Source organism: Stenotrophomonas sp. IS26, from assembly GCF_054188265.1.
The window spans coordinates 113,709-228,115 of sequence record NZ_JBSZJV010000004.1; the positions used below are offsets into that span (position 1 = coordinate 113,709).

At 66.7% G+C, this 114,407-nt stretch carries 97 protein-coding genes and 2 tRNA genes (2 of these 99 cut by a window edge); 45 read left to right on the forward strand and 54 right to left on the reverse strand.

Annotated elements, in window-relative coordinates:
* From pgaC to ACW6W5_RS05815, 4 genes are all read right to left on the reverse strand, one after another.
* Nucleotides 1–573: the start of a poly-beta-1,6-N-acetyl-D-glucosamine synthase gene (gene pgaC, locus ACW6W5_RS05800; protein WP_121038166.1), read on the reverse strand. The gene continues 675 nt to the left of window position 1, outside the view; the window shows 573 of its 1,248 coding nt (coding positions 1–573); it begins with the start codon at nt 571–573; its stop codon lies off the left edge, out of view.
* Nucleotides 574–580: 7 nt separating this feature from the next.
* Entirely contained in the window at nt 581–2,476 is a 1,896-nt protein-coding gene (gene pgaB / locus ACW6W5_RS05805) for a poly-beta-1,6-N-acetyl-D-glucosamine N-deacetylase PgaB (RefSeq protein WP_183073743.1), read from the reverse strand.
* A gap of 10 nt (nt 2,477–2,486) precedes the next feature.
* On the reverse strand, nt 2,487–4,523 hold the full coding sequence (gene pgaA / locus ACW6W5_RS05810; RefSeq protein WP_152152722.1) for a poly-beta-1,6 N-acetyl-D-glucosamine export porin PgaA: 2,037 nt from the start codon (nt 4,521–4,523) through the stop codon (nt 2,487–2,489).
* 345 nt (nt 4,524–4,868) lie between these two features.
* Nucleotides 4,869–6,080 carry a CynX/NimT family MFS transporter gene (locus tag ACW6W5_RS05815; protein WP_121041142.1) on the reverse strand — a complete coding sequence of 404 codons (1,212 nt, stop codon included), beginning with the start codon at nt 6,078–6,080 and terminating at the stop codon, nt 4,869–4,871.
* A 412-nt stretch (nt 6,081–6,492) separates the two neighbouring features.
* Here ACW6W5_RS05815 and ACW6W5_RS05820 point away from each other — a divergent pair, with 412 nt between their 5' ends.
* From ACW6W5_RS05820 to ACW6W5_RS05845, 6 genes are all read left to right on the forward strand, one after another.
* A complete protein-coding gene (locus ACW6W5_RS05820; RefSeq protein WP_226956635.1) occupies nt 6,493–8,241 on the forward strand; it encodes a ShlB/FhaC/HecB family hemolysin secretion/activation protein in 1,749 nt (582 codons plus the stop codon).
* Between the two features lie 55 nt (nt 8,242–8,296).
* Nucleotides 8,297–17,242, forward strand: a complete 8,946-nt coding sequence (locus ACW6W5_RS05825; protein WP_152152720.1) for a two-partner secretion domain-containing protein — start codon at nt 8,297–8,299, stop codon at nt 17,240–17,242.
* Nucleotides 17,243–17,280: 38 nt separating this feature from the next.
* Complete coding sequence (locus tag ACW6W5_RS05830; RefSeq protein WP_147433862.1) at nt 17,281–17,652, forward strand: hypothetical protein; 372 nt, start codon at nt 17,281–17,283, stop codon at nt 17,650–17,652.
* Nucleotides 17,653–17,681: 29 nt separating this feature from the next.
* Entirely contained in the window at nt 17,682–18,092 is a 411-nt protein-coding gene (locus tag ACW6W5_RS05835) for a hypothetical protein (protein ID WP_152152718.1), read from the forward strand.
* Nucleotides 18,093–18,199: 107 nt separating this feature from the next.
* The gene (locus tag ACW6W5_RS05840; RefSeq protein ID WP_458233632.1) at nt 18,200–18,586 is read left to right on the forward strand and encodes a hypothetical protein; all 387 of its coding nucleotides are present in this window, start codon (nt 18,200–18,202) and stop codon (nt 18,584–18,586) included.
* Nucleotides 18,587–18,591: 5 nt separating this feature from the next.
* Nucleotides 18,592–19,038, forward strand: coding sequence for a hypothetical protein (locus ACW6W5_RS05845; RefSeq protein ID WP_152152714.1), 447 nt, complete (start codon nt 18,592–18,594; stop codon nt 19,036–19,038).
* A gap of 30 nt (nt 19,039–19,068) precedes the next feature.
* Here ACW6W5_RS05845 and ACW6W5_RS05850 read toward each other — a convergent pair.
* The 5 genes from ACW6W5_RS05850 to ACW6W5_RS05870 form a co-directional block, all read right to left on the reverse strand.
* Nucleotides 19,069–19,145, reverse strand: a tRNA-Pro gene (locus ACW6W5_RS05850).
* Nucleotides 19,146–19,284: 139 nt separating this feature from the next.
* Nucleotides 19,285–19,361: transfer RNA gene (locus tag ACW6W5_RS05855), tRNA-Pro, on the reverse strand.
* A 48-nt stretch (nt 19,362–19,409) separates the two neighbouring features.
* Nucleotides 19,410–19,523, reverse strand: a complete 114-nt coding sequence (gene cydX, locus ACW6W5_RS05860; RefSeq protein WP_019182852.1) for a cytochrome bd-I oxidase subunit CydX — start codon at nt 19,521–19,523, stop codon at nt 19,410–19,412.
* 30 nt (nt 19,524–19,553) lie between these two features.
* Nucleotides 19,554–20,708: a cytochrome d ubiquinol oxidase subunit II gene (gene cydB / locus ACW6W5_RS05865; RefSeq protein WP_121038151.1), complete on the reverse strand. Its 1,155-nt coding sequence runs from the start codon at nt 20,706–20,708 to the stop codon at nt 19,554–19,556.
* Between the two features lie 15 nt (nt 20,709–20,723).
* The gene (locus tag ACW6W5_RS05870; protein ID WP_152152712.1) at nt 20,724–22,313 is read right to left on the reverse strand and encodes a cytochrome ubiquinol oxidase subunit I; all 1,590 of its coding nucleotides are present in this window, start codon (nt 22,311–22,313) and stop codon (nt 20,724–20,726) included.
* Between the two features lie 226 nt (nt 22,314–22,539).
* Here ACW6W5_RS05870 and cydD point away from each other — a divergent pair, with 226 nt between their 5' ends.
* Both cydD and cydC read left to right on the forward strand, forming a co-directional pair.
* The gene (gene cydD, locus ACW6W5_RS05875) at nt 22,540–24,270 is read left to right on the forward strand and encodes a thiol reductant ABC exporter subunit CydD (RefSeq protein WP_152152710.1); all 1,731 of its coding nucleotides are present in this window, start codon (nt 22,540–22,542) and stop codon (nt 24,268–24,270) included.
* Nucleotides 24,267–25,940 carry a thiol reductant ABC exporter subunit CydC gene (gene cydC / locus ACW6W5_RS05880; RefSeq protein ID WP_152152708.1) on the forward strand — a complete coding sequence of 558 codons (1,674 nt, stop codon included), beginning with the start codon at nt 24,267–24,269 and terminating at the stop codon, nt 25,938–25,940. Before cydD ends, cydC begins: the two co-directional genes overlap by 4 nt.
* A gap of 52 nt (nt 25,941–25,992) precedes the next feature.
* Here cydC and ACW6W5_RS05885 read toward each other — a convergent pair whose 3' ends face one another.
* From ACW6W5_RS05885 to ccmA, 11 genes are all read right to left on the reverse strand, one after another.
* A complete protein-coding gene (locus ACW6W5_RS05885) occupies nt 25,993–26,607 on the reverse strand; it encodes a DUF1294 domain-containing protein (RefSeq protein WP_152152706.1) in 615 nt (204 codons plus the stop codon).
* 8 nt (nt 26,608–26,615) lie between these two features.
* Nucleotides 26,616–27,728 carry a homoserine O-acetyltransferase MetX gene (gene metX / locus ACW6W5_RS05890; RefSeq protein ID WP_152152704.1) on the reverse strand — a complete coding sequence of 371 codons (1,113 nt, stop codon included), beginning with the start codon at nt 27,726–27,728 and terminating at the stop codon, nt 26,616–26,618.
* Between the two features lie 73 nt (nt 27,729–27,801).
* Nucleotides 27,802–28,818: a tetratricopeptide repeat protein gene (locus ACW6W5_RS05895; RefSeq protein ID WP_152152736.1), complete on the reverse strand. Its 1,017-nt coding sequence runs from the start codon at nt 28,816–28,818 to the stop codon at nt 27,802–27,804.
* Complete coding sequence (locus ACW6W5_RS05900; RefSeq protein WP_121041136.1) at nt 28,812–29,213, reverse strand: cytochrome c-type biogenesis protein; 402 nt, start codon at nt 29,211–29,213, stop codon at nt 28,812–28,814. The genes ACW6W5_RS05895 and ACW6W5_RS05900 overlap by 7 nt, the downstream gene beginning before the upstream one ends.
* Nucleotides 29,214–29,262: 49 nt before the next feature.
* Entirely contained in the window at nt 29,263–29,868 is a 606-nt protein-coding gene (locus ACW6W5_RS05905) for a DsbE family thiol:disulfide interchange protein (protein WP_121038133.1), read from the reverse strand.
* A 9-nt stretch (nt 29,869–29,877) separates the two neighbouring features.
* The gene (locus ACW6W5_RS05910) at nt 29,878–31,791 is read right to left on the reverse strand and encodes a heme lyase CcmF/NrfE family subunit (RefSeq protein WP_152152702.1); all 1,914 of its coding nucleotides are present in this window, start codon (nt 31,789–31,791) and stop codon (nt 29,878–29,880) included.
* The gene (ccmE, locus tag ACW6W5_RS05915; RefSeq protein WP_152152700.1) at nt 31,792–32,253 is read right to left on the reverse strand and encodes a cytochrome c maturation protein CcmE; all 462 of its coding nucleotides are present in this window, start codon (nt 32,251–32,253) and stop codon (nt 31,792–31,794) included.
* On the reverse strand, nt 32,250–32,435 hold the full coding sequence (gene ccmD / locus ACW6W5_RS05920; RefSeq protein WP_019182865.1) for a heme exporter protein CcmD: 186 nt from the start codon (nt 32,433–32,435) through the stop codon (nt 32,250–32,252). The genes ccmE and ccmD overlap by 4 nt, the downstream gene beginning before the upstream one ends.
* Nucleotides 32,432–33,196, reverse strand: coding sequence for a heme ABC transporter permease CcmC (gene ccmC / locus ACW6W5_RS05925; RefSeq protein ID WP_121038124.1), 765 nt, complete (start codon nt 33,194–33,196; stop codon nt 32,432–32,434). Before ccmC ends, ccmD begins: the two co-directional genes overlap by 4 nt.
* A gap of 123 nt (nt 33,197–33,319) precedes the next feature.
* The gene (ccmB, locus tag ACW6W5_RS05930) at nt 33,320–34,015 is read right to left on the reverse strand and encodes a heme exporter protein CcmB (protein WP_121038121.1); all 696 of its coding nucleotides are present in this window, start codon (nt 34,013–34,015) and stop codon (nt 33,320–33,322) included.
* On the reverse strand, nt 34,012–34,641 hold the full coding sequence (gene ccmA / locus ACW6W5_RS05935) for a heme ABC exporter ATP-binding protein CcmA (protein ID WP_088434712.1): 630 nt from the start codon (nt 34,639–34,641) through the stop codon (nt 34,012–34,014). The genes ccmB and ccmA overlap by 4 nt, the downstream gene beginning before the upstream one ends.
* Nucleotides 34,642–34,743: 102 nt before the next feature.
* Here ccmA and ACW6W5_RS05940 point away from each other — a divergent pair, with 102 nt between their 5' ends.
* The 3 genes from ACW6W5_RS05940 (at nt 34,744) to ACW6W5_RS05950 (ending at nt 37,251) form a co-directional block, all read left to right on the forward strand.
* On the forward strand, nt 34,744–35,892 hold the full coding sequence (locus ACW6W5_RS05940; protein ID WP_152152698.1) for a pyridoxal phosphate-dependent aminotransferase: 1,149 nt from the start codon (nt 34,744–34,746) through the stop codon (nt 35,890–35,892).
* A 17-nt stretch (nt 35,893–35,909) separates the two neighbouring features.
* Complete coding sequence (locus ACW6W5_RS05945) at nt 35,910–36,716, forward strand: amidohydrolase (RefSeq protein ID WP_152152734.1); 807 nt, start codon at nt 35,910–35,912, stop codon at nt 36,714–36,716.
* Between the two features lie 100 nt (nt 36,717–36,816).
* A complete protein-coding gene (locus tag ACW6W5_RS05950) occupies nt 36,817–37,251 on the forward strand; it encodes a hypothetical protein (RefSeq protein WP_152152697.1) in 435 nt (144 codons plus the stop codon).
* Between the two features lie 151 nt (nt 37,252–37,402).
* On the opposite strand, the gene ACW6W5_RS05955 is transcribed toward ACW6W5_RS05950, so the two are convergent.
* The 3 genes from ACW6W5_RS05955 to ACW6W5_RS05965 are packed head-to-tail and all read right to left on the reverse strand — an operon-like array spanning nt 37,403 to nt 41,114.
* A complete protein-coding gene (locus ACW6W5_RS05955) occupies nt 37,403–39,205 on the reverse strand; it encodes a pseudouridine synthase (RefSeq protein WP_121038112.1) in 1,803 nt (600 codons plus the stop codon).
* Nucleotides 39,198–40,190, reverse strand: coding sequence for an SMC-Scp complex subunit ScpB (scpB, locus tag ACW6W5_RS05960; protein WP_152152695.1), 993 nt, complete (start codon nt 40,188–40,190; stop codon nt 39,198–39,200). Before scpB ends, ACW6W5_RS05955 begins: the two co-directional genes overlap by 8 nt.
* A gap of 15 nt (nt 40,191–40,205) precedes the next feature.
* Nucleotides 40,206–41,114: a segregation and condensation protein A gene (locus ACW6W5_RS05965; protein WP_121038105.1), complete on the reverse strand. Its 909-nt coding sequence runs from the start codon at nt 41,112–41,114 to the stop codon at nt 40,206–40,208.
* Nucleotides 41,115–41,460: 346 nt separating this feature from the next.
* Here ACW6W5_RS05965 and ACW6W5_RS05970 point away from each other — a divergent pair, with 346 nt between their 5' ends.
* From ACW6W5_RS05970 to ACW6W5_RS06015, 10 genes are all read left to right on the forward strand, one after another.
* A complete protein-coding gene (locus tag ACW6W5_RS05970; protein WP_019182875.1) occupies nt 41,461–41,760 on the forward strand; it encodes a YciI family protein in 300 nt (99 codons plus the stop codon).
* A complete protein-coding gene (locus tag ACW6W5_RS05975) occupies nt 41,757–42,026 on the forward strand; it encodes a BolA family protein (RefSeq protein ID WP_121038102.1) in 270 nt (89 codons plus the stop codon). Before ACW6W5_RS05970 ends, ACW6W5_RS05975 begins: the two co-directional genes overlap by 4 nt.
* Before the next feature lie 148 nt (nt 42,027–42,174).
* The gene (locus tag ACW6W5_RS05980) at nt 42,175–43,212 is read left to right on the forward strand and encodes a LacI family DNA-binding transcriptional regulator (RefSeq protein ID WP_121038099.1); all 1,038 of its coding nucleotides are present in this window, start codon (nt 42,175–42,177) and stop codon (nt 43,210–43,212) included.
* Between the two features lie 89 nt (nt 43,213–43,301).
* Nucleotides 43,302–46,361 carry a TonB-dependent receptor gene (locus tag ACW6W5_RS05985; RefSeq protein ID WP_152152694.1) on the forward strand — a complete coding sequence of 1,020 codons (3,060 nt, stop codon included), beginning with the start codon at nt 43,302–43,304 and terminating at the stop codon, nt 46,359–46,361.
* 225 nt (nt 46,362–46,586) lie between these two features.
* Nucleotides 46,587–48,200, forward strand: coding sequence for a glucoamylase family protein (locus tag ACW6W5_RS05990; protein ID WP_121038093.1), 1,614 nt, complete (start codon nt 46,587–46,589; stop codon nt 48,198–48,200).
* A gap of 33 nt (nt 48,201–48,233) precedes the next feature.
* A complete protein-coding gene (locus ACW6W5_RS05995) occupies nt 48,234–49,550 on the forward strand; it encodes a sugar ABC transporter substrate-binding protein (protein ID WP_226956633.1) in 1,317 nt (438 codons plus the stop codon).
* Nucleotides 49,547–50,428 carry a carbohydrate ABC transporter permease gene (locus ACW6W5_RS06000; protein WP_019182881.1) on the forward strand — a complete coding sequence of 294 codons (882 nt, stop codon included), beginning with the start codon at nt 49,547–49,549 and terminating at the stop codon, nt 50,426–50,428. Before ACW6W5_RS05995 ends, ACW6W5_RS06000 begins: the two co-directional genes overlap by 4 nt.
* A complete protein-coding gene (locus tag ACW6W5_RS06005; RefSeq protein WP_019182882.1) occupies nt 50,425–51,261 on the forward strand; it encodes a carbohydrate ABC transporter permease in 837 nt (278 codons plus the stop codon). Before ACW6W5_RS06000 ends, ACW6W5_RS06005 begins: the two co-directional genes overlap by 4 nt.
* Nucleotides 51,258–54,440 carry a discoidin domain-containing protein gene (locus ACW6W5_RS06010; RefSeq protein ID WP_152152692.1) on the forward strand — a complete coding sequence of 1,061 codons (3,183 nt, stop codon included), beginning with the start codon at nt 51,258–51,260 and terminating at the stop codon, nt 54,438–54,440. The genes ACW6W5_RS06005 and ACW6W5_RS06010 overlap by 4 nt, the downstream gene beginning before the upstream one ends.
* A gap of 20 nt (nt 54,441–54,460) precedes the next feature.
* The gene (locus ACW6W5_RS06015) at nt 54,461–55,318 is read left to right on the forward strand and encodes an endonuclease/exonuclease/phosphatase family protein (RefSeq protein WP_458233634.1); all 858 of its coding nucleotides are present in this window, start codon (nt 54,461–54,463) and stop codon (nt 55,316–55,318) included.
* 276 nt (nt 55,319–55,594) lie between these two features.
* On the opposite strand, the gene ACW6W5_RS06020 is transcribed toward ACW6W5_RS06015, so the two are convergent.
* Nucleotides 55,595–59,035: an Rne/Rng family ribonuclease gene (locus ACW6W5_RS06020; protein WP_152152690.1), complete on the reverse strand. Its 3,441-nt coding sequence runs from the start codon at nt 59,033–59,035 to the stop codon at nt 55,595–55,597.
* Between the two features lie 403 nt (nt 59,036–59,438).
* Here ACW6W5_RS06020 and ACW6W5_RS06025 point away from each other — a divergent pair, with 403 nt between their 5' ends.
* Nucleotides 59,439–60,416 carry an RluA family pseudouridine synthase gene (locus tag ACW6W5_RS06025; protein ID WP_026069733.1) on the forward strand — a complete coding sequence of 326 codons (978 nt, stop codon included), beginning with the start codon at nt 59,439–59,441 and terminating at the stop codon, nt 60,414–60,416.
* 63 nt (nt 60,417–60,479) lie between these two features.
* Here the strand turns inward: ACW6W5_RS06025 and zupT are convergent, their stop codons facing one another.
* The 3 genes from zupT to ACW6W5_RS06040 all read right to left on the reverse strand — a co-directional run bounded on the left by zupT (nt 60,480) and on the right by ACW6W5_RS06040 (nt 62,162).
* Nucleotides 60,480–61,289, reverse strand: coding sequence for a zinc transporter ZupT (zupT, locus tag ACW6W5_RS06030; RefSeq protein ID WP_019182887.1), 810 nt, complete (start codon nt 61,287–61,289; stop codon nt 60,480–60,482).
* Between the two features lie 107 nt (nt 61,290–61,396).
* On the reverse strand, nt 61,397–61,816 hold the full coding sequence (locus tag ACW6W5_RS06035) for an energy transducer TonB (protein ID WP_121038078.1): 420 nt from the start codon (nt 61,814–61,816) through the stop codon (nt 61,397–61,399).
* A 4-nt stretch (nt 61,817–61,820) separates the two neighbouring features.
* Nucleotides 61,821–62,162, reverse strand: coding sequence for a 4a-hydroxytetrahydrobiopterin dehydratase (locus ACW6W5_RS06040; protein WP_019182889.1), 342 nt, complete (start codon nt 62,160–62,162; stop codon nt 61,821–61,823).
* 92 nt (nt 62,163–62,254) lie between these two features.
* Here ACW6W5_RS06040 and ACW6W5_RS06045 point away from each other — a divergent pair, with 92 nt between their 5' ends.
* Together ACW6W5_RS06045 and ACW6W5_RS06050 are read left to right on the forward strand one after the other, a co-directional pair.
* Nucleotides 62,255–62,854: an NfuA family Fe-S biogenesis protein gene (locus ACW6W5_RS06045; RefSeq protein WP_121038075.1), complete on the forward strand. Its 600-nt coding sequence runs from the start codon at nt 62,255–62,257 to the stop codon at nt 62,852–62,854.
* A gap of 9 nt (nt 62,855–62,863) precedes the next feature.
* The gene (locus ACW6W5_RS06050) at nt 62,864–64,585 is read left to right on the forward strand and encodes a hypothetical protein (protein WP_152152688.1); all 1,722 of its coding nucleotides are present in this window, start codon (nt 62,864–62,866) and stop codon (nt 64,583–64,585) included.
* 104 nt (nt 64,586–64,689) lie between these two features.
* On the opposite strand, the gene ACW6W5_RS06055 is transcribed toward ACW6W5_RS06050, so the two are convergent.
* Together ACW6W5_RS06055 and ACW6W5_RS06060 are read right to left on the reverse strand one after the other, a co-directional pair.
* Nucleotides 64,690–65,139 carry a barstar family protein gene (locus tag ACW6W5_RS06055; protein ID WP_121038069.1) on the reverse strand — a complete coding sequence of 150 codons (450 nt, stop codon included), beginning with the start codon at nt 65,137–65,139 and terminating at the stop codon, nt 64,690–64,692.
* Entirely contained in the window at nt 65,136–65,609 is a 474-nt protein-coding gene (locus ACW6W5_RS06060) for a guanyl-specific ribonuclease (protein ID WP_121038066.1), read from the reverse strand. The genes ACW6W5_RS06055 and ACW6W5_RS06060 overlap by 4 nt, the downstream gene beginning before the upstream one ends.
* 268 nt (nt 65,610–65,877) lie before the next feature.
* Here ACW6W5_RS06060 and ACW6W5_RS06065 point away from each other — a divergent pair, with 268 nt between their 5' ends.
* Nucleotides 65,878–66,489 carry a superoxide dismutase gene (locus tag ACW6W5_RS06065; RefSeq protein ID WP_121038063.1) on the forward strand — a complete coding sequence of 204 codons (612 nt, stop codon included), beginning with the start codon at nt 65,878–65,880 and terminating at the stop codon, nt 66,487–66,489.
* A gap of 81 nt (nt 66,490–66,570) precedes the next feature.
* Here ACW6W5_RS06065 and ACW6W5_RS06070 read toward each other — a convergent pair whose 3' ends face one another.
* The gene (locus ACW6W5_RS06070) at nt 66,571–67,419 is read right to left on the reverse strand and encodes an endonuclease/exonuclease/phosphatase family protein (protein WP_121038060.1); all 849 of its coding nucleotides are present in this window, start codon (nt 67,417–67,419) and stop codon (nt 66,571–66,573) included.
* 177 nt (nt 67,420–67,596) lie between these two features.
* Here ACW6W5_RS06070 and ACW6W5_RS06075 point away from each other — a divergent pair, with 177 nt between their 5' ends.
* Together ACW6W5_RS06075 and ACW6W5_RS06080 are read left to right on the forward strand one after the other, a co-directional pair.
* Entirely contained in the window at nt 67,597–69,159 is a 1,563-nt protein-coding gene (locus ACW6W5_RS06075; protein WP_152152686.1) for a POT-type proton-dependent oligopeptide transporter, read from the forward strand.
* A gap of 7 nt (nt 69,160–69,166) precedes the next feature.
* Nucleotides 69,167–69,790, forward strand: coding sequence for a rhomboid family intramembrane serine protease (locus tag ACW6W5_RS06080; protein WP_019182898.1), 624 nt, complete (start codon nt 69,167–69,169; stop codon nt 69,788–69,790).
* Nucleotides 69,791–69,900: 110 nt separating this feature from the next.
* Here the strand turns inward: ACW6W5_RS06080 and ACW6W5_RS06085 are convergent, their stop codons facing one another.
* Entirely contained in the window at nt 69,901–70,080 is a 180-nt protein-coding gene (locus tag ACW6W5_RS06085; RefSeq protein ID WP_121038054.1) for a hypothetical protein, read from the reverse strand.
* A 212-nt stretch (nt 70,081–70,292) separates the two neighbouring features.
* Between ACW6W5_RS06085 and ACW6W5_RS06090 the strand changes: the two genes are divergently transcribed.
* The 3 genes from ACW6W5_RS06090 to cfa all read left to right on the forward strand — a co-directional run bounded on the left by ACW6W5_RS06090 (nt 70,293) and on the right by cfa (nt 72,651).
* Entirely contained in the window at nt 70,293–70,595 is a 303-nt protein-coding gene (locus tag ACW6W5_RS06090) for a GNAT family N-acetyltransferase (protein WP_121041132.1), read from the forward strand.
* Between the two features lie 65 nt (nt 70,596–70,660).
* Nucleotides 70,661–71,518 carry a DUF3298 and DUF4163 domain-containing protein gene (locus ACW6W5_RS06095; protein ID WP_152152684.1) on the forward strand — a complete coding sequence of 286 codons (858 nt, stop codon included), beginning with the start codon at nt 70,661–70,663 and terminating at the stop codon, nt 71,516–71,518.
* A 14-nt stretch (nt 71,519–71,532) separates the two neighbouring features.
* Nucleotides 71,533–72,651, forward strand: coding sequence for a cyclopropane fatty acyl phospholipid synthase (gene cfa, locus ACW6W5_RS06100; RefSeq protein WP_121038048.1), 1,119 nt, complete (start codon nt 71,533–71,535; stop codon nt 72,649–72,651).
* A 65-nt stretch (nt 72,652–72,716) separates the two neighbouring features.
* Here cfa and ACW6W5_RS06105 read toward each other — a convergent pair whose 3' ends face one another.
* A complete protein-coding gene (locus ACW6W5_RS06105; RefSeq protein ID WP_152152682.1) occupies nt 72,717–74,888 on the reverse strand; it encodes a M3 family metallopeptidase in 2,172 nt (723 codons plus the stop codon).
* A 402-nt stretch (nt 74,889–75,290) separates the two neighbouring features.
* Between ACW6W5_RS06105 and ACW6W5_RS06110 the strand changes: the two genes are divergently transcribed.
* The gene (locus ACW6W5_RS06110; RefSeq protein WP_152152680.1) at nt 75,291–75,773 is read left to right on the forward strand and encodes a glutathione peroxidase; all 483 of its coding nucleotides are present in this window, start codon (nt 75,291–75,293) and stop codon (nt 75,771–75,773) included.
* Nucleotides 75,774–75,881: 108 nt separating this feature from the next.
* Here ACW6W5_RS06110 and ACW6W5_RS06115 read toward each other — a convergent pair whose 3' ends face one another.
* The 4 genes from ACW6W5_RS06115 to sigJ form a co-directional block, all read right to left on the reverse strand.
* On the reverse strand, nt 75,882–76,661 hold the full coding sequence (locus ACW6W5_RS06115; RefSeq protein ID WP_019185907.1) for a ferredoxin--NADP reductase: 780 nt from the start codon (nt 76,659–76,661) through the stop codon (nt 75,882–75,884).
* 95 nt (nt 76,662–76,756) lie between these two features.
* A complete protein-coding gene (locus ACW6W5_RS06120; RefSeq protein ID WP_152152678.1) occupies nt 76,757–78,628 on the reverse strand; it encodes an ABC transporter ATP-binding protein in 1,872 nt (623 codons plus the stop codon).
* A gap of 187 nt (nt 78,629–78,815) precedes the next feature.
* Nucleotides 78,816–79,259, reverse strand: coding sequence for a carboxymuconolactone decarboxylase family protein (locus ACW6W5_RS06125; RefSeq protein ID WP_152152676.1), 444 nt, complete (start codon nt 79,257–79,259; stop codon nt 78,816–78,818).
* A gap of 36 nt (nt 79,260–79,295) precedes the next feature.
* Nucleotides 79,296–80,192 carry an RNA polymerase sigma factor SigJ gene (sigJ, locus tag ACW6W5_RS06130; RefSeq protein WP_152152674.1) on the reverse strand — a complete coding sequence of 299 codons (897 nt, stop codon included), beginning with the start codon at nt 80,190–80,192 and terminating at the stop codon, nt 79,296–79,298.
* Nucleotides 80,193–80,345: 153 nt separating this feature from the next.
* Between sigJ and ACW6W5_RS06135 the strand changes: the two genes are divergently transcribed.
* Together ACW6W5_RS06135 and ACW6W5_RS06140 are read left to right on the forward strand one after the other, a co-directional pair.
* Nucleotides 80,346–81,863: a fumarate hydratase gene (locus ACW6W5_RS06135; RefSeq protein WP_152152672.1), complete on the forward strand. Its 1,518-nt coding sequence runs from the start codon at nt 80,346–80,348 to the stop codon at nt 81,861–81,863.
* 2 nt (nt 81,864–81,865) lie between these two features.
* The gene (locus tag ACW6W5_RS06140; RefSeq protein ID WP_152152670.1) at nt 81,866–82,501 is read left to right on the forward strand and encodes a glutathione S-transferase family protein; all 636 of its coding nucleotides are present in this window, start codon (nt 81,866–81,868) and stop codon (nt 82,499–82,501) included.
* A gap of 6 nt (nt 82,502–82,507) precedes the next feature.
* Here ACW6W5_RS06140 and ACW6W5_RS06145 read toward each other — a convergent pair whose 3' ends face one another.
* Nucleotides 82,508–83,617 carry a sterol desaturase family protein gene (locus tag ACW6W5_RS06145; RefSeq protein WP_152152668.1) on the reverse strand — a complete coding sequence of 370 codons (1,110 nt, stop codon included), beginning with the start codon at nt 83,615–83,617 and terminating at the stop codon, nt 82,508–82,510.
* Between the two features lie 186 nt (nt 83,618–83,803).
* Between ACW6W5_RS06145 and ACW6W5_RS06150 the strand changes: the two genes are divergently transcribed.
* Entirely contained in the window at nt 83,804–84,148 is a 345-nt protein-coding gene (locus ACW6W5_RS06150) for a hypothetical protein (protein WP_152152665.1), read from the forward strand.
* A 9-nt stretch (nt 84,149–84,157) separates the two neighbouring features.
* Here ACW6W5_RS06150 and arsC read toward each other — a convergent pair whose 3' ends face one another.
* From arsC to ACW6W5_RS06165, 3 genes are all read right to left on the reverse strand, one after another.
* Nucleotides 84,158–84,511, reverse strand: a complete 354-nt coding sequence (gene arsC, locus ACW6W5_RS06155) for an arsenate reductase (glutaredoxin) (protein ID WP_121038015.1) — start codon at nt 84,509–84,511, stop codon at nt 84,158–84,160.
* The gene (locus ACW6W5_RS06160) at nt 84,511–85,677 is read right to left on the reverse strand and encodes a phospholipase A (protein WP_121038012.1); all 1,167 of its coding nucleotides are present in this window, start codon (nt 85,675–85,677) and stop codon (nt 84,511–84,513) included. Before ACW6W5_RS06160 ends, arsC begins: the two co-directional genes overlap by 1 nt.
* Nucleotides 85,678–85,829: 152 nt before the next feature.
* Complete coding sequence (locus ACW6W5_RS06165; RefSeq protein ID WP_152152662.1) at nt 85,830–86,315, reverse strand: DUF456 domain-containing protein; 486 nt, start codon at nt 86,313–86,315, stop codon at nt 85,830–85,832.
* 231 nt (nt 86,316–86,546) lie between these two features.
* On the opposite strand from ACW6W5_RS06165, the gene ACW6W5_RS06170 reads away from it, so the two are divergent.
* Complete coding sequence (locus ACW6W5_RS06170; RefSeq protein ID WP_019185917.1) at nt 86,547–86,750, forward strand: cold-shock protein; 204 nt, start codon at nt 86,547–86,549, stop codon at nt 86,748–86,750.
* An 84-nt stretch (nt 86,751–86,834) separates the two neighbouring features.
* Here ACW6W5_RS06170 and ACW6W5_RS06175 read toward each other — a convergent pair whose 3' ends face one another.
* Both ACW6W5_RS06175 and ACW6W5_RS06180 read right to left on the reverse strand, forming a co-directional pair.
* A complete protein-coding gene (locus ACW6W5_RS06175; protein ID WP_019185918.1) occupies nt 86,835–87,320 on the reverse strand; it encodes a glycine zipper 2TM domain-containing protein in 486 nt (161 codons plus the stop codon).
* Between the two features lie 118 nt (nt 87,321–87,438).
* Complete coding sequence (locus tag ACW6W5_RS06180; protein WP_428999399.1) at nt 87,439–87,867, reverse strand: hypothetical protein; 429 nt, start codon at nt 87,865–87,867, stop codon at nt 87,439–87,441.
* A 106-nt stretch (nt 87,868–87,973) separates the two neighbouring features.
* Between ACW6W5_RS06180 and ACW6W5_RS06185 the strand changes: the two genes are divergently transcribed.
* Entirely contained in the window at nt 87,974–88,786 is an 813-nt protein-coding gene (locus ACW6W5_RS06185) for a tRNA threonylcarbamoyladenosine dehydratase (RefSeq protein ID WP_121038003.1), read from the forward strand.
* Nucleotides 88,787–88,813: 27 nt separating this feature from the next.
* Here ACW6W5_RS06185 and ACW6W5_RS06190 read toward each other — a convergent pair whose 3' ends face one another.
* A complete protein-coding gene (locus tag ACW6W5_RS06190; protein WP_152152659.1) occupies nt 88,814–89,686 on the reverse strand; it encodes a LysR family transcriptional regulator in 873 nt (290 codons plus the stop codon).
* A gap of 97 nt (nt 89,687–89,783) precedes the next feature.
* Between ACW6W5_RS06190 and ACW6W5_RS06195 the strand changes: the two genes are divergently transcribed.
* A complete protein-coding gene (locus ACW6W5_RS06195) occupies nt 89,784–91,187 on the forward strand; it encodes an MFS transporter (protein ID WP_152152657.1) in 1,404 nt (467 codons plus the stop codon).
* On the opposite strand, the gene ACW6W5_RS06200 is transcribed toward ACW6W5_RS06195, so the two are convergent.
* Both ACW6W5_RS06200 and ACW6W5_RS06205 read right to left on the reverse strand, forming a co-directional pair.
* The gene (locus ACW6W5_RS06200) at nt 91,161–91,934 is read right to left on the reverse strand and encodes a TatD family hydrolase (RefSeq protein WP_152152654.1); all 774 of its coding nucleotides are present in this window, start codon (nt 91,932–91,934) and stop codon (nt 91,161–91,163) included. The two genes, ACW6W5_RS06195 and ACW6W5_RS06200, sit on opposite strands and share 27 nt — an antisense overlap.
* Entirely contained in the window at nt 91,931–92,155 is a 225-nt protein-coding gene (locus tag ACW6W5_RS06205; protein ID WP_152152652.1) for a DUF6116 family protein, read from the reverse strand. The genes ACW6W5_RS06200 and ACW6W5_RS06205 overlap by 4 nt, the downstream gene beginning before the upstream one ends.
* Before the next feature lie 159 nt (nt 92,156–92,314).
* Here ACW6W5_RS06205 and ACW6W5_RS06210 point away from each other — a divergent pair, with 159 nt between their 5' ends.
* From ACW6W5_RS06210 to ACW6W5_RS06240, 7 genes are all read left to right on the forward strand, one after another.
* Nucleotides 92,315–93,145: a glycine zipper 2TM domain-containing protein gene (locus ACW6W5_RS06210; RefSeq protein ID WP_123730792.1), complete on the forward strand. Its 831-nt coding sequence runs from the start codon at nt 92,315–92,317 to the stop codon at nt 93,143–93,145.
* A gap of 131 nt (nt 93,146–93,276) precedes the next feature.
* Nucleotides 93,277–93,828, forward strand: a complete 552-nt coding sequence (locus ACW6W5_RS06215) for a GNAT family N-acetyltransferase (protein WP_152152650.1) — start codon at nt 93,277–93,279, stop codon at nt 93,826–93,828.
* Nucleotides 93,829–93,957: 129 nt separating this feature from the next.
* Nucleotides 93,958–96,237 carry a thiamine pyrophosphate-dependent enzyme gene (locus ACW6W5_RS06220; protein ID WP_152152648.1) on the forward strand — a complete coding sequence of 760 codons (2,280 nt, stop codon included), beginning with the start codon at nt 93,958–93,960 and terminating at the stop codon, nt 96,235–96,237.
* Between the two features lie 3 nt (nt 96,238–96,240).
* Nucleotides 96,241–98,184: an asparagine synthase (glutamine-hydrolyzing) gene (gene asnB / locus ACW6W5_RS06225; RefSeq protein WP_152152645.1), complete on the forward strand. Its 1,944-nt coding sequence runs from the start codon at nt 96,241–96,243 to the stop codon at nt 98,182–98,184.
* Nucleotides 98,185–98,305: 121 nt separating this feature from the next.
* Complete coding sequence (locus tag ACW6W5_RS06230; RefSeq protein WP_152152643.1) at nt 98,306–98,866, forward strand: NADPH-dependent FMN reductase; 561 nt, start codon at nt 98,306–98,308, stop codon at nt 98,864–98,866.
* A 214-nt stretch (nt 98,867–99,080) separates the two neighbouring features.
* Nucleotides 99,081–100,505: a replicative DNA helicase gene (locus tag ACW6W5_RS06235; protein WP_121037974.1), complete on the forward strand. Its 1,425-nt coding sequence runs from the start codon at nt 99,081–99,083 to the stop codon at nt 100,503–100,505.
* 191 nt (nt 100,506–100,696) lie between these two features.
* Complete coding sequence (locus tag ACW6W5_RS06240; RefSeq protein WP_152152640.1) at nt 100,697–100,912, forward strand: hypothetical protein; 216 nt, start codon at nt 100,697–100,699, stop codon at nt 100,910–100,912.
* Nucleotides 100,913–101,091: 179 nt separating this feature from the next.
* Here ACW6W5_RS06240 and lpdA read toward each other — a convergent pair whose 3' ends face one another.
* The 7 genes from lpdA to ACW6W5_RS06275 all read right to left on the reverse strand — a co-directional run bounded on the left by lpdA (nt 101,092) and on the right by ACW6W5_RS06275 (nt 111,970).
* Complete coding sequence (lpdA, locus tag ACW6W5_RS06245) at nt 101,092–102,528, reverse strand: dihydrolipoyl dehydrogenase (protein ID WP_121037968.1); 1,437 nt, start codon at nt 102,526–102,528, stop codon at nt 101,092–101,094.
* A 61-nt stretch (nt 102,529–102,589) separates the two neighbouring features.
* Nucleotides 102,590–103,792 (reverse strand): dihydrolipoyllysine-residue succinyltransferase, encoded by a 1,203-nt coding sequence (sucB, locus tag ACW6W5_RS06250; protein ID WP_121037965.1) that lies wholly within the window; start codon nt 103,790–103,792, stop codon nt 102,590–102,592.
* A 43-nt stretch (nt 103,793–103,835) separates the two neighbouring features.
* Complete coding sequence (locus tag ACW6W5_RS06255; RefSeq protein ID WP_121037962.1) at nt 103,836–106,667, reverse strand: 2-oxoglutarate dehydrogenase E1 component; 2,832 nt, start codon at nt 106,665–106,667, stop codon at nt 103,836–103,838.
* Between the two features lie 185 nt (nt 106,668–106,852).
* Nucleotides 106,853–107,761 (reverse strand): GNAT family N-acetyltransferase, encoded by a 909-nt coding sequence (locus ACW6W5_RS06260; protein WP_152152638.1) that lies wholly within the window; start codon nt 107,759–107,761, stop codon nt 106,853–106,855.
* A 14-nt stretch (nt 107,762–107,775) separates the two neighbouring features.
* Entirely contained in the window at nt 107,776–109,179 is a 1,404-nt protein-coding gene (locus ACW6W5_RS06265) for a ribosomal protein uL16 3-hydroxylase (RefSeq protein WP_152152636.1), read from the reverse strand.
* Between the two features lie 63 nt (nt 109,180–109,242).
* Nucleotides 109,243–110,610: an adenylosuccinate lyase gene (gene purB / locus ACW6W5_RS06270; protein ID WP_123730904.1), complete on the reverse strand. Its 1,368-nt coding sequence runs from the start codon at nt 110,608–110,610 to the stop codon at nt 109,243–109,245.
* 37 nt (nt 110,611–110,647) lie between these two features.
* The gene (locus tag ACW6W5_RS06275) at nt 110,648–111,970 is read right to left on the reverse strand and encodes a hemolysin family protein (RefSeq protein ID WP_121037953.1); all 1,323 of its coding nucleotides are present in this window, start codon (nt 111,968–111,970) and stop codon (nt 110,648–110,650) included.
* A 294-nt stretch (nt 111,971–112,264) separates the two neighbouring features.
* Between ACW6W5_RS06275 and ACW6W5_RS06280 the strand changes: the two genes are divergently transcribed.
* Nucleotides 112,265–113,677, forward strand: coding sequence for a class II fumarate hydratase (locus ACW6W5_RS06280; protein WP_152152634.1), 1,413 nt, complete (start codon nt 112,265–112,267; stop codon nt 113,675–113,677).
* A 176-nt stretch (nt 113,678–113,853) separates the two neighbouring features.
* Here the strand turns inward: ACW6W5_RS06280 and ACW6W5_RS06285 are convergent, their stop codons facing one another.
* Together ACW6W5_RS06285 and ACW6W5_RS06290 are read right to left on the reverse strand one after the other, a co-directional pair.
* A complete protein-coding gene (locus ACW6W5_RS06285) occupies nt 113,854–114,279 on the reverse strand; it encodes a hypothetical protein (protein WP_121037947.1) in 426 nt (141 codons plus the stop codon).
* Between the two features lie 93 nt (nt 114,280–114,372).
* Nucleotides 114,373–114,407, reverse strand: partial view of a DUF2884 family protein gene (locus ACW6W5_RS06290; protein WP_121037944.1) — the 3' end only. It continues 574 nt past the right edge of the window; only the last 35 of its 609 coding nucleotides appear in the window; its start codon lies beyond the right edge, outside the window — the gene reads right to left on this strand; it ends in the stop codon at nt 114,373–114,375.

Sequence of the window (114,407 nt, forward strand, 5' to 3'; positions counted from 1 at the left end):
GCCGATGATCGAGGAGAACTCGGCCACCTGCAGCCGGCCCAGCAGGGTGGAACGGTTGCGGATGCGCGGGTTGCCGGTGACCGCGCCCACGCGCGGGCCGGAGGTCAGGTGCCAGACCATCCAGTGGGTGGCGTACTCCTCCAGCATCGCATCGCCATCGATGCACACCAGGAACTCCGAGCGTGCCGCCAGTGCGCCCATGCGCAGCGCATTGGCCTTGCCCAGATTGCGGTCCAGATGCACCACGCGCAGGCGTGGGTGAAGGGCGGCCAGGGCATCCAGCCGTGCCCCGGTATCGTCGCTGCTGCCATCGTTGATGGCGATGACTTCGAAGTCCGGGTAGTTCTGCTTCAGCGCCGAACCGAGGGTGTCGTCCAGGTTCTCCGCTTCGTTGTGGCACGGGATCAGGATCGACGCGAACGGATACTCGGCCATCGGCGGCGGATCATCACGGTCGCGTGCCTTGCGTTCGCGCCGGAAGAAGTAATACAGGCCGCCGGACATCCAGAAGAACGCCATCACCATCGGGTAGAAGAAGGCGAACTGGAACAAGGTGTAGAGAAGAGGATGCATGGCGACCTCACTTTTCCTCGTACGGGAAGCTGCGGGCCGACATGGCCGCGCGCGCGTCATACGTGGAGGGACGTCCGGCGATGAAGTCATCCGGATACCAGGCGAAATGACGCACGCCCTGCGCCTGTAGACGACGGATCTGCGCGCGCAGGCGGTCGCCGGGGATCGGCTTGCCGGTGCGCCAGTCCAGCGTCTGCAGCTCGAACATCGTCTGCGACAACTGCGGATCGTGTTGCTTCACCGCCACCACCAGCCGGTCCAGCCAGCGTTCCGGGCTGCGGCTGCCTTCCATCCACGGCATCGCCATCAGGGCGGTGTGGTCGTAGGCCTTGTTGAAGAGGTCAAGACGCTGCGCGAACCAGCTCGCGCTCTGCGGTTCCAGCACGGGCTGGGCATACAGGTTTCGCACGGTGCCCAGCTTCGGCCGCCAGCGCTGCGCGGCGGTGCGCAGCTCCAGCGTGAAGTCGATCAGGGCCTGGGTACGTGCACCGTCATCGCCTTCCTGCGGAAGCTGGGTCAGCTCGGTGTCGCGCAGGTAGGCGTCATCGTGGAAGAGCAGGCCCTCGAAGTACGAGTTGATCGCGAGGTCTTCGTAGATGTCGTCGATGATCTTGCGGACCTGGGGCCGGGTGAAGTCCAGCCGGAAGATGCCATCGCTTTCCGGGCTCTCGATGGCCAGCGCCTTGCGGATGGCCGGATCCTTGAGCTCGTAGCCCAGCACCGGCAGCCACGCGAACACCTTCACCCCCGCGCGCGTCTTGAGCTGCCACGCCACGCGGTTGAACAGGTCCGCACGCATCGGCAGATGGCGGTTGGGGAAGTACAGCGCATCGGCCGAGCCGTTGCCGTCCGGATCGGCGAAGGCCTGCAGGAACACGTGGGTCGGGCCGATCTTCTTGACCCGGTCGATCAGCGCATCCAGGTTCTTGCCCTGTTGCACCGGGTCGGCATCGTAGACCGCATCCAGGTCGATCTGCAGCGCCCGCATGCCATCGCGTTCGACATCGCGGCGCAGTTCATAAGCCAGCTGCACCACGGTCGGGTTGTTGGTCACCAGCAACCGGGCCAGACCGTGCAGATCACGCTTGACCGGCGTGCTGCGCCCTTCCAGATCGAACGAGACCGGCATGCCCAGCTGCTCGGCGATGTCGTTGCTCAGCGCGTTGTAGGCCGCGTACGGCCACACGATCGCCTTGGGGCTGACGCCGACATTGCGCTGGATGCGCTCCACGCTGCGGCCCAGGTCGGCGCGCAGGCGGGTCTCGTAGTCGGCCGCGGTTTCATAGGTCCTGCGGGCCGGATCGTAGGTCCGGGTGATCACCGCCGGGGTGGAGTTGCCCTGCGGATTGGACTGCACGCCATGGTGCAGGTTGTCGGTGTGGCTGGCCAGTTCGATCAGTCCGCTTTTCTGCATCTCGCGCAGCTGCGCCCAGGTCAGGAAATCATCGCGGGTGAACGGGCGGTAGCCGTAGTCGATCTGGCGCCCGGCCGGCATGTCCACGTAGTCGGTGATCACCGCGACCAGCGCCGGATAGTTGTAGGCGCGCAGCAGCGGGAAGACCTTGCTGTACACGCTGCGCAGGCCATCATCGAAGGTCAGCAGCACCGGCTTGGGCGGCAGCGGCGTGCCGCCCTGCGAGGCGGTGATCAGCTGCGACAGCGACACCGGGTGATACCCATGCGCGGACAGCCAGTCCAGATGCGCGGCGAAGTTCTGCGTGCTCACGGCATACGCGTCCGGGTCGCCGCGGGCGGCCACCTCGTCGCGGATGTCGTGGTAGCTGAGCACCAGCAGCCCGTTGTCGGCGGCATCAAGTACGGCCGGTGGTTGCTGTGCCTGGGCCGGCAGCACCGCGGTGAGCAGGGCCAGCAACAGCCAGCGGGTCCAGCGCTTCAAGTCCATGTGCCGCATGTCATTCTCCCCACCGCAGGCCGGCATCCAGGCCGATGTGTCGTTCACGCTGTCCGTCATAGACCGGTCGCGACCAGCGGATGCCGTACTCGAAAATGCGGCCTTCGCCGAGCTGCCACTCATGGCGGTACTCGGCCGAGGGCACGATCGCGCTGCCATAACCCTGCTGCCAGTACTGGCCCACGGAGACGGTCAGGCGATGCCGGAAGTGGCGTTCGTAGTGGCGCCATAACTGCTGGTCCACGCGCAGGCCGATCTCCACCGAGTGATCCTCGGAGGGATTGAAATAGGGCACGTCATCGCGGCTGCCGCGGCTGGCATACACGCTGCCCAGACCGTCCAGGAACACCGTCGGCCGGGTCATCAGGCGCTGCTCGATGGCGGTGCTGACGGTATCGCGACGGTTGCCGTCGTCGTAGCGGAACTGGCTGGCCCCCACGCTCCAGTGGGTGCGCTCGTCGCGGCGATAGTCGGCCGCCAGTGCGATGCTGTCGGCCGTGATGCCGGAGACGCGTGCCTGCATCGAGGCATCCGGGTCATTGCGTGCGGCAGTGATGCCGGCATGCCATTGATCGCTGAACTGCCAGCCGAACCCGGCGCTGAGGCCGGTATCGCCGATGTGGTCGTTGGCGCGGTTGACGAAGGCTTCGGCATCGGCGCGGCCGTAGCGGTAGCGCGTGCCCGCCCCGATCCGCAACGGGTCGATGGTCTGGTCCTGGAAATCCACGCTGCGCCGATCGGCGAACGCGACCAGGCGCCAGCGGTCGTCCAGCACCGGGGACTGCACTTCCACGCCGTAGCGGCCGTCATCGTTGCCCAGCGGCGATGCACCGCCACCGCCCGAGCTGCGCCCACCTTCGGCGTAGGCATGCCATTGCCAGCCACGGTGCGCACGCCAGCTGCGGTCCATGCGTTGCACGGAGGGCTGGTTGGGGTAGGCGGCAAGCAGCGTGTCGTGGACCGGTCGTGCCAGGTCATCGCGCTGCACCTGTACATAGGCGTCGTACTGACCCAGGCGCGCAGGTACGTCGCGCGGGTCCAGCGTGTTGGCCATGCTGTAGCGCTCCAGCGCCCGTCGTGGCCAGCCACGCATCAGGTAGATGTTGCCCAGCGAGGACTGCGTGCCGGTGTTGCCCGGGCCGATCTCGACCATCTTCTCCAGATCGCGCTGGGCGGTGGGCAGGTCGCCACTGTAGGCACGCACCATGGCCAGGTTGAGGTCGGCCTCGTAGCGCGGCCAGTTCGCATAGGGTGCCTTGGCACCGTTCGCCCAGCGCCACGCGGGCTCATCGGCCTGCCACTTCTTCAGCAGGGCGATCGCGGTGTCGGCCTGCTCGTCCTCCAGATACGCATAGGCCAGTTCCGAGCGCGCCTGCGGCAGTGACGGATCGGCTTGGAGCGCGGCGTCCAGCACCGGGATCGCCTCGGCCGGATGCTGCGTGGCCATCAGCGAATCGCCGACGGCGGCCAGCAGATAGTTCGGCACCGGGTGGCCCTCGGCGAGCAGCGTGCGGTACTCCTCGCGCACCTGTGCATGACGCCCCAGCCGGTTGAGCAGGATCAGCCGGTCATAGCGGATCCGCAGCGGGGCCTGCTGCACGGGGGTGCCATCGCGTTCGAGGTACTGCTGCATCTGCACCAGCGCGGCATCGGCTTCATCCAGGCGGGTGTCCTCGCTGGGGCCATAGGCCAGGCTCCAGCCCACCAGCTTGGCCAGGTAATTGCCTTCCAGCCGTTCTTTCTGTGCCGCATCGAACAGGGTGGGGCGCGCCAGATACAGCTGCCAGGCGCGGTGCGCGTTGCCGATGTCCGCCAGGGTCAGCACCTGCAGGCGATACAGCAGTGCGTCGTCGGGCGATTGCACCCGTGCCCGCTCGATCGCGGCCAGTGCATCCAGCCAATGGGCCTGGTCGCGGTAGTGGCCGATCTCGGCCAACGCGTCAGCCTGCGGGTCGGCGGCTGCGGTGGCCGGAGTGGAGAAAGCGAGTGCGGCGCATGCCAGGCCGACGCTGAGCGCCAGCGGCCGATGGTCGTACATGGAACCCCCCTTGGAGCATCCTTTCAAAGGTGTGTTGCGTCAAAAGTGTGACGCACATCACATGCCAATCGTGCCTGACTGCGCAGTTGTTGCCAAATCGTTAATGGCCGGGTACGGCCGATCAGCCCCCGGGTGGAACCCGGAGGGGAAAGGCAAGCCATTGAATTGCTACGGATTCAGACCATGTCGCCAACATGGACAGCGCACTCCATCGCCATGAAGCTGTTCAGCCGGCTGGCGACGCCAGAGGCTCCGAACACTGCCCGGTGCAGCCCACCGGGTCAGTTAGCGACACGCTACGTCAGCAGTTGCGCACAGCGCGTGTAGATGGACGCGCCGGGGCGCTTACCACTGGTCTTCGAGCTTCTGCGGTTTGCAGGCGACCCACGAGGCGCACAACAGCACCACCGCGCACAGCACCAGGAAGCCGAACGGCAGGTGCCAGCCACCGCTGACCGCGTGCAGCCAGCCGAACAGGAACGGCCCCAGGCAGCTGAAGGCATAGCCCACGCCCTGCATGAAGCCGGACAACGCGGCCGAACCGGCGGGGGTGCGGGTGCGCAGGTTGATCAGGGTCAACGCCAACGGGAACGTGGACGGCCCGATGCCGAGCAGCACCGCCCACAGCCACGGGGCCTTCATCGGGGCGAACAACAGGCCGGCGAAGGCGATCAGAAACGCGCTGAAGCCGATCAGCACCAGCCCGAAAGGATTGCGCAGGCGCACGGCCAGGGCCGGCATGGTCAGCGATGGCAGCAGGCCGCAGGCCGCGAAGATCGCCACCATGATGCCGCCGAATGCCGGTGTTGCACCGGCCTCGACCACGATCCGTGGCAGCCAGGTGAACATCGAATAGGTCATCAACGAGGTCATGCCGAACATCAGGGTCATGCCCCACGCCAGCGGGGTCTTCCAGACCTTGCCGTGCGGCGCGCTGGAGGGATCGTTGGCGGCGCTGATCGTGTCCGGGTGCGGACGGGCGCGGGAGAGCATCAGCCACGGCAGTGCCGCAGCCAGCGACATCAGCGCCCAGATGCCCAGCGATACGCGCCAGCCCGCCTGCTGCGCGACGGGTACCGCCAGCAGGGCCGGCATCATCGTGCCGATCTGCAGCACGGTGATGTAGAGCGTGCTCATGGTGCCCACGCGGTTGGCGAAGTAACGCTTCACCAGCGGCGGTACGACCACGTTGCCGATCCCCATGCCGGCCAGCGCCACCACCGAGCCGAACAGCAGGCTGCCCACGCCGCCGGCCATCGAGCGCAGCAGCAGGCCCACGGTGGCCAGGCTCATCGCCAGCAAGGCGGTGCGCTCCAGGCCCAGGCGGCGCGCCACTGCCGGGGTGGTCACGCCGAACAGCGCGAAGGCGGCCGTCGGCAGCATGCCGAGCACGCCGGTCATGGTGGTGCCGAAGCCGAAGGTCTGGCCGAGCACATCCAACAGCGGGGTCAGCGAGGTGACCGCGGTGCGCAGGTTCAAGGCCGCCAGCAGGATGGCGGCAAAGGCCAGCAGGCGTCCGTGCAGCAGGGACTGGGACGGTGAAGTGGGGTGAGTCATCAGCATGGTTCCTGACAGGTGGCGCACCGCGGCCTCAGGCACGCGGGTGCAACGGCAGAGACCGGCCAGCGGCCGGCATCTGCGGGGTAGGGGACTGGGCCGCCGCCGAAGGCGGGGCCAGGACCGGCCATTGTACGGGTTCGATCCCGACAGGTCCCTCATCGAGGCCCTCGGCAGGCGCTACGTGTGAAAACGTCTTCACAACAAGGGTCGCGCGATCTCCTTCCATGTGAGCTACGTCAAAAAAATGACTATTTAGGAAAATACCTACATGCCGACGGGTGATTGTCCTACCGAGTGAGTGGGGTTTTTGACGGTTTTCATGTCGCGAATAGCTCTTAAATTGGCGGGCCTCCATAGGGGCGGTCTATAGCGAACGATGGTTCGTGCCAGCCCACGTTCGAGATCCTGCATGCCAAACACCGTATTCCCCACCCCGGCTCGTGCCGGTACTCACGGCGCTTCTCCGCGCGCATGGCTGCTGGCCCCGCTGGCGGCCGCGCTCGCCCTGATCTGCACGCCCGTGCACGCCCAGCAGCTGCCTGCCCCGGATCAGGAACTGCTCCGCCAGCAGGAGCGCGAACGCGCGCTGCGCGAGCAGCTTGAAACCCGGCCCGATGCGCGCCTGCAGGAAGCACCGGTAGCGGCCCCGGAGCGGCTGCCCACCGATGAGGCCCCCTGTTTCGTGATCGAACGCATCACCTTGGGCGGTGAGCAGGCCGAGCGATTCCAGTGGGCGCTGGCTGCGGCCAACGTCAAAGGCGACCCGGCGCTTGGCCGTTGCCTGGGCACCACCGGGATCAACGTGGTGATGTCGCGCGTGCAGAACGCCATCGTGGAACGCGGCTTTGTCACCACACGCGTGTTGGCCCAACCGCAGGACCTGACCACCGGCACGCTGGAGTTGACCGTCGTACCCGGCACGCTGCGCCAGATCCGGTTCGCCGAGGGCACCCATCGCGACGCCACCTTGTGGAATGCGATCCCCGCGCGCAGTGGCGACCTGCTCAACCTGCGCGATATCGAACAGGGACTGGAGAACTTCAAACGGGTACCGACCGCCGAGGCCGACATCCAGATCAGCCCGGCCGAAGGCGCCGATGCCGCGCCCGGGCAGAGCGACCTGGTCGTGCAGTGGTCGCAGCAGCGGCTGGTGCGCTTCAACCTGAGCCTGGACGATTCCGGCAGCAAGGCCACCGGCAAGACCCAGGCCGGTGCGACGATGTCGCTGGACCACGCACTGCGCCAGAACGACCTGTTCTACGTCAACCTCAACCATGACGTGTTCAGCGGCGGCAAGCGCGGCACCAAGGGCTTCACCTTCCACTACTCCGTGCCTGTCGGCTACTGGCTGTTCGGCGCCACGCGCAGCGGCTACGAATACGAGCAGACCGTGGCCGGCAACCAGCAGTCGTATCTGTACAGCGGCGAAAGCTACAACGCCGAAGTACGGGCAACGCGCCTGCTGTTCCGCAACGCGAGCAGCAAGACCAGCATGTACCTGCGCGCGTGGGAGCGCGACTCGCGCAACTTCATCGACGACACCGAAATCCTGGTGCAGCGCCGGCGCATGGGAGGCTGGGAACTCGGCCTGAACCACCGGCATTTCATCGGCCAGGCCACGCTGGATGGCACCGTCGGCTTCCGCCGCGGCACCGGGGCATTCGGCTCGATCGCAGCGCCCGAGGAACTGTTCGGTGAAGCCACCTCGCACCCGAAGATCTACTTCGCCGACGCCCAGCTGAGCGTCCCGTTCCAGCTGGGCCAGCAGCGCCTGCGTTACACCGGCAGCTGGCGCGCGCAGTGGAACCGTGGCGGGCTGGTGCCGCAGGACCGCTTCGCGATCGGTGGCCGCTACACCGTGCGCGGCTTCGATGGCGAGATGTCGCTGATGGGCGAACGCGGTTGGCTCATCCGCAACGACATCGGCCTGGCACTCGGCGGTGGGCAGGAGTTCTACGTCGGCGCCGATTACGGCCATGTCGGCGGCAGCGCCACGCAATGGCAGCTGGGCAATGACCTCGCAGGCACGGTGATCGGCCTGCGCGGGTCCTATCGCGGCCTGTATTGGGACGGCTTCGTCGGCGCCCCGTTGAACAAGCCGTCTGGCTTCCAGAATGCGTACACGGTCACCGGATTCACCCTGAGCTGGTCGTTCTGATTTCAGTGCGGGCGCGTTCGCGCCGCACCGACCGCACGCACACAAAGGAATTGTAATGAACAAGCATCTGTACCGCCTCGTGTTCAACCACGCCCTCATGCTCTGGCAGGTCGCCGCGGAAATCACCCCGCGCCCCGGCGGCGCCGGTACCGGGCAGGATGGCGATCGCACGGCGGCACTGCGTCCGATGGCCTTCGCGTTGTGGGTGATGCTGGGCTGGGTCGGCGTGAGCGGCCTGGCCGCGGCGCAGGTGGTGGCCGATCCGAACGCACCGGGCAACCAGCGCCCGACCGTGCTGGAAACCGCCAACGGCACGCCGCAGATCAACATCCAGACCCCCAGTGCGGCGGGTGTCTCGCGCAATACCTACCAGCGTTTCGATGTCGACCAGCAGGGCGCCATCCTCAACAATTCGCGCGGCAACACGCAGTCCCAGCTCGGTGGCTGGGTACAGGGCAATCCGTGGCTGGCCGGTGGCACCGCACGGGTGATCCTCAACGAGATCAACGGCGCCAACCCGAGCCAGCTGCGCGGCTACGTGGAAGTTGCCGGCGACCGTGCGCAGGTGGTGATCGCCAACCCCGCTGGTATCGATTGCGATGGCTGCGGCTTCATCAACGCCAACCGCATCACCCTGACCACCGGCACGCCGACGTTCAACGGCGGCGCGTTGGAGGGCTATCGCGTGCAGGGCGGTGCCATCCATATCTTTGGCGCCGGCATGGATGCCAGCCGGGTCGACTACACCGATCTGATCGCGCGCTCGGTGCAGCTCAATGCGGGCCTCTGGGCACAGCAGCTGCAGGTCACCACTGGCGCCAATACGGTGAGCGCCGATCTGAGCCGCGTGCAGGCCCAAGCGGCCGACGGCAGCACGCCGCAGTACGCGCTCGACGTCGCCCAGCTCGGCGGCATGTATGCCAACAAGATTCTGCTGATGGGCACCGAGCATGGGGTAGGCGTGCGCAACGCCGGCAATCTCGGCGCGCAGACCGGTGAGCTGGTGGTCACCGTCGATGGCCGGCTGGAAAACACCGGCAAACTGCAGGCGCGCGACGACACCGGCATCGCGGCCAGCGGCGGTGTGCGCAATGAAGGTCTGGTCAGCGCGGGTCGCGAGTTGAACCTGCGCACCGGCCAGGATCTGGACAACCGCGGCGGCCAGCTCAATGGCACCCGTCTGGATGTGGAAGCCGCCTCGCTGGTCAACCGCGACGGGCGCATCGAGCAGGCGGGTGTGCAGGCGTTGGCGGTAGAGAGTGGGCAGTTGAAGAACCGCGACAAGGGCAGCATCGGCGCGCTGGCCCAGCAGGATGGGACCGCACCGACGACGCCAGGCACGGGGGAAGGTGCGGGCACCCCGGGCAACGGCAGCGGTACCGGCAACGGCAGCACCGACGGCAGCGCGCCGGGCGTGATTCCGCCGACCACCGCGCCGCTCGCGCAGGGCCGCGTGGTGATTGCCGGCCTGCTCGACAACGATGCCGGCGCGGTGCTGGCCGGTGGCGATATCGATCTGCGCGCCAATGGGTTGGACAACGACGGCGGCAGCATCGGCGTGCGCGACCTGACTGTGAACGGTGGTGCGCTGTCCAATCGGCAGGGCGAACTGACCACCCAGCGCGATCTGCGCGTGCAGGGCCAGGCACTGCACAACGACGCGGGCGCATTGAATGTGGGCGGCGCCCTCGATGTGCGCACCACGCAGCTGTCCAACCGCAGCGGCAAGATCGCCCACAGCGGCACTGCACCCGCGCAGCTTCAGGTGGCAGGCACGCTCGATAACACCGACGGCAGTCTCGCCAGCAACGCCGCTTCGCTGGCGCTGACCAGTGCAATGCTGGTCAACACCGATGGCACGCTGCTGCACGCCGGCAGCGACGGCCTGCAGCTCACCACCGGCACGCTGGACGGTCAGCGCGGCAAGATCGCCACGGCTGGAACGCTCAGCCTGCGCGCAGGGCAGGTCGATCATCGCCAGGCGGAACTGCAGGCCGGCATGCTTGATGTGCAGGTCGATACGCTCGACAACCGTGGCGGCCAGCTGCTGGCGACCGGCAGCCAGGCCAACCGCATCGAGGCGGCGACCGCGCTGGACAACAGCGGTGGCACGCTCGCCAGCAACGGCGATCTGGCCATCGATACCGCGCTGTTGAGCAACGCGGGTGGGCAGGTGCAGCAGGCCGGCAGCGGCCGCCTGGACGTCACCGCGGCGACCTTGGCCGGGGCAGGCGGCAAGCTGCTGAGCAATGGCGCGCTACACCTGCAGGGACAGCGTATCGACGTCTCCGGCGGTATCACCTCGGCGGTGCGCCTGGCGATCGACGCCGGGCAGTTGGACAACCGTCGGGGTGAGCTGATCGCCACCGGCACCGACACGCTTGGCCTGCGCGTGACCCACGCGCTGCAAAACGACAGCGGACAGATCATCGGCAACGGTGCGCTCGCCGTGCAGGCGGGCAGCCTCTCCAACCGCGACGGCAAACTGCTGGCGGCAGGCAGTGCGGCCTCCACGCTGCAGGTGAGCGGCGCGTTCGACAACCAGCGCGGTACGCTGGCCAGCGCTGGCGATCTGACGCTGCAGGCTGGCCAGCTGGACAACCAGGCTGGCACGGTCCAGGCAGCCGGCGACAGCGCGCTGCAGCTCGCTGTGGACGGCCTGCTCGACAACCGCCAGGCCGGCCTGATCGCTTCCGGTGGTGCGCAGCAGCTGCGCGCCGGCAACCTCGACAACCGCGGCGGCACGGTCAACGCAGGCGATACGCTTGAGGTGACGGTCGCCCAGTCCCTCGACAACAGCGCCGGCATCCTCGCTGCCAACGACACGCTGCACGTGCAGGCCGGGCGCATCATCAACCGTGACGCGGGCACCCTGGCCTCGGTCGAAGGCGATGTCACGCTCGATAGCGCGAGCGATATCGACAACACCGCCGGTGTGATCCAGGCCGAACGTGCGCTCTCGGTCGCCAGTCAGGGGCTGACCAACGTGCGTGGCACCCTGGCGGGCGCGTCCGTTGCTCTCGATACGGGCCTGGGGGGCGTGGACAACAGTGAGGGCATCCTCGCCGCCACCGCCGGCACGCTGGATATCCGCAGTGGTGCGCTGGAGAACCGCGCTGGCCTGCTGCAGTCCAGTGCGGCGATGCGCATCGATACCCACGGCCAGCGCCTGGGCAACACCGAGGCGGGCGCGCGCGGCGGTATCGTCAGCGGTGCTGGGCTGACCCTCCGCGCGGGTGAGCTGGACAACCGGGCCGGCCTTGTCCAGGCGCAGGCGGCGCTGGATGCGCGGCTGGCCTCGCTGGACAACCGCAGCGGCGGGCAGGTGGGTAGCGGGGCCTCGTTGCTGCTGCAGGCGCAGCGCGTGGATAACAGCGGCGGCCGCCTGCAGGCGAGCGAGAATCTGACGCTGGATCTGAGCGGTGAGCTGGTCAACCAGGCCGGTTTGGCCGTGGCCGGCGGCGATCTGGTCGCCCACGCCGCGCGCATCGACAACCGCAACACGACCGGCGGCAGTATCCCGCTCGGCCTGCAGGGCCGCAGCGTGGCCCTCACCGCTGCGCAGATCGACAACAGCGCGGGCATGATCGCCGCCGACCAGCGGATCGCCCTGCAGGCGGCCGATGTGCTGCTCAACCAGCAGGGGCTGGTGTCCTCGGCGGGCAGCCTGGACGTGCACGCCGGCCAGGTCGGCAACACCGACGGCACGCTGCTGTCGGCGGGCAACCAGACGCTGCATGCCAACGCGCTCAACGGTACGGGCCGGGTGTTGTCGCAGGGCGACCTGGTGCTGGCGCTGCAGCAGGACTACCGCAACGATGGCCAGATCACCGCCAATGGCAAGGCCACCGTTTCCACGCAGGGGCTGTGGACCAACGCAGGCAAGGTGCAGGCCGGGGATCTGAACCTGCAGGCACGCCAGATCGACAACCTCGCCACGGGTGAGATCAGCGGCATCCGCACGCAGGTGCGCGCCGATGGCGTGCTCGGCAACCGAGGCCTGATCGACGGCGTGGATACCCGCGTCGATGCCGATGTGATCCTCAACGTCGGCACCGGTCGCATCTATGGCGACCGCCTGTCGATCGGTGCCAACACCCTGGTCAACAGTGACGAAACGCTGGAGGGCGTGACCCGCGCGGCCACCATTGCCGCGCGTGAGCGCCTGGACATCGGCGCCGGCACCGTGGTCAACCGCGAGCAGGCGCTGATCTTCAGTGCCGGCGGTGGCGACAATGCACTCAACATCGGCGGTGCGCTGGATGCGCAGGGGCATGCAGTCGGTCGCGCCGGCTCGGTGCACAATGCCAGCGCGACCATCGAATCGCTGGGTGGCCTGACCATCGATGCCACGCGCCTGCTCAACAGCAACGAGCATTTCGCCACCACTGAAGTAATGGTGGTGGGCCCGACCAAGAAGCTGTACATCCAGCCCAAGGGCACGCCGGGCATGCACGATGCCAGCGAGTTCACCTGGTCCAGCTGGAGCCGCGCCGGCAAGTACTGGTGGAAGAACGGCAACGGCGACGTCAAGGACTGGACCCAGTACGACGTCACCCACACCGAGTACGAAACCCAGGTCGCCTCCAGCGCGCCCGGCCGCATCATTTCCGGCGGCAACATGACGCTACGCGGCGATGAGCTGATCAACGACAAGAGCCAGATCCTGGCCGGCGGCGCCTTGCTGGGCGACCTGGGCAACCTGCGCAACATCGATGCGTTCGGCGAGTACCGCGTGCACGAGGAAGGCACCAGCCAGTACACCTACAGTCGCTGGCGCGGTGGTTTCAAGCGCTATCACGAACGCAAGTGGGACCGGAAAATCGCCTATCGCCCGGCCGATGAAGTGCGCACCATCAACCTGGGCGTCACCCGGACGGCCGAGCACACCCGCGACGGTGGCAGCGGCTATCAGGTGGGCGGCGTCAGTACCGGTACCGTCGGTGGGCAGGTCGGTGGCGCAGCCGAGGCCGGTGCCGTGGGTGGGCAGCGCCAGGTGACCGAAGTCAGCGCCAGCGTGGCCTCGCTGGCCGGGCCCGGCAGCACTGCCGGCACCGGTGCGCAGGGTGCGGCGGGCAACCAGCCGACCGTTATCCGCACCATCGGCGTGGAGGCCGAACTGCCGCAGAGCAGCCTGTTCCAGAGCGGCCCGAATGCTGGCCAGTATCTGGTCGAAACCGATCCGCGTTTTGCCGACTACCGCAGCTGGCTCGGCTCGGAGTACCTGCTGCAGAAGATGGGCGTGGACCCGGCCAACGTGCAGAAGCGGTTGGGCGATGGGTTCTACGAGCAGAAGCTGGTCCGCGATCAGGTCGCCCAGCTCACCGGCCGCCGCTTCCTGGACGGCTACGCCGACGATGAAGCGCAGTACCGCGCGCTGCTCGACAACGCGGCCACCATCGCCGACGCATGGGGCCTGCGCCCCGGCGTGGCGCTGACCCCGGCACAGATGGCCCAGCTCACCAGCGACATCGTCTGGCTGGTCGAACAGCGCGTCACCCTGGCCGATGGCAGCACCACCACCGCACTGGTTCCGCAGGTGTATGTGCGCGTGCGCCCCGGCGATATCGACGGCACCGGTACGCTGCTGGCCGGCCGCTCGGTGGAGCTGAACCTGCGCGGCGACCTGGTCAACAGCGGCACCATTGCTGGCCGCACCGCGGTGAAGATCGACGCGCAGAACCTGCGCAACCTCGACGGCCGCATCAGCGGTGACACGGTCAATGCCAACGCGCGTACCGATCTGGACAACCTCGGCGGCCTGATCGATGCGCGCAGCGTGCTGGTCGCCAGCGCCGGCCGTGATCTCAACATGGTCACCACCACCCGCAGCGGTCAGAACACCGCGGGGTTGAGCGACTTCAGCCGGACCAACATCGATCGCGTGGCCGGGTTGTTCGTGAGCGACCAGGGCGCCACGTTGCTGGCCAAGGCCGGCCGCGATCTGCGCATGGACGGCGCCCAGGTGGTCAACACCGGTGCACAGGGCCAGACCCTGCTCGCGGCGGGCCGGGATCTCTCCCTGGGCACGGTCACCGAGGCACGCCAGGAAAACAATGTCCGCAACAACGACAACTACCTGCGCCAAGGCTACGAACGGGAGGTCGGCACCACCCTCGATACCGCCGGGGCGGTACAACTGCAGGCCGGGCATGACGTGAACCTGCGCGCCGCGCAGGTCTACAGCAGCGATGGCGCGATCTCGGTGATGGCCGACAACGACGTCAGCATCGCCAGCGGCGAGCGGAGCAACAACTGGAGCGAGGGCCGCAAGCACACACATCGCGGGCTGTTGAAGTCCACCACCAACACCACGCGCGACAGCCTGGAGGAAACCCAGGCCATCGCCAGCACGCTCAGCGGGCACCAGGTGGCGGTGCGCGGCAACAACATCACCGTGACCGGCAGCAACGTGGTCTCCGATGCGGGTACGGTGCTGCTGGCCGACAATGATCTGACCGTGCAGGCGGCGACCAACACGCGCGGCGAGAGCCACTACAAGCGCAAGGATGAAAGCGGCTTCCTCTACAACGGCGGCGTCGCGTTCACGGTCGGCACGCAGATGCAGAGCCGCGATGCCAAGGACGTGAGTACCAGTGCCGCGGCGTCCACCATCGGCTCCACCGCGGGCAACGTGGTGATGGTGGCGGGCAACAACTACCGCCAGGTTGGCAGCCACGTCGTCGCGCCCGAGGGCGACATCGACATCCATGCGCGCAAGGTCGACATCGTGGAGGCCCGCGAGACCGGCGTCGCCACCCAGGAGGACAAGTTCCGCCAGGCCGGCCTGACGGTGGCGCTGACCGCGCCGGTGATCTCGGCGATCCAGAGCGCCGAGCAGATGAAGAAGGCGGCCAGCCAGACCGACGACAGCCGCATGAAGACGCTGGCGGCGGCGACCACCGTGCTCAATACGGCGGCAGCGGTGGGTGCGGTGCAGGCCGATCCGGGCGCGGCGGGCGGCATCAACATCTCCATCACCGTGGGCGGCGCACGCAGCGACAGCAAGACCACCACCACGCATGACAACGCAGCCGGCTCCAGCATCACCGCGGGCGGCGACGTGCGCGTCAGTGCCACGGGCGCGGGCAAGGACTCGGATCTGACCGTGATTGGCAGCACCATCAACGCCGGCAACAACGCCTACCTGCGGGCCGATGGCGATATCGCCCTGCTGGCGGCGAAGAACACGCAGGAAACCGATCGCAAGAGCAGCGCGGCCAGCGGTGGTGTCGGCGTGGCCATCAGCATCGGCTCCGGCGGTGCCAGTGCGGGCATCACCGCCAACGCCAGTGGCTCCAAGGGCAAGGGCGAGGGCACCGACGTGCAGTGGACCAACAGCCACGTCAACGCCGGCAACACGCTGGTGCTCGAATCCGGTGGCGACACCACCCTGCGTGGCGCGGTGGCCAGCGGCCGCGAGGTGATCGCCGATATCGGCGGCGACCTCAACATCGAGAGCCTGCAGGACACCTCCACCTTCCACAGCAAGGACACCAGTGTCGGCGGCAGTGTCACGGTCGGCTTGGGCTTCTCCGGCAGCGCCAGCTACGGCAACACCAAGGTCGATGGTGACTACGCCAGCGTTGTCGAGCAGAGCGGGATCAAGGCGGGCGACGGTGGCTACCAGGTGCGCGTAGGCGGCAATACCGATCTGATCGGTGGCGTGATCGCCTCCAGCGAGCAGGCCATCGCCGACGGTCGCAACCAGCTGATCACCAGCACATTGAGCGTGCGCGATCTGGACAACCGCAGCGATTACAAAGCCAGCAGCCTGAGCCTGTCCGGCGGCTTCAGCAAGAGCGGCACAGGCGGCCCGTCCAATGGCGGCAACAGCGGCCGTGGCAACGACGGCACGCCTGGGTCCACCGGTGCAGCCGGGCAGGGCAGCAGCTGGTCGTGGCAGAACTATGGCAACGATGCCAGCGCCGCCGCACCCGGCTATGCCAGCGACAAGGGCAGCGATGCCAGCACCACCCGCAGCGGCATCAGCGCAGGCGCGCTGACCATCACCGATGGCAACGCGCAGCTGGCCAAGACCGGCAAGAGCATCGACGACACCCTGGCCAGCCTCAATCGCGGTGTGCTCAGTGGCGACGATGCCAACGGGCTGATCCGTAACTGGGATCCGGTGGAGCTCGCGCAGAAGGTGCAGGCCGAAGCGCAGATCAGCGCAGCGTTCACCCAGCAGGCGCACAGTGCCGTGGGCAGCTATGTGGCCAGCCGCGGCGCCAGCATCAAGGAGCGTTACGAACACGCCGACACGCCGGAGCAGAAGGCTGCGCTGCAGGCTGAAGCCGATGAACTGCGCACGCAGGAGAAGATGCTCAACATCCTGATCGGCGCGGTGACCGGCTCGGCGACCAGCGCGGTCTCCAAGGAGGCGCTGGCCAGTGCGGCGGACTGGATGCGGCAGGAGATGATCAAGAACTCGCAGTTGTTCCCGGGTGTCACCGACGGCGTGACGACACTGGACAACATCCACGGAAAGAGTGCCGGTGTGGATGGCGATGAGTTCAAGATCGGGGGAACCCGCGTGGACCTGGATCAGCTGTGCGGACCTGGCAGCATCCGCTGCGCAACGAATCCAGACGGCACACTTGCCCTGGATTCGCTGGGACGCGTGCAGTTCGACGATAAACAGGGGGGATTGACCCTCGCCCAGTACCTGGCGTCGGAGGAAGGCAAGAAACTGGGCGGCGTAACTGGGGGTATCCAAGGCTGGACAGGGACGCTGCGAGGCGACCCCTACAAGCCAGGAGACTGGCAGGACAGGCTGATCGAGTACTTCGCCGGCCCGCATGACATGATCGGCGGGCAACTTGCAGGGTTGTACGATGAGCAGGGGAATGCACGTCGTGGCCGTCCATGGGCGCTGTCCACCTTCCACGAAGGCTGGACCGTCGTCGCGATTCCCGTGGCGGCTCCCTTCGCAATGGCGAAGGCGCTGCCGCCCCAGGTCTGGTCCGCGATCTCCATTCTTGCCGGTGCCAGTCGATGACATCCCTCCTCAATCCCTCAAAGAAAAGGTACGTCAGCATGAGTTCCCCGCGTGCAGGAAACAGGCTCCTACTTGCCTGTGTAACGTTGATGCTCGCCAGTTGTGGCATCGGCGGTATGTGGATGAATGGAGATCCGTCCGTGGGCAGGAACATCGTTCCACCGCGCGATCATTGGCAGAAGGCAGGCAATGACCCCGCGGCCCGCAGTGCGGACTGGCTCGGTTGTGGCGGGGCGGACAGCGGCGGTTACAACGTCGCCACGTCGGATGGATCGAGCTCTGCGGTGATCCAGCAGGCGATGAGCCGCAAGTTCGACGACATGCAGCGTTGCATGATGTCCCGCGGGTATCAATACACGGGCTCCTGCGAAGGCGATATACGCAGTCAATATCCCGCATGCCAGAAGTAAGGCGTCTGCGGACATCCTGGACGAAGCGCATGAAGCAGGTTCGAAGGCGAAGCTGTACGGGGTTCGGTCTGCTGATGGCGGTAGCGGTCATGACGGGCTGCACCGCGGGCAACGGGCGCTTATGCGGCCCGCAGACGCCGCGCGCCTACTGTGACAAGAAAACCCACGACGCCTTGGCCAATCCCCCTTCGCAGCGCGACAGCTGGGCCGCGGGCACGGCAGATGCCTCGCAACTGGGGGCGGCGTGGGTGGCATGCGGCGGCATGGCGAACGGCAACGTCGGCATCGATCAGCAGGGCGGCAACGGTCCCGAAACCGTGCAGCGCCTCACCCGGAAGAATGACGACGTCCAGCGCTGCATGATGCAAAAGGGATACCGCTACACCGGGTCATGCTCAGGGGATATTGCGAGTCGATTCCCCGCCTGCCAGTCGCGATGAACGTGCTGCGGCCTCGTGGCGTTGCGTTCACCGCTGCACCTGATCCCTGGGATCGACGGTCGGTGCATGAGCACCCTCGCGCGAGCCGGAAGGCCAGACGGATATCGATGCTGATGGCGACCGTGCTTCTCGCGGTTGCAGGATGTGCCAGCACTCCCGCTGTACCGGGGCAGGTGGCGGTGACGGACATGGGGCCTGTTCCGGCGGGTTCCGTTCGCGTCATGCCGACGCGGCAGTACTGGCGAAAGGCGGGGGCGAGCAAGGCCGACGCGGACCTGGCCCGGCAGCAATGCAGCCAGCACCTGCGAAATGACGACGAGTACGTTGGGCTTCTCAAGGAGAGCGCCGTGATCACGAAGATCTGGCATGCCGAACGTACCTCGGCGCAGAAGAAGCGGCGCAAAGAGATCGCCGCTCGGCTGGGCCAGCTCCATGACGCATGCATGGCCGGCGAGGGGTTCGAGTTCGTGCGTCGTGGGTTTCCGGTGGAGTGAATACGATGCGCATGACGCTGCTGTTTCTCCGTAGGGGGTTCATCTGTCGCAGGCATCCCGCCAGATGGCACACAGGTCGCGCGACGGTGGTGCTCGGCATGCTGTTCGGGCTGACCGCCTGTGGTGCAGGTGGGATGTGGATGAATGGAAACCCTGCCGCAACCCGGCAGCTGGTGCCGCCGGGCCACGACTGGAGCAGGCCGGACGCAGGTGCCCTGGTGCGTGATACGGACTGGCAGGCCTGCGGCGGCCAACGCAGTGGGAACATCTCCCCAGACCGGCAAGGTGCCACGGGTGAGGAAACCGCCCATCTTTCACGCGACAAGCTCTACGCGGCACAACGGTGCATGCTGGGGAAGGGCTACCGCTACACCGGCAGCTGCGAAGGGGAGATCCGCAGCCGCTACCCGGCCTGCCAATCGCCAGACACAAAAAAACCCGGAGGACAGTGATGTCTTCCAGGCTTGATTGTGACCATCAGATGGTCGGGGAGACAGGATTCGAACCTGCGACCTCTACGTCCCGAACGTAGCGCTCTACCAGACTGAGCTACACCCCGTAAGGAGCCGCCTATTGTATCGATCCCGCCGGTCGGCGGCAAGGGGGGATCGCGTTTTTCGCCTTCGGTGCCGTGTTGCCACGGCCCTTGATAAAGAAGCCTGGAAACGTGTTCCCAGGCTTCGATACGACCACCGAAGTGGTCGGGGAGACAGGATTCGAACCTGCGACCTCTACGTCCCGAACGTAGCGCTCTACCAGACTGAGCTACACCCCGAAGGAGCCGACAAGGATACGGTGTGAAGACCCGATCGGCAACCTTTTTTTAGCCTTCTTCGTGATCCGTACGGCTCTGCTCGCGGGCTTCGAACCACATGCCGTTGAGAATGGCCACGACCGAAGCCAGCCCTGCACCCAGAATCCAAGCGAAGTACCACATGGTAAGTCTCCTATGGCGCCGTGGGGCGCGTCAGTAAGCGTTGGGGTTGTCGCCCATCTCTTCGGCCGTGGTCTTGCCCTTCATCACGCGGTAGACCCAGGAGGTGTAGGCGATGATGATCGGCAGGAAGATGGCCGTGGCGATCAGCATGATCCCCAGGGTCAGGTGGCTGGAGGAGCTGTCCCAGACGGTCAGGCTGGAGCCCGGCTGGCTGGAGGAGGGCAGCAGGAACGGGAAAATCGCAAAGCCGACGGTCAGGATGATGCCGGCGATCGACGCCCCCGAGGCCAGGAACGCCAGGCCACCACGGCGGGCCCGCAGCAGTACCGCGCTGGCCAGCGCACCCACCAGCCCGAGGATCGGGGCCAGCAGGGTCAGCGGCATGCTCTGGTAGTTGCGCAGCCAGCCACCGGCCACCGCACCGACGGCCGCGGTCTTGAGCAGCGGGTTGGTCGGGCCATCGGTGACCACCTGCGAGGTGATCTGGTAGCCCGGCAGGCCAAAGGCCACCCAGACGCCGGCCAGGGCGAACAGCACGAAGGTCAGCACCGCCGCGACGCTGCCGTAACGGGCCGAGCGCTCGGCCACCGGGCCATCGGTCTTGAGCACCAGCATCGCGGCACCGTGCGAGACCACCATCGCCACGCTGACCAGACCTGCCACCAGCGCGAACGGGTTGAGCAGGCCGATCAGGGTGCCGGTGTAGAAGATGCGCATGCTGTCATCGAAGTGGAACGGCACGCCGACCAGCACGTTGCCCACCGCCACGCCGGCGATCAGTGCCGGGAGCAGGCCGCCGACGAACAGCGCACGGTCCCAGTTCTCGCGCCAGCGCTTGCCGGGCATCTTGCTGCGGTACTTGAAGGCGACCGGGCGCAGGATCAGCCCGAACAGCATCAGGAACACCGCCAGGTAGAAGCCGGAGAAGCTGACCGCGTACAGCGGCGGCCAGGCGGCGAAGATCGCACCGCCACCGAGCACCAGCCACACCTGGTTGCCTTCCCACACCGGGCCGACGGTGTTGATCACCAGCCGGCGTTCGTCATCGGTCCTGGCCACGAACGGCAGCAACGTGCCGACGCCGAGGTCGAAACCGTCCATCACCGCCCAGGCGATCAGCAGGATGCCGAGCAGCAGCCACCAGATCACGCGGAGCGTGGTGTAATCGAGTCCAATGAATTCCATCTGGGTTCTCCTGCCTTACGCCCGACCGTGGGTCGGCGCAGCGGCATTGGGGGAAAGGGACGTGGCTGCAGCCTGCAGCGACGGCAGGATGTCGTCCGGGCCCTTGCGGATCGCCTTGAGCATCAGCTTCACTTCGATGATCAACAGCACCGTGTACAGCGCGGTGAACACGGCCAACGTGGTCAGGATTTCATGCAGGGCCAGGCCCGAGGCGGCGTAGAAGGTCGGCAGCACGCCGTCCACCGCCCACGGCTGGCGACCGTACTCGGCCACGAACCAACCGCATTCGATCGCGATCCACGGCGCCGGCAGCGACCACAGGGCAAGCTTGAGGAACCAGCGCTTGTCCTGGAAGTTGTGGCGGCACGAGTAGTAGAAGGCCAGCGCGAAGAAGGCGATCAGGTAGAAGCCCAGCCCGGCCATGATGCGGAAGGTCCAGAACAGCGGGGCGACCCGCGGCACGGTATCCATCGCGGCCTTGGAGATTTCTTCCGGGGTGGCGTTGAGGATGTCTTCGCGATAGCGCTTGAGCAGCAGGCCGTGGCCCAGATCCTGCCAATGGCGGTCGAACATCTCGCGCGCTTCGATGTCGTTCTTGTCCTTGCGCACGCGTTCCAGCGCACCGTAGGCCAGCTGCCCGCCGCGGATGCGGTTCTCGGCGCGCCCCACCAGCTCCAGGATGCCCGGGATCGGCTGGTCCAGCGAACGGGTGGCGATCAGGCCCATCAGGTAAGGGATCTTGATCGCGTAATCGTTCTGCTGGGTGGTCTGGTTCGGAATGCCGAAGGCGGTGAAGTCGGCCGGCGCACGCTCGGTTTCCCACATCGCTTCGATCGCGGCCAGCTTCATCTTCTGGTGTTCGCTGGCGGCATAGCCGCTTTCGTCACCCAGCACCACCACCGACAGCGAGGACAGCAGGCCGAAGGCGGCCGCCACCGCGAAGGAACGGCGTGCCATGTCCTTGTGCTTGTTGCGCAGCAGGAACAGGGCGCTGATCGACATCACGAACACCGCACCGGTCACGTAGCCGGCACTGACCGTATGCACGAACTTGGCCTGGGCCACCGGGTTGAACAGCACGGCGGCGAAATCCACCACCTCCATGCGCATCGTTTCCGGGTTGAAGATCGCGCCGGTCGGGTTCTGCATCCAGCCGTTGGCGATCAGGATCCACACCGCCGAGAGGTTGGTGCCCAGGGCCATCAGCCAGGTCACGGTGAGGTGCTTGACCGGGCTCAGGCGCTTCCAGCCGAAGAAGAACAGACCGATGAAGGTCGCTTCCAGGAAGAACGCCATCAGGCCTTCGATCGCCAGCGGTGCGCCGAAGATGTCGCCGACGTAATGGCTGTAATACGACCAGTTCATGCCGAACTGGAATTCCATCACGATGCCGGTGGCGACGCCGATGGCGAAGTTGATGCCGAACAACGTGCCCCAGAACAGCGTCATCTGGCGCCAGACCTGCTTGCGGGTCATGACATAGACGCTCTCCATGATGGCCACCATGAAGGACAGGCCAAGCGTGAGGGGAACGAAAAGGAAGTGGTACATCGCGGTCAGAGCGAATTGCAGCCGCGACAGTTCTACGACTGTCTGATCAATCATGGCCTGGCTACCTCGTTGGGTTTTGCCGTTTCAGGTGGCGGGAAGGGGGGTCTACGGGGTGAATTCTGTGACCAGCAAGTTCAAACAGCCTTGATTCAGATCAATGTACAAACGCACACGCACGGGGATCGTAGGCCATCCCGCCCCTGCGACCGCTGGCCGCACGGGGCGGGGCCAGCACCTACTACAATCGACGGAACCTCCCTGTGGCCGCCAGTGACTTGTTTTGAGCATACCCCCCGACGCGACCATTGTTGAGACAACCGCCCTGCGCCGCCGTCGCCTGCACTGGCTGGGTGGGCTGGCGGCGGCCGCCCGCGGCAAGCAGCGCTTGGCGGCGATCTGCATCTGCCTGTCCGGCGCCCTGCTGATCGGGCAGGCGGCCGCCATCGCCTGGTTGATCCAGGCGGTGCTGGTCGATCACCGCCCCCTGGCCGACGCCACGCCCGTGCTGCTGGGCTTGCTGGCGGTGCTGGGCATCCGCACCCTGTTGGGGAGTGCGACCCAGGCGGCGGCCGGTGAGGTCGCCGATGCGGCGCGGCTGGCGCTGCGTGAACGGGTTTATCAGCGGCTGCTGGGGCGCGGGCCTCTGTGGCTGCGCCAGCAACGCACCGGCGAACTCGGCGAACTGATGCTCGCCCATGCCGATGCGATCGAGAATTATTACGCTGGTTACCAGCCGGTCCGCATCGAAGTGGTGGTGGTTCCGCTGCTGATCGCCATCGCCGTGGCTTGGACCGATTGGGTGATCGCGCTGATTCTCTTGTTCACCGCGCCGCTGGTGCCGTTCTTCATGATGCTGGTCGGTTGGGGCGCTGAAGCCGCCGGCCGTGCGCAGCTGGGCGAACTGGCGCGGATGAGCGGCCACTTCGCTGATCGCATCAAGGGGCTCGGCCTGCTGCGCCTGTACGGGCGGGGCGAGGCCGAGCTGGACGGTGTGGCCACGGCGGCCGAAGGCGTGCGTGAGCGCACCTTGAAAGTGCTGCGGATCGCCTTCCTCTCTTCGACGGTGCTGGAGTTCTTCGCGTCGGTCAGCGTGGCGATGGTCGCGTTGTATCTGGGCCTGAGCTATCTCGGCCTGATGTCGTTGCATGCGCAGGTGCCGACGCTGGGCGTGGGCATGTTCTGCCTGCTGCTGGCACCGGAGTTCTATGCACCGCTGCGGCGCTTGGCCGCGCACTACCACGATCGCGCCAACGCGCTGGCCGCGGCGGCCGAAGTAGAGCGGCTGCTCGGCGACTTGCCGGAGGCCCCCGTAGCCGGGGAGGCCCCGCCTGCGAGTGCGCGCGCTCCGGAACTGCTGGAACAGCGTGCCCCTCCGGTGGTCGTACGCGGGGTGAGCCTGCGACCACTGGGTGCGCATCACGATGTGGTGCAGCAGCTCTCGTTCCAGATCGAGCCGGGGCAGCGCGTGGCGCTGGTCGGCCCCAGCGGCAGTGGCAAGAGCACGTTGCTGGAAGCGCTGGCCGGCTGGTTGCCCCCGCGCGAGGGCAGCATCGTGCTGCGCCCCGGGTTGGACGTGGGCTACGCCGGGCAGCGCCCCTATCTGTTCCACGGCACGATCGCCGACAACCTGCGCCTGGCCGCACCCGGCGCGACCGATGCGCACCTGCGCGCCGTGGCCGAGGCCGCCCAGGTAATGCGGTTTGCCGCCGCACTCCCACAGGGGCTGGATACGGTGATCGGTGAGCGCGGCTTCGGATTGTCCGGTGGCGAAGCGCGCCGTATCGGCTTGGCGCGGCTGTTGCTGCGCGATCCGCAACTGCTGCTGCTCGATGAGCCGACCGCCTTCCTCGATCCCGATACCGAAGCCGATCTCCTGCGTACCCTGGCCGCGTTCGCACGTGGGCGCAGCGTGGTGATCGCCACGCACAGCGAGACCGCGATGCGCTGGGCAGACACCCGCCTGACCTTGACCGCCGGCGGCGCGCGTCTGGCCTCGGAGCTAACGCCATGAAGGCCGCGCACATCGATTCGCTGAAGGGTGTGTTCGCCCGGCATCGCGGCCGCCTGCTGCTGACCGTGCTGCTGCTGTGGACGACGATGCTGGCCGGCACCGCGCTGCTCGGGTTGTCCGGTGGTTTCCTCACTGCCGCCGCCTTGGCCGGTGCGGCCGGACTCGGCAACGGCTTCAACTTCTTCTCGCCCTCGGCGGGCATCCGCGGGCTGACCATGGCGCGCATCGTGTCGCGCTACTTCGAAAAACTGGTCGGCCACGATGTCACCCTGCGCATCGCGCGCGATCTACGGGTGTGGTTCTTCCGTCGCGCGCTGCCACTCGCACCGGCGCGCTTGGCCGGTGTACGCACCGGTGAACTGCTGGCGCGGCTGATGTCCGATATCGGCGAGGTCGATGGCCTGCTGGTGCGTGCGATCGGCCCGCTGCTGGCGCTCGGTGGTATCTCGCTGGTGGCGGTGGTGTCGGCCGGCATCATCTATCTGCCGGCGGCCGGGCTGCTGGCGGTGCTCGCCTTGCTGATCGGGGTGGGCGTGCCGTGGCTGACCGTGCGTGGCGCCGCCGACCAGGAGCGCGACCGCGCGCTGCACCGTGCGCAGTTGCGTACCCAATCCTTCGAAGGGCTGGAAGGCGCGGCCGATCTTGCTGCGCTGCAGGCGCGCGAGCATTGGAACCAGCGCGTGCTGGTGGCAGCCAAACAGCTGAAGTCGCGTGACAAGCGTCGCCGCTGGCGCTTGATCAGTGGCAATGCGCTGCATGGTCTGTGTGGCGCGGGTGGCTTGGTGGCGATGCTGTGGCTGGCCCTGCATGCGTTCGAGCGTGGCAGCGTGGATGCCGCGCTGGCGGCGGCACTGGTGTTCCTGACCGTCGCACTGCTGGAGCTGTGGGCCGGGATCGGGCTGGCCTGGCAATCGTGGTTGTCCGGCCGCGTCGCCGCGGTGCGGCTGGAGGCGATCGTGGATCAGGCGCCGGGCGTGGTGGAAGCCGCCGCGCCGGTGGCTGTGCCATCCGTGCCCGCAACGCTGCGATTCGATCACGTGGTGTTCCGTTGGCCCGGCCAGGCGCGCGTGTTGCTGGACCATGTGCAACTGGAACTCGCACCGGGCGAACGGATCGCGATCCGCGGTGACAGCGGCAGTGGCAAGACCACGCTGTCCTCGCTGCTGCTGCGACTATGGGATCCGGAGGCCGGCAGCGTGCGTTACGGCGATGCGGATATCCGCAGTGTCGCGCAGGCCGACTGGCACCGTCAGATCGCCTGGCTCCCGCAGAACGCGCCGGTGTTCGCTGGCACCGTGGCGGACAACCTGCGGCTCGGCGATGCACAGGCCAGCGATGCACGATTGTGGCAGGTACTGGCGGAGGTCCGTCTGCACGCGTGGGCCGAGCAGATCGGTGGGTTGGCGGCGTGGGTGGGCGAGAACGGCGCGACCATGTCAGCCGGGCAGGCACGGCGCCTGGCGCTGGCGCGCGCGCTGCTGCGTGACGCACCGATCCTGTTGCTGGATGAGCCCACCGAAGGCCTGGATGTGGATACCGCGCATGCGCTGCTGCAGGACATGGTGGCGGCGCTGGGCAACCGCAGTCTGTTGATGATCACCCACGACGAACTGCCGGAGGGCATCGTGCATCGCAGCTATCGTTTGCGGGATGGGCGGTTGGAAGGGTAGCGGCGAGAGCGATCCGCACGCAGCGTGTAAAGCATCCACGCATGGCGTGGATCTACCCTGGGATGCTGCGGTTGTGGATCAGCCAGCCCAGCGCCGCTATGTTGATCACTACCGCCACCCAGAACACTCGCTGGAAGGAGGCCTTGCGGTTCTTGTGGCGCAGCACGGCCTGCGCCATCAACGCACCCGGCCAACCGCCCAGCAGGGCCAGGCCCTGCAGCGTGCTTTCCGGTGTGCGCTGGCGATCATTCCGGGCGGCGGATTTGTCATGCCAATACCAGAGGTATGTCACCACGCTCAGGGCGAGGTAGGCACCCGGTACCCACGTCGGCCAGTGCTGCCACATCGCCACGGCAATGAGGCCTGCGAGGAACACCAGCGCGATGGCCGTACGTGGCAATCGATCCGGCCCCGCACCCCGCACCGCAGCGCGTGCAGCAGGGCGGCCCCCATCGCGGTCCAGCGCAAACCGCACCGCGCCCGCGTTGCGGCGCCCCTGCGCATCGGTCTGAATGTCATAGGTGATTACATCGCCCAGTACCGGGCGTCGATCGCGTGCCGAGAATGCGCGGATATGTACGAAGCATCGCTCGCCGCCGCCATTGGGCTGCACGAAGCCGAATCCGCGCGCCTCGTTCCACTCGCTGATCTTTCCTTGAAGGCGCATGGGTAAACTCAGAGTGAGGACAGGAAGCTGCTGACCGCCGGTCCGAACCGTGCGACATCCACCAGGAACGCATCGTGCCCCTGTGGCGAATCCAGCCCGATGAACTGCGCCTCCGCACCGCCGGCGCGCAGGCCCTCGGCGATCTGCTGTTGCTGCTGCACCGGGAACAGGATGTCGGTGTTGGCGCCGATCGCCAGTGCCTTGCCCACCCGGATGCGGGCAAGCCCCGCCATCACGTCGCCGTCGGCGTATTCGGCCAGGTCGAACCAGTCCATCGAGCGGCTCAGGTACAGATAGCAGTTGGGATCGAAGAAGCGCACGAAGCGGCGGGCATGGCCTTCCAGATAGCTTTCGACCTGGAATTCCAGGCCGAACGGATCGTCATCGGCCTGGTCCGAATCCAGCCGCACGCGGCCGAAACGGCCGTCCCACTCCAGTGCGGAGCGGTAGGTGATCACGCCGAGCTTGCGCGCCATGCGCATGCCCGATTCCGGGTAGGCCTGGTCGGTATAGCGCCCGCCATTCCACTGCGGATCAAGCCGGATCGCCTCGCGTTGCAGCGAGCGGATCGCGATGGAGAACGGCAGCGCCTGGGCACTGCCGGAAATATTGATATGGCTGCGCGCGAGGCCCGGGTGCAGCATCAGCAGGGCCAACGCGGTCATCCCGCCCATCGAGTTGCCGATCACGCAGGCCAGTTCGGTCACGCCCAAGGCGCGCACCACCTCCACCGCCGCCCGCGCGCCATCTTCGATGGACAGTTCGGGGAAGCGCAGACCATACAGTTCGCCCGTCGCCGGATCGAGACTGGCCGGCCCGGTGGAGCCTTTGCAGCTGCCCAGCGAGTTCACGCAGATCACGAACCAGCGGTCGGTATCGATCGGCTTGCCTGGGCCAACCATCGCCTCCCACCAGCCGGCGGCAGGGTTGTCGGCGTTGGCCGCGGCATGCGCATCGGGGGAGAGCCCGGTGACGATCAATACTGCATTGCCGGCATCGGCCGCGAGCGTGCCCCAGGTCTCATAGGCAACGTGCGCACCGCGTAGTTCACCGCCACGCTTGAACGCGAACGGCGAGGGCAGGGCGTGATAACGGGTGCCGGGGGGAATGAATTCAGTCATGCGCGCAGTTTAGCCGGGCGCCGCGATGGCGCCGTAGTGGTGAGCGGCACGCTGCGTCGCGGCAGCGCATCGGTCATGGGCGATCAAACACCAGGGGCACCGGCCCGGCATGCGGCAGACGCACCCGTACCGGCGTGGTCTCCAGATCGTCCGGCTGGCGGTTGGCCTGGCCCGAACGCGACAGCCGCGCAATGACCTCAACCTCCTGCACCTGCGAGAGCGTGCTGGTCGGCATCGGGCTGTCGCCATCGCCAAGGGTGACCAGCAGCGGCACCTGGCTGGCCGGATGCTTCTGCACCGCGATCGGCATCGGCGGGCCATCGGGTGCGCGCGCGATCACGAACACGCTCGCGTTGACCAACGCGGGATCCAACGTGGTTCCGGGTGCGAACCGGACCTGCACCGTGAGGGCGTGGTTGCCCGCCGCCGCAGGGACGGAGGTTCCGGTCATGGGCGGCAGCCCGGCAGTGCCGCGGGCGATGGCGATCTGCTCGCGCAACGCGCGCGCCGCGCCCGGCTCCAGGCGTGGCAGAAGCGCTTCCCAGGCGGCCGCCGCTTCGGCGTCCTGCCCGCGCTGGCGCAGGGCAATGCCGATCAGCCAGCCGGCGCGTTCGCTCTCCGGCGCGAGTGCGTTGGCGTGACGCAGCCATTGCAGGGCCTGGTCATCGAATTGTTTGCCCGGCGCGGCCTGTGCGCGCGCCTGCGCCGCTTCGACCAGCACGCCGGGGTCGTCCGGGGCGAGTTGCACCGCGCGGTCAAACGCGGCCGTGGCCTCGGCCAGCTTGCCCAGGGCCAGCTGCGAGCGGCCAAGCAGAGCCCAGCCATCGGCGCGCTGCGGGTCTTTCGCCAGCGCCTGTTGCAGCGCCTGCACGCCATCCTCCAGCGTGGCAGGCTCGTCGCTGGCCGCCGTCCGCTCGGCGGCATCCGGCGTGCCGACCAGCAGGTACAGCGCGCCACCGGCCAACCCAAGGGCCAGCATCGCGATCACGAAGGGGCGGCGTTGGCCGCCTGCACGCAGCGGCCACAGCACGCGTGCCGCCACGGCAGCGGCGACGACCGCGGCACTCAGGGCCATCCAAAGGCTCACCAGCGCTCCTCGCTCTTGTCCATCGGTTCGATCCCGCGGCTGCGACGGCGCACCACCCAGACCAGCACGCCCGCGCCGAGCAGCAGCGCCACCGGCGGCCCGAACCAGAGCAGCGCATTGCGTGCTTCCATCGGCGGCCGGTACAGCACGAACTCGCCATAGCGATCGACCAGGAACTGCTTGATCTGCGCATCGCTGTTGCCCTGCTGCATCAGCACCAGCACTTCGCGGCGCAGGTCGTGCGCGATCTGCGCATTGGAATCGGCCAGCGACTGGTTCTGGCACTGCACGCAGCGCAGCTCGGCGGCCAGCGCGTGGAAGCGGGCTTCCTCGGCGGCATCGCGGTACTGCAACGGAGTCGGGTCGGAGACGGCCTGCGCCATCACCGGCGAGGCCATGGCGAGCGACAGCGCGAGCAGCGCCGCGCCGGGCCCGTGGATCCTGCGCTTACGGCGAGGCGGGCAGCTGCGGCTGGGCATTGGCACGCTCCACCTTTTCCAGTTCCGGGATCAGCTGGGTATCGATCACGCGCTGGCTGAGCGCGCCACTGTACTTCCAGCGCACCACGCCACTGGCATCGACCAGGAAGGTCTCCGGCGCGGCGGTGACGCCCCAGTCGATCGCGGTGCGGCCTTCGATGTCGCTCAGCACCAGCACGAACGGATTGCCCAGCTGTTCCAGCCAGCGCAGGGCATCGGCCGGCTCGTCCTTCCAGTTGTAGCCGATCACGCGCACGCGCTTGGTTTCGGCGAACCTGGTCAGGATCGGGTGTTCATCGCGGCAGGCCGCGCACCAGCTGCCCCACACGTTGAGCACGTAGGGGGCGCCGCGCAGTTCAGCGCTGCTGACCTTGATGTGCGGGTCGTGCAGCACCGGCAGCTCGAAGGCCGGTGCGGGCTTGCCGATCAGTGCCGAGGGCAGGACATCGCGGTCCGGCGCGCCGGATTTCATCACCCCGTAGATCATCAGCCCCAGCAGCCCGAAGAAGAACAGCACCCCGATGACGATGGCCACGGGCGGCAGCGGACGGGAGGCGGGGCGGGGATCGGACACGGGAAACTCCTAGGGACGACGGAAACGACGATCGGCGGCGGTGACGAAGCCACCCAGTGCCATCAGCAGCGCGCCCAGCCAGACCCAGCGGACGAACGGTTTGATGTGCACGCGCACGGCCCATGCATTGTTGCCCAGCGATTCGCCGAGTGCCACGTAAACATCGCCGTTGAGGCGGGCGTGGATGCCGGCCTCGGTCATCACCTGCCCGCCACTGGCGTACAGGCGTTTTTCCGGATGCAGCAGCGCCAGCTGGCGGTCGTGCTGGAACACGCGCAGGTGGCCGCGATCGGCGACGTAGTTCGGGCCTTGCTGATGGTCCACGCCTTCGAAGCGCACTTCGTAGGTGCCGACCACCAGCGACTGCCCGGGGGCGAGCGCGACTTCGCGCTGCACGTTCAACGCTTCCACCAGCAGTGCGCCGGCCAGGAACACGGCCACGCCGCCATGGGCCAGCAGCATGCCGATCATCTCGGCAGTGAACCTGCCGTTGCCGCGCAGGCGGGTCCACACGAAGCGCCCGGTACCGAACGCGACCCAGGCCGCACCGGTCACGCCGGCAGCGGTCTTCAAGGCGCCCTGCGGCGCCATGAAGTACGCGATCACGCCCAGCAGCAGCGCCAGCCCGGCCCACGGTGCCAGCATCGCCAACCGCCGCGAGGCGTGGTCGCGCTGCCAGTTGACCAGCGGCCCGAACGGCAGCAGCGCCACCAGCGGCGCCATCAACACCACGAACAGCGTGCCGAAGTAGGGCGGCCCGACCGAGACCTTGCCCAGGCCCAACGCATCGGCCAGCAGCGGATACAGCGTGCCGAGCAGCACCATGCCGCAGGCGGCGGCCAGCAGCAGGTTGTTGGCCAGCAGCAGGGTCTCGCGCGAGGTCGGCAGGAAGCTGCGGCGCGGATCCTCGCTGGTCAACGCGCCAGCCCGCAGCGCGTACAGCAACAGCGCGCCGCCGATCACCAGCGCCAGGAAGATCAGGATGAAGGTGCCGCGCGAGGGATCGGCCGCGAACGAGTGCACGCTGGTCAGCACGCCCGAGCGCACCAGGAAGGTGCCGAGCAGCGACAGTGCGAACGCGGCGATGGCCAGCAGCAGCGTCCAGCTGGCGAAGCTGCCGCGTTTCTCGGTAACCGCCTGCGAATGAATCAGTGCCGCACCGGCCAGCCACGGCATGAAGCTGGCGTTCTCGACCGGATCCCAGAACCACCAGCCGCCCCAGCCCAGTTCGTAATACGCCCACCAGCTGCCCAGTGCGATGCCGATGGTCAGAAAGCCCCAGGCCACATTGGTCCACGGCCGGGTCCAGCGCAGCCAGCGCGCATCCACGCGCCCTTCCAGCAGCGCGGCGATCGCGAACGCGAACGGCACCGCGAAGCCCACGTACCCGATGTACAGCATCGGCGGGTGGATGATCAGCCCGGGATCCTGCAGCAGCGGATTGAGGTCGCGTCCTTCCAGCGGCGCCGGGAGCAGCCGCGCGAACGGGTTGGAGGTGAAGATCAGGAAGGCGAGAAAGCCGATGCTGATGATGCCAAGCACGCCCAGTACGCGGGCGGACACCTCGGCCGGCAGGCGTTTGGACCACAGCGCGACGGCGCCGCACCACAGCGCCAGCACCAGCGCCCACAGCAGCAGGGAGCCTTCATGCGCGCCCCACACCGCCGAGTAGCGGTAGGCCAGTGGCAGCAGCGAGTTGGAATTCTCCGCCACATAGCGCACCGAGAAATCCTGGGTGACGAACGCCGCTGTCAGCACGCCGAACGCCCCAAGCAGCAGCGCCAGCTGCGCGTAGGCCGCCGGTCGCGCCACCGCCATCCACGCGGCGCGGCCACGATGGGCGCCCCACAGCGGCAGTACGGTCTGCAGCACGGCCATCAACAGTGCGGTGACCAGCAGGATCTGCCCCAGTTCCGGCAGCACTCAGTTCGTCTCCGGCGCCGGCACGGGCACATCGTGTTTGGTATGTGCCTGGCCCATCTTGTCCGCCACTTCCTTGGGCATGTAGGTCTCGTCGTGCTTGGCCAGCACTTCTTCGGCAACGAAACGGCCGTCCTGCAGGCGCCCGGTGGCGACCACGGCGGTGCCTTCGGCGAACAGGTCCGGGAGGATCCGCGAGGTGATCACCGGCAGGGTCGCGTCACCATCGGTGACCACGAAGTGCGCATCCAGCGAACCGGGCGCGCGCTGCAGCGACCCTTTGACCACCATGCCACCCAGGCGGAACCGGGCGTGATCGCCGGCATCGCCGCGCAGCACTTCGGAGGGGGTATAGAGGTAGGCGATATTGCGCTGCAGGGCCATCGCGACCAGCGCGGTCGCCAGGCCGGAGGCGAGCACCAGCAGCATCACCCAGAGCAGGCGACGACGCCGGACCGGATTCATCGGGTCAGCTCCGGCGCCAGCGGCGGTGCGCTGCCTGCTGCAGTGCGGGCCTGCTGGCGCTGCTGGCGGCGCGCGGCCAGGCGGCGCGCCCAGCGCAGGCGCAGCCAGGAGCCGATGGCATCGCTGCCGAGTACCAGCACGAACACCGCGTAGGCGGCGATCACATAAGGCAGATGGGTCACGGGCGGCTGTCCTCCAGCGGGGCACGGGTGCCAGCGGCGACCCAGGCCTTGCCGGCCTCGCGCAGCAGGTTGTCGGCGCGGGCCTTGGCCAGCAGCGAGCCGGCGAACCACAGCTTGGTGCCGATCACCATCAGCCACAGTGGCAGCGCCATGCTGGCATCCAGCGTGGACGCGCCGAACAGGCGGATGGTCTGGCCCTGGTGCAGGCTGCCCCACCATTCCACGGAATAGCGGATCACCGGCAGCAGGCTCACCCCGACGATGGCCAGCAGGCCCGCTGCGCGCGCGGCGCTGCGGCGGTCCTCGATGGCGTGGTACAGGCCGATCACGCCCAGGTACAGGAACAGCAGGATCAGCTCGGTGGTCATGCGCGGGTCCCAGTCCCACCATGTGCCCCAGGTCGGCTTGCCCCAGATGCTGCCGGTGAGCAGGGTGATCAGGGTGAAGCCAGCGCCGAGCGGGGCACAGGCCATTGCCAGGATTTCGCAGGTCTTGATCCGCCAGATCAGCGCGATCGCCGCGTACAGCGCCATCAGCGCGAACACGAACAGGCTCATCCACGCGCTCGGCACGTGGATGTAGAGAATGCGGAAGCTGTCCAACTGCTTGGAATCGGCCGGCACCACGGCCAGCGCCTGCCAGATGCCGACCAGCAGCACCGGCACCGCCGCCAGGTAGAACACCCGCGACCAGCGCGCGGCAAAGCGGTCGAAGGTGGGCGGCGAACCGAGTTGGTGGAACCAGCGAACGATCGGGTGCATGCGGCAGTGGCTATCCAACGAAGGGCGACGATGGAACGGACGTGGAGTGGCTCGGTAACGGATGACGCGGAGGCAGGTGACGCTCACAACGCAGCGCACGCCACCGACAGTACGCCATACCGCTCAACTCAGCGAGATGCGGATCGCTGCGGCCGTCGCCAGCGGGGCCAGCACCAGCGCCACCACCAGCCCGGCGCCCAGCATCAGCAGCGCGCCGATCGGGTCCTGGCCGCGGGCGACCGCCGCCACACTGCCCGCGCCGAACACCAGCACCGGCACATACAGCGGCAGGGCCAGCAGCGCCACGAGAATACCAGAGCGCCGGATGCCGACCGTCAGCGCGGCGACCACCCCGCCGATCAGGCTCAGCAGCGGCGTTCCCAGCAGCAACGATGCCAGCAACATCGGCAGCTGGTCATGCGGCAGATGCAGCATTTCCGCCAGCAGCGGCGACATCACGATCAGCGGCAGGGCGGTGGTGAGCCAGTGCACCAGCACCCTCACCAGCACCAGCCAGGCCAGCGGCACCGGGGCCAGCAGCCATTGCTCCAGCGAGCCATCTTCGGCGTCGCTGCGGAACAGTGAATCCAGGGCCAGTTGGCCGGCCAGCAGCACCGCCAGCCACATCACGGCGGCGGCGACGCGTGCCATCGCCTCGGGGTCGCGGCCCAGTGCCAATGCGAACAGCACCACCACCAGCAACGCGAACAGCAACGGCTGCAACGCATCGCCGCGGCGGCGCCAGAGCAGGCGCATGTCGCGGCCGACCAGCGCCCGTGCGGTCTGCCACAGACCCGGTTCGGTACCCGGGGCGATCATGCCGCCGCTCCCAGGGTCAGCAGGCGCGTACGCACCGGTGGCGCGGCATACGCGCCGTGGGTGGTGACCAGGGCGGCACCGCCGCTGCGCAGGTGCGCGGAAATCATGCGGTTCACCAGGTTGATGCCGTCCAGATCGAGATTGGCGTACGGCTCGTCAAGCAGCCATAGCGGCGCGGGCGAGAGCCAGATGCGGGCCAGTGCCAGGCGGCGCTTCTGCCCGGCCGACAGCTGCCGCACCAAGGTGTCCTCATAGCCGGCCAGGCCGACGATCGCCAGCGCGTTGCCGGGCATCTGGCGGGCGCGGCGGCCGTGCAGCCCGCACAGGAAATGCAGGTTCTCCAGCGTGTCCAGGTCCGGCTTCAGCGCGGGCAGGTGGCTCAGGTAGGCCACGTAGTTGGCGCGCTCCTTGTGCCCGGCGCGCTTGCCATCGATCTCGACCTGGCCGCTGCCGGCGCGCAGCAGGCCGGCCAGCACCCGCAGCAGGGTGGTCTTGCCGGCGCCGTTGTCGCCCTGCACCAGCAGGGCTTCGCCGGCATCCACGTGCAGGTCCAGCGGGCCGAAGACGGGTTCGTCGTTGCGACTGAAGCCAAGGCCATGCGCGGCCAGCAACGGAGGGGCGTTCAAGGGGCGGGATCTTTGCACCGGAATGGGCCGCCATTGTATCGGGGGAACGGGCGGGATGATTTGCGTACACTGGGAGTTCTCCCGGTTCTTTCCCTGCTGCCGATGCAACCGCAAACCAAGCTGCCCAAGGTGGGCACCACCATCTTCACCGTGATGTCCCAGCTCGCCGCCGAACACGGCGCGGTCAACCTTGGCCAGGGGTTCCCGGATTTCTCCGCACCGCAGCGGCTGATCGATGAAACCATCGCCGCGATGCAGGGCGGACTCAACCAGTACCCGCCGATGACCGGCGTGGCGCCGCTGCGCCAGGCCATCGCGCAGAAGTCGCTGGATCTGTACGGCGCCCAGGTGGATCCGGATACCGAGATCACCGTCACCAGTGGCGCCACCGAGGCGATCTTCAACGCCATCCACGCCGTGGTCCGCCCCGGCGAGGAAGTGATCGTGCTTGATCCGGCCTACGACTGCTACGAGCCGGCGATCGACCTGGCCGGCGCGCGGGCCGTGCACGTGCCGCTGGACCCGCAGACCTTCGCGGTCGACTGGGACCGCGTGCGTGCCGCGATCACGCCGCGCACCCGCCTGCTGATGGTCAACACGCCGCACAACCCGTCCGGCGCGATGCTGACCGCCGAGGACATGCAGGCGCTGGCCGATGTGTTGCGTGGCACCCACATCTATCTGATTTCCGATGAGGTGTACGAGCACATCATCTACGACGGTCGTCGCCACGAATCCTCGCTGCGCCATCCGGAACTGCGCGCGCGCGCGTTCGTCATTTCCAGCTTCGGCAAGACCTACCACTGCACCGGCTGGAAGATCGGTTATGCCATCGCGCCGCCGGCGATGACCGCCGAGTTCCGCAAAGTGCACCAGTACAACACCTTCACCAGCTTCGGCCCGGCCCAATACGGTTTCGCGGCGATGATCCGCGACGAGCCCGAGCACCATCTGGAGCTGGGCGCGTTCTACCAGGCCAAGCGCGACCGCTTCCGCGAGCAGCTGCTGACCACGCGCCTGACACCCCTGCCGGTGCCGGGCGGCTACTTCCAGCTGGTGGATTACTCGGCCGTCAGCGATCTGCCGGACCACGAATTCGTGAAATGGCTGACCATCGAGCAGGGCGTGGCGGCGATCCCGCTGTCGCCGTTCTATGAGACCGCCCCGGCCGGCCAGCGCCTGGTCCGCCTGTGCTTTGCCAAGAACGACGCCACGATGGACGCGGCGATCGAACGCCTGCGGGCACTGTGATGAGTGCCGTGACCGGGCTGCAGGATCTGCGCATTTCCCTGATCCAGGGCGACACCCGCTGGCACGACCCGGCGGGCAATCGCGCGCATTACGGTGCGCTGCTGGCGCCGCTGGCCGGGCAGACCGATCTGGTGATCCTGCCGGAGACCTTCACCAGTGGCTTCTCCAACGAGGCCATCGACAAGGCCGAGGGCATGGACGGCCCCACCGTCGCCTGGATCCGCGAACAGGCTGTGCGGCTGGGCGCGGCGGTCACCGGCAGCGTGCAGCTGCGGGTGGGCGAGGGCGTCTACAACCGCTTGCTGTGGGCCACGCCGGAGGGCGAGCTTGAGTACTACGACAAGCGCCACCTGTTCCGTTACGGCGGCGAGCACGAACGCTATGCCGCTGGCCGCGAGCGCCTGTGCGTGGAATGGAAAGGCTGGCGGATCAATCCGCAGGTCTGCTACGACCTGCGTTTCCCGGTGTTCTGCCGCAACCGCTACAACGTCGAGCGTGCCGACCAGCTGGATTTCGATCTGCAGATTTTCGTGGCCAACTGGCCGTCGGCCCGCGCCTATGCCTGGAAGACGCTGCTGCGCGCGCGCGCGATCGAGAACCTCTGCTATGTGGCGGCGGTCAACCGGATCGGTGTGGACGGCAACGAACTGCATTACGCCGGCGACAGTGCCGTGATCGATTTCCTCGGCCAGCCGCAGGTGGAAGTACGCGAGCGCGAGCAGGTGGTCACCACCACGATCTCGGCGGCGGCACTGGCCGCGCACCGTGCGCGCTTCCCGGCGATGCTCGATGCGGACAGCTTCAGCCTGCAGGAACGCAGTTGATGGCTGAACGGATGCCGGAGGCGCGCGATACGCATCATCCGCGCCACACGCGCGCGCTGCTAGATTCGGCTCGTTACCCCTTCAGTACGAGCGGACCTGCATGAAGAAGTTCTCCCTGGCATTGATCGCACTGGCTGGCATCTCGGCCGTCCCGGCCGCACAGGCCGCCGGCAACATTGATTGCGAGCTGCACTACAACCTGGCCGGCTGGTCGGTGCTGTACAAGACCGCCTCGGGCACCGGCACCATCCAGTGCGACAACGGCACCCGCATCCCGGTCAAGATCACCGCCAAGGGCGGCGGCCTCACCGTGGGCAAGTCGAAGATCGTCGACGGCAAGGGCAAGTTCTCCGGTGCCTACTCGGTCAACGACCTGATCGGTTCCTATGCGACCGTTGAAGCGCACGCCGGCGCGGACAAATCCAGCAATGCGCAGGTGATGACCAAGGGCGATGTATCGCTGGCCCTGGCCGGGACCGGCAAGGGCTGGGATCTGGGCATTGGGGTGGGGCGGTTCACCATCGAACGCCGCTGAGGGGGTAGGGCCACGCCATGCGTGGCTGAAAGGCCTATCCGGCATGAAGCGCAGCCACCCATGGGGTTGCTCTGCCGAACCGGGTTGATCGCCGCCCGCGCCGACCCAACAAAAAACCCCGGCCGAAGCCGGGGTTTTTTTGTGTCACTGATCAGCCGCCGCGCGGGCCGCCACCACGGTGACCGCCGCCACCCGGGCCGCGGTTGCCGCCGGGGCGACCGCCCGGGCCGCCGGGACCACGAGCACCGGGGCCACCCGGGCCACGGTTGCCGCCCGGACCACCCGGACCACGGTTGCCACCGGGACCGCCGGGGCCGCGCGCACTGGCGCCACCCGGGCCGCGTGCGCCGGGACCACCCGGGCCACGGTTGCCACCCGGACCACCCGGACCGCGGTTACCCGCCGGACGCGCGCTGCCGTACGGGCTGGCGCCCGGATTGGCGTGATCGGACGGGAAGCTCGGGGCATTGCCCGGATGACCGTACGGATGGCGGGACGGACCCTGGCCACCCTGGGCACCGCGGTTGCCACCGCCACCCGGACCGGCCGGACGGCCTTGGCCACCGTAGCCGCCACGGCTTTCGCCACCGCCGGCGTAACCGCCACGACCTTCAGCACCGCCGCCGTAGCTGCCGCGCCCCGGGCCGCCTGCGCCACCCGGACCCTTCGGCTTGCCATACGGACGGCCCTGGCCACCGGCACCTGCGCCGGCGCCCGGACCACGCGCGCCGGGACCACGGGCAGCGCCCGGGCCGGCATTGCGGTGGCCGCTCGGCCCGGTGCTGACACCGTCCGGCACGTACCAGCTGCGGAACGCCGCCGGGTTGCCTTCCGGAAGTGCCCGGTTGCCCTTGTCCGGGCGAGCCTTGAACGGGCGCTGCGACTGCTTGGCCGCTGCTTCGCCGCTGACCGTCAGGCCACCCTTGAAGCCGCCGCCCTTGCCACCGCGGCCACGGCCGCGCTCTTCGCGCACGTTGTCGAAACGACGCAGTTCGCGGCCTTCATCGGCCGAGTTGTGGCCGTTGACGTAGGCGTTGCCACGGCCGCCGTCGCGCGAAACGCGCACGGTGGTCTTGGCGGCACGACGCTGGCCGATCACCGGCTGCAGGGTCAGTGCCGACGGGGCACCTTCTTCCAGCTTCAGTTCGGCGCGCAGCGCTTCAACCTGCTTGGCCGGCAGTTCGACCGACTGGCCACGCAGCAGTTCGCGCGGCAGGCTGACCTTGCCGTAGCGGGTGCGCTTGAGGCGGCTGACCTGGCAGCCCTGGGATTCCCACAGGCGGCGCACCTCGCGGTTGCGGCCTTCCTTGACCACCACGCGGAACCAGTCGTGCGAATCGGTGCCGCCGATGCGTTCGATCTCGTCGAACTTGGCCGGGCCGTCTTCCAGCGCGACGCCACGGGCGAGGCGGTCAACGATGCTGTCGGGCACCTTCTCTTCGCCTTCCGGGGCGCGCACGCGCACCACGTACTCGCGCTCGACCTCGTAGGAGGGGTGCATCATCGCGTTGGCCAGCTCACCGTCGGTGGTCGCCAGCAGCAGGCCGGTGGTGTTGATGTCCAGGCGGCCGATCGCAATCCAGCGCGCGCCCTTGAGGGCAGGCAGCGCTTCGAACACGGTCGGGCGACCTTCGGGGTCTTCGCGCGTGGTCACTTCGCCTTCCGGCTTGTTGTAGGCCAGCACGCGGGAGGTTTCGGTCAGCGCGGTGGCGACGAAGCCACGGCCGTCCAGCTCGACCTTGTCGCCGCTCTTGATCGACTGGCCGGTCTGCGCGACCTCGCCATTGACCTTGACCAGGCCATCGGCGATGCGCTGTTCCAGCGCGCGGCGCGAACCCAGGCCGGCCTGCGCCAGCACTTTGTGCAGGCGCTCTTCGAGCTTGGGCTGTTCGGAGGCGGATTCGCGCTTGAGCGAAAGCTTGTTCAACGATGGCTTGCGGGGGGTGTCACTCATTTACTTGGCTCCGGCCGGCAACGGATGCGTCGGCCTCTGGTTCGGGATCGGCTTCGTCAACAGCCACGGTCGTCTTCGCGACGGCGTTGTTTCCGGTTTCGTTCTGGGGCGCCGCGCGCTCTCCCGGCGCGGTATCGGGTTCGCCATCGCTGGCGGTCGTATCCGCGTCGTCGTCGGCAAGCGACAACGGCGCATGGGATGGGGTGTCGGTGGCGTCTGCAGCATCGGGCGCCTCGCTATTGTCCGGTTCTGCCGGTTGCTCTGCCAGCCGCGCCGAGGCCAGCGCCACGCGGGCTGCCAATCGGGCCGCTGCAGGGTCCACTGGGTCCGCCGGTGCCGGAGTGGCGTCATCATTGGCCGCGTCCGTCTCCAGCTCGGCCTCCGGGGTCGCCGCGCCGGCGGGCAGGCGACCGGCCGGCTGGCCTTCGCTGTCCAGCGGCAGCTGCGGTTCCAGCTCGCCCAGGTCGCGCAACTCGGACAGCGGCGGCAGTTCGTCCAGGCGCTTGAGCCCGAAATAATCCAGGAAGCCCTTGGTGGTCCCGAACAGCGCCGGTTTGCCGGGCACGTCGCGGTGGCCGATCACGCGGATCCATTCGCGCTCTTCCAGGGCCTGGATGATGTTGCTGCTGACCGCCACACCGCGGACCTGTTCGATCTCGCCGCGGGTGATCGGCTGGCGGTAGGCGATCAATGCCAGCGTTTCCAGCGTGGCACGGGTGTAGCGGGTCTTGCGCTCCGTCCACAGCCGGGTGATGTAGCCATGCACTTCGCTGGTGACCTGGAAGCGGAAGCCGGAGGCCACCTCGACCAGCTCCACGCCGCGGTCCTGGCAGCCTTCGCGCAGCAGTTCCAGCGCGCGTTCGATGCTGCCCGGCGGTGCCGGTTCCTCTTCCGGGAACAGGCCCTGCAGCTGCGCCAGCGTCAACGGCTCACTGGCCGCCAGCAGGGCGCCTTCGACAATACGGTTGATCAGCGGTTGATCCATGCGTGGGTCGGGTGCTCAGTCGGATTCGTTGGCGGCGGCGTCGTTGTCGTCGAACTCGCTGTTGAACTGCAGCGGTTCGTTGGTGTTGCCGGCGGCCAGGGACTTGACGTAGATCGGCGCCAGCGGAGCTTCCTGGACGATGTCCAGCAGCTGTTCCTTGGCCAGTTCCAGCAGGGCCAGGAAGGTGACCAGCACCCCCAGCTTGCCTTCTTCGGCGGTGAACAGCGTTTCAAACCGGTAGAACCTGCCGTCTTCCAGACGACCCAGCACGTCGCCCATCCGCTGGCGCACGCTCAGTGCCTCGCGTTTGATCGCGTGGCCGGTGAACAGCTCGGCGCGCTTGAGCACGTCGTGCAGCGCCATCAGCATTTCCTTCAGATCCACCGGCGGCGGCAGCTTGACGGCCGCGCGGTCAGGGACGAAGGCGTGGACCACGGTGGTGTCGCGGTCCTGGCGGGGCAGGCTGTCGATGTCCTCGGCGGCCTGCTTGAAACGTTCGTACTCCTGCAGCCGGCGCACCAGCTCGGCGCGCGGATCGGCTTCCTCGCCCTCGATGCTGGGCGGCCGCGGCAACAGCATCCGCGACTTCACTTCGGCCAGGATCGCCGCCATCACCAGGTACTCGGCCGCCAGTTCGAAGCGCAGCTCCTGCATGACGTTGATGTACTCGACGTACTGGCGGGTGATCTCGGCGACCGGGATATCCAGGATGTCCAGGTTCTGCCGGCGGATCAGGTACAGCAGCAGGTCCAGCGGACCCTCGAACGCATCCAGGATGACTTCCAGCGCGTCCGGCGGGATGTACAGGTCCTGCGGAATCTGCAGGACCGGCTGTCCATGCACCACGGCCAGCGGCATTTCCTGCTGCTGTGGGGCGGGCACTCGGATTGGCGGGTTCGCGTCGGGCGCGAGTTCGGCAGTCATCAAATAGACGTCAGTATTGCAACGGACCGGTCGCCGCACCATGCCAGCGTCCGGAACGGTCCCGGGCGGCAGGATGGCAAGCCATGACACGCCTGGGTCGGCGCGATTCCACACTTCAAACAGCAAGGCGCGCCGCGATGGGCAGCGACAGAACTACGGGGAGGTCGTCTACGTGTGCTGGTGTGGGGCAGTGGATCGGTCGTCGGCTGGCGGTGGAGCCGGTTGCCGACGGGGCGCTGCATCCAGCCACGTGCAATGGACATAAGACTACGGGGTTGCCGCGCCAGTGTCCAGCCAGCCCCGCTAGAATGCCCGGGATTGATTCAACAAGACCTCGGAGTTGCCCGTGTGGTATGTGATTGAAGGCTATGACGGCACCGATGTGCTGGCCGCCCGTCTGGCGTCGCGCCCGGCCCATCTGGCCCGGCTGCAGGCCCTGCAGGACGAAGGACGGCTGCTGCTGGCCGGCCCGTGCCCGGCCATCGACAGCGAAGATCCCGGCCCGGCCGGCTTCAGTGGCAGCGTGGTGATCGCCGCGTTCGATTCGCTGACCCACGCCCAGGACTGGGCCGCCGCCGATCCGTATGTAGAGGCGGGCGTCTACGTGCGCGTCCAGGTGCGTCCGTTCCGCAAGGTCCTGCCATGAACCGGGTCGAGCGCATCCGGCAGGCGCTGCAGCAGGCACTGGATCCGGAACTGCTGGAGGTCAAGGATGACAGCCACCGCCACGCCGGCCATGAGGGCGCGCGTGACGGCCGGGGGCACTTCAAGGTGCACGTGGTCAGCGCAGCCTTCGAAGGAAAGCTCCCGCTGGCGCGCCATCGGGCCGTCTATGCGGCCCTGGGAACGATGATGGAGACCGATATCCACGCGTTGTCCATCCGTGCCGAGACACCGGTCAAAAACCGCTGAAACCCTTGTCCCGCCTTGTCCTGGTCAGTCCCGAAAGGGGCCGACATGGACAGCTTTTGGTTACCGCCGTACGACATGAGGCTAACGTAGTGTTTACATTCGGGTTTGAAAACGCTTACATTCCGCGCCAAGCCCAGATCTCTAAGCCGTGGAGGGCGGCGAAGTGAACAAGGCAGCGATCACTATCAAAGATGTCGCCCGTGAAGCCCGTGTCTCTGTTGCCACGGTCTCGCGCGCACTCAATGGCCATGAAAATGTTGCCGAGCCCGTGCGCAAGCTGGTGCTGGAGGTGGCAGCGCGACTGCGCTATACCCCGCATGCAGCGGCCCGGAGCCTGAGCAGCCGACGGACCAACACCATTGGCGTGGTGTTGCCCGATCTCTATGGCGAATTCTTCTCCGAACTGATGCGTGGCATCGATGGGGTGGCCCGCGAGCGTCGCCAGCATCTGCTCGTGTCCAGTTACCACGGTGACCAGGAGCAGCAGGGCGCGGCCCTGCGGGCCATGCGCGGTCGTGTCGATGGGTTGCTGGTGCTTTCGCCGTATGCCGAGAGCCCCGGCTTCCTGACCGACAACCTGCCGCAGTCGTTGCCCACGGTGCTGATCAACACGTATCTGCCCGAGCAGGATCATCCGGTGCTGAGCATCGATGACCATGCCGGCGCGATGGCCATGACCCGTCACCTGCTGGACGTCGGGCATCGGCGCATCGCCTTCATTTCCGGTCCGGACCTCAACTACGACGCCCGTGAGCGCCTGCGCGGTTTCCGCGATGCGCTGGCGGCTTTCGGCGATGCTGCCGAAGGGATCGAGTTGCCCGGTGACTTTGACGAAGCTTCCGGCCATCGCGCCGGACAGGAGTTGCTGGCAGCCGGCACGCTGCCCGATGCGGTGTTCGCCGCCAACGACATGATGGCGCTGGGGTGTCTGTATGCGTTCGCGCAGGCAGGTGTCCGGGTGCCGGCCGATGTCGCCTTGGCGGGTTTCGATGACATTCCGCTGGCACGTTTCGTTCACCCATCGTTGACAACGATGCAGGTGAGTATCGCCGACCTCGGCGATAAGGCCGCGACGCGCCTGTTGCAGTTGATGGATGGCAACAACACAGAAGGGGCCGGCGACAAGCAGACGCTCGTGCCGACCCTGATCGTGCGTGATTCGAGCAAAGCCAGAACCCAGCAGTAGGTCACGACCGTTGGTCGTGACGCCCTAAAAAACGCACCACATAAAACGACAGGGGCCGCAAAGACGGCCACCACCACCCGGAGAGTTACATGACGTATTCCAATCACCGCAACCGCGCGCCCGCACGCAGTCTGTTGTCCAGCGCGCTGGTCACCTGCCTGATGCTGGGCGCCGCCCCGAGCGTGATGGCGCAGTCGGCCACCTCGTCGCTGCGCGGCCAGGTCGCCGAGGCTGCCGCCGGCACCGAAGTCACCGCCACCAACGTGGCCAGCGGCACCATGCGCCGCGCCACCACCCGTGCCGATGGCAGCTACTCGCTGATGGGCCTGGACCCGGGCACCTACAACGTCGTGGCCAATGGCCAGACGCAGAAGGTGACGGTCACTGTGGCCTCCACCGCGACCCTGAACTTCAGCGGCGCGCCGGCCAACGGCAGCACCGCCAACGCCACCAACCTGGACACGGTCAACGTCATTGCGCCGACCCTGCTGCAGGAAGTGCGTACCTCCGAAGTGGGCAAGACCGTCAGCCTGCAGCAGATCCAGACCACCCCGCAGGTGTCGCGCAACTTCCTGGAATTCGCCGACGCGGTGCCGGGCCTGATCTTCACCCGTGATGCCAAGGGCAACACCTCCCTGCGCGGCGGTGCCACCAACTCCGACGGCACCAACGTCTATATCGACGGCGTGGGCCAGAAGAGCTACGTCAAGGGCGGCGGCGTGGCCGGCCAGTCCGGCAGCGCCGGCAACCCGTTCCCGCAGCTGGCGATCGGCGAATACAAGGTCATCAGCGGCAACTACAAGGCCGAGTACGGCCAGGTGTCGAGCGCGGCCGTGACCGCGGCCACCAAGTCCGGCACCAACGAGTTCAAGGGTGAAACCTTCTACCGTTACACCAACGAAGACATGCGCGCCAAGACCCCGGCCGAGCGTCAGGCTGGCCAGACGAAAGAGGCATCGGCCGAGAAGGAATACGGTTTTGCATTGGGTGGTCCGATCATCCAGGACAAGGCCCACTTCTTCGTGACCTATGAAGCCAAGCGCTTCGACCTGCCGGTCACCATCGCGCCTGACGGCGCGGTCGGCCGAGCTGCCGCCCTGCTGCCGCCGGAAGGCGCCGCCGGCCTCGGCCCGGCCAGCCAGCCGTTCCAGCAGGATCTGATCTTCGCCAAGGTCGACTTCGAGCCGACCGACAACGATCGCATCGAGCTGACCTTCCAGGACCGCGATGAAACCCAGTCGCAGTTCAGCGGCCAGACCGCGCCGGAAGCCGGCCGTGAAGTGGTCAACACCGACCGTCGTTACGCCCTGCGCTGGAACCACAGCGGCGAGCGTTACTACAACGAACTGATGGTCACCCACGAAGATTCGTTCAACAACCCGACCCCGCTGACCCTGGCCAACGGCATCACCTACACCGCACCGGACGGCACCGAAGACCGCACCGTGGTGAAGATCGGTGGCGCATCGGCGCTGGATTCGCAGGTGAAGGGCCAGAAGGGCTGGTCGATCGAAGACAACCTGACCCTGGATGGCATCCAGTGGGCGGGCGACCACACCATCAAGATGGGCGCCAAGTACAAGCAGATCGACCTGTACGCATCCGATGCTGCGCAGATCAACCCGACCTTCACCTACACCCTGGGCGATCCGGACTTCCCGGATTCCATCCCGTACAAGGCGCAGTTCGTCAAGCCGGTGACCGGCGTGTCGGGCGTGTCGGGCGAAGTGCGTTCGAAGTCCAAGCAGATCGGCCTGTTCATCCAGGACGACTGGCAGGTCAACGACCACCTGCAGCTCAACCTCGGCCTGCGTTGGGACTACGAGAAGACGCCGTCCTACCTGGACTTCGTGACCCCGCAGCAGGTGGTCGACGCGATCTACTCGCAGGATCCGCGCGCGGCCGCTGGCCAGACCTACGCCGATTCGCTGGCGCTGGGTGGCCTGAACATCGGCGATTACATCAGCACCGGCAAAAACCGCAAGGCGTTCAAGGATGCCTGGCAGCCGCGCCTGGGCTTCTCGTATGACCTCAACGCCGACGAGCAGCACGTGTTCCACGGTGGTGCCGGTCGTTCGTACGATCGCGACCTGTTCGACAACCTGCAGCTGGAAACCACCAAGCTGGCCCTGCCGCAGCCGACCATCTACTTCCGCAACCCGTCGACCGGCACCTGCATCAACGGCCAGGCCGCCTGCTACGACTGGAACCCGAACCTGCTCAACGGGATCGGCAACCTGCAGACCCTGGTCGGCTCGACCAGCAATGCCGGTCTGGAAGTCGATCTGCTGAACAACAACCTCAAGGTGCCGTACTCGGATCAGTTCAGCTTCGGCATGAGCAACCAGGTGGGTGAGTGGCTGACCGATGCCACCATCTCCCGCACCCTGAGCTACGACGGGTTCGCCTTCACCCTGGGCAACCGTTACCCGACCGGCCAGTTCTTCGATGACCCGCGCCTGTGCGGCGGCACCGACCCGGGCCTGAGCCAGGCCTGGAGCTGCAACGTGCCGGGCTTCGGCAGCCTGATCATCGGCCAGCAGGGCATCAAGACCCGTGCGACCCAGGTCCTGCTGTCGGCGCAGAAGCCGTTCACCCAGGAAAGCGGCTGGGGCACCTCGGTGGCCTACACCTGGACCACCGCGCGCCACAACCGCGACATCAACGAGAAGTACGCGTTCGACCGCGGCCTGATCGAGGACTACCCGACCATCCGTTCCAACGGCGCGCCGCGCCACCGCCTGGTGGTCACCGGTTCGTACGCGGGCTTCTGGGGCATCACCTTCGGCGGCAAGGTCACCCTGGCCACCCCGACGGCCGTCAACGACTGGTACGGCGTGCCGCAGGCCAGCGGCTACGACCTGCCGACGCCGCAGGCCGCGGTGCCCAACGCCAATGGCAAGTTCCTGCTGGGTGGCAAGATCTTCGGCTACCGTTCGGTCGATCTGCAGGCGACGAAGACGTTCAAGATGGCGGGCGATACCGAGCTGTACGCGCGTATCGACATCATCAACGTGTTCAACTTCGACAACTTCTCCACCTACAACTACGTCAAGACCAACGGCAAGCTGCAGGCCAGCTACAACGAGACCGGCGACATCATCGGTACGCCGCGTCAGGTCAAGGCAGAAGTTGGCTTCCGCTTCTGATGCAACAACGGCCCCGTCTTCGGACGGGGCCGGTTTCATGGCAATGGCTGGCCCTCGGGCCAGTCCATTGTCCAGGCCGGTGCCACGGAGGGTGGCAGCGGCCTGGGCAATGACCGCGGCTTTGGACCACGCCTGCGTGGTTTTTTTAGGCCGCGTTCTGTAAACGATTTCAGGTCATTGGACGTTATGCTTCCCAGTCACGAACACTGTAGAAGGAGTTGGCCCATGCAGGCACGCCACCTGTTGACCGCCGCGACGATCAGTCTCGCCGTCGCTGCCTGCCAGCCGCAGGCCCAGCAGGAGCCGGCCAAGCCCAAGCCGCCCGTGATCCTGGTCGAGGCGGACGTGCCGCCGCGGCCGATGAAGCCGGAGCTGCCGCCGCTGTTCGACGATATCGAGCGCCGCACCTTCCAGTTCTTCTGGGATACCACCAACGAGGTCAACGGGCTCAGCCCGGACCGTTATCCGTCGCGCCCGTTCGCCAGCATCGCCTCGGTGGGCTATGCGCTGACCGCCTATCCGATCGGCATCGAGAACGGCTGGGTCAGCCGCAACCAGGCGATCGACCGCACCCTGCTGACGCTGAAGTTCTTCCGCGACCTGCCGATGGGCCCGCAGCGCACCGGCAAGGGCGGTTACAAAGGCTTCTACTACCACTTCCTGGACATGCAGGAAGGCCGCCGCTATGACAGCTGGGTGGAACTGTCCAGCGTGGATACCGCGCTGCTGATGATGGGCGTGCTGTTCGCGCAGTCCTATTACGACGGTGACGACGCGCGCGAAAAAGAGATCCGCGAGATCGCCGATACGCTGTACAAGCGCGTGGACTGGCCGTGGCTGCAGCAGCGCGCGCCGCTGATCTCGATGGGCTGGTTCCCGGAAAGCGGCTTCATCGACCACGACTGGATGGGCTACAACGAGGCGATGATGGTCTACATCCTCGCGCTCGGCTCGCCCACCCACCCGGTCAGCCCGGACGCCTGGACGGTCTGGACGCGTACCTACGACAACGACTGGGGCGTCTACCAGGGCCAGGAATACCTGTCCTTCGGCCCGCTGTTCGGCCACCAGTACACGCATGTGTGGGTGGACTTCCGCGACATCCAGGATGCCTACATGCGCGAGCGGGGCAGTACCTACTTCCTCAACAGCCGTTCGGCCGCCCTGGCGCAGCGCGAGTACGCGATCGCCAACCCGATGAACTGGAAGGATTACGGCCAGAACGTATGGGGCCTGACCGCCAGCGACGGTCCGCAGAACACCACCCAGGAATACCGGGGCGAGCAGCGCCAGTTCCGCCATTACTCTTCGCGCGGCGCCGGCCTGCGCGAGAACTTCGATGACGGCACCATCGCGCCGACCGCGGCGATCGCCTCGATCGTGTTCGCGCCGGAAGAAGTCATCCCGGCCGCGGTGGAGATGCACAAGCGCTATGGCGATTACATCTATTCCAGCTACGGCTTCCTGGATTCGTTCAACCCGAGTTTCAACTACGACATCCCGATCAAGACCGGTCGCCTGGTGCCGGATCGCGGCTGGGTGGCCAGCGATTACATCGGTATCGACCAAGGCCCGATCCTGACCATGATCGCCAACTACCGGAACGATTTCGTCTGGGATGTGATGAAGAAGAACGCCCATATCCGCAAGGGTCTGGAGCGTGCCGGCTTCAGTGGTGGCTGGTTGACTCCGGAAGGCGAGGATCAGCCGATGGAACTGCAGAAAGATGAAAAGGCGGCCTCGGCCCGCTCGGTCGGCATCGCCGAATCGCGCGCGGCGGCCGCCCAGGAACAGAAGAACAATTCCAATTCGAACCGCAACCAGCAGCAGGGGAAGTAAGCAGTGCCATCGTCGTCGCGCCCGAAGCTGGGGTTGAGTCTGTTGCTGCTGCTGGTCGGCAGCCTGTTGTTGAGTGCCTGCCGGAAAGAACCGGAAGGGGTCACCGTGCGTTTCTGGGCGATGGGCCGCGAGGCCGAAGTGGTCACCGGCCTGATCCGCGAGTTTGAAGCGGAAAACCCGGGCATTCATGTGGATGTCCAGAACATCCCGTGGACGGCCGCGCATGAAAAACTGTTGACCGCATTCGCGGCCGACGGGCTGCCGGATGTGTGCCAGCTGGGCAACACCTGGATTCCCGAGTTCGCCGAGCTCAACACCCTGACCCCGCTGCAGCCCTATGTGGCGCAGTCCAAGGTGGTGGACCCGGCCGATTACTTCCAGGGCATCTGGGACACCAACGTCATCCATGACGAACTGGTCGGCGTGCCGTGGTACGTCGATACGCGCCTGCTGTATTACCGCAAGGACATGCTGGCCAAGGCCGGCTATGACCACCCGCCGCGTACCTGGGGCGAGTGGAACGAGATGATGGCGGCGATCAAGAAGATGCAGGGCGCGAACCGCTATGCGGTGCTGATGCCGATCAACGAGTTCGAGCAGCAGCTGTCCTTCGCCCTGCAGCAGCCCGATCCGCTGCTGCGTGACGATGACACCCGTGGCAACTTCAGCAGCCCCGGCTTCCGCAGGACGCTGGGCTTCTACGAAAACATGTTCGCGCAGGGCTGGGCCCCGCGCATGTCCGAGACGCAGATCTCCAACGTCTGGGATGAGTTCTTCCGCGGCTTCAACGTGTTCTACGTGTCCGGCCCCTGGAACATCCGCGAGTTCAAGAAGCTGCAGCCCAAGGCGCTGGAGGGGCAGTGGGGCACCGCTGCGCTGCCGGGTCCGGACGGCCCCGGCGCCGGCATCGCCGGGGGTACCAGCCTGGTGATCTTCCGTTCTTCGCAGCAGAAGGAAGCCTCGTGGAAGCTGATCGAGTTCCTGTCGCGCCCGGCGATCCAGGAGCGCTTCCATTCGATCATCGGTGACCTGCCGCCACGGCGCAGCACCTGGGAATACCCCTCGCTGGCCAACGACCCGTTGGCGCAGCCGTTCCGCGATCAGCTCGAGCGGGTCAAGCCCACGCCGAAAGTGCTGGAGTGGGAGCGCATCGTGCAGGAAATGCGGATCATCACCGAACAGGTGGTGCGTGGTGGCATGGATCAGGACGTAGCAGTGAAAGAACTGGACAAGCGCGTGGACAAGGTCCTCGCCAAACGCCGTTGGATGCATGAGCAGCACCGCCAGGACTCGTCTGGCGTAAGCGACAAGCAGCACTCCAGTGCGGTCGCAACGGAGGCGGCACCATGAAGCAGCGTTCGCTTGCCGGTTGGATGTTTGCCGGCCCGGCCATCCTGGTCATCGCGGTGTTCTTCGGCCTGCCGGTGTTCTCGGCGCTGGCGCTGAGCATCACCGATTTCGATCTGTACGCACTGGCCGATGGCGAAAACCTGCGTTTCGTCGGCCTGGGCAACTACATCGATCTGCTGCAGACCCCGATGTTCTGGAAGTCGCTGTGGAATACCACCTACTTCGTGATCGTCGGCGTGCCGATGTCGATCGCGGTATCGCTGGGCGCGGCGATCCTGCTCAACGCGCCGGCCGCCCGCTTCAAGGCGTTGTTCCGTACCGCGCTGTTCGCCCCGGTGGTGACCACCCTGGTGGCGGTGGCGGTGATCTGGCGTTACCTGTTCCATACCAGCTACGGCCTGGTGAACTACGGCCTGGGCCATCTGGGCATCAGCCCGATTGACTGGCTGGGCGACCCGAACTGGGCGATGCCGACCATCATGCTGTTCGCGGTGTGGAAGAACTTCGGCTACAACATGGTGATCTTCCTGGCCGGCCTGCAGGCGATCCCGCATGACCTGTACGAGGCCGCGCGCATCGACGGTGCCTCGCGCTGGAAGCAGTTCCTGCACATCACCCTGCCGATGCTGGGCCCGGTACTGCTGGTGGTCGGTGTGATCACCGTGTCCGGTTATTTCCAGCTGTTCGCCGAGCCCTACGTGATGACGCGTGGCGACCCACTGCAGAGCACGGTCAGCGTGCTGTATTTCATGTTCGAAGAAGGCTTCAAGTGGTGGAACCTGGGCCGCGCCTCCGCGGTGGCGTTCCTGCTGTTCCTGATCATCCTGGGCGTGACCAGCATCATGCTGCGTTTCGGCCGCAAGAGGCAGTTGGTATGAGTCGTGAAATCGGTCAATCGCGCTGGCATGCCTGGTGGGTCAATGGTGGCCTGCTGGTGCTTGCCGCGCTGAGCCTGGCGCCGCTGTTGTGGATGCTGTCGGTGTCGTTCATGCCGACCGGCGAGGCGGCGCATTTCCCGCCGCCGCTGCTGCCGTCCTCGCTGACCACCGCGAACTACCACGAGTTGTTCGCGCGCACCGGGATGGCCAACAACTTCGTCAACAGCCTGATGGTGTCGCTGGCCATCACCTTCGGCTCGCTGCTGCTCAACACCATGGCCGGCTACGCCTTCGCCAAGTTGCGCTTCGCCGGCCGCGAGCGCATCTTCCAGCTGCTGCTGGCCGCACTGGTGATCCCCGCGCAGGTGGCGATGCTGCCGCTGTTCCTGCTGATGAAGCAGCTGGGCCTGGTCAACAACTTCGGTGGCGTGATCGTGCCGGCGCTGGCCACCGTGTTCGGCATCTTCCTGGTGCGCCAGTACGCCCGTTCGATCCCGGATGAGCTGCTCGAAGCGGCCCGCATCGACGGGGCAGGGGAGCTGCGGATCTTCTTCCAGATCGTGCTGCCGATGCTCAAGCCGGTGCTGGTGACCCTGTCGATCTTCACCTTCATGGCGGCCTGGAACGATTTCATGTGGCCCTTGATCGTGTTGACCGACCAGGAGCACTACACTCTCCCGGTGGCCCTGGCCACGCTCTCGCGCGAGCACATCATGGACGTTGAAATGATGATGGCCGGCGCGGTGGTCACGGTGGTTCCGGTGCTGCTGCTGTTCCTGGCATTGCAGCGTTATTACATCCAAGGTCTGTTGCTGGGGAGTGTCAAAGGGTGAAGCATGCCGTCGTCGCGGTGGGTCTGGGTCTGGTCTGGTCACTGGCGGCCTCGGCCGCACCGCCGGCGACGCCGGTGTTGCCCGCACCCAAGGTGCTGGACAGCTTCGATGACATGACCCCGTGGAAGCTGGTCGTCTCCGATCAGGTCAGCGGCTCGCTGCGCAGCGTGGCCGGCAGTGGCGGTGGCCGCGCGCTGTGTGTGGATTACGACTTCCACAACGTGTCCGGCTATGTCGGCATACGCCGCGAGCTGGGCATCCAGTACCCGGAGAATTACCAGTTCGGCTTCCAGCTGCGTGGCGATTCCCCCGCCAACGATCTGCAGTTCAAGCTGATCGATGCCAGTGGCGACAACGTGTGGTGGGTCAATCGCCCCGGCTATGCGTTCCCCAAGGCGTGGACGCCGGTGCAGTACCGCAAGCGCCAGATCGACAAGGCCTGGGGCCCGGAGACGGACAAGACGCTCAAGCGCAGCGCTGCGATGGAGTTCACGATCTACAGCAAGGTCGGTGGCAAGGGCACGGTCTGTTTCGACCGGCTCACGCTGCAGGGCCTGCCGCCGGCCGATACATCTTCGCTGAGCCCCTCGGTGATCGCCGATACCGCCACCGCGCTGCAGAACCGCATCGTCGATGGCAAGCCGGACACGGTCTGGATCAGCGGCGGTGTGGCCGAACAGACCATCAGCCTGGACCTGCACAAGGTGCGCGAGTTTGGCGGGGCGGTGATCGAATGGCTGCCCGGGCTGGAGGCCACACGCTACGTGGTGCGTTCCTCGGCCGATGGGCGCAACTGGAACACGCTGCGCGAGGTGACCGCCGGCGGCGGTGGCCGCGACTGGCTGGCGCTGCCGGATACGGAAGCGCGGTACCTGCGCTTCGACCTCAAGGGCGGCCCGAGCTGGCGCTACGGTATCCGCGATATCACGCTCAAGCCGCTCGAGTTCGCCGATACCCCGAATGATTTCGTCCGCTCGGTCGGTGCCGACCTGCCACGCGGTTCGGTGCCACGTGGCTTCACCGGCGAGCAGCCGTACTGGACGCTGCTCGGGTTGGATGGCGGTCGCGAGCAGGCCTTGATCGGCGAAGACGGTGCGCTGGAAGTGGCCAAGTCCAGCTTCAGCGTCGAACCGTTCGTGCTGGTCGACAACAAACTGCTGAGCTGGGCCGACGTAAAAACCAGCCAAGCGCTGCAGGACGATTACCTGCCTATCGCCAACGTCGGCTGGACCCACGACAAGGCTGGCCTGCAGGTGACCGGCTTCGTGCAGGGCACGCCGGACAACGCGCAGCTGGTCGGTCGTTACACCCTGCGCAACCCGGACAAGGTGGCCCACGAGTACACCCTGGCCCTGGCCGTGCGCCCATGGCAGGTGAACCCGCCGACCCAGTTCCTCAATACCGTCGGCGGCGTCAGCCGGATCGACAACCTGTCCTTCGACCCGACCCATGTCGACGTCAACGGCACGCCGCGCCTGTACCCGGCACAGGCACCGGACGCGGCCTTCGCCACCGCGTTCGACAGCAAGTTCGACGTGGTCCACCTGGCCAGCGGCAAGCTGCCAGGCACCACCGAAGTGAAGGACAGCACCGGCCTGGCCTCGGGTGCGCTGCTGTACCGCTGGAAGCTGGAGCCTGGCCAGAGCCGCGAGGTCGCCATCGTGCTGCCGCAGACCGGCAACTGGGCGATGCCCAAGGCCTTCGATGCGGCCAAGGCGCAGCAGCAGGTCGCTTCGATGTGGCGGACCAAACTGGACCAGGTGACGCTGCAGGTCCCCGCGGCTGGCAAGCCGCTGGCCGATACGCTGCGCACCGCGTTGGCGCACATGCTGATTTCGCGCATCGGCCCCAGCCTGCAGCCGGGCACGCGTTCGTATTCGCGCAGCTGGATCCGCGATGGCGCGATGATTTCCGAAGGCCTGCTGCGGATGGGCCGCAGTGATGCGGTGCGCCAGTACGTGAACTGGTATGCGCCCTATCAGTTCGACAATGGCAAGGTGCCGTGCTGCGTGGACTCGCGCGGCAGTGACCCGGTGCCGGAGAACGACAGCCACGGCGAGTTGATCTTCAACATCGCCGAGTACTGGCGCTACACCGGCGACTCCACCTTCCTGGAGCTGATGTGGCCGCATGTGCAGGGCGCCTACCAGTACATGGAGCAGCTGCGCCTGAGCGAGCGCACCGAAGACAACCGCGCGCGCAACCCCGCCTTCTACGGGATGATGCCGGTCTCGATCAGTCACGAAGGGTATTCGGCCAAGCCGATGCATTCGTACTGGGACAACTTCTGGGCGCTGCGTGGCTACAAGGACGCGGCGATCATCGCCAGCACGCTGGGCAAGGCCGAAGCGCTGCAGATCAGTGAATCGCGCGATCAGTTCCGTGACGACCTGCAGGCTTCGCTGCTGGCGGCGACCGCGCAGCACAAGATCGACTATCTGCCCGGTTCAGCCGAACTGGGCGATTTCGATGCCACCTCGACCACCATCGCACTGGCGCCGGCCGGCGAGCAGGGGCGCCTGCCGCAGCCGTACTTGAACAACACCTTCGAGCGCTACTGGAGCGAGTTCGAAGCGCGCCGCGATGGCAAGCGCGAGTGGAAGGACTACACCCCGTACGAGTGGCGCAACGTGGCCGCCTTCGTGCGCCTGGGCTGGCGTGACCGCGCCTGGCAGGCGACCGAGTTCTTCTTCAAGGACCGTGCACCGCAGCCGTGGAACCAGTGGGCCGAAGTGGTCTCGCGCACGCCGCGCAAACCGTTCTTCCTGGGTGACCAGCCACATGCGTGGGTGGCCTCGGACTTCGTGCGTTCGGCATTGGACATGTTCGCCTACAGCCGCGACATCGACGACAGCCTGGTGCTGGCCGCGGGCGTGCCGTCGCGCTGGCTGGAAGGCAAGGGCGTGGGCGTGCAGGGCCTGCGCACACCGAACGGGCAGCTCAACTACGCGCTGATCCGCAACGACAAGCAGCTCACCCTGACCGTGTCGGCCGGCCTGGTGCCGCCGGCCGGTGGCGTGGTGCTGCCGTGGCCGTACAGCGGCGAGCCTGGCGCCACCACCGTCAATGGTGAGCCGGCGGAATGGGTGGGCGGCGAACTGCGTGTGATGCAGGTGCCGGCCAAGGTCGAGATCGAGATTCCGGCGTCGGTACGCCGGGCGGAACGCAAGGCACCGTAATGCGGCAGATGACGATGATGATGCGCGGCCTGCTGGCCGCCGTGCTGGCGTCCGCGCCGCTGGTGGCACTGGCGCAGGGCACCGTGGCGGCGCCCGCGCAGGAGATGACCATGGTCACCTTCAATCTTCACCACGACCGCGAGAACTGGCCGGCCCGCCGCCAGGTGATCCTGCGTGAACTGCAGGCACTGCAGCCCGATGCGATCGCGCTGCAGGAAGTGATCCAGAAGCCCCATGTGCGCAACCAGGCCGCATGGTTGGCGCGCAAGCTGGGCTATGAGTATCAGTTCGTCTCGACCGATCCGCCGGGGCGTTTCAAGCGCTACGGCAATGCCCTGCTGACCCGGCGGCCGGTGCTGTCGCGCAACGACCATCTGCTGGCGCCGCTGGGCGACTACCGGACCGTGGCGCATCTGCGCATCGATGTGGACGGTCGCCCGGTCAATGTTTATGCCACGCATTTGAACGAGCGTTCGGACGAGGTCGGCAGCCGCATCCGTGGAGAACAGGTGGCGGATCTGCTGGCCTTCATCGCGCAGAGCGCAGGCGACGCGCCGGTGGTCGTGGCGGGTGACTTCAACGCGCTGGTGGACGCCGGGGACCTGAGCGAGCTGCGCAATCACTACGGCGACAGCTACGGCAGCGTGCACGTCAACAACGAACTGGCCCAGGTCAGCACGCTCAACCGGCACTACTACGACGCGCCCTCGCGCATCGACCATATTTTCTTCCAGCAGGATCGACTGCTTGCCCGTGAGGCGAAGATCCTGTTCGACCAGCCGTACGCCGATGGCCGCTGGGCCTCGGATCATTACGGCGTGTGGACCCGGCTGCAGTTCGCGCCGGCCACCGGAAACGCCGGCGCGACGACGCCCTGAGGCGCGCGCCGCGTCATCGGTGATGGCGTAGCGCGCGACCGGCTGCCTCCACGCATGGCGTGGATCTGCCCTTGACGTATTCCGTGCAGGATCCACGCGTGGCGTGGGTCTACCCTTGATGCATCCGATGGCCCGTGTAGATCCACGCCATGCGTGGATGCGCTCAGCGCCGCCATCATGACCGGTTGACGCACGCCACTGCATGCGCCATCCCCCCCCCAAACGCAGACAGCGGCCCGAAGGCCGCTGTCTGTTTGTTGCGTCACTCACTCAGGATCAGAGCGTGTCTTTCTTTTCCTGGTCGGCCTTGTCGCCTTCCTCGGCCTGCGGGGCATCGGTGGGGATGTCCTCGCGCGCTTCGGCCTGCGCGGCCTGTTCGGCGGCGTTGGTCGCCGCCGGGGTGTCGCTGGCGGCCGAACCGAACAACTGACCGTTGTGCACGACCGGGCCGGCCGGGGCCGATTCGGTGCGGGCCTGCGGGGCTGCCGGCTGTGCCGGCGCCTGGGTCGCATCGACGGCATCCAGCATGCTGGTCTGCACCGGTGCGACGGTCGGCTCCTTCACTTCCTGCGGGGCGGCCTCAACAACCGGGGCCGCCGGAGCAGCAACCGGAGCCGGAGCCGCCGGAGCAGCCACCGGGGCCGGGGCGGTCGCCGCCGGAGCAGCTACCGGAGCCGGAGCTGCCGGAGCAGCTGCCGGAGCAGCTGCCGGAGCAGCTGCCGGAGCAGCAACCGGAGCAGCAACCGGAGCAGCAACCGGAGCCGGGGCGGCCGGAGCAGCGACCGGGGCCGGAGCCACCGGAGCAGCGACCGGAGCCGGAGCCACCGGAGCAGCAACCGGAGCCGCCGGAGCCGGCCTCGGGCTTTCCACGAACGGCACCGGGTCGTTGTAGGAGGCCGGGGCCTTCTCAGCGACCGGCTCGACGGCCGGCGCAGCGGCCTTCTCGACGACCGGGGTTGGTGCCTTCTCGGCCACCGGGGCCGGGGTCGGCTCGGCATGACCAGCGGTCACGACCGGGCTGCTGACCACGGCGACCGGAGCGGCGGCAGCCACTGCCGCCACCGGGGCCGGGCGCGGGGCCTGGACAGGTGCGGGGGCAGCGGCCGGCGCGTTGCCGGATTCGTCGTCGAACTCGAACTCCGGCTGCGGCTGACCGTTATTGGCGACCTGGCGCTCGGCCGGGGCGGCGGTATCGCCGTCCTGATCGCCGTCCTGGTCGTCGCCCTCGTCATCCAGACCGTTGTCGTCACCATTCAGGCCATCGCTGCCGGCAGCCTGCTCACCGTTGCCACGACGACGACGACGGCCACCGCGACGGCCACGACGACGACGCGAAGCGCCTTCGCCGGTACCGTCTTCGGCATTGGCCGGCGCGTCACCCTGTTCGGTGGCGTCGGTGTCGCCCAGCTGTGCATCCTCGGCCGGAGCGGCCTTGGCCGTTTCCTGGACGTGGGCGGCCGGCGCGGCGCCATCGGTGGCGACCACGGCAGCCGCAGCGATCACGGCGGCGTCGGCAGCGACCGGTGCGGCGGTGGTCGGCTTGGGTGCATCGGCCTGCGGCTGACGCGCGGGCTTCTCGCTCATGGCCGGCTTGTCGCCGTCGTTCTGCTGCGGCTTGGCCTGGCCGTTCTGGCCCTGCTTCTGCTTCAGCTTCGGCTGCTGCTGGTCATTGCGCGGTTCATTGCGCGGCTTGGCCGGCTGCTGCTCGTTGCGCGGCTTGCCCTGCGCGGGTGCCTGCACCTGTGCCGCATTGCCATTGGCCGGTGCGGCGGTTTCCTGGCGGCGCTCCTCACGGCGCTCGCCCTTCGGGCCACGTTCGCCACGCTCACCACGGTCCTTGCCACGGCCCTGCGCCTGCGCATTGCCGTTGCCACCACGTTCGCCACGCTCATCGCGGCGGCCGTTGCGGTCTTTGCCGTTGCGATCCTTGTTGCGACCGTTGCGGTTGCCGTCCTGGCCCGAGCGGTTGCTCGGCTGCGGTGCGGCGGCCGGGGCCGGTTCGCCACCGAAGATGCGCTTTAGCCAACCCACCACGCCGGTTGCCGCCGGGGCGGCAACGGGGGCCGCGACCGGGGCCGGTGCGGCTTCCGGTTCCGGGGCGTCACGCACCGGGGCCGGCTGGCTGTGCTTGACCTGGGTCACCACCGGGGCGACCGGGATGTTCAGCTGGGCCTTGGTCAGCGCGTGCACCGGCAGCTTGCGCGGGGTACCGCGCTGGTAGCTCGGCTTGCCGCTTTCTTCGCCCAGCTCGTTCTCACGCAGGCGGGTTACTTCGTAATGCGGGGTGTGCAGCTGCTCATCGGCGACGATCACGATCGGCGCGTCATGGCGCTGTTCGATCTCGCGCAGCGCGCTGCGCTTTTCGTTGAGCAGGTAGTTGGCGATCTCGACCGGGGCCTGGACCAGCACCTGCCCGGTGTTCTCCTTCATCGCATGCTCTTCAGCCACGCGGATGATGGAGAGCGACAGCGACTCGACGCTGCGCATGCGGCCATGGCCGTCGCAACGCGGGCAGACGATCTGGCTGGATTCGCCCAGGCTCGGACGCAGGCGCTGGCGGCTCATTTCCATCAGGCCGAAGCGCGAGATGCGGCCCAGCTGCACGCGCGCACGGTCGTACTTGAGCGCGTTCTGCAGGCGGTTCTCGACTTCGCGCTGGTGCTTGTTGGAGGCCATGTCGATGAAGTCGATGACCACCAGGCCGCCCAGATCGCGCAGGCGCAGCTGGCGGGCCACTTCGTCGGCCGCTTCCAGGTTGGTCTGGAACGCGGTGTCCTCGATGTCGCTGCCCTTGGTGGCGCGCGAGGAGTTGACGTCGATGGCGGTCAGCGCTTCGGTCTGGTCGACCACGATCGAGCCGCCCGACGGCAGGCGGACGTTGCGTTCATACGCGCCTTCGATCTGCGATTCGATCTGGAAGCGGTTGAACAGCGGGATGTCGTCCTTGTAATGCTTGAGCTTGCGCAGGGTCTGCGGCATCACCTGCTGCATGAACTCCTGGGCGGTCTCGTACAGCTCTTCGGTGTCCACCAGGATCTCGCCGACATCGGCGCGCAGGTAGTCACGCAGGGCGCGCACGATCAGGCGCGATTCCTGGTAGATCAGGAACGAGGCCGGCTTGGTCAGTGCCGCTTCGGCGATCGACTTCCAGACCTGCAGCAGGTAATCCAGATCCCACTGCAGCTCTTCGGCATCGCGGCCGACGCCGGCGGTGCGGATGATCACGCCCATGTCGTCGGGGATGTTCAGCTTGTCCAGCGCTTCCTTCAGCGCGGCGCGGTCTTCGCCCTCGATGCGACGCGAGACGCCACCGGCGCTCGGCGAGTTCGGCATCAGCACCATGTAGCGGCCGGCCAGCGAGATGAACGTGGTCAGGGCAGCGCCCTTGTTGCCGCGTTCTTCCTTGTCCACCTGGACCACGACTTCCTGGCCCTCACGCAGCAGCTCGCGGATGCCGGCCTTGTTGTGGTCGACGCCGGCCTGGAAGTAATCGCGGGAGATTTCCTTCAGCGGCAGGAAGCCATGGCGCTCACCGCCGTATTCGACGAAGGCCGCTTCCAGTGAAGGCTCAAGGCGCGTGATGCGACCCTTGTAGATGTTCGACTTTTTCTGTTCCTTGGACGGCTGTTCGATGTCGATGTCGTACAGCGTCTGGCCATCCACGATGGCTACCCGCAGCTCTTCAGCCTGCGTGGCATTGATCAGCATTCGCTTCATTCTTGCGTTCCTCGCGCGCTGCTACCGCGCGGAACGCCATGGGGTTTCGCTTCTGGTCACGCTTCACCGCCCATCGCGCATGCGCGGGGAGGGCGGTTTGGGTTTCCAGCGCTACAACACCACGGCAGGCCGCGGGAGCGCTTCATTTGTTTTGGTTTGGGTGTAACGGGGCCGGAGGCAGCTTTCAGCCAGGCTGGAGCGCCACAGGGACATGTTCAGCGCGAATGCGTGTCAGACATCCGGCGATGGCCGGGACCGCCGGTGAGCCGCTAACATGGCCGCCCCGGGGGCGGTGGCTGCGCACTGTGCCGGAATCGCGGGAAGTCGGGCTTCTGGCCCAGAGCAACTTCCAACGAAATCAATCCCTTATCTCGCCTGCCGAGTGTAACAGAATAAAAGGCCAATGACCGTTACCGAGCCCACCCCCAAAGCCGCTGAAGCCATGACCAGCGTACGTATCATCACTGTCCCGGCCGACCGCGCCGGGCAACGCCTGGACAACTTCCTGCTCGGCCAGCTCAAGGGTGCACCGCGCAGCCTGATCTACAAGCTCGTCCGCAGTGGCCAGGTCCGCGTCAATGGTGGCCGCGCCAAGGCCGAGCGCAAGCTCGAGGGCGGCGACGAAGTCCGGGTCCCGCCGGTCCGTCTCAACGAGGAAGGCGACAAAGCGGGTCCGCCCGCGGCATTCATGAAACGGCTGGAAGATGCCATCGTGTTCGAAGACGATCGGCTGCTGGCCCTGAACAAGCCGTCGGGCGTGGCCAGCCACGGCGGCAGTGGCATCAGCTTCGGCGCGATCGAGACGCTGCGCGCCCTGCGTCCGGGAAAGACCCTGGAACTGGTGCATCGGCTGGACCGGGATACCTCGGGCCTGCTGATCGTGGCCAAGAAGCGCTCGGCGCTGAGCGAGCTGCAGGCGCTGCTGCGCGAAGACCACGGTGCCGGCATCCGCAAGCGCTACCTGACCCTGCTGGCCGGCCGCATGCCCGATGGCACCATGACCGTGGATGCCCCGTTGCACGTGGGTCTGCGCCAGGGCGGCGAGCGGCACGTGCAGGTCAATCCGATCGGCAAGGAGTCGATCAGCCACTTCAAGGTGCTGGAGCGCAAGGGCGGGCATTCGTACTGTGAGGTCCGCATCGAAACCGGCCGCACCCACCAGATCCGCGTGCATGCCCAGCATCTGGGTCATCCGGTGGCCGGTGACGACAAGTATGGCGATCCGGACGTCAACAAGCGGCTTCGTGAGCAGATCGGCCTGAAACGGCTGTTCCTGCACGCGGCCTCGCTGGAGTTCGCCCTGGACGCGGGCAAGACGCCGTACCTGATCAATGCACCGCTCGCCGAGGAGCTCGTCGAGGTGTTGAACCGGTTGAAGTGAGCGCCGGCAGATAACGCCGTGCCGAACGGAGGGTAGTGCCGGCCGCTGGCCGGCTCTGCACCGTCACCATTTGAACAACACCAGGCTGATCGCCAGGCTGCCCATGCCGGCCACCAGGCCGTACACGGTCTCGTGGCCCTTGGCGTAGCGCTTGGCCGCCGGCAGCAGTTCATCCAGGGCCAGGAACACCATCACCCCGGAAATGATGCCGAACACCCAGCCGAAGGTGGCGTGGTTGAGGACCCCTGACAGGGCCACATACCCGATCGCCGCGCCGATCGGCTCCGCCAACCCGGACAGCAGGCTGGCGCCGAACGCGTAGAATTTGTTCTGCGTGGCGAAATACACCGGGACCGCGATCGCGATGCCCTCGGGGATGTTGTGGATGGCGATGGCGAAGGCCAGCGGCATGCCCACCGACGGGCTTTCCAGCGTGGCGAAGAACGTTGCCAGCCCCTCGGGGAAGTTATGCGCGGTGATCGCCACCGCCGTCAGCAGGCCGACCCGCTTGATGTAGGCCTTGTTGTTGTCGCGGAACAGCGGGTCCTGCTTGTCCAGACTCTCGTGCGGGTTCGGGATCAGGTGGTCGATCACCACGATCAGCAGCACGCCGACCAGGAAGGCCGCGGTGCCGTAGGCGAAGCCCAGCCGGGCGTCATAGGCCTGGGTGAACGAGTCGATCGCCTTGTTGAGGATCTCGGTCAGCGAGACGAAAACCATCGCGCCACCGGCAAAGGCCAGCCCGAACGCCAGCAGGCGCGGGTTGGGCCGGCGCGAGAACAGCACCATCAGGCTGCCCAGCGCGGTGGCCAGGCCGGCGGCCAGGGTGACCGCCAGGGCGATCCATACGTTTTCACTGGAAATATCAGGCATCCGCCAACGCGTCCTTGTAGAAGTGCAGCGCGCCCCGGGCAACAACACCGGGGCGCGAAGTAGGGAGCACGAGGTTTGCGGCGGCTGACCTCAATACAACGCGACGATCAGCCGCCGCGGCGCAGCCGTTCTTCGACCGCGAAGCACTGGTCGGGCTTGGGCTGCGGCGGGTTGAAGCTGACCGGCACCTGGATCGTGGTCGAGACCGCCTGCCCGGCGCGGGTGGCCGCCTTGAACTGCCAGGCCTGTACGGCCTTCTGTGCCTGCTCGTCGAGCTGGGCATTGCCGCTGCCGCTGGCGAGCTGGACCTGGCTGGGCTGGCCATCGGCGGCGATGGTCACCTTGAAGGTGCTGGTGCCGCCGATCCCCTGGCAGGCCAGTTCGATCGGGTACTCCGGCGGGGGCGTCTTGACCGCGGCGACCTCGGTGGGCGCAGCGACCGGGGCGGCCGGTTCGGCGGGCGTCTTGTTGCACCCGGCCAGGGCGGCCAGGGCAAGGCTGGACAGCATGATGTACTGCAATTTCATGGGCTTACTCCGTCAGGGCCGAGGCTTTCGCCGCGCAGATGAAGTCGTTCTCGCTCAGGCCGCCCACATCGTGGGTGGAGAAGCGCACCACGGCGCGGTCGTAATGCACGCCCAGGTCCGGGTGGTGGTCCTCGCGATGGGCCACCCAGGCCAAGGCGTTCACGAAGGCCATGGTGCCGTGGTAGTTGTCGAAGCGGAAGGTGCGGGTCAGCGCCTGGCCGGCCTCGGCCAGCTCCCAGCCGGGAATCTGCGCCAGCAGCTCGGTGACCCGGGCGGTGCCGAGCTTGTGGTCGCTGCCTTTGCGCGGCACGCAGTGCGCTTGCGCCAGCGGAATCAGGTCGGCCATGGGTTCCTCCACACATCTGGATGACTGAACAATGCGCGGTCCGGTGTATAAACCGAATGAGCGCATAACAAGGGATTGGCTAGAATAGCCCGATGATCCAGATATCCGACACTGCCCAATCCTATTTCCGCAAGCTGATCGAACGTGAGGCCGTGCCCGGCATGGGTGTGCGCCTGACCGCCGTCGATGCGGGTACCCCGCGCGCCGATGCCCGCCTGGAGTTCGCTGATCCCAGTGAACTGCTGGGTGATGAGTGGGCGGTGGACTGCGATGGCTTCACCCTTTACGTGGCCGCCGCCAGTGTGGCCTGGGTCGATGGCGCCGAGATCGACTTCGTCACCAATGCCACCGGCAGCCAGCAGCTGACCATCAAGGCCCCCAAGATCAAGGGCGAGGCGCCGACCGAAGGCTCCTCGCTGGTCGAGCGCGTGCGCTGGGTGGTGGAGAATGAAGTCAATCCGCAGCTGGCCTCGCACGGCGGCAAGGTCGCGGTGCAGGAAGTCTCGGCCGATGGCGTGGTGCTGCTGCGCTTCGGCGGTGGCTGCCAGGGCTGCGGCATGGCCGACGTCACGCTCAAGCAGGGCATTGAAAAGACCCTGATGGGGCGGGTGCCCGGCATCACCGCGGTGCGCGATGCGACCGACCACGACAGTGGCGACGCGCCGTACATTCCCCGCGGCACGGCAGCCTGATCCCGCTGCGTGCCACTGCGCCGGGCTGACGACATCCTCGAGTGGCTGCTGGCTCGCCAGCCGGACACGCGCTTTCTTGAAAAAACCACCGGCCTCCCCTATGGGTGGGGCCTGTGGCTGCGTGCGTTGTCGCCGTTGCCGCGTCCGTTCCGGGCCAGCGAAGTGCTGGCCGAGCTGGCCCAGCGTGAGCCGGTACCGCACGGCGGGCGGCTGCCGGCGCTGAGTTTCGTGCAGGCGATGCGCCGGCTGCTCTGGCAGGGCTGGGAACCGGCCCCGCGCGACCAGCGCTGGATGCGCTGGACCTCGGCGGTGATCAGCGCGTTGTTGCATCTGTTGTTCGCCTTGGCGCTGCTGTGGGTCGCCTTGATCCGGCCGCCCAGCGAACCGGAACAAGGCGGTAAGAGCGGGCGTGTGCAGGTGTCGTTCGTTGGACGCGGCACGCCGCAGCAGGAAGAGGGCGCGCAACCTGCCACTGCCGAGCCGGCCACGGCGGAAGCTGCGATCGCTGCGGCGATGGCCAATGCCCAGGCGATGGCGCAGGCCGAGGCCGATGCGCAGACAGCATCGGCCCCACAGCCGACCGCAGCGCCGGCGCCACCGAGCGAGCCGCAACCGGCGCCACCCGCGCCGGCGACGCCCGCGGTGGAGCAGCCCGTCCAGGCGACCGAGGTGGCCGAGGCCACCACCGATTTCGTGGTGCCGCCGACCAGCGTCCCGCGCACCGAAGTACGTGTGATGACGCGCGAACCGCAGGACATTGCCGTCCGTGAGCGCACCGTGGTCACGGTGGAGACGCCGACGCCGCGTGCCACCGTACCGGCGCCGCGCCCGGCCGAACCGCAGGTGCGCACGCCCGAGCTGAGCGTGCAGGAGCGGCAGGTCACCGTGGTCGAAGCGCCGACACCCACCGTGGCCATTCCCGGGCCGCGCGTGGAGGCCACCGTGCCCCAACGTGACGTGCAGGTGCGCGAACGCGAGATCCGGCCGGTGAGCGCGCCGGCGGTGAGCGTGCCCACATTGCCCACGCGCGAGGTGGCTGTGTCCGGTCGAACGCCGGATGTCGCCGTGCGCGAGCGCGCGGTGCCCAACGCCGCCCCGCGCCCGGCACCGCCATCACCGGCGGCGGCGGCGGCGAGCAATGCCAGCAGTGCTGCGAGTGCGTCCACGGCGTCCGCTGCAGCGCGCGCCCCGGCGAGCCCCTCCAAGGCGCCCCCGGGCAGTTGGGCCACGCCCAACCGTTCCGACGACTGGGGTGCGGCCAATCATCCGCAGGATGCCGACCTCAATGGCAGGGCCGTGAGTGCGACCCAAGGCAATGCCGGCAGCCTGTTCAAGGCCGATGGCAGCGTGCGCGTGCCTGGCCAGGAGGGGCGCGCAAACAGCGAGCGTGGCGCGCCGGGCGGCGATAAGGACGGCTGGAGCAAGGAGCGCATCGCGCAGTCCGGCACATGGCTCAAGCGCCCGCCGTACGACTACACGCCGACCTCGTTCGACAAGTACTGGGCCCCCAACGAATCGCTGCTGGCCGAGTGGGTACGCAAGGGCATCAAGGCCGTCGAGATTCCGATCCCAGGCACGAGTTCATCCATTTCCTGCGTGATTTCCGTGCTGCAGTTCGGTGGCGGCTGCGGCCTGAGCGATCCGAACATGCAGGACCAGCCGGCCATCGCCCGCCCGCCGCCGGACATCCCGTTCAAGAAAGAACTGCAGGAAGACAACGGCAGCCGATGAGGCTGTGCCTCATCGGCAGTAGAGCCACCCCAGGGGTGGCCGCCCTGGGGTCAGGCATCAGGGGCGTCACAGCAAAGCATGGCGTGGCTCTGCCCGGAGAGGGGTTACGGCGTCGCGGCGTCCTCGTCCAGTTCCACGTCTGCATCGCGCAGTGCCACGAACGCCCAGAACGGCACGTTGCTGTCGCTCCAGTAGCGGCTGGCTTCGTCGAGCACATCCAGCAGCGTGTCGAAATCGGCACCGGCATCGCTGCGCAGGGCATCGGCATCGCTGAAGAACAGCGCATAGCCGTTCGCCGGCAGCCAGGCCAGGTCGCGCAGGTTATCGGTCAGCGCATCCCAGTTGCCGCCGAAGCCGGTTGGAAAATCCAGGCGTGCGGCCAGGCGCATCAGCAGCGTGCGTTTGTCGTGGCAGCCGTCCAGATCGATCTGGATCACGCGCAGGCCGGCATCGCGCATCGCGGCCGACAAGGGGGCGACATCATCGTTGCCGATCGCATAGATACCGGCATTGTTGATGTCGTGCAGGCCCAACTCGAATCCGTCATGCGTCATTGCCAGCTCCCGGCAGGTGGAACGTCGAAACTGCGGAACGTTTCATAGTGATCATCGGTGTAGAACCAGCCAGTAGGGGGTGTGCCGCCGGTGACGATGCGCCGCGCGCCGCGATTGCCGGCGCCGGGCGTGTCCACCGTGTATTCGTGGTAATAGCCGCGCGGCCGCTGCGGCAGGCGCTGTTCGCGGTTGCTGAAAATGCTGCCGTCCTGCCGGTGCGGGTACGGGCCGCCGCGCTGGATCAGTGCGATGGTGTCGCGCGCCTCGGCGGGCAGGAACGGGGGCAGGGGATCGCGCGCTGCCTTGGCCGATGCGGGTGATGACGTCGCGGCACTGGCGGGCGGCGCGGCATCCGGTTGCGTCAGCGATGGCGCGAACTGCGGCGCCGGCGGGCGTTGGGCCAGCTTGATGGCGGCCAGGCCGCCCACCAGCAGCACGATGGCGATCAACAACAGCAGTGGCTTGCGCATGAGGGGCCAAGGGCGATGGGCGAGGCGACTACTCTACTGCGATCATCGCCCCGCACGGTGAGGCCCAGCCGAACAGGCGTGCTGCGTTGCGAGGGAGCCCACCTCGCCCGGCGTGCACCGTCACTGTCGCGTCACGATCCGGACACGCGGCCGACCGCACAGGACGAAGTTTCCTTTACATGGCCCTTGGTAAGCTTATCGGCCATCCCCATCATCGACTCCGCAACGCCCGGTCTTTGCCGGGTGAGTGAGCTACCAGGAGAACCACATGGCCTATACCCTCCCCAAGCTGTCCTACGCCTACGACGCGCTCGAGCCGCATATCGACGCAGCGACGATGGAAATCCACCACACCAAGCATCACCAGACGTACATCAACAACGTCAACGCCGCGCTGGAAGGCACCGAGTTCGCCGATCTGCCGGTGGAAGAACTGGTCAAGAAGACCAAGTCGCTTCCGGAAAACCTGCAGGGCGTCGTGCGCAACAACGGCGGCGGCCACGCCAACCACACCCTGTTCTGGACCGTGATGTCGCCCAACGGCGGCGGTGCACCGGTGGGCGACGTGGCCAAGGCCATCGATTCGCAGCTGGGCGGCCTGGAGAAGTTCAAGGAAGCCTTCACCAAGGCCGCACTGACCCGCTTCGGCAGCGGCTGGGCCTGGCTGAGCGTCACCCCGGACAAGAAGGTCGTGGTGGAAAGCAGCGCCAACCAGGACAGCCCGCTGATGGACGGCAACACGCCGATCCTGGCCCTGGACGTGTGGGAACACGCGTACTACCTGAAGTACCAGAACCGTCGCCCGGAATACATCGGCGCGTTCTTCAACGTCGTCGACTGGAATGAAGTCGAGCGTCGTTACCAGGACGCCATTGCCTGATCGGCAGGGTCACCTGAAACGAGAACGGCCAGGCAGCGATGCCTGGCCGTTCTTCGTTGCGCCGCCGGGAGCCCTGCGACATCAGGGCGCGCTGGTGCTCTCCGGCGTCTGCAGGCGCAGGGTCGCCATGGTGCCCAGACGCATCGTGGCGGGGTCACTTTCGCTGGCCGGCAGCTTGATGCTGTCCTGGCGGATGCCGCCGAAATACTTCACCTGGAACAGCACGTCCAGGCCGTGCCCACGTGCCGCGCCGGCCAGTGAGGGCGGATCCACGCGTTCGCCGGGGTTCTTGCGGGCCGGCTGGAAGCCCGGCGTGCTGCCCACCAGTTCGGTGATCTCGGCGGAGAAATCGCCGGCGATCAGCGAGGGCAGGCCCTCGGCGGTCGCGCCGATCCAGGTCATCAGGTCGCTGGTCTGGTGCCGGCGGATCTGCGCGTCGTCCGGCTCCGGCCGCAGCCGGGCCACGTAGATGTTGATCAGCTCTTCGCGCAGCTTGATCCGCACCATGCCGGCGGCGCTGAACTGCCCGGGCGGGTGCAGCAGGGTGACGGCGTCGTCGGTGACCGGCAACCGGGTCAGCATCGCGCTGCCATGGCGCAACGGCTGGCTGGGCGGATCGGCGGTGACGAAATCGCAGCTGTAGCGCAGACGGCTGGCCAGCCAGCAGGCCGGGTTACGCCCCTGGGTCTGCAGCACGCGCTGCACCGCGATCACGTCCGGCTGCATGGATTCGAGCAGCTGCAGCACCTGGTCCCGCCGTTGCTGCCACTGCGCATCGTCCTGCGTCGGCAGTTCCAGCGTGGCGATCTTCAGCGAGGGCAGGGCATCCTCGGCCTGGCGTGCGTGCGCGCCTGCGGCGGGGGCCGCCAGCAACAGCAGCAGGATCCAGCCTGTCCAACGTCGGGTCCCACCAGTGATGTGCGTGCGCATAACGATAAGTTTACGCTTCCGCCGTCGACGATCCGTGACATGGGTGCCATCCCGCGCGGCCGTTTTCGGCCTGCCTGCCATGTCCGGCGCCGCCTGTCATGCAGCTGTGCAGCGTGCGCTGGGGTAGGGGCTTCCGGTAATCTTGGTCCTTTCGTGTTTGCAGGACAGCCCCACAGGATGAGCAATATCGCAGCCGCCAGCGCAGGCAAAGGAAAGATGCCGCGCCAGATTCCCTACATCATCGGCAATGAGGCCTGCGAACGCTTCAGCTTCTATGGGATGCGCAACATCCTGGTGCAGTTCCTGATCACCTCGCTGCTGCTGCAGGAGATCACCGCCGATGGCCGTGCCGGCGAGGCCAAGGACATCATGCACAGCTTCATGATCGGCGTGTATTTCTTCCCGCTGCTCGGTGGCTGGCTGGCCGACAAGTTTTTCGGCAAGTACCACACCATCCTGTGGTTCAGCCTCATTTACTGCGCCGGCCACGCCTGCCTGGCCATCTTCGAGGACAGCCGCCAGGGCTTCTTCGTCGGCCTGGGCCTGATCGCGCTGGGCGCCGGTGGCATCAAGCCGCTGGTGGCCTCGTTCATGGGCGATCAGTTCGACCAGAGCAACAAGCATCTGGCCAAGCTCGTGTTCGATGCCTTCTACTGGATCATCAACTTCGGCTCGCTGTTCGCCTCGCTGCTGATCCCGCTGGCACTGAAGAACCTGGGCCCGTCGTGGGCCTTCGGCATCCCGGGCATCCTGATGTTCGTGGCCACCTTCGTGTTCTGGATGGGCCGCAAGCGCTATGTGCTGGTGCCGCTGCCGCCGAAGGACCCGCATTCGTTCGGCAACGTGGTGCGCACCGCGCTGTCGGCGCAGGTGCCGGGCAAGGGCCGTCCGGGGCGTACGCTGGCGATCCTTGGTGCGGTGCTGGCGGTGGCCTCGATGGGGCTGGTGGGCAGCCTGGGTATCGTGATCTGCCTGTGCATCGCGCTGGTCCTGCTGCTGGCTGGTATCGGTGGCGGCACCTGGATCCAGCTGGACCGCGCCCGTGCAGTGCATCCGGCCGAGGCCGTGGAAGGTGTGCGCTCGGTGCTGCGCGTGCTGGTGATCTTCGCGCTGACCACGCCGTTCTTCTCGCTGTTCGACCAGAAGGCCTCGACCTGGGTGTTGCAGGGCCAGCAGATGGCCATGCCGAGCTGGTTCACCGCCTCGCAGATGCAGGCGCTGAATCCGCTGCTGGTGATGATCCTGATTCCCTTCAACAACCTGGTGCTGTACCCGATGCTGCGCCGCTTCGGCTTCGAGCCGACCGCGCTGCGCCGGATGACCGCCGGTATCGCCTTCAGCGGCCTGGCCTGGATCGTGGTCGGCGGCATCCAGGTGATGATGGATGGCGGCAACGTCATGTCCATCTTCTGGCAGATGCTGCCCTACGCGCTGCTCACCTTCGGTGAGGTGCTGGTCTCGGCCACCGGCCTGGAGTTCGCCTACAGCCAGGCGCCGCAGGCCATGAAGGGCGTGGTGATGAGCTTCTGGAATCTGACCACCACCATCGGCAACCTGTGGGTGCTGCTGTCCAACGCGGCGGTGCGCAACGATACGGTGACCCACCAGATCGCCAGTACCGGCTTGAGCGAGGCGGCGTTCCTGATGTTCTTCTTCGCCGGCTTTGCGTTCCTGGCGGCGTTGGCCTTCGGTTGGTATGCCAAGCGCTATCGTATGGTCGACAACTACCGCACCGCCTGAGCCTGACATGACCCCAGTCAACCTGCTGCTGATCGCCATCACCGTCATCGTGTCGTGGATGGCGTTCAAGAACCGTGCGCTCGCCGACCGCCTGATCCTGTGGCCGCCGGCGGTGGACCGCAACCGTCAGTACGATCGCCTGATCACGTACGGGTTCATCCACGCCGATCTGTCGCACCTGGCGTTCAACATGATCACGCTGTTCTTCTTCGGCGGCTTCATCGAACAGGTGATGCTGCAGTTGAGCGGCAGCTACCTGACCTATCCGGCGTTCTATCTGGGTGCGTTGCTGGTGTCGATCCTGCCGAGCTATCTGAAGAACCAGAAGAACCCCAACTACCTCAGCCTGGGGGCATCGGGCGCGGTGTCGGCGGTGTTGTTCGCCTTCATCCTGATCAAGCCGTGGTCGATCATCCTGGTGCTGTTCATTCCGGCCCCGGCGATCATCTATGCGGTGTTCTACGTGGGCTACAGCATCTGGATGGACCGCCGCGGCGGCGATCGCATCAACCACAGCGCGCATCTGGCCGGTGCGGCCTTCGGTGTGCTGTTCATGCTGGCCATGCAGCCGAGCATCTTCAGCCACTTCCTGCGTGAGCTGAGCAACCCGACCTTCCGCCTCGGCGGTTGAGTCGGGGCCTACCGACCAACGGTCGGTACCTGCAACGTGGTACCTGGCGCGGGTAGCTCACGACCGTTGGTCGTGAGCCCGGTAACCCTCAGGCGTGAGCGTCTCAGCCGTCAGGCAGCCTTCTTTCCGTCTACACCATAGGTGCTGAGCAGGCGGGAATAGACCTCGTTGTCGATCTGGTCGAATTCCCAACCCTGGGTCTGGCCGTTCACGGCCAACTGGAACAAGCCTTCCAGCAGGGAGGTATCGGCGTCGCCGTGGGGGGCGGGGGCAGGTGCGGTGTTGTCCATGCGGACCTCCGGAAAGCGGGTGCGTACAGGCAGGTCTTCGCAAAAGCCATGCCAGCTTTCACGCCCTGTCCGACTCCAGTATCGGCCGGAGGGCGCCGGGCTTTAGGGCGGGATGTGACGCAGCACGTCGCTGCTTGCCCCTGTTCAGGCTTCACGCGATCATGGCGGCCGGCTGCGCACTATCGCTGCAGTCGCCGCAGGAGACACCGCTCATGGCTTCGGTCACGCCGCCCGGACTGGCTTACGAGGTGGAGCACGATCTGGCCAATCACCGCTTCCAGGCCCGGGTCAAAGGGCATCTGGCGCTGCTGGATTACCAGATCAAGCGCAAGCGGATGATCATCACCCATACCGAGGTGCCGGAGCCGATCGCCGGCCGTGGCGTGGCGGGTGAGTTGACCAAGGTGGCGCTGCGCTATGCGCGCGAACAGAAATTCAAGGTGGTGCCGGCCTGCGCTTACGCCGAGGCGTTCCTGCAGCGGCACGAGGAGTACGACGACCTGCTGGTCCGATGACGACAGCGGGTCATGCTTCAGGGATGGCCGATCATGATGGTGGGTTACAACAAGGGGATTTCAGGATGAACATCGCAGGAAACCGTCGCGCGCTGCGCGCCAGCGCGTTGGCCATGGCCATGGGCGTGGTGGTGCTGGCAGGCTGCAACAAGCACGACGGCGACACACAAGCACCGGCGGCGCCGGTCGACACGGCTGCCGAACCTGTCGCGCCCGCGGTGGCGCCCGACGCACCGGTCGAGCTGCGCGATGTGATCGAAACCTCGCCGCAGGCCGTGGTCGGAATCACCTACCCGCCGGACATCGCCCGGTATCCGGGCTTGGCCAAGGCGCTGGGCGGCTATGCCGACAGTGCGCGGGCAGAGCTGCAGCAGGCGCTGGACGGGCTGGGCAACGACAAGCCGACCATGCCCTACGAGCTTTCGCTGACCTTCGAGAAGGTGCTGGAAACGCCGCAGCTGGTGGTGGTGACCGCCGATGGCAGCCGCTATACCGGCGGTGCGCACGGTGAGCCGCTGGTGGCGCGCTTTGTGTGGCTGCCGGAGCAGCAGCAGATGCTGACCGCCGACAAGCTGGTGGCCGATGCCAAGGGCTGGAAAGCGATCAGCGATTACGTGGCCGACCAGCTGCGCGAGCGCGTGGCGACCCGGTTGAGCGGCGATGAAATGGAGCCGGCACAGATGCAGGAATCGCTGCGCAATGCCAGCCGGATGATCGCCGACGGCACCGGGCCAAGTGCCGACAACTTCAGCCAGTTCCAGCCGCTGACCGGTTCCGACGGGCGCATCTCTGCGATACGCTTCGTGTTCCCGCCCTACCAGGTAGGGCCGTACTCGGACGGCACGCAGACCGTGGACGTCCCGGCCGCCGTGCTGGTGCCGCACGTGGGTCAGGATGTCGCAGGGTTGTTCGCCCGGGGCTGATCGACGGAGGCGATGTGGACGCTGGGCTGCAACGACGGGTCACAGGGTTGCTGCATGAGGCGGGGATCACCGTGGAAGGTGACCAACCGCAGGACATCACGGTGCACGACCCGCGCTTCTACGCGCGGGTCATGGCCCACGGCTCGCTGGGCCTGGGCGAGAGTTACATGGACGGGCAGTGGGATGCCCGCGCGCTGGATGACGTCCTCTTTCATCTGATGCAGGCGCATCTGGACGAGCGCGTGCACGGCTGGCGCGATCTGGCCGATGCGCTCAAGGCAAGGGTGTTCAACCTGCAGGCCGGGGCCGGCAGTTTCGAGGTCGGCCGGCGCCATTACGATCTGGGCAACGATCTGTACGAGGCGATGCTCGGCCAACGCCTGGTCTACAGCTGTGGCTACTGGCGCCAGGCAACGGATCTGGATGCCGCCCAGGAGGCCAAGCTCGATCTGATCTGCCGCAAGCTGGGGCTGCGCGCTGGCCAGCGCATTCTGGATATCGGCTGCGGGTGGGGCGAGGCGCTGAAATTCGCGGCCGAGCGCTATGGCGTGTCCGGGGTAGGCGTGACGATCTCGCAGGAACAGGCGGAGTATGCGCGCCAGTTGTGCGCGGGGCTGCCGATCGAGATCCGGCTGCAGGACTATCACGCGGTGGACGAGTCCTTCGACGCGATCCTGTCAGTGGGCATGTTCGAGCACGTAGGCGACAAGAACTATCGAGGCTACTTCGAGATGGCGCGGCGCTGCCTGCGGCCGGAGGGATTGTTCCTGCTGCATTCGATCGGCAGCAATCTGTCGCGGCATCGTACCGATCCGTGGATCGCCAAGTACATTTTCCCGAATTCGATGCTGCCCTCGGCCGCGCAGGTGACGGAGGCGTTCGAGGGGCTGTTCGTGTTGGAGGATTGGCACAACTTCGGCACCGATTACGACCGGACGCTGCAGGCGTGGCGGGCCAATATCGAGGCGGCGTGGCCACGGCTGGATGCGCAGCGCTATGACGAACGCTTCCGCCGGATGTGGCAGTTCTATCTGGCCGGCTCGATGGCGAGTTTCCGCTGCCGGCATGCGCAGTTGTGGCAGTTGGTGTTGTCGCCGGATGGTGTGCCGGGGGGGTATGTGGCGCCGCGGTGAGGGCAACAAAAAAACGCCCGGTAATGCCGGGCGTTTTTCGTACTGCACGTCCTTGAAACAGACGCTTACTTCTTGCTGTCACCCGAGGTCAGGCCGCGCTTTTCGAGCAGCGGCTCGATCTGCGGGGCGTGCCCGGCGAAGTTCTGGAACAGCTCCATCGCATCCACGCTGCCGCCCTTGGAGAGCAGGGTCTGGCGGAAGTGGTCGCCGTTCTTGCGGCTCAGGCCACCGTTTTCGCGGAACCACTTCTGGGTGTTGGCATCGAGCACTTCGGACCAGATGTAGGCGTAGTAGCCGGCCGAGTAGCCGCCCATGATGTGGCTGAAGTACGGGGTCTTGTAACGCGGCGGGACCGGCGCGTAGAAGATGCCGTCCTTGGCCAGGGCCTCGGCTTCGAACTTCATCACGTCCTTGGCAGCCGGCACCTGGTCCGGGCCGATCTGGTGCCAGCGCTGGTCGAGCATGGCCGCACCGAGGTATTCGGTGGTGGCGAAGCCCTGGTTGAACTTGGCGGCAGCGACGACCTTGTCGAGCAGGGCCTGCGGCATGGCCGTGCCGTTCTGGTAATGCTTGGCGTAGTTCTTCAGGATGACCGGATCATCGGCCCACATCTCGTTGACCTGCGAGGGGAACTCGACGAAGTCGCGCGGCACCGAGGTGCCCGAGAAATAGGGGTACTTCACGTTCGAGAACATGCCGTGCAGGGCATGGCCGAATTCGTGGAAGGTGGTGGTCACTTCATCCCAGGTCAGCAGGGTCGGCTTGCCGGCCGGCGGCTTGGGGATGTTGAGGTGGTTGGCGACCACCGGCTTGAAGCCGGTCAGCTCGGACTGCGAGACATACGAGTTCATCCATGCACCACCGCGCTTGGAGGCGCGTGCGTACGGGTCGAAGATGAAGATCGCCAGCTGGCTGCCGTCGGCATCGAACACGTCGTAGACGGTGACGTCTTCGTGGTAGACGGGCAGGTCGGTGCGCTGCTTGAAGGTCAGGCCGAATTCGAGCTGGGCGGCGTGGAAGACGCCGTTTTCGAGCACGTTCTTCATTTCGAAGTACGGCTTGAGCTGGGATTCGTCGAAGTTGTACTTGGCCTGGCGGACCTTCTCGCTGTAGAACGCCCAGTCCCATGCTTCCAGCTTGAAGGTGGGCTTGCCGGCAGCCTTCTGTTCCTTGTCGATCATGGCCTGCAGGTCGGCGGCTTCGCGCTTGGCGTTGGCGACGGCGGCCGGGGCGAGCTGGCCGAGCATGGCGTTGACGGCTTCGGGGGTCTTGGCAGTCTGGTTGGTGAGGTTGTAGGCGGCGAAATTCGCAAAGCCCATCAGCTTGGCCTTGTCGGCACGCAGCTGCATGATGCGCGAGACCAGGGCGGTGTTGTCGTACTCGCCGCCGCGGCTGCCGCGGGTGATGGAGGCTTCGTAGATCTTCTGGCGCAGCGCGCGGTTGGCCAGGTTGGTCAGCGGCGGCTGGCCGGTGGTGTTGAGCAGGGTGATGACGTACTTGCCGTCCTGGCCACGGGCCTTGGCGGCTTCGGCAGCGGCGGAGATCTGCTCCTGCGAGAGACCGGCCAGCTCCTTGACGTCATCGACGGTGATCGCCGAGGCGTTCACTTCGGCCAGCACGTTCTGGCTGAACGTGGTGCCCAGGTTGGCCAGTTCGGCGTTCATTTCCTTGAGCTTGGTCTTGTCGGCTTCGGACAGCTTGGCGCCGGCGCGGACGTAGCTCTCGTAGTACTTCTCGACCAGGCGCACGCCTTCGGCGTCGAGGCCGAGCGCCGCGCGACCGTCGTACAGGCTCTGGATGCGGGCGAACAGCTTGCCGTTCAGCGCGATGGCGTCGCTGTGCGCGGCGAAGCGGGCGGAGTAGTCGGCCTGCAGCTTCTTGCGTGCGTCGTTGGTGTCGGCGCCGACGAGGCTGAAGAAGACGGTGGTGGCGCGATCCAGGGTGTCACCGCTCTTTTCCAGGGCGATGATGGTGTTGTCGAAGGTCGGCTTGGCCTTGTTGTTGGCGATCGCGTCGACTTCCTTCAGTTGCTGGGCCATGCCGGCGTCGAAGGCGGGCGCGAAGTCGCTGTCCTTGATCTTGTCGAACTGCGGGAAGTGCAGCGGCAGCGGGCTGTCGGCGAAGAACGGGTTGGCCTGCTGGGCGGTGGTCGCGGCCGGGGTGGCGGCGGTGGCGGAATAGGCGGGCAGGGCAAGGCCGAGGGTCACGGCGACGGCGAGGGCAAGACGGGTGGTCAAGGGGAATTCTCCGGTCAGACAAGTCTTTGAGGGTAACCCGAGCCGTTGCGGAGCGGCTTGTGTCGAAAGGCATGTTTTGGCCGGACCACGGCCGGGGCATTGCGAAAGGGCGCGGTCACAGCAACAGCAACAGCGGCGATGGGCTGCTGCGAGGCGCGGGGCGGGTGGGGGCCGGCGGGGCACGCTGTGAATACGTCCATGTACGCTCGTAGTGCGCCATCCATGGCGCACTACGGCCCCGCCAACCCCCACCCGCCCCGCGCTGGACAGTCCATTGGCGCCTCGAGAAGGAGCGTGTGGCCCTGAGTGTGGGGTAGTGCCGGCCGCTGGCCGGCTCCCCAGCCGCGCAGGCCGAGTCCTGCGGGCGAGCTAAGATGAGGTCTTTCCACCGGAACCCCTGCCATGACCACTGCCTTCGATTTCCCGTTCGTGGATCTGTCCGGCCAGCCGCAGGCGTTGGCGCAGTACCGGGGCAAGGTGTTGCTGCTGGTCAATGTGGCCAGCAAGTGCGGCTTTACGCCGCAGTACGAAGGGCTGGAGGCGCTGTGGCGGGAGTTCGGGGCGCGGGGGCTGGTGGTGATCGGGTTTCCCTGCGATCAGTTCGGCCACCAGGAGCCGGGCGATGCGGCGCAGATCGGGGAATTCTGTTCGCTGACCTATGGGGTCAGTTTCCCGATGTCGGACAAGGTGGAGGTCAACGGTGCCGGCGCTGATCCGCTGTGGCAGTGGCTCAAGGCCGAGAAGGCCGGGGTATTGGGTACGCGCGGGATCAAGTGGAACTTCAGCAAGTTCCTGGTCGGCCGCGATGGGCAGGTGCTGGCGCGCTACGCGCCGACCGACACGCCGGCATCGCTGCGCGGGGATATCGAGGCGGCGCTGGGCTGAGGCGGTTGCCCGACCACGACGGGCCGGGATCGGGGAGTGCCGGCCGCTGGCCGGCTGCTCGTGTTGCATGATCTTCGCCGGCCCAGCCACGCATGGCGTGGCTCTACGTCATTTTTCGACGAAGGCGCGCTCGAACACGTAGTGGCCCGGCGTGCCGATGCGCGGGGAGGTCTGGAAGCCGCGGCTGTCCAGGACGGTGCGCAGGTCGGCCAGCATCTGCGGGCTGCCGCAGATCATGGCCCGGTCATTTTCCGGGTCCAGCGGCGGCAGGCCGAGGGTCTTCTGCATCTCGCCGCTTTCCATCAGCGAGGTCAGCCGGCCCTGGTTGGGGAAGGCTTCGCGGGTCACGGCCGGGTAGTAGAGCAGCTTGTCGCCGATCATCTCGCCGAGGAATTCGTGCTCGCGCAGTTCCTTCTCGAACAGGTCGCGGTAGGCCAGGTCCTTTTCGTAGCGCACGCCGTGGGTGAGGATCACCTTGTCGAAGCGCTCGTAGGTTTCCGGGTCCTTGATCACCGACAGCCACGGCGCCAGGCCGGTGCCGGTGCCGAGCAGGTACAGGTGCTTGCCGGGGTGCAGGTCGCTGATCAGCAGGGTGCCGGTCGGCTTCTTGCCGACCAGGACCTTGTCGCCCGGCTTGATGTGCTGCAGGCGCGAGGTCAGCGGGCCGTCCTGCACCTTGATGCTGAAGAACTCCAGGTTTTCTTCCCAGTTGGCACTGGCGATGGAGTACGCGCGCAGCAGCGGCCGCGCCTCGGTTTCCAGGCCGATCATCACGAACTGGCCGTTCTCGAAGCGGAAGCCGCTGTCGCGGGTCGTGGTGAAGCTGAAGTAGGCGTCGGTCCAGTGACGGACCTCAAGCACCGTTTCGGCGCCAAAAGCGGAAGACATGGGGGTGGGGTTCTGGTCGGTTTCGTCGGGTCTAGTTTATCTCAAATGAGATAAATTCTCATTGACTGGCTGGGCAGGCCCGCCAGGCGTGGGTTTCAGCGGTAGCCAGCGGCCTGCAGCTCGAACAGTTCGGCGTAGCGGCCGCCCTGGGTCATCAGTTCGGCGTGGGTTCCGCTGGCCTCGATCCGGCCGCCGGCCAGCACCAGGATGCGGTCGGCCATGCGCACCGAGGAGAAGCGGTGCGAGATCAGCACCGCGGTGCGGTTGTCGGACAGTTCCTTGAAGCGCTGGAACACCTCGAACTCGCTGCGGGCATCCAGGGCCGCGGTCGGTTCATCGAGGATCATGACCTGCGCATCGCGCATGTAGGCGCGGGCGATCGCGATCTTCTGCCATTGCCCACCGGACAGGTCCACGCCCATCTTGAAGCGGCGGCCGATGAGCTGGTCGTAGCCGCCGGGCAGGCCGGCGATCACTTCATCGGCCATGCCACGGCGCGCAGCATCGCGGATGCGGGCGTCGTCGGTCATCGCCTCGACCAGACCGACGCCGATGTTCTCGCCGGCGCTGAGGTTGTAGCGCACGAAGTCCTGGAAGATCACGCCCATGTTGGCCCGCAGGTCATCGAGGTCGTAATCGCGCAGGTCGCGGCCATCAAGCAGGATGCGGCCTTCATCGGGGTCGTACAGGCGGGCCAGCAGCTTGACCAGGGTAGTCTTGCCGGCACCGTTCTCGCCGACCAGCGCCAGCACTTCGCCGGCGCGCAGGTCGAAATCCAGATGGCGCACCGCCCAGCTTTCGGCATCGGGATAGCGGAAGCCGACGTTCTCGAACACGAAGCCCTGGGTGATCGGTTGTGGGATGGCGATGGCGTCCGGGCGCGAATGGATCTCCGGTTCGATCTGGAAGAACGAAAACAGGTCGTCCAGATACAGCGCTTGCCCGGCGACCTGCGAAAAACCGATCAGCAGGCCTTCCAGCAGCTGGCGCAGGCGCAGGAAACTGCCGGCCAGGAAGGTGAGGTCGCCGATCGAGAAATCGCCGCGCACGGTGCGCCAGGCGATGTAAGCGTACGCGGCGTAGTACCCGAGCGTTCCCAGCGCGGCGAGCAGCGTGCCCCAGATCGCACGCTTGCGCGCCAGGGCGCGGTTGGCGAGGTAGAACTTCTCGGCCAGCCGTTTGTAGCGGTCGATCAGGAAGCGATGGAGGTTGAAGATCTTCACCTCCTTGGCGGTCTCAACGCTGGCCCCGATCTGGCGCAGGTACTCCAGCTGGCGGCGCTCGGGCGTCCACTGGAAATTGAGGCTGTAGCCGGCAGCGTTGAAATGCGATTCGCCGATGAACGCCGGGATCAGCGCCACCGCGAGGAGCAGGATCAACCAGGGCGCGTACACGATCAGGCCGACCGCGAGACTGGCCACGGTGATGCTGTCCTGCACCTGGCCGAACAGCTGGCTCATCAGGTTCATCCGGCCCATGGTCTGGCGGCGTGCGCGGTCCAGCTTGTCCTGCAGGTCGGGGTCTTCGAAATCCTCCAGGTCCAGTTCGGCGGCGTGTTCCATCAGGCGCACGCTGGTGACGTTGGTGAACAGTTCCGACAGCAACGTATCGGCGTAGCTCACCATGCGGCCGAGCAGGTCCGAGGCCATGGCCAGGCCGAACTCGAGTGCGAGCAGACCGAGCAGCGGGTTCAGCAGCCCGCTGGAAAGTGCCTCGCCGAACGGCGGGAAGCCCGCATCGTGCTGGCTGAGCAGTACCGCCGCATCGATGATCAGCTTGCCGACATACAGCATCGCCACCGGCAGCAATGCACGGATCACGCGCAGGCCGAGGCTGGCCAGGGTCAGCCCGGGGCTGGTCTGCCAGACCTGGCGCAGGAACGGGGGCAGATTGCGCATCGCGTTGACGCGCTCGCGCAGGCTGGGATTCTTCTGGCCGGGTGCACCGGCAGCGGGGGAGGCGGGCATGGGCGACATTGTGCGCGTCGTGACCGTGGTTGATGCATGAATTCAATGCACGCGCAGATTGCGGACGCATACGCACCACAGCGCAGGAGTGCGCGCGGACCGCAGCCCGGCAGTGCCGGCCGCTGGCCGGCTCCAGGTGGCAGCCAGCATCGTGCAGAGCCGGCCAGCGGCCGGCACTACCCGGCGCTTACGGCAGGGGCGGCAACAGCCCGGCGCCGAGGCGGTTCCAGGCATTGATCACCGCGATGCCCATGCTCAGGTCGCTGATGCCCTTTTCATCGAAGTGCGGCAACAGTGCCTCGTACGCGGCATCGGAGGGCGCTGCGCAGCTCAGCCGGGTCAGTGCCTCGGCCCAGCCCAGCGCGGCACGCTCGCGCGCATCGAAGAAGCGGCTCTCGTGCCAGGCCGGCAGCGTATCGAGCTTGCGCGGTTCGATTCCCCCCTTGCGCAGGGTGGTGCCGTGCATGTCCATGCAGTAGCCGCAGCCATTGATCTGCGAGACACGCAGGAACACCAGCTCCATCAACACAGGATCGATGGAGCTGTCGTGGACGGCCTTGCTGGTGGCCAGCAGGCCCTTGAAGGCCTCGGCGGCCAGACGGGTGTACGGAACGCGGGGTAAAGCGGACATGCGGCTACTCCATGACGGCCGCAATGGCCGTCTTCATCAGGAGGACGCGCCAGCCTCGCGCGCTGTGACAAGCGCAGTGAGTTTTTCCGGATTGAGCACGCTGAGCACGCGCACGATACGCCCTGCATCGACCGTGATCATCGTGACCGAGTGCAACTGGTCGCCGGCGAATCGCAGGATCGCCGGCTCGCCATTGACCTGGCCCAGCTGGGCTGGATGCTGGCCGTTGCGACGCGCGATCGCCCAGTACAGCTGCGCGATGCGCTCGGCGCCGAGCAGGGGACGGATTGCCGCCGTCACGCGGCCACCGCCATCGGAGATCATCTCGGCGTTGGCGTCGAGCAGCGCGCGGATCGCCGCCAGGTCGCCCTGCTGCGAGGCGTCCATGAAGCGTGCCAGGAGGTTGCGGTGCTGCGCCGGCGAGACCGCGAAGCGTGGGGCGCCGGTCTGCAGCCGCTGCCGCGCCCGATGGACCAGCTGCCGGCAGTTGGCCGGGGTGTGCTCCAGCAGCGGGGCGATGTCCGGGTAGTCGTACTCGAACACGTCCTTGAGCAGGAAGGCGGCACGCTCGTCCGGCGTGAGCTGCTCCAGCAGCGCCAGGAACGCCACGGAGACCTCGTCGGCCAGCGCGTGGCGCTGGGCCGGGTCCTGCAGCGGGTCCGGGTCCAGGGAGATCTCCAGCGGCTCGGGCAGCCACGGCCCCACGTACTCCACGTGTGCGCTGCGCCGGGCGCGCAGCCGGTCCAGGCCCAGCCGGGTGGTGGCGGTGACCAGCCAGCCTTCCGGGTCGCGGATCACGGTGGTGTCGGCGCCCTGCCAGCGCAGCCAGGCATCCTGGACGATGTCCTCGGCGTCGCTGCGGCTGCCCAGCAGGCGGTAGGCCAGGGCGAACAGGCGGGGGCGGTGGGTCTGGAAGGTATCGGTCGGGGTCATGCCGGAAGGACGCGGCCGGGCAGGCCGCTGTGACAAGGCTGGGCGGCCACTGTGCACCAAACGCCGCGGCCGCGAGCGATTCTCAACGCCGCCCGGCGGTAGTTGTTAAAATCGGCGGTTCAACCCCGCCAGCCTCCAGCAAGCGAGCAAGTCGTGACATCGATCAAGCAGGAAGACCTCATCCAGTCCATCGCCGACGCGCTGCAGTACATCTCGTACTACCACCCGGTCGATTACATCAAGAGCCTCAACGCTGCCTACGAGCGCGAAGAGTCGCCGGCCGCGAAGGAGGCGATGGCCCAGATCCTGATCAACTCGCGGATGTGCGCCGAAGGCCACCGGCCGATCTGCCAGGACACCGGCATCGTGACCGTGTTCCTGGAAATCGGCATGAACGTGCGTTGGGACGACGCCACGATGGGCGTGGAGGACATGGCCAACGAAGGCGTGCGCCGTGCCTACAACTACCCGGACAACAAGCTGCGCGCCTCGGTGCTGGCCGATCCGGCCGGCAAGCGCATCAACACCAGGGACAACACCCCGGGCGTGGTCAACGTCAAGGTGGTGCCGGGTGACACCGTCGAGGTGATCGTCGCGGCCAAGGGCGGCGGTTCGGAAGCCAAGTCCAAGTTCGCCATGCTCAACCCGTCCGATTCGATCGTGGACTGGGTCCTCAAGACCGTGCCGACCATGGGCGCCGGCTGGTGCCCGCCTGGCATGCTCGGCATCGGCATCGGCGGTACCGCCGAGAAGGCGATGCTGCTGGCCAAGGAGTCGCTGATGGAGCCGATCGACATCAACGAGCTCAAGGCCCGTGGCGCCTCCAACCGTGCCGAAGAACTGCGCCTGGAACTGTTCGACAAGGTGAACGCGTTGGGCATCGGCGCGCAGGGCCTGGGCGGCCTGACCACCGTGCTGGACATCAAGGTCAAGGATTTCCCCACCCACGCGGCCAACCTGCCGGTGGCGATGATCCCGAACTGCGCGGCCACCCGCCATGCGCATTTCACGCTGGATGGCAGCGGCCCGGTGATGCTCGATCCGCCGTCGCTGGAAGACTGGCCGCAGATCACCTATGACGCCTCCAAGGGCACCCGCGTCGATCTGGACACGATCACTCCGGAAGACGTCGCCAGCTGGACGCCGGGCCAGACCCTGCTGCTCAACGGCAAGCTGCTGACCGGCCGCGACGCCGCGCACAAGCGCATGGTGGAGATGCTGGACAAGGGCGAGCCGCTGCCGGTCGACCTCAAGGGCCGCTTCATCTACTACGTCGGCCCGGTCGATCCGGTGCGCGACGAAGTGGTGGGCCCGGCCGGCCCGACCACCGCCACCCGCATGGACAAGTTCACCCGCCAGGTGCTGGAACAGACCGGCCTGCTGGGCATGGTCGGCAAGGCCGAGCGCGGCCCGGCGGCGATCGAGGCGATCCGTGACAACAAGTCGGCCTACCTGATGGCGGTCGGCGGCTCGGCGTACCTGGTCTCCAAGGCGATCAAGGCGGCCAAGGTGGTGGGCTTCGCGGATCTGGGCATGGAAGCGATCTACGAGTTCACCGTGCAGGACATGCCGGTGACCGTGGCGGTGGATTCCACCGGCGAGTCCGTGCACCAGACCGGCCCGCGCGAATGGCAGGCCCGCATCGGCAAGATTCCGGTCGTGGTGGTCTGAGCATGCGCACCACGCTGTACGGATCACCGAGCACCGCCGCGCTGGTCGTGCACTGGCTATTGCTGGAACTGCAGATCGAGCATGATCTGGTGCTGCTGGATTTCGACAAGCGCGAGCACAAGGATGCAGCGTATCTCGCCTTGAATCCCGCAGGCCTGGTGCCGACGCTGGTGCTGGACGGGCAGGTATTGACCGAAGCGGCAGCGATCGCGCTGCATCTTGCAGACCGCCACCCGGAAGCGGCCCTGCTGCCAGCACCGGGGACTGCCCAGCGCGCCGAGGCGTACCGCTGGATGTTCTGGTGCGCCAACACCGTGCAACCGGCGTACCGGGCGTGGTTCTACCCGCAGGAAATGGCGGACCCCGAGCACGTGGACACGACCCGCCAGCGTGCGCGCGAGCGGTTGGAAGGCGCCTGGCAGCATCTGACCGAGCACCTGTCCACGCGCGGCCCGTATGTGCTGGGCGAGTCGTTGAGCGTGGTCGATTTCATGTTGGTGATGCTGATGCGCTGGTCGCGCAACATGCCCACGCCTAGTGACACCTGGCCGGCATTGAAGACGTACGCGGATCGCCTGAAAGCACGGCCGGCGTTCGCCGAGGTCTACCGGCGCGAGGGTATCACCGACTGGCGCTGACAGGGTTCAGTCGACGTACTCGTCGAAGGTCCGTCGTGCACGGAATGGCATCAGGTGCTGGTTGAGCAGCCCCTTGGGCACGGTCTCCAGTTTCATGACGCCGTATTCCTGCGGCCATTCGCGCTGATCCCGGGGCAGTTTGAAGGTGCCCATCAGCATGTCCACCAGCGGTAGGTGGATGGCGTAGTTGACGTCGACGTACTCCTGCTGCCGCGCGTGATGCCAATGGTGGTAGCGCGGCAGCACCAGCAGGTACTCCAGCCAGCCGAACCGGATGCCCAGGTTGGCGTGGGCCAACACCGCCTGCAGACCCACCAGGATCACGTAGGCATTGATCGCCGGGGTCGAGAAGCCGAGTACCAGCAGTGGCAGCAGCACGCAGCTGCGGGTGATGACGATTTCGACGAAATGGATGCGCGAGCCGGCCAGCCAATCCATGTGCCGGCTGGAGTGGTGCACGGCGTGGAAGCGCCAGAGCCATGGGGTGTTGTGATACGCGCGGTGCAGAAGTGCCTGGGCCATGTCCGCGACGAATACCGCGATCAGGAACTGCAGCCACACCGGCATCGACTGGATCAGCGTCTTGAGCGCAGGGAACGCGGCCAGCCCGGCAATGGTCGAGGTCGAGGCGGTCACCAGGATCAGGATGAACTGCACCAGCACGTGGCTCATGAAGAAATAGCCGACATCGGTACGCCAGCCCGGCCGTAGCGGCGAGAGTAAGTGTTTGCCGAGGTAGCGCTCCAGCGGCACGAATACCAGTGCCGAGAAGAACAGCGACAGCACGAACCAGTCCAGACCCAGGGAGTAGGGTGTCTGTCCGATCGCATCGAACTGCACGTTGGTACCCCCCAGCAGCACCGCCAGGGTGGCGCTGCCGACGCCGATCGTGGCAATCCGCTTGTTGCGGTCGCGCAGGATCGCCAGGGTGCCCATGATGAAGGCGGCGGCCAGCCCGACCAGCAGCAGGTGGCGGGCGAACTGTTCGTTGTAGACCGCGCGGAACTCGCGGCTGGTCAACAGATCCGGAAAATGGAAGCAGGCCACGCCCATCAGGCTTAGCAGGCCCAGCAGAGCCGAGCCGTAGGCGAAGAACGAGCGTTGTGGTCGGGCCATCCGCTGGCATCCAGGTGAAAGGGCGGGGCTATTGTGGGCGCCGGAGCCGGCGTAACGGAAGAGGCATTTGCGGCTGCGGTGGCAGCCCGGGTATTAATTTGGAAAACAAGCAGTGCTACATTCCGGGCATGCACACATGCCGGCCAAGGCCGGATGCTTTCGACACGGAGCACGACGATGCCGAGGATGCTTTCCGCCCTGCTGTTGATCCTGCTGGTCACCGCCTGCAGCAGTGATGGCGATTTCCACACCGCCCCGCCCAGTCTGCGCGAGGTCACCGCCGCCAATCAGTGCATGCAGCAGTGCCAACGCCAGTACGACAGCTGCATGACCAACCGGACGGGATTTGGCAGCGGCGACAGCTGTGGCGCGGGGGTGGCGACCCAGCGCGACGCGAAGTGCGACAAGATCGACAACCCGGAGCTGCGCAAGGCATGCCAGGCCAGCAGCGACTACTGCCGCAACCGGCTGCCCGCGCTGACCTGCGGCGAGGATAACAGCCGGTGCACCAGCCGCTGCGGGGGCAGCTGAGGCATGGCCTTAGGCCGGCAGGATCGCCAGCACCGTCTCCGGCGGCCGGCACAGGCGTGCGCCGCGCGGGGTCTCCACGATCGGGCGGTTGATCAGCTCCGGGTGGGCGACCATCGCCTCGATCAGCGCGGCATCGGGCAACGCGTCGTCGTCCAGCCCGAGCGAACCATAGGCCGGCTCCTTGCTGCGCAGCAACGCGCGCGGGGCGATGCCCATGCGCGTGATCAGCCCTGCCAGCGTGGCACGGTCCGGCGGCGTCTTCAGGTACTCGACCACCACCGGCTCGATGCCGTGTTCACGCAGGATCTCCAGCGCCCCGCGCGAGTTGCTGCAGCGCGGGTTGTGCCAGATCGTCACGGCCATCAATACCACTCCAGCAGCGACACACCCAGGCCGACATAGGTGGCCTTGTGGTTGTAATCGATCATGCTCTCGCCGTAACCATCGAAGATCTGCACGTGGCCGCGCAGCAGATTGCTGATCGGGAAGCCGTAATCGAGCTGCAGCGCACCGTGCGAACGGTCGCCGCCGCGCAGCGAGTGACGCGCCATCAGCGAGACTTCGTGACCGTTCTTGTTCCAGGTCAGGGTGGCGTCACCGCGGCCCATGTAATCGGAGATGTCCGGGTTGTTGTCGTCCTTGCGATCTTCCGGAATGCGATACCACGGGCGCAGCACCAGCGCCCAGTTTTCGCGGTCCAGGCCGACGGTGGCGATCACCCGGTTCCAGCTGCGCGACAGGGGATCGGCGCGACCGTTGGACATGTGGTTGATGCTGATCCCGCTCATGCGCCCGCGCCAGCCGCCGATCGAATAGCCGTTGCGGAACATCAGCATCACTTCCGGCTCGTAATTGGTCTCACGGAACGGGCGCGAGTTGTCGGCGTTGTAGGCCTGCCAGCGCGAGCTCTGCGTGTAGCCGGCCCAGATGTCGCCGTTGTCGCCGAACAGGTTCTCCACGATCTTGGTCTTGAAGCTGAGCTGGAACTTCAGTTCCGCGCTGTCCAGCTGCTGCGAGGTGGTGACCGTGTTGACCGGATTGGGCGACTGCGGCATCTGGTTCTTGTCGCTGGTCCAGAACGCGGGAAGCAGGTAGACCGGCTTGTAGGCGCGCAGCTGGAACGCGCCGAGCTTGGAGTCCTGCGCGAGCTCCCAGCGGCTGTCGAGCAGCGAGCCCTTGCCGGCATTGGCCAGCGCATCTTCATGGCCGTCGTTCTTGAACACTTCTCCGAGGCGCTGCTTGACCCGCTGCGTCGCGGGCGCGTCGGCGTCGGCACTGCGGGCGGCATGACGTTCTTCCCGGCGCTCCTGCTTGGCGGCGGTGGCAGCGGCATCGGCGGCCAGGGTGACCTCGGGCGTACGCCCGAACAGCGTGTCGTAGCAGGCCAGGCGCGCTGCGTCTGTGTCCACCTGGGCGCAGGCCTCCGGCGAGGCCGGGGTGGGCGCGGCTTCCTGGGCAGCAGCAGGCAGCGCCGCGCAGGCCAGGGCCAGGGCGGTGAACAGGGCGGAGCGGGAATGGGGAATGGTCATGGGAGCAGGGCCGCGTGACAAGAATGAATGGGTCAACCGGCACAGTGTGGCCGCTGAGGACTATTCCCGCCAGCGCACGACACGGTCGATCTGATCCGGTTTATGCCGGTCAATGGTGTGGTCAGGGCGTGAAGCCGTCACGCCGCCGCCGGTCAGAAGAACCACGCGAACGCGAACAGGCCCAGCATCGCGATCACCAGCGCCAGTTTCAAGGCGAACCCGAGCAGGATGCCAACCCAGGTTGCCAGGCCCACCTTGGTCGAACGGCCGAGCTCGCGGGTATGCCAATACTCGCCCAGCAGCGCACCGGCCAGCGGCCCGACGAACAGGCCGATCGGCATGAAGAACAGCCCGGCGATGCTGCCGATGAAGGTGCCCCACAGCGCCTTGCGGCTGGCGCCGACCCGCTGGGCGCCGACCACCGTGGCGAGGATGTCCACCGCGAAGGAGAGCAGGGTCAGCAGCCCCAGTACCGCCAGGGGCATCCAGCCCACATGGACAAAGCCATCTGCCCATGCCGCCAGCAGCAGGCCGGCGAACACCAGGGGAATTCCGGGCAGGGCCGGGAGGAGGATGCCGGCGATGCCGACCAGTACCAGGAGGGCTGCTAGCAGATACAAGATGAATGAATGGTCCATGCTGTCGAGTATGGTTCCTGAAATGGGGTTGACATCGGAAGCTTTTAGCTAGTTGCTTTTTCGTTTTGCCCGGGTTAAGTTGCAGGCGCTGAGCTTGGCAAGGTCACCGTGGATCGTGGCCTGATGATGGTAGATCTTCCAGATCCGCTGCATCGTTGCACCCCGCTTCCCCTTGCTGTCAGCCGCCTGTACGGGTGTATCCAACAACAAGACAGTTAGGGAGTAGCTGAGATGGCTGAGAAGGGCACCGTCAAGTGGTTCAACGACGCGAAGGGTTTCGGGTTCATCAGCCGTGAGAGCGGCGAAGATGTGTTCGTGCACTTCCGTGCGATCGAATCCCAGGGCTTCAAGAGCCTGAAGGAAGGTCAAGCGGTCGAGTTCGAAGTGGTCACGGGCCAGAAGGGCCTGCAGGCCGACAAGGTCAAGCCGCTCTGAGCGCAGACCGGGTCCTGCCTGGTTGAAACACGAAAAGGGCCCGCTTGCGCGGGCCCTTTTTTATTTACGTGTGCGTTGCGCCGATCAGCGCAGGATCACCTTGCCGTTGACCACGCGGACGTAGGTGTTCTCGCGGATACCACCCAGATCACGCTGGTTGACGACGACGGTACGGCCGTCATCCATACGCACGGTGATGTCGAACGTATCGCTGGTCACGTTCTTCTGGATCTGGTTGCCGGCCAGCGCACCACCCACCGCGCCTGCGGCGGCGGCGATGTTCTTGTTGCCACGGCTGCCACCGGTGTGGTCGGAGATCTCATGGCCGGCGACGGCGCCGACGATGCCACCCAGCACCGCGCCGGTCGCGCTCGGTGCGCTGCGGCCCGAAGCGACCTGATTGATACGGGTCACGATGCCGCAGTCCGCGCAGCGGTTGGTGTTGTAGTTGCCGCCGGAATTGCCGTAACCGTTGTTGTAACCACTGCTGCCGTAGCCCGGCGAGGTGGTGGCACAGCCAGCCAGGGCGACGGTGGCAACGGCAGCGGCGGCAATCAGTTGAATCTTCATGGTGTATCTCCTGGCCAGAGGGGTGGTCGAATGCGTCTGGTGCGCATGGAGCAGATCGTGTCCTGTGCTGCGTGAACAGCGTGCCAATCCCGGTGCGCCAGGGTGGCTGGAAGATGAATCAGCGGAAATCCTGGTGGCAGGCCTTGCAGTCTGTCTGGATCTTCTCCACCAGCGTAGCCATGCCCGGGCAGTCGGTCGGCGGCGCGGCCAGGGCCTCATTGAGGGTGGCGCGCAGGGCGCTGGCGTGCTGCTGGAAGCCTTGGCTGTCCTTCAGGCCGGGAAAGGCCAGGTCCAGATCATTGGAGAGCGAGCGCAGCGTCTGCAGCCGCGGCACGGTGTCGGCCAGGCTGCAGCGGTTCTGCGCCTGCGCCGCCTGAAGCAACTGCACCTGGCGGTTCATCACGTGCATCAGCGAATCCGGGAAGGGGTCCTGGCGGGCCTGGATCGCGCGCGAGACCATCACCGTGGCGATCAGGCCGATCACCAGGCCAAGCAGGCCGACGAACAGATAGCGGTACGCGGCGGACGGGCGGCGGGGCGGGGACATAGGGTCGTTCATGGTGAGGGCTTCGGTGAGGGTGGCTGCGGCGATGGTACGACGCGTCCTGTCCACGGCGCGTCCCGGACCGCCCTGTGCACATTAAAATAGGGGCATGAAGAACGACGTATTGCGCGAACGATTTGCCGGCATCGACCGGTTGTATGGGGTAGGCACCGTGGATCTGCTTGCCACCCGCCGGGTGGCGGTGGTGGGCATGGGCGGCGTCGGCTCGTGGGTGGTCGAAGCGCTGGCGCGCACGGCGGTGGGCCATCTGACCCTGATCGATGCCGATGACATCTGCGTGTCCAACACCAACCGCCAGCTGCCGGCGCTGGCCGGCCAGTACGGCCGCAACAAGGCCGAGGCGATGGCCGAGCGCTGCCGGGCGATCAACCCGGACATCAGTGTCGATGCGGTCGCCTCCTTCTTGACCGTGTCCAACATGGTCGAGCTGCTGGACCGCGATTTCGATCTGGTGATCGATGCCTGCGACAGCTTCCGGGTCAAGGTCGAGACCATCGCCTGGTGCCGCCGCCGCAAGCTGCCGATCCTGACCGTGGGCGCGGCCGGCGGTCGTACCGATCCCACCCTGGTGCGGATCCGCGATGTCTCGCGCACCGAACACGACGCGATGATGGCGCTGATCCGCAAGAAGCTGCGCAGCGATTTCAACTTCCCCAAGAACGCCTCGCGTTACTTCGGCGTGCCGGCGGTGTACTCGCTGGAAAACGTGAAGTACCCGCAGGCCGACGGCAGCGTGTGTGGCATCCGCCCGAACCTAGGGGCCGACGCGGCGCTGAAGCTGGACTGCGGCGCCGGGCTGGGCGCGGCCACGCATATCACCGGCGCGTTCGCGTTCGCGGCGGTGGGCAAGGCGCTGGAGATGTTGATGAAGAAGCCGGCCACGGCGGTCACGGCCGACTGAGCCGCTGCGGTCACGCAGTGGACCGGCTTACGCGTCCAACCCGAGGCCGGGCCGGTCCGCGACGACTTTCGCCACAAAGTCCATGACCGTGCGTACCGATGGCGAGCGCCGGAGGTCACGGTGCACCACCAGCCAGATGTCACGCGAGAACGGCGCCCCGTCATGCTCCAGCGGAGTCAGTCCGGGCGCGGCGTCACCCAGAAAGCGCGGCAACGCGGCCACGCCCGCTCCGGCCAGAGCGGCTGCCCGATGACTGCTGATGTCGCTCAGTTCGCACGCCACGGTACGGCCTCCCGCGATCTGCAGCAGCCACTGCTGCTGGGGCATGTCAGCAAACTGCGTGTCATAGGCAATGAAGGCCCAGTCTTCGGGCCGACGGGTGGCGACGTACTCGTGGCTGGCATAGAGCGCGAACGGCATTCGTCCGATTCTGCGCACGACGCTGCTGGCTTCCTTGGGACGGACCAGCCGCAGAGCCACATCCGCCTCGCGGCGGGCGAGTGATACCTGCTGGGCTTGGGCCGACACGGAAAGTTGAATGCCGGGCTGCGCTGCCCGGAAGTCGGCAACCCGTTCCGCCAACAGGTGCGCCACCAGCACTGGCGGTGCACTAAGCGTCACCCTGGCATTGACGGCCTCCTGGCTGGCCCGGCTCACGCGGGCGACAGCAAATGCTGAGGCGTCCATGGCCTTGGCGTGCTCGTAAATCTGGACGCCCATCGCGGTAAGGCGGACGGAGCGTGGCAAGCGCTCGACCAGCGCAACCTGCAGTTCGACCTCCAGCGCCGCAACACGACGGCTGACGGTTGCATGGTCGACATGCAACGCCCGAGCCGCGCCTGACAAGGTGCCGTCGCGCGCAACCGCCAGGAAATGACGGAGATTCTCCCAGTCGAACATCGGTGCGTTTTCGCAGGTATGGAGTGTGATTTCGGGGAATTTTCGAGGGTGCTCGCCAAGCCTAGCATGGGCGGTCTCTTCTGCTTGTGGGACCCCAATGACAGCTTTTTCTGCTTCCGCGCGCGGTACGCTCTGGGCCGCCGCGCTCGGCTTCGTGGTGGTGCTGCTGGACATCAGTGTGGTCAATGTTGCACTGGATGCCCTGCAGCATGAATTTTCAACCGATGTGGCCGGCTTGCAGTGGGTGGTCAATGCCTACACCTTGGCTTTCGCCGCACTGCTGCTTACCAGCGGGGCGCTGGGCGACCGCTTCGGCGCGCGCCGGCTCTATCTCTCGGGCTTGGTGGTGTTCACTCTGGCGTCGGCTGCCTGCGGGCTTTCGGGCAGTCTGACTGTGATGGTCGGGGCCAGACTGATCCAGGGCATGGGCGCGGCGTTGCTGGTACCCAACTCGCTGGTCATGGTGCAGCAGGCATTTCCGGACAGCCAGGCACGTAGTCGTGCCGTCGGTTGGTGGGGCGCTCTCGGGGGAGCGGCTCTGGCTGCCGGTCCCGTGCTGGGCGGAGTGCTGGTAGCGCATGCAGGCTGGCGCAGCGTGTTTCTGATCAACCTTCCGATGGGTTTGATCGGGATCTGCCTGACGCTTCGGCATGCGGCGCCTTCCGGCGGCGGACATCGGCGTGGCCTCGATTGGAGTGGGCAGGTGGCTGCCATGGTTGCGCTGGCAGCGACGACCATGACCCTGATCGAGGCAGGTCAGCTGGGTTGGGAGCATGGCGTGGTGCGCGGAGGAGCCCTGTTGGCGCTCATGTCCCTCACGGCCTTCCTCTGGATTGAAGCTCGCAGCACCTCACCCATGCTGCCATTGAATCTGTTTCGGAATCACACGTTCTCCATCGTCTCGCTGGCAGGCGTCGCGGTGAATTTCGCCTATTACGGACTGATTTTTGTGTTCAGTCTGTTTTTTCAGATGCAGCAGCATCTATCCCCGCAACAGACCGGCCTGGCCTTTCTGCCGATGACCCTCGTTCTGGTCGCACTCAATGTGGTGGCGGGGCGCCTGATTACGCGGCTCGGTCCCAGGTTGCTGATGTTCATGGGTCTTGCGCTGGCAGGATCGGGTTACCTGTTGTTGATGCCGGTGAGCATCGGGGGCCATTACGCGCTGTTGATCGTACCGATGCTGATGGCGGCAAGCGGGGTCGCCTTGGTGGTGCCGACCATGACCAACGCGACGCTTGCATCGATCGACCGGTCGCGGGCAGGCATCGCCTCCAGCGTACTGAACTGTGCGCGACAGGTCGGCGGCATGCTGGGTGTCGCCCTGTTTGGTAGCCTGATCGGCAATGGCGCGCCGGATGCGTTCATGCATGGCATGCACATCTCGATCGGCATGTCGGCGGCAGCGCTATTGCTGGCGAGCGTCCTGTGCTGGTCTGGCATGCGGCCGGGGCCGCTCCACCCGTTGCGCGCTTCAGGAAAAACCGTGAAGCCCGAATAGGCTGCGCGCATTGGCCGTGGTCTGCGCGGCAATCACTTCGGCCCGCTCCCCGCGCAGTCGCGCCACCGTCTCCAGGATCACCGGCAAGCGTGCCGGTTCATTACGCTCTCCGCGGATCCCAGCATCCGGCTGATCCGGCGCATCGGTTTCCAGGAGCAGCTGCTCCAGCGGCATGCTGGCGACCAGGCGGTGCAGGCGCTGGGCGCGGTCATAGGTGAGCGGGCCGCCCAGTCCGATCAGGAAGCCCAGCTGGTGCAGTTGCCGCGCCTGCTCGGGGCTGCCGGAGAAGCTGTGCACCACGCCGCGCAGCCCGCCGATCTGCTTGATCGCCGCGATCACCGCATCCACCGCGCGGCGCGCATGCACGATCACCGGCAGGTCGAATTCGCGTGCCAGCCGCAGCTGGCCCAGGAAGTAGTGCAGCTGAGCGTCCACGTCCAGACCCTCCACGAAGAAGTCCAGCCCGCATTCCCCAACCGCGCAGGGGCGCTCGCGTTCGAGCCACGCACGCAGAGCCTCCAGGTGTTCGGGGCAATGCTGGTCCAGAAACATCGGGTGCAGTCCGTAGGCCGGGTGCAGCCCGTCGGCCAGCCGGCACGCATCGCGCAGGCCGGGCCAACTGGCGGCAGTGACGGCGGGAACGACCTGGGCCATGACGCCGGCCGCGCGCGCGCGCGCGATCACTTCAGGGCGATCCGCATCGAACTCGCCCGCATCCAGGTGGCAGTGGCTGTCGATCAACCTCACGCGCGGCGCTTGGCCGGCAGCGGCGGGGGAAGCTTGTCGCCGCGTCGCTTCCAGTTGGCCAGCAGCAGTGTGCCCAGGCCAAACAGGATTTCATCCACGAACGGCAGCGGATCGGGAATCACCAGCGTCACCGCGAACAGGGCGGCGGTGATCTTGAACAGGGTGGGGTAGCGCAGCCGACGGGCCCATTCCAGCACCGGCAACAGTATGGGATTGGACATGAGGCACTCCTGGGCAGATGCTGTAAACGCTATCACGAGCCCAAGGCTCACCGAACCTGAATGGGCGGCCGGATGTTCACGATCCGTGGAGATTCCGTTCAGGGTGGCCGTGCTGGAATTCACTCAAGAACGTTGCGGATCGTCCGCAAGGAGCCGGTTATGAAAAGTACAACTACTACTGCGTTGGTCGCTGCGGGTGCGCTGCTGGTTGGCGGTATCGCCACCGCTGCCTTCATGAAGGGCGGCAGTTCCTCGCCCGATGCGGTGACCGCTGCTCAGACCCGGCCCACTCTGGACACCACGCCACTGGCCGACGATGGCGCGCGCACCGATCAGCTGGCCATTGAAGACAAGGCGGGCAAGCTCGAGTACGCCGACATCGTCAAGGTCGATCCGCTGACCAAGAAGGAAAAGGCCTACGCCACCGTGATCGGCACCGAGCCGGTGCGCGAGACCTCCAGCACGCAGACGCCGCATGAAGTCTGCCAGGACGTGGTGGTGCAGGAACGCCTGCCCGAGCGCGACGGCAACGTTGGCGGTACCGTCGCCGGTGCCGTCATCGGTGGCCTGCTGGGCAACCAGGTCGGTGGTGGCAATGGCCGCAAGGCCGCCACGGCCGCCGGTGCCGTTGCCGGCGGCATGATCGGCAACCAGGTGGACAAGCGCCATGTGGGTGGCCGCGTGGTCAACCGCACCGAGCGCCAGTGCCATACCGAAACCGCGACCTCCGAGTCGACCCGCGTGACCGGCTACAACGTGACCTACCGCAATGAAGACGGCACCACCGGCACCATGCGCATGGCCAGCAAGCCGGGCAACCGCATCCCGATGGGCACCACCAATGCGGTCACCGGTTACAACGTGACCTACCGTTACGACGGCGCCGAGAAGACCGTGAAGATGGACAACAAGCCGAGCAGCGATCGCCTGCCGGTGATCGACGGCCAGCTGGTCACCCAGACCGCTGCACTGGATGCGAACAGGCAGTAAGTTCCTGCCGCGTCAATGCACCACCAGCACGCCGGCATCTGCCGGCGTGCGGCGTTTTGGGGCGAGCCGCACGGCACGCCGATCACGGCATCTGCGATCATCCCGGCACGCATGCAACACACGAGGACGCCATGAGCATTTTCGACCTCCGACTGGAGACCGACCGTCTGATCCTGCGCCCACCGCGCGCCGAGGATTTCGATGCCTTCCTGCGCTTCTGCTCGGACCCGGAGGTGATGCAGCACCTCGGTGGCGTGCAGGCCCCGTCGCAGGCGTGGCGCAGCTTCAGCTGCCTGGTCGGCAGCTGGCATCTGTACGGATTTTCGATGTTCTCGGTGATCGAAAAGAGCAGCGGTGAGTGGGTCGGCCGCATGGGCCCCTGGCAGCCGCTGGACTGGCCGGGCACCGAGGTCGGCTGGAGCATCCGCCGCGAGAGCTGGGGCAGGGGCTATGCGCCCGAAGCGGCCGTGGCGAGCATGGACTGGGCGTTCGACACGCTGGGCTGGGACGAGATCATCCACACCATCGATGCCGCGAACGAAAACTCCAGGATCGTCGCGCGCAAGCTGGGCAGCTCGCTGCTGCGCATGGGCGAGCTGCCGCCACCGCATGCCGGCAAGCCGATCGAGATCTGGGGCCAGTCGCGCCAGCAATGGCGGCAGCGACGCGCCGGCCAACGGTGATGCTGCACCCGCGCTTGGCAAAGGCGATGGGGTGAGGCCAGACTCGGCATCGCGGGCGAGCCGCCCGCGGTGCATGAGCAAGCGTCCATCCGGCTATCCGCCTACGCAACACGTCCCGGAGGGTGATGCATGTTTGCCGTGGTTCCCGATCCGATTCCCGCGCGCATGAAGGGCCTCAACCGGGCCGAGATCTGCGACGCCAACTTCATCGATTTCGTGCAGCAGTGGCGTGGCGAGCCTGCGCCGAGGCCAGCCCCCGGCAGCCCCGTCCTGCCCGGCAGCACGCTGGATGCGCAGGGCTTTGCCGACCTCTTCGAGTCGCAGCTGATCAGCCGCCACCTGGACCTGATGGCGCGCGTGCTGCGGGTGCAGAACAAGGTCTTCTACACCATCGGTTCGTCCGGGCATGAAGGCAATGCGCTGGTGGCGCGGCTGGCCCGGCATACCGATCCGGCCTTCCTGCATTACCGCTCCGGCGGCTTCATGGCCGAGCGCTTCCGCAAGCTGCCGGGCATGGATCCGGTGATGGATGCGGCGCTTTCGTTTGCGGCCAGTCGGGACGATCCTGCCAGCGGCGGACGCCACAAGGTGTGGGGCAGCAAGCCCCTGTGGGTACTGCCGCAGACCTCGACGATCGCCTCGCACCTGCCCAAGGCCCTGGGCACCGCGCTGGCCATCGAAAGCGGGCGACGCATCGGTCACACGCTGCCGATTCCCGAGGACAGCGTGGTGATCTGCTCCTTCGGCGATGCCTCGGCCAACCACGCCACCGCGCAGACCGCGTTCAACACGGCGGCGTGGGCGGCCTACCAGCGGCTGCCAGCGCCGATCCTGTTCGTCTGCGAAGACAACGGCATCGGCATTTCGGTCAAGACCCCGGACGGCTGGATCGCGCAGAGTTTCGCGCACCGCCCGGGCCTGGATTACTTCTTCGCTGATGGGCTGGATCTGGTCGAGGGGCATGCGCAGGTCGAGCGCGCGCTGGCGCATTGCCGGCAGACCCGCCGTCCGACCTTCCTGCACCTGCGTACCACGCGTTTGATGGGCCATGCGGGCACCGATTTCGAGATCGAATGGCGGCCGTTGCCGGAGCTGTGCGCCGCCGAGGCCAGCGATCCGCTGCTGCGCTCGGCGGCGATCGCGATGCAGTCCGGGTGGATGACCGCCGCGCAGGTGCTCGATCTGTACGAGCGCGTGCGCGCGCGCTGTTTCGCGGCGGCCGCCGAGGCGGACCGACGCCCGAAGCTGACCGCTCTCGCCGAGGTCATCGCCCCACTGGCGCCGTATTCGCCGGCGGCGGTGCATGCCGAAGCCACGCGCGTGGCCGCCGATGACGCGCGTGCTGCCGCATTTGGGGGTGCGTCGCAGTTGCCGGAAACACAGCCGCCGCGCCATCTGGCGATCCAGATCAACCAGGCCCTGCACGATCTGATGGCCAAGTACCCGGCCACGCTGCTGTTTGGCGAGGACGTCGCGCAGAAAGGTGGGGTGTACACGGTCAGCAAGGGTCTGCTCAAGGCGTTTGGCCCACGCCGCGTGTTCAACACCCTGCTGGACGAAACCATGATCCTGGGCATGGCGCAGGGCCTGGCCAACCTGGGCATGCTGCCGATCCCGGAGATCCAGTACCTGGCTTACCTGCACAACGCGGCCGACCAGCTGCGTGGCGAGGCGTGCTCGCTGCAGTTCTTCTCCAACGATCAGTACCGCAACCCGATGCTGGTGCGCATTGCCGGGCTGGGCTACCAGAAGGGCTTCGGCGGGCATTTCCACAACGACAACTCGATCGCTGCGCTGCGCGACATTCCCGGCCTGGTGGTCGGCTGTCCCTCGCGCGGCGACGATGCGGCGATGATGCTACGCACCCTGGCGGCGCTGGCGACCGTCGATGGCCGCGTCGCGGTGTTCCTCGAGCCGATCGCGCTGTACATGACCAAGGACCTGCACGCGCCGGGCGATGGCCAATGGCTGTTCCCGTATCCGGCCGCCGACCAGGCACTGGTGCTCGGCGAGGGCCGGGTCTACGCGCCGGAGGCCAGTGACCTGGTCATCTTCACCTACGGCAATGGCGTGCCTATGAGCCTGCGGGCGGCGCGGGCGATCGAGCAGCAGCTGGGCTGGCAGGTGCGCATTGTCGACCTGCGCTGGCTGGTGCCGCTCAATGCCGGTTTCATCGCTGGCCAGGCTGCCGATGCCCAGCGCGTGCTGGTGGTCGATGAGGGGCGGCACAGCGCCGGGGTGGGGGAGGGCGTGATCACCGCGCTGGTCGAGGCCGGGCTGGGGCACCTGCCGATCCGGCGGGTGTGCGGGGCCGATACCTACACGCCGCTGGCGGGGGCAGCATTGTGCGTGCTTCCAAGCGACAATGCGGTATTGAACGCCGCCCTCGCGCTGGCGCAGGACCATTGATACATGTGTGGATTGGCAGGCATGTTGCTGCCCGCTCCGGCAAGGGAGCAGGCAGCACTGGAAGAACAGGCGCGGCGCATGGGCGACGCATTGGTGCACCGCGGCCCGGATGACAGCGGGGTGTGGGCCGATGCCTCGGCCGGCATCGCGCTGGCGCACCGCCGGCTGAGCATCCTGGACCTGTCGCCGCTGGGCCATCAGCCGATGACCTCGGCCGATGGCCGCTACGTGCTGGCCTACAACGGCGAGGTCTACAACTTCGCCGAGCTGCGCGCCGAGCTCGACGCACTGGGGCATGGCTTCCGCGGCCATTCGGATACCGAAGTGCTGCTGGCCGCGATCACCGAGTGGGGCTTCGATGAGACCCTGCAGCGCAGCAACGGCATGTTCGCCATCGCCTTGTGGGACCGCGCGGAGCGCTGCCTGTGGCTGGCCCGCGACCGGGTCGGCAAGAAACCGCTTTACTACGGCTGGGCCGGTGAAACGCTGGTGTTCGGCTCCGAGCTCAAGGCCCTGTGGCAGCACCCGGCCTTCGACAACGAGGTCGACCGCGATGCGCTCACCCTGCTGCTGCGGCTGGATTACATTCCCGCGCCGCACTGCATCCACGAACGCTGTTTCAAGCTGATGCCCGGCCGCGTGCTGCGGCTGGATGCTGAGGCGGTAGCCGCCGGTGCTGCCGCGCATCGCCCGGACCAGTTGCAGCAGCCGTTCTGGAACGCGCGCGAGCGCATGCAGCAGGCCCTGGCCGCGCCGTTCACCGGTAACGATGCCGAGGCCGAAGAACGTCTCGATGCCGTGCTGCGCGACGCGGTGGCGCTGCGCATGGTGGCCGATGTGCCGGTCGGCGTCTTCCTCTCCGGCGGCACCGATTCCTCGGTGGTGGCCGCCTTGATGCAGGCACAGTCGAGCCAGCCGGTGCACAGTTTCAGCATCGGCTTCACCGGCTCGGATCATGACGAGGCGCCGCTGGCCAAGTCGCTGGCCCAGCACCTGGGCTGCGATCACACCGAGCTGTATGTCAGCGGTGCCGACGCGCTCGCGGTGGTGCCCAGCCTGCCGGCGATGTTCGATGAACCCTTCGCCGATGCCTCGCAGGTGCCCACGGCGCTGGTCGCCAAGCTGGCGCGGCAGGGCGTGACCGTGGCGCTGTCCGGCGACGGTGGCGATGAACTGTTCTTCGGCTACACCCGTTACCAGCGGGCGATGCGCAACTGGCGCCTGCTGGGCAAGGTGCCGGCGCCGCTGCGGCGCTGGATGGCCAGCCATGCGCATACGCAGGGCGAGGCCTCGCGCACGGGCGGGCTGGCCGCGCTGCTGGCCGAGTCCGGCGCGCGCGGCATCGGCGATGTCTACCGCAACCGCATTTCGCGCTGGCGCGATCCGGTGGCCGCCGTTCGCGGTGCACAGGCGGCTGGCAGTTTCTACGACCTGGCCGATCCGCTGCACGGCGCCGGCTCACCGGCGGACGCGATGATGCTGGCCGATTTCAGTACCTATCTGCCCGATGATCTGCTGTGCAAAGTGGACCGCACCAGCATGGCGGTCAGCCTGGAGGCGCGTGCCCCGCTGCTGGACTGGCGGGTGGCCGAGTTCGCCTGGTCGCTGCCGATGGCGATGAAACAGCGCGATGGCGTCAGCAAGTACCTGCTCAAGCGCGTGCTGGGCCGCTATGTACCGCAGGATATGGTGCACCGCCCCAAACGCGGCTTCGGTGCCCCGGTCAGCGCGTGGCTCAAGGGCGACCTGCGTGGCTGGGCCGATGAACTGCTGGATCCGGCGCGGCTGGCCGAGGAGGGGGTGTTCAACGTCGAGGCGGTGGCGCCGCTGTGGCAGCAGTTCAAGCAGGGCGAGCGCAAATGGCACACGCATCTGTGGAACGTGCTGATGTTCCAGGCCTGGCAGGCGCATTGGCGCAAGGCACGCGCCGACGTGACGCGCGCATAGCGCGACGCGTGCGAGTACATCTGGACGGAAGGCAGCCACCCATGGGTGGCTGACGCCGCCTTCACCGTTGCCGAAGGTGGGCCCGCCTAGGCTGGGCCTTTCCCCCAACGGAGCGAACGTGATGGCCGAATACAAGATTGCCGTACTGGTCGGCAGCCTGCGCAAGGGCTCGCACAACCAGGCGTTGGCTCACGCGCTGGAGAAACTGGCCACCGGCAAGGCGGTGTTCTCCTACGTGGAGATCGGCGACCTGCCGTTGTACAACCAGGATTTCGACAAGGACTATCCCAGCCAGGGCCTTCGCTTGAAGCAGCAGATCCGGGATGCCGATGCGGTGCTGTTCGTCACCCCCGAATACAACCGCTCGGTCCCGGGCGTGCTCAAGAACGCCATCGACCTGGGCTCGCGCCCGTATGGCGACAGTGCCTTCGCCGGCAAGCCGGCGGCGGTGATCGGCGCCTCGATCGGGGTGATCGGCACGGCGTTGGCCCAGCAGCACCTGCGCAACATCCTGGCCTACCTGGACATGCCGGTGCTGGGCCAGCCCGAGGCCTTCCTGCACTTCAAGGAAGGGCTGATCGATGCGCACGGCACGATCAGCAACGAGGGCACCAAGGACTTCCTGCAGGGCTTCGTGGACACATTCATCGCCTGGGTCGGCACCCACGGGGGCACGCACTGATCCACCGCGAGCGGGTCAGGCTTCTGCGATAATGGCGGGGACGGGCGCCGCAAGGGCGTCCGTCGCACGCGATGCGACGGCCCCGGCCGATCGTACCCGCAGGCGCCGGTATCCCCAGCTCATCCACTGTTTATCCACAGGTTTGTGCATGGCTGCGGGGCGCCCCGCGTGCCTACCATGTCCTACGCCTCATACTGCAGGAAGTACGCCCCCCATGTCCGCCCGTTCTGGCTTCCGTTCCGACCGCAAAGACCGCGGTGACCGCTTTGATCGCGATGAAATGCGCATCGACGCCCTGCGCGTGCCGCCGCATTCGATCGAGGCCGAACAGGCGGTGCTGGGCGGGCTGATGCTGGCCCCGGAGAGCTATGACCGGGTCAACGACCAGCTGACCGAAACCGACTTCTACCGCCGCGATCACCAGATGATCTACCGCGCGATCCGCGAGCTGTCCGAACGCGACCGCCCGTTCGATGCGGTGACGCTGGGCGAGTGGTTCGAATCGCAGGGCAAGATGGAGTTGGTCGGCGATGGCGCGTACCTGATCGAGCTGGCGAGCACCACGCCGTCAGCCGCCAACATCAGCGCCTACGCGGAAATCGTGCGTGACAAAGCGGTGCTGCGCCAGCTGATCCAGGTCGGCACCGACATCGTCAACGACGGCTTCCAGCCCGAAGGCCGCGAGAGCAGCGAACTGCTCTCGGCAGCGGAAAAATCCGTGTTCGCGATCGCCGAGCAGGGCGCGCGCGGGCGCACTGATTTCGTGGCGATGCCGGGCGCGCTGAAAGACGCCTTTGAAGAGCTGCGCAACCGCTTCGAGAACGGCGGCAACATCACCGGTCTGCCGACCGGCTATACCGATTTCGATGCGATGACCGCCGGCCTGCAGCCGACCGATCTGATCATCCTGGCCGCGCGACCGGCCATGGGCAAGACCACGCTGGCGCTGAACATCGCCGAGTACGCCGCGATCAAGTCCAAGAAGGGCGTGGCGGTGTTCTCGATGGAAATGTCGGCCTCGCAGCTGGCCATGCGTCTGATTTCCTCCAACGGCCGCATCAACGCCCAGCGCCTGCGTACCGGTCAGCTGGAAGATGAGGATTGGAGCCGGGTCACCGGTGCGATCCGGATGCTGAAGGAAACCAAGATCTTCATCGACGATACGCCGGGCGTGTCGCCGGAGATCCTGCGTTCCAAGTGCCGCCGCCTCAAGCGCGAGCACGACCTGGGCTTGATCGTGATCGACTACCTGCAGCTGATGAGCGTGCCGGGCAACAGCGAAAACCGCGCGACCGAAATCTCGGAGATCTCGCGGTCGTTGAAGGGCCTGGCCAAGGAACTCAACGTGCCGGTCATCGCGCTCTCCCAGCTCAACCGCTCGCTGGAAACGCGTACCGACAAGCGCCCGGTGATGGCCGATCTTCGTGAATCCGGCGCTATCGAGCAGGATGCGGACATGATCGTGTTCATCTACCGCGACGACTACTACAACAAGGAAACCTCGCCGGACAAGGGCCTGGCCGAGATCATCATCGGCAAGCACCGAGGCGGCCCGACCGGCTCGTGCAAGCTCAAGTTCTTCGGCGAATACACCCGGTTCGACAACCTGTCGCACGATTCGGTGGGTTCGTTCGAGTAACGCCGAAGCGTTACGGTAGTGCCGGCCGCTGGCCGGCTCCTATGGAACTGTCATCGTGCAGAGCCGGCCAGTGGCCGGCTCTGCCGTTTCATCGGCGTATCCCGGGCTTCGTCGCAAAGCCGTTGCAGTGCGCCCGGGCAGGGCGCGATGGTGGTCTCCGGGCGGCAGGGTGCCGCCAACGGAGACGTGCGATGAAGACCCTGTTCGCCTTGGGGGTGTGGTGCCTGCTGTTCGTGCTGTGCTGGCCGCTGGCGGTTCTGGCCCTGGTGGCGTGGCCGTTCGTGTGGCTGTTGAGCCTGCCGTTCCGGCTGGTGGGCATCACCTTCTCGGCACTGTTCGCGTTCCTGGGCGCGCTGCTCATGCTGCCGGCGCGGGTCCTGGGTGGCGGGCGCCCGGCGACGGCCTGAACAACACCGCGATCGGGTAGTGCCGGCCGCTGGCCGGCTGCTCTTCTGTCGGGATGGCGTGGAGCCGGCCAGCGGCCGGCACTACCGATGGCGTGGAGCCGGCCAGCGGCCGGCACAGTACCTGTCGCCCACAAAAAACCCCGCCGAGGCGGGGTTTTTTGTTACGCCACCAACACGGCTCAGTTGGCCTTGTGGATCGCGCGCTTGCTCACGGCCATGGCGGCGTCATGCACCACTTCCGACAGCGACGGGTGGGCGTGGCAGATGCGCGCCAGGTCGTCGGCCGAACCGCTGAACTCCATGGTCAGCACGCCTTCGTGCACCAGCTCGGAGACATTCGCGCCAACCAGGTGCATGCCCAGGATGCGATCGGTCTCGGCATGCGCCAGGACCTTCACGAAGCCGGTCGGCTCGATCATCGCCACGGCACGGCCGTTGGCGGCGAACGGGAAGCTGCCCGCCTTGTACGGGATGCCTTCGTCCTTGAGCTGCTGCTCGGTCTTGCCGACCCAGGCCAGCTCCGGCTCGGTGTAGATCACCCACGGGATGGTGTCGAAGTTGACGTGGCCCGGCAGGCCCGCGATCAGCTCGGCCACGGCGATGCCTTCCTCGAAGCCCTTGTGCGCCAGCATCGGGCCGCGCACGCAGTCACCGACCGCCCAGACGCCATTGACGCCGGTGTGGCAGTGCGCGTCCACTTCGATCTGGCCACGCTCGTTGATCTTGACGCCGGTACCTTCGGCCAGCAGGCCCTTGGTGGCGGCGCGACGGCCAACGGCCACCAGCAGCTTGTCCACGATCAGGCTCTTCTCGCCTTCACCATCGGTGTAGGTCAGGGCGACTTCCTTCTTCTTGCCCTTGCCGGTCACCTCGGCCTTGGAGACCTTGGCGCCCAGGCGGATGTCCAGGCCCTGCTTCTTGAATTCCTTCAAGGCGGTCTTGGCCACTTCGGCATCGGCGGCCGCCAGGAAGTCCGGCAGGGCTTCCAGGATGGTCACTTCCGAACCGAGGCGCTTCCAGACGCTGCCCAGTTCCAGGCCGATCACGCCGGCACCGATCACGGCCAGGCGGGCGGGGACTTCGGTGAAGTCCAGGCCGCCGACGTTGTCGACGATGGTCTCGCCGTCGAACTTGGCAAACGGCAGTTCGATCGAATCCGAACCGGCGGCGATGATGACGTTGGTGCCCTTCAGCTCGACTTCCGAGCCGTCGTGCTGCTTCACCTTGACGATGTTGCCCGGCTGCAGCTCACCGAAACCGTAATACGCGGTGACCTTGTTCGCCTTGAACAGCATGGCGATGCCGCCGGTGAACTGCTTGACGATCTTGTCCTTGCGGCCAACCATCGCCTCGACGTCCATCTTGGCGTCCTTGAAGCTGATGCCGTGGTCGCCAAAGATGTGGCCCATGTTCCAGAACTGGCGCGAGGAATCCAGCAGCGCCTTGGACGGGATGCAGCCCACGCGCAAGCAGGTGCCGCCCAGGGCCGGCTTGCCGTCCTTGCCCAGCGCAGCGTCGATGCAGGCGGTCTTCAGACCCAGCTGCGCGGCGCGGATGGCGGCATGGTAGCCGGCCGGGCCGGCACCGATGACGACGACGTCGAATTGTTCAGCCATTGAGATATTCCTTGTTTCTTTACCAGAACCCCTCCGCGCAGGCGCGGAGGGGTGGGAGGTCTTACAGGCCGAACAGCATGCGGCCCGGGTTTTCCAGCTGGTTCTTGATGTCCACCAGGAACTGGACCGAGTCCTTGCCATCGATGATGCGGTGATCGTAGGACAGCGCCAGGTACATCATCGGCGCGATCACGACCTGGCCGTTCTGGGCGATCGGACGCTCCTTGATGGCGTGCATGCCCAGGATGGCGCTCTGCGGCGGGTTGATGATCGGGGTCGACAGCAGCGAGCCGAAGGTGCCGCCGTTGGTCACGGTGAAGGTGCCGCCCTGCAGTTCTTCCAGGCTCAGCTTGCCGTCACGGGCCTTCTTGGCGTAGTCGGCGATGGTCTTTTCGATGTCGGCGAACGACATGCGCTCGACGTTGCGCAGGACCGGGGTCACCAGACCCTTCTCGGTCGACACGGCGATCGAGATGTCCGAGTAGCCGTGATAGATGATGTCGTCACCATCGATCGAGGCATTGACCAGCGGGAAGCGCTGCAGCGCGTTGGCGGCGGCCTTCACGAAGAAGCTCATGAAGCCCAGCTTGATGCCGTGGGCCTTGACGAACTCGTCCTGCAGATCCTTGCGCGCGGCCGAGACCTTGGACAGGTCGACCTCGTTGAAGGTGGTCAGCATCGCGGTGCCGTTCTTGGACTGCATCAGACGCTCGGCGATGCGCTTGCGGATGCGGGTCATCGGAACGCGTTCTTCCGGACGTGCGCCACCGGACTTGCCGGCGCCACCGTTGCGGGCGAAGTTGACGATGTCTTCCTTGGTCACCGCGCCGCGGCGGCCGGTGCCGTCCACGTCGGCCGGGTTCACGCCTTCGGTGATGGCGGTGAAGCGGGCGCCCGGGGGCAGCGAATCGGCAGCGGACTTGGCCGCCGGTGCCGGCGCGGCGGCAGCAGCCGGAGCAGCCGCCTTGGCCGGTGCGGCCTCGGCCTTCTTCTCTTCCGCGGCCGGTGCCGGAGCATCGGCCACGGCGCCTTCTTCGATGATCGCCACAACCTGGCTGGAGGTCACGGTGGCGCCCACCTCGAACTTGATCTCCTTCAGCACGCCGTCGACCGGCGACGGCACTTCCAGGACGACCTTGTCGGTTTCCAGATCAAGCAGGTTTTCATCGCGCTTGACGGCATCGCCGACCTTCTTGTGCCAGGTGGCGATGGTGCCGTCGGCGACGGATTCGGGCAGTACCGGGGCTTTGACTTCGGTGGCCATGCGGGAGCTTCCTGGTTTGTCTTTTCTAGAATGAGGGGGAGAGTTATTCAGCGACCGAGTCGTTGAACGGGTTGACCAGGGCATCGGCGATCAGCTTCTGCTGTTCGATGATGTGGTCAGCCATGTGTCCAGCGGCCGGCGATGCCGAACGGGCGCGGCCCGCGTAATGGATGCTCTGGCCATCGGCCAGGCACGCCTGCAGGTGGTGACGGATCTGGTACCAGGCACCCTGGTTCTGCGGTTCTTCCTGACACCACACCACATCGGCCGCCTTGCCGTACTTCTTCAGTTCTGCTGCCAGTGCCACGCGCGGGAACGGATACAGCTGCTCCACGCGGATGATGGCGACATCGTCCTGGCCACGCTTGGTCTGGTCTTCCAGCAGGTCGTAGTAGACCTTGCCCGAGCACAGCACCACGCGCTTGACCTTCTTGGCGTCTGCGTTGGCATCGCCGATCAGGTGCTGGAACTCGCCGTTGGCCAGTTCCTCCAGGGTCGACACGGCCAGCTTGTGGCGCAGCAGCGACTTGGGCGACATCACGATCAGCGGCTTGCGGGTGGTCATGCGCATCTGGCGACGCAGCATGTGGTACGCCTGCGCCGGGGTCGACGGCACGCACACCAGCATGTTCTCCAGTGCGCACAGCTGCAGGAAGCGCTCCAGGCGCGCGGAGCTGTGCTCCGGGCCCTGGCCTTCGTAACCGTGCGGCAGCAGCAGGGTCAGGCCGGTGATGCGGCCCCACTTGGCTTCGCCGGCGGCGATGAACTGATCGATCACGACCTGGGCGCCGTTGGCGAAATCGCCGAACTGGCCTTCCCAGATGCACAGGGTGTTCGGATCGGTGGTGGAGAAGCCGTACTCATAGGCCATCACCGCTTCTTCGCTGAGCAGCGAATCGATGATGGTGGCCTGTTCCGGCGACTCGACCAGCTGGCGCAGCGGCAGGTAGTAGTTGTCGGTCTTCTGGTCGTGCAGGATCGCGTGGCGGTGCGTGAACGTACCGCGGCCCACGTCCTGGCCGACCAGGCGCAGGTTGTTGCCTTCGTCGAGGATCGTGGCGTAGGCCAGGTTCTCGGCAAAGCCCCAGTCGCCCGGGATCTCGCCGGCGGCCATCTTGCGGCGGTCGTCATAGACCTTGGCCACGCGCGAGTGCAGTTCCACGCCTTCAGGCACGGTGTTGATCATCTGCGCCAGCTGCTTGACCTTCTCCATGCCGACCGCGGTGGAGACCGCGTCGGAGAGCTTGCCGTTGAGCAGCTTGGGCCAATCCACGTACATCTTGCTGGTGGCCGGGGTCTTTTCGACCTGGGCCAGCTCGGTGGTGACTTCGCCGGCATCGAGCTTGTTGCGGTAGGCATCGACCAGCGCCTTGCCGCCACCGGCTTCGATCACGCCGGCAGCTTCCAGCGCCGCGGCGTACAGCTCGCGGGTGGTCTGGTGCTTGCGGATCACCTGGTACATCAGCGGCTGGGTGATCGCCGGTTCGTCGGCCTCGTTATGGCCCCAACGGCGGTAGCACATCAGATCGATGACCACGTCCTTGGCGAACTTCTGGCGGAACTCGAAGGCCAGCTGGGCAGCAAACACCACGGCTTCCGGATCGTCGCCATTCACGTGCAGCACCGGGGCGGCGATCATCTTGGCCACGTCGGTGGCGTAGCGCGTGGAGCGCGTATCCAGCGGGTTGGAGGTGGTGAAACCGACCTGGTTGTTGACCACGATGTGCACCGTGCCACCGACGGCGAAGCCGCGGGCCTGGGACATCTGGAACAGCTCCATCACCACGCCCTGGCCGGAGAAGGCCGCGTCGCCGTGGATCAGGATCGGCATCACCTGCTTGCGGGCGGTATCGCCACGACGTTCCTGGCGCGAGCGCACGCTGCCGGCCACGACGGGATCGGCGATTTCCAGGTGCGACGGGTTGAACGCCAGCGCCAGGTGGACGGCGCCGCCCGGGGTGGAGACGTCGGCGGAGAAGCCCATGTGGTACTTCACGTCGCCGGCGGAGGCGTGGTCATCGTGCTCGAACTTGCCTTCGAACTCGTCGAACAGCTTGCGCGGGCTCTTGCCGAGTGTATTGACCAGCACGTTCAGGCGGCCGCGGTGGGCCATGCCGATCACCACGTCCTTGACGCCATCCTTGCCAGCGTCACGGATGATGGTGTCCATCATCGGGATCAGCGCATCGCCGCCTTCCAGCGAGAAGCGCTTCTGGCCGACGTACTTGGTGTGCAGGTAGCGCTCCAGACCCTCGGCAGCCGTCAGGCGCTCCAGGGTGCGGCGCTGGGTATCGGCATCCAGGTTGTAGTTGCCACCGGCCAGTTCCAGGCGCTGGTACAGCCACTGGCGCTGCTCGACCTCGGAGATGTGCATGAATTCCGCACCGATCGAGCCGGTGTAGGTCTTCTTCAGGCGCTCCAGCAGGTCGCGCAGTTTCATGCGCGGCTGCCCGGCGACACCGCCGGTGCTGAACTCACTGCCCAGGTCGCTTTCCGACAGGCTGTGGAACGGCAGGCCCAGATCCGGCGGATTGGTCGGCGCGGTCAGGCTCAGCGGGTCCAGGCGGGCGGCCATGTGGCCACGCGAACGGTAGGCGGTGATCAGGCGGCCGACATTGCGCTCGCGCTCGTCGCCGGCACCGGCGGCGGTGCCGCTCTTGACGGCATTCTTGGCGGCGTCGGCAATGTGGGCGATGACGGCCGAATGCGGAATATCACCGGCTTCGCGGCCCTGGAAGCCGTCGAAGTAGGTCTTCCATTTGGGATCGACACTGTCCGGAGAAACGAGGTACTGCTCGTACAGATCCTCGATATAGGAGGCGTTGCCGCCGGCGAGCTGCGAAGATTGCGCAAACTGCTTCAGTTGATTGTCCACGATGGAGAGTCGGATTCGCTTGTGGGGTAAGGCTTCGATGATCCGGCAGGGAAAAGTGAATAGCCCTGCGCGGGCGGTATCTAACACCCCAAATTGTACCCCCATCGAGACAGGAAGGGGCACCGTACGGGCCAGTGCGGGGACCGCGGTGTCATTCCCAGACAGGTTCGGGAGCGTGGGGTGAGCTACAGGCCCAGTGCGCGCAGTTCGCTGCAATCACGCGAACGTTCCCATACGCGCTGCAAACCGTCCTGCAACGGTCGTGAACGTGCCGGCTGGGACAAACCCGCCTCACCGTCGAAGCGGTGGCCACTCAGACGAAAGTAGTAGTCGCCGGCGTCATTGAGCAGACAGGCCGATGCCGTGGCGCGGTCGATCGGATCGCTTGCTTCGCGCACCCGGAAGACGCTCGGCAGGCGCTGCAGCAGGGTCAACAGGGGCGAGCCGGCCTGACGGATGGCGGCGCTGTCGTGGACGATCAGCCAGGCCTGTTTGTCGTGGCGGGCGGTGGCGTAGCGGCGCAGCGCCTCCAGCACCGGCGGTGCATCAAGCAGGCCGGGGTCGAGTTGGCGGCTGTGGATCCAGAGCTGGCGGCGGGCGCGGTGGACCAGCGCGGTGGTGATCGCCACGGCGTCCTCGGCCCGGTCGATCGCGACCGCCCCGGACAGGGCCAGGCGCATGTGCTGGTGGGCGATGCCGGCCTCTTCGAACACCTCGCCCTCGGGCAGGAAGCCCTGCCGGGTGTAGAACACGCGGGCCGGCAGCTGCGCATGCAGCCCGACCTCGCGCCAGCCACGGGCCCGGGCCTGCTCGATCAGGGCCTGCAGCAGGGCGTCGCCAACGCCTTTGCCGCGCCATGCCGCAAGCACCGCCATCCGGCCGATCCGGCCATCCGGGGTGAGCCGGCCAGCACCGATCGGCGTGCCGTCGGTGTCCCGGGCCAGCACGTGCACGCTCAGGGGATCGAGCGCGTCGATCTCCAGCTCGGCCGGTACCTGCTGTTCCTCGACGAACACGGTGAACCGCACCCGGTGCAGCGCGGCGTGCTGCGCCGGGTAATCGACCACGTCAACCTGGAAACCGGAGGCGGCCATGGCGGGCGGGCGGATCAGCCGCGCGGGGGCTCGTCCTTGCCGTCGGTCTCGTCGCTGTCGTCGAAATCGACGATCACTTCGATGCCGTCGTCATGAATGGTGACCTCGTGCACATCGGCCTGGATGGCCTCGTCATCGATGACCTCGACCGCGTCGGTGCCGTCGACGATGTCGTACTCGGCGACGTAGTCGTCTTCGTCCTCGAACCCGGCATCGTCCACCAGCTGGTAGAAGCCGCCGGCGACCAGCGCCTGCACGGCATCGCGGCCCTTGGCCGAGAGCTTCTGGTACAGCGCCGCGCCGATCTGTTCGGCGCCGGCCAGCACCTGCGCATCCTTGACCGGCAGGGCGAAGTCCAGGCCGCTGCAGTACAGGCTGGCACCGCGCTTGGCACGACGCCAGGCCAGCCGCGCCCACGGGTGGCGCTGCAGTTCCACGCCTGCGCCCAGTGCGGCTTCGATTTCTTCGCGCGGCAGCGGTTCGCCGTGCGCCATCACTTCCCCGGCGGCGCGGTAGGTGGTGATGAAGCGGCCGAACCAGTCGCCGAGCCTGTCCGGATCGTTCATGCGGATGGCGTTGAGCGCTTCGACCACGCGGTTCATCGAGACCACGTCGATTTCGTTCGGATCTTCAGGCACCTTCAGGTCCGGATCCTGGTAGCGGATGGACTCGTCGGCACCCTCGATCAGGGTATCGAGGTAGTCGCTGATCAGCTCGGCGGAGGCCGGGGCGCGCATGCCGAAAGAGAAGGTCAGGCAGGGGTCTTCGGCGACGCCGTTGTGCGGCACATTCGGCGGCAGGTAGAGCATGTCGCCCGGGGCCAGCACCCAGTCGTGGGTCGGCTTGAAGCGGCGCAGCAGCTTGAGTTCGACGTCGTCGCGGAAGTCCAGCGGCGGGCGCTTGCCCTTGATGGATTCGCTGGCGTCGATCTGCCAGCGGCGATGGCCATGGGCCTGCAGCAGGAAGACATCGTACTGGTCCACATGGGCGCCGACCGAGCCGCCGGTGGCGGCGAAGCTGATCATCACGTCATCCATGCGCCAGCGCGGCAGGAAGTTGAAGTGGCTGATCAGGGCGCGCACGTCGGCGTCCCACTTGTCCACGTCCTGGACCAGCAGGGTCCAGTCGTGGTCGGGCATGCCGGGGAATTCCTCTTCCTGGAACGGGCCGGTGCGCACGCTCCAGCCATCGGTGGCGCGATCGTGCGTGATCAGGCGCGACAGCGCGCCTTCTTCACAGGCCAGACCGGCGAGGTCTTCGGGCTGCACCGGGGTTTCGAAATCCGGGAAGGCGCCACGGATGAGCAGCGGGCGCTTCTGCCAGTAATCGCGCAGGAAGGTGGCGGCGGGCATGCCCAGCGGCAGGCCGGGGCGGGCCTGGATGTCGATGACGGGGGTTTTGGTCTTGCGTGCGGCCATGGGGGAGATCCTTGCAGCGTATAGACGGGTATTGGGGGGCGCGACGGTGCCGCGCCCATGCCTTCAGATCGCCTTGGCCAGGTCCGCCGCCAGGCCGATGTAGCCGCCCGGGGTCAGGGCGCGCAGGCTCTGCTTGGCGTCGGCCGGCAGCTCCAGGGATTCGACGAAGGCCTGCATCGATTCGGTGGTGATGCCCTGGCCACGGGTGAGGGCCTTGAGCTGTTCGTAAGGGTTGGGCAGGCCGTGGCGGCGCATGACGGTCTGCACGGCTTCGGCCAGCACTTCCCACGCGGCGTCCAGGTCGGCGTCCAGGCGTTCCGGGTTCACGGTCAGCTTGCCCAGGCCCTTGGCCAACGAGTCCAGGGCGACCTGGGTGTGGCCGAACGCGGTGCCGACCGCACGCAGCACGGTGGAGTCGGTCAGGTCACGCTGCCAGCGGCTGATCGGCAGCTTGGCGCTGAAATGCTCGAACAGGGCGTTGGCGATGCCGAAGTTGCCTTCGGCGTTTTCGAAATCGATCGGGTTGACCTTGTGCGGCATGGTCGAGGAGCCGACTTCGCCTTCCTTGAGCTTCTGCTTGAAGTAGCCCAGCGAGATATAGCCCCAGACGTCGCGGGCCAGATCGATCAGGATGATGTTGGCGCGGCGCGCGGCATCGCCGATCTCGGCGACGTTGTCGTGCGGCTCGATCTGGGTGGTGTACGGATTGAACACCAGGCCGAGGCTTTCCACGAAGCGCTGGGCGAAGGCCGGCCAGTCAACGTCGGGGTAGGCGATGACGTGCGCGTTGTAGTTGCCCACCGCGCCGTTGATCTTGCCGGTCAGCTCCACTGCGGCGATCTGGCGGCGCTGGCGCTCCAGACGGGCCACGACGTTGGCCACTTCCTTGCCCAGGGTGGTCGGCGAGGCGGTCTGGCCGTGGGTGCGCGACAGCATCGGCTGGGCAGCCTGGGCGTGGGCCAGGGCGCGCAGCACGCCGGCGATGTTGTCCAGCGACGGCAGCAGCACCTCGCGGCGGGCCTGCTCAAGCATCAGGCCGTAGCTGAGGTTGTTGATGTCTTCGCTGGTACAGGCGAAATGCACGAACTCCAGCGCCGGGCCCAGCTCGGCATCGGCGGTGAGCTGCTCCTTGATGAAGTACTCCACGGCCTTGACGTCGTGGTTGGTGGTGCGCTCGATCTCCTTCACCCGCGCGGCGTGGGCCGGGGCGAAGTCATCGGCCAGGGCCCGCAGGCGCGCGGTGGCAGCGGCCGAGAACGGGGCCAGTTCGACGATGCCCGGCTCATTGGCCAGTGCCAGCAGCCATTCCACTTCCACCTTCACGCGGGCCTTGATCAGGCCGTATTCGGAGAAGATCGGGCGCAGGGCGTCGACCTTGCCGGCGTAGCGGCCATCGAGCGGGGACAGGGCGAGCAGGGCGAATTCGGACATGGCAGGGCGCAGATCGGTGGCAGCGGGGGCCGTCATTCTACGCTGCCCCGGCGTCCTCGGCCTGTGCCATGCGCACCGTCACCGCCTGGATACGGTGCCCGGCCATGCGCTTGATCGTGAACAGGTGCCCGTCGATCTCCAGCTGCTCGCCTTCCTCGGGCAGGCGCTGGAGCTGGTGCACGATCAGCCCGCCGACCGAATTGAGGTGGTCCGGCGCGCTCAGGTCATGCCCCAGCAGGCGCTCCAGCCGGAAGATGGAGGTCGAGCCGGCCACCAGCAGGGTGCCGTCCGCGCCGCGGGTCGGGGCGTCCTTGACGACATGCGGGTGCTCGTCCTCGATATCGCCGACCACCACTTCCAGCAGGTCTTCCAGGGTGAAGTAGCCCAGGATGCGGCCGTGTTCTTCCACGCACAGTGCCAGGTGGGTGGTGCCGGTGCGGAAGCGTTCCAGCACCAGCGGCACCGGGGTCTCCAGCGCGATCAGGTTGGCCGGGCGCAGCAGCGGGCGCAGATCGTCGGTTGGGTTGCCGCGGGCGATTTCCACCAGCAGGTCCTTCATGTGCAGGATGCCGAGCACTTCCTCGCCGTCGCGGTCGAACCACGGGTAGCGGCTGTAGCGGCTCTCGGCGAACTCGGCCATCACGTCGGCCAGGCTCATCCCGTCGCGGAACGAACGCATATGGTCGCGTGAGCGCATCAGGTCGCCGGCCACCAGTTCGGGCAGTTCCAGGGCGTGGCTCATCAGGGTGAGGTCCTGGTCCGGCGCGCTGCCGGTGGGCTGCTGGCGGCCCACGATGAGCTTGAGCTCCTCGCGTGAATAACGGTGCGAGGTGTGCTCCACATCCCCCCAGCCGGCCAGGCGCAGCAGCGCGTTGGCGCTGTTGTTGAGCAGCCAGATGGCCGGGTACATCGCCCAGTAGAACAGGTACAACGGTGCGGCCGTCCACAGTGACATCGCTTCCGGGCGGCGGATCGCCATCGACTTCGGCGCCAGTTCGCCCAGCACGATGTGCAGGAACGAGATGATGCTGAAGGCGATGATGAAAGCGGTCAGGCGCGAGGCTTCCGGGGTCAACCCCAGCGTATCGAACAGCGGCTGCAGCAGATGCGCGAACGCCGGTTCACCCACCCAGCCCAGGCCCAGCGAGGACAGCGTGATGCCCAGCTGGCAGGCGGACAGATACGCATCCAGGTGCGCGTGCACGTTGAGCAGCAGGCGCCCACGCCAGCCGTTTTTTTCCGCAAGGCCCACGGCCTGGGTGTGGCGCAGCTTGACCAGCGCGAACTCGGCGGCCACGAAGAAACCGTTGAGCACCACCAGCAGCAGCGCCAGCGCAAGGAGCAGGAGGTTGCCGATCATTCGCGGCCCCGCAGCGGCGCTGCCAGGGGCGAGGGGTACCCGCGGTCGCCGGGGCGGCGAGGGCGGTCATCGGTGCGTGCGCGGCGGCACGCCCGGTACTACTGTCGGGATCGTCACCCATGGGGGCGGCAGGCTGTCTGAATGGAAGCGAATCCCGAGTCTAGCCGATCCATCGCGGCCTTGGGTTTCAACGGCGCTTGGGAGTATCGTGATGCGAGCCGCCAGCCAGGGAATCAGGCCCGTTGCCAGCCGCAGGTTCCCTTTCATCCACGAAAGATGTGCGGAGTTGAAGCAATGAGCAAGGGTTTCAGGATTGAACACGACAGCATGGGCGAGCTGCAGGTGCCCGCCGATGCATTGTGGGGCGCGCAGACCCAGCGCGCCGTCGATAATTTCCCGGTGTCGGGCCAACGTATGCCGCGTGGCTTCATCCGCGCGCTCGGCCTGGTCAAAGGCGCTGCGGCGAACGTCAATGTCGAGCTGGGCCATCTGCCGCGCAACATCGGCAAGGCCATCGAAGCGGCGGCGGCGGACGTTGCCGACGGCCGCCACGACGCGCACTTCCCGATCGATGTGTACCAGACCGGTTCGGGCACCTCCTCGAACATGAATGCCAACGAGGTCATCGCCACGCTCGCCAACCGCGCGGGCAAGGCCGGCAAGACCGCGGTGCATCCCAACGATCACGTCAACCAGGGGCAGAGCTCCAACGATGTGATTCCCACCGCGCTGCGTGTCTCCGCGCTGCTGGGCGTGCATGAGCAGCTGCTGCCTTCGCTGGTGCACCTGCGCAAGACCATCGACAAGCGCGGCCGCGCACTGCGCAAGGTGGTCAAGACCGGCCGCACCCATCTGATGGATGCGATGCCGCTGACCTTCGAACAGGAATTCGGCGCGTGGTCGGCGCAGTTGTTCTCGGCCCAGGATCGGATCGAAGACAGCCTCAAGCGGCTGCGTCGCCTGCCATTGGGTGGCACGGCGATCGGCACCGGCATCAATGCCGACCCGCGCTTCGGCGCGCTGGTGGCCAAGCAGCTCAAGCAGCAGACCGGCATCAAGTTCGACAGCGCGGAAAACAAATTCGAAGGCCTCGCCGCACAGGACGATGCGGTCGAACTGTCCGGCCAGCTCAACGCGTTGGCCGTGGCGCTGATCAAGATCGCCAACGACCTGCGCTGGATGAATGCCGGGCCGCTGGCCGGGCTGGGCGAGATCGAACTGCCGGCGCTGCAGCCGGGCAGCTCGATCATGCCGGGCAAGGTCAATCCGGTGATTCCCGAAGCTACCGTGATGGTGTGCGCCCAGGTGATCGGCCACCACACCGCGATCACCGTGGCCGGCCAGACCGGCAACTTCCAGTTGAACGTGACGCTGCCGCTGATCGCGGCCAACCTGCTTGATGGCATCCATCTGCTGGCCAACATCACCCGTCTGCTCGCCGATACCGCGATCGCCGGGTTGAAGGTGCGCGAGGATCGCGTCCGCGAGGCACTGGATCGCAACCCGATCCTAGTGACCGCCTTGAACCCGATCATCGGCTACGAGAAGGCGGCGGCAATTGCCAAGCGCGCCTACAAGGAACAACGCCCGGTGCTGGACGTGGCCAAGGAAGACAGTGGCCTGTCCGAAGCCGAACTGCGCAGGCTGCTGGATCCGGCGGCACTGACTGCCGGTGGCATCCATGGCGGTGGAGGCGGGGGCGGTTGACCGCTCGCCCTACCTGAAACGAAAAACGGGCCGAGCGGCCCGTTTTTTTGTGCGTGAGCCCCGTAGCGGCCGGCGGGCCCCAGGGCAAAATCAAGGAGGAGGCCGTCGCCGCCAGGCGGCGGACGGGGGACATTTGCCCAGGGGCCTGCCGGTCACTGCGGGGCTCGCGCACACACTCAGTGGCGAGCGGCCTGCAGGTTGCCGAAGGTTTCGGTGTAGTCCTTGAATTCCGGAATCTTCGTGATCAGGTCCGGCGGGATCGGCTGCATGCCCTCGGGGACCTGGATCTTCACCGAGCGTTTGGCCGGGTCCGGCGGGGCGTCGGTCAGGGTGTTCTGGCGCAGCACCTGCAGCTGGCCGAACATGCCCTGCAGCATCGCCTGCTGCTCTTCGTTGAGCGGAATCTCGATCTCATCGATCTTCATGTGCCCGTTGGGCAGGATGATGATGTTCGGCGCAGGCGCGCGGCGCACGGTGACCATGCCGTCGCTGACGGTGATCTTCGGCTTGCTGCGCTCGGCGCGGTGATTGCGGTACTCCTGATCGCAACCGGTGGCGACCAGGCAGAACAGGGCGAACAGCAACAGACTCAGCTTCTTCATGAGCAGGCAACGCATGCGACGGGAAGGGGGATTGTAGTCCTCCGGCGCCGGGAAGGGCCTGCCTGCGACGCATCGTCGCAGGCAGTGCCGGGATTACTTGCCGCAGTCGTCGATGTCGCTCTGGTCCA

Excerpts from the sequence above, each read along its gene's own strand:
- ACW6W5_RS05840 (WP_458233632.1), top strand. The coding sequence starts at position 18,200 with ATGCTGATGGCGACCGTGCTTCTCGCGGTTGCAGGATGTGCCAGCACT.
- ACW6W5_RS05870 (WP_152152712.1), bottom strand. The coding sequence starts at position 22,313 with ATGATTGATCAGACAGTCGTAGAACTGTCGCGGCTGCAATTCGCTCTG.
- ACW6W5_RS06145 (WP_152152668.1), bottom strand. The coding sequence starts at position 83,617 with ATGGCCCGACCACAACGCTCGTTCTTCGCCTACGGCTCGGCTCTGCTG.
- ACW6W5_RS06065 (WP_121038063.1), top strand. The coding sequence starts at position 65,878 with ATGGCCTATACCCTCCCCAAGCTGTCCTACGCCTACGACGCGCTCGAG.
- purB (WP_123730904.1), bottom strand. The coding sequence starts at position 110,610 with ATGTCCGAATTCGCCCTGCTCGCCCTGTCCCCGCTCGATGGCCGCTAC.
- sucB (WP_121037965.1), bottom strand. The coding sequence starts at position 103,792 with ATGGCCACCGAAGTCAAAGCCCCGGTACTGCCCGAATCCGTCGCCGAC.
- ACW6W5_RS06140 (WP_152152670.1), top strand. The coding sequence starts at position 81,866 with ATGCGCACCACGCTGTACGGATCACCGAGCACCGCCGCGCTGGTCGTG.
- metX (WP_152152704.1), bottom strand. The coding sequence starts at position 27,728 with ATGACTGAATTCATTCCCCCCGGCACCCGTTATCACGCCCTGCCCTCG.
- sigJ (WP_152152674.1), bottom strand. The coding sequence starts at position 80,192 with ATGACCCCGACCGATACCTTCCAGACCCACCGCCCCCGCCTGTTCGCC.
- ACW6W5_RS06185 (WP_121038003.1), top strand. The coding sequence starts at position 87,974 with ATGAAGAACGACGTATTGCGCGAACGATTTGCCGGCATCGACCGGTTG.
- asnB (WP_152152645.1), top strand. The coding sequence starts at position 96,241 with ATGTGTGGATTGGCAGGCATGTTGCTGCCCGCTCCGGCAAGGGAGCAG.
- ACW6W5_RS06150 (WP_152152665.1), top strand. The coding sequence starts at position 83,804 with ATGCTTTCCGCCCTGCTGTTGATCCTGCTGGTCACCGCCTGCAGCAGT.
- ACW6W5_RS06195 (WP_152152657.1), top strand. The coding sequence starts at position 89,784 with ATGACAGCTTTTTCTGCTTCCGCGCGCGGTACGCTCTGGGCCGCCGCG.
- ccmC (WP_121038124.1), bottom strand. The coding sequence starts at position 33,196 with ATGCACCCGATCGTTCGCTGGTTCCACCAACTCGGTTCGCCGCCCACC.
- ACW6W5_RS06060 (WP_121038066.1), bottom strand. The coding sequence starts at position 65,609 with ATGCGCAAGCCACTGCTGTTGTTGATCGCCATCGTGCTGCTGGTGGGC.
- cydX (WP_019182852.1), bottom strand. The coding sequence starts at position 19,523 with ATGTGGTACTTCGCTTGGATTCTGGGTGCAGGGCTGGCTTCGGTCGTG.
- ACW6W5_RS05990 (WP_121038093.1), top strand. The coding sequence starts at position 46,587 with ATGCAGGCACGCCACCTGTTGACCGCCGCGACGATCAGTCTCGCCGTC.
- ACW6W5_RS06015 (WP_458233634.1), top strand. The coding sequence starts at position 54,461 with ATGCGCGGCCTGCTGGCCGCCGTGCTGGCGTCCGCGCCGCTGGTGGCA.
- ACW6W5_RS06035 (WP_121038078.1), bottom strand. The coding sequence starts at position 61,816 with ATGAAATTGCAGTACATCATGCTGTCCAGCCTTGCCCTGGCCGCCCTG.
- ACW6W5_RS06110 (WP_152152680.1), top strand. The coding sequence starts at position 75,291 with ATGACCACTGCCTTCGATTTCCCGTTCGTGGATCTGTCCGGCCAGCCG.
- ACW6W5_RS06085 (WP_121038054.1), bottom strand. The coding sequence starts at position 70,080 with ATGGACAACACCGCACCTGCCCCCGCCCCCCACGGCGACGCCGATACC.
- ACW6W5_RS06080 (WP_019182898.1), top strand. The coding sequence starts at position 69,167 with ATGACCCCAGTCAACCTGCTGCTGATCGCCATCACCGTCATCGTGTCG.
- cydB (WP_121038151.1), bottom strand. The coding sequence starts at position 20,708 with ATGGAATTCATTGGACTCGATTACACCACGCTCCGCGTGATCTGGTGG.
- ACW6W5_RS06125 (WP_152152676.1), bottom strand. The coding sequence starts at position 79,259 with ATGTCCGCTTTACCCCGCGTTCCGTACACCCGTCTGGCCGCCGAGGCC.
- ACW6W5_RS05830 (WP_147433862.1), top strand. The coding sequence starts at position 17,281 with ATGAGTTCCCCGCGTGCAGGAAACAGGCTCCTACTTGCCTGTGTAACG.
- cydC (WP_152152708.1), top strand. The coding sequence starts at position 24,267 with ATGAAGGCCGCGCACATCGATTCGCTGAAGGGTGTGTTCGCCCGGCAT.
- ACW6W5_RS06280 (WP_152152634.1), top strand. The coding sequence starts at position 112,265 with ATGAGCAAGGGTTTCAGGATTGAACACGACAGCATGGGCGAGCTGCAG.
- ACW6W5_RS05845 (WP_152152714.1), top strand. The coding sequence starts at position 18,592 with ATGCGCATGACGCTGCTGTTTCTCCGTAGGGGGTTCATCTGTCGCAGG.
- zupT (WP_019182887.1), bottom strand. The coding sequence starts at position 61,289 with ATGCCTGATATTTCCAGTGAAAACGTATGGATCGCCCTGGCGGTCACC.
- ACW6W5_RS06180 (WP_428999399.1), bottom strand. The coding sequence starts at position 87,867 with ATGTCCCCGCCCCGCCGCCCGTCCGCCGCGTACCGCTATCTGTTCGTC.
- arsC (WP_121038015.1), bottom strand. The coding sequence starts at position 84,511 with ATGGCCGTGACGATCTGGCACAACCCGCGCTGCAGCAACTCGCGCGGG.
- ACW6W5_RS06045 (WP_121038075.1), top strand. The coding sequence starts at position 62,255 with ATGATCCAGATATCCGACACTGCCCAATCCTATTTCCGCAAGCTGATC.
- ACW6W5_RS05975 (WP_121038102.1), top strand. The coding sequence starts at position 41,757 with ATGAACCGGGTCGAGCGCATCCGGCAGGCGCTGCAGCAGGCACTGGAT.
- ACW6W5_RS05820 (WP_226956635.1), top strand. The coding sequence starts at position 6,493 with ATGCCAAACACCGTATTCCCCACCCCGGCTCGTGCCGGTACTCACGGC.
- ACW6W5_RS06205 (WP_152152652.1), bottom strand. The coding sequence starts at position 92,155 with ATGTCCAATCCCATACTGTTGCCGGTGCTGGAATGGGCCCGTCGGCTG.
- ccmE (WP_152152700.1), bottom strand. The coding sequence starts at position 32,253 with ATGAATCCGGTCCGGCGTCGTCGCCTGCTCTGGGTGATGCTGCTGGTG.
- pgaA (WP_152152722.1), bottom strand. The coding sequence starts at position 4,523 with ATGTACGACCATCGGCCGCTGGCGCTCAGCGTCGGCCTGGCATGCGCC.
- ACW6W5_RS06235 (WP_121037974.1), top strand. The coding sequence starts at position 99,081 with ATGTCCGCCCGTTCTGGCTTCCGTTCCGACCGCAAAGACCGCGGTGAC.
- ACW6W5_RS06040 (WP_019182889.1), bottom strand. The coding sequence starts at position 62,162 with ATGGCCGACCTGATTCCGCTGGCGCAAGCGCACTGCGTGCCGCGCAAA.
- ACW6W5_RS06095 (WP_152152684.1), top strand. The coding sequence starts at position 70,661 with ATGAACATCGCAGGAAACCGTCGCGCGCTGCGCGCCAGCGCGTTGGCC.
- pgaB (WP_183073743.1), bottom strand. The coding sequence starts at position 2,476 with ATGGACTTGAAGCGCTGGACCCGCTGGCTGTTGCTGGCCCTGCTCACC.
- ACW6W5_RS06170 (WP_019185917.1), top strand. The coding sequence starts at position 86,547 with ATGGCTGAGAAGGGCACCGTCAAGTGGTTCAACGACGCGAAGGGTTTC.
- ACW6W5_RS06000 (WP_019182881.1), top strand. The coding sequence starts at position 49,547 with ATGAAGCAGCGTTCGCTTGCCGGTTGGATGTTTGCCGGCCCGGCCATC.
- ACW6W5_RS06260 (WP_152152638.1), bottom strand. The coding sequence starts at position 107,761 with ATGGCCGCCTCCGGTTTCCAGGTTGACGTGGTCGATTACCCGGCGCAG.
- ACW6W5_RS06220 (WP_152152648.1), top strand. The coding sequence starts at position 93,958 with ATGTTTGCCGTGGTTCCCGATCCGATTCCCGCGCGCATGAAGGGCCTC.
- ACW6W5_RS06005 (WP_019182882.1), top strand. The coding sequence starts at position 50,425 with ATGAGTCGTGAAATCGGTCAATCGCGCTGGCATGCCTGGTGGGTCAAT.
- ACW6W5_RS05965 (WP_121038105.1), bottom strand. The coding sequence starts at position 41,114 with ATGACTGCCGAACTCGCGCCCGACGCGAACCCGCCAATCCGAGTGCCC.
- ACW6W5_RS06160 (WP_121038012.1), bottom strand. The coding sequence starts at position 85,677 with ATGACCATTCCCCATTCCCGCTCCGCCCTGTTCACCGCCCTGGCCCTG.
- ACW6W5_RS06165 (WP_152152662.1), bottom strand. The coding sequence starts at position 86,315 with ATGGACCATTCATTCATCTTGTATCTGCTAGCAGCCCTCCTGGTACTG.
- ACW6W5_RS06055 (WP_121038069.1), bottom strand. The coding sequence starts at position 65,139 with ATGACGCATGACGGATTCGAGTTGGGCCTGCACGACATCAACAATGCC.
- ACW6W5_RS05825 (WP_152152720.1), top strand. The coding sequence starts at position 8,297 with ATGAACAAGCATCTGTACCGCCTCGTGTTCAACCACGCCCTCATGCTC.
- ACW6W5_RS05900 (WP_121041136.1), bottom strand. The coding sequence starts at position 29,213 with ATGGCCTCGCCGGTGATGGCGCAGGCCGTCTCCGACCCGACTCCGTTG.
- scpB (WP_152152695.1), bottom strand. The coding sequence starts at position 40,190 with ATGGATCAACCGCTGATCAACCGTATTGTCGAAGGCGCCCTGCTGGCG.
- ACW6W5_RS05955 (WP_121038112.1), bottom strand. The coding sequence starts at position 39,205 with ATGAGTGACACCCCCCGCAAGCCATCGTTGAACAAGCTTTCGCTCAAG.
- ACW6W5_RS05950 (WP_152152697.1), top strand. The coding sequence starts at position 36,817 with ATGAAGAAGTTCTCCCTGGCATTGATCGCACTGGCTGGCATCTCGGCC.
- ACW6W5_RS05985 (WP_152152694.1), top strand. The coding sequence starts at position 43,302 with ATGACGTATTCCAATCACCGCAACCGCGCGCCCGCACGCAGTCTGTTG.
- ACW6W5_RS05815 (WP_121041142.1), bottom strand. The coding sequence starts at position 6,080 with ATGACTCACCCCACTTCACCGTCCCAGTCCCTGCTGCACGGACGCCTG.
- ACW6W5_RS06070 (WP_121038060.1), bottom strand. The coding sequence starts at position 67,419 with ATGCGCACGCACATCACTGGTGGGACCCGACGTTGGACAGGCTGGATC.
- ACW6W5_RS05940 (WP_152152698.1), top strand. The coding sequence starts at position 34,744 with ATGCAACCGCAAACCAAGCTGCCCAAGGTGGGCACCACCATCTTCACC.
- ACW6W5_RS06090 (WP_121041132.1), top strand. The coding sequence starts at position 70,293 with ATGGCTTCGGTCACGCCGCCCGGACTGGCTTACGAGGTGGAGCACGAT.
- ACW6W5_RS05885 (WP_152152706.1), bottom strand. The coding sequence starts at position 26,607 with ATGCGCCTTCAAGGAAAGATCAGCGAGTGGAACGAGGCGCGCGGATTC.
- ACW6W5_RS06020 (WP_152152690.1), bottom strand. The coding sequence starts at position 59,035 with ATGAAGCGAATGCTGATCAATGCCACGCAGGCTGAAGAGCTGCGGGTA.
- ACW6W5_RS06025 (WP_026069733.1), top strand. The coding sequence starts at position 59,439 with ATGACCGTTACCGAGCCCACCCCCAAAGCCGCTGAAGCCATGACCAGC.
- ACW6W5_RS05835 (WP_152152718.1), top strand. The coding sequence starts at position 17,682 with ATGAAGCAGGTTCGAAGGCGAAGCTGTACGGGGTTCGGTCTGCTGATG.
- ACW6W5_RS06215 (WP_152152650.1), top strand. The coding sequence starts at position 93,277 with ATGAGCATTTTCGACCTCCGACTGGAGACCGACCGTCTGATCCTGCGC.
- ACW6W5_RS06210 (WP_123730792.1), top strand. The coding sequence starts at position 92,315 with ATGAAAAGTACAACTACTACTGCGTTGGTCGCTGCGGGTGCGCTGCTG.
- ACW6W5_RS06240 (WP_152152640.1), top strand. The coding sequence starts at position 100,697 with ATGAAGACCCTGTTCGCCTTGGGGGTGTGGTGCCTGCTGTTCGTGCTG.
- ACW6W5_RS06075 (WP_152152686.1), top strand. The coding sequence starts at position 67,597 with ATGAGCAATATCGCAGCCGCCAGCGCAGGCAAAGGAAAGATGCCGCGC.
- ccmB (WP_121038121.1), bottom strand. The coding sequence starts at position 34,015 with ATGATCGCCCCGGGTACCGAACCGGGTCTGTGGCAGACCGCACGGGCG.
- ACW6W5_RS06230 (WP_152152643.1), top strand. The coding sequence starts at position 98,306 with ATGGCCGAATACAAGATTGCCGTACTGGTCGGCAGCCTGCGCAAGGGC.
- ACW6W5_RS06275 (WP_121037953.1), bottom strand. The coding sequence starts at position 111,970 with ATGATCGGCAACCTCCTGCTCCTTGCGCTGGCGCTGCTGCTGGTGGTG.
- ACW6W5_RS06175 (WP_019185918.1), bottom strand. The coding sequence starts at position 87,320 with ATGAAGATTCAACTGATTGCCGCCGCTGCCGTTGCCACCGTCGCCCTG.
- lpdA (WP_121037968.1), bottom strand. The coding sequence starts at position 102,528 with ATGGCTGAACAATTCGACGTCGTCGTCATCGGTGCCGGCCCGGCCGGC.
- ACW6W5_RS06285 (WP_121037947.1), bottom strand. The coding sequence starts at position 114,279 with ATGAAGAAGCTGAGTCTGTTGCTGTTCGCCCTGTTCTGCCTGGTCGCC.
- ACW6W5_RS06190 (WP_152152659.1), bottom strand. The coding sequence starts at position 89,686 with ATGTTCGACTGGGAGAATCTCCGTCATTTCCTGGCGGTTGCGCGCGAC.
- ACW6W5_RS06120 (WP_152152678.1), bottom strand. The coding sequence starts at position 78,628 with ATGCCCGCCTCCCCCGCTGCCGGTGCACCCGGCCAGAAGAATCCCAGC.
- ACW6W5_RS06265 (WP_152152636.1), bottom strand. The coding sequence starts at position 109,179 with ATGGCCGCACGCAAGACCAAAACCCCCGTCATCGACATCCAGGCCCGC.
- ACW6W5_RS06115 (WP_019185907.1), bottom strand. The coding sequence starts at position 76,661 with ATGTCTTCCGCTTTTGGCGCCGAAACGGTGCTTGAGGTCCGTCACTGG.